Annotated in this window: 118 protein-coding genes, 2 pseudogenes and 1 riboswitch (2 of these 121 only partly in view); of the genes and pseudogenes, 63 read left to right on the top strand and 57 right to left on the bottom strand. The window is 63.7% G+C overall.

What is annotated here, in order from left to right:
* A protein-coding gene (locus FJ957_RS12845; RefSeq protein ID WP_140831808.1) for an NAD(P)/FAD-dependent oxidoreductase crosses the window boundary here: on the bottom strand, nucleotides 1-552 show its 5' portion. It extends 546 nt beyond the left edge of the window; the window shows 552 of its 1,098 coding nt (coding positions 1-552); it begins with the start codon at nucleotides 550-552; its stop codon lies off the left edge, out of view.
* Between the two features lie 140 nt (nucleotides 553-692).
* Nucleotides 693-926: a hypothetical protein gene (locus tag FJ957_RS12840; RefSeq protein WP_140831806.1), complete on the bottom strand. Its 234-nt coding sequence runs from the start codon at nucleotides 924-926 to the stop codon at nucleotides 693-695.
* Between the two features lie 117 nt (nucleotides 927-1,043).
* Between FJ957_RS12840 and FJ957_RS12835 the strand changes: the two genes are divergently transcribed.
* A complete protein-coding gene (locus FJ957_RS12835) occupies nucleotides 1,044-1,640 on the top strand; it encodes a DUF922 domain-containing protein (RefSeq protein ID WP_140831804.1) in 597 nt (198 codons plus the stop codon).
* 9 nt (nucleotides 1,641-1,649) lie between these two features.
* Here the strand turns inward: FJ957_RS12835 and FJ957_RS12830 are convergent, their stop codons facing one another.
* Nucleotides 1,650-2,069 carry a VOC family protein gene (locus tag FJ957_RS12830; protein WP_140831802.1) on the bottom strand — a complete coding sequence of 140 codons (420 nt, stop codon included), beginning with the start codon at nucleotides 2,067-2,069 and terminating at the stop codon, nucleotides 1,650-1,652.
* Between the two features lie 397 nt (nucleotides 2,070-2,466).
* Between FJ957_RS12830 and FJ957_RS12825 the strand changes: the two genes are divergently transcribed.
* Nucleotides 2,467-3,675: an MFS transporter gene (locus FJ957_RS12825; protein ID WP_140831801.1), complete on the top strand. Its 1,209-nt coding sequence runs from the start codon at nucleotides 2,467-2,469 to the stop codon at nucleotides 3,673-3,675.
* 268 nt (nucleotides 3,676-3,943) lie between these two features.
* Here the strand turns inward: FJ957_RS12825 and FJ957_RS12820 are convergent, their stop codons facing one another.
* On the bottom strand, nucleotides 3,944-6,175 hold the full coding sequence (locus FJ957_RS12820; protein WP_140831916.1) for a cation:proton antiporter: 2,232 nt from the start codon (nucleotides 6,173-6,175) through the stop codon (nucleotides 3,944-3,946).
* Between the two features lie 263 nt (nucleotides 6,176-6,438).
* Here FJ957_RS12820 and FJ957_RS12815 point away from each other — a divergent pair, with 263 nt between their 5' ends.
* The 4 genes from FJ957_RS12815 to FJ957_RS12800 all read left to right on the top strand — a co-directional run bounded on the left by FJ957_RS12815 (nucleotide 6,439) and on the right by FJ957_RS12800 (nucleotide 10,105).
* Entirely contained in the window at nucleotides 6,439-6,657 is a 219-nt protein-coding gene (locus FJ957_RS12815) for a hypothetical protein (protein ID WP_140831799.1), read from the top strand.
* A gap of 108 nt (nucleotides 6,658-6,765) precedes the next feature.
* The gene (locus FJ957_RS12810) at nucleotides 6,766-7,551 is read left to right on the top strand and encodes a DUF2270 domain-containing protein (protein WP_140831797.1); all 786 of its coding nucleotides are present in this window, start codon (nucleotides 6,766-6,768) and stop codon (nucleotides 7,549-7,551) included.
* Between the two features lie 106 nt (nucleotides 7,552-7,657).
* Nucleotides 7,658-7,957 (top strand): hypothetical protein, encoded by a 300-nt coding sequence (locus FJ957_RS12805; protein ID WP_140831796.1) that lies wholly within the window; start codon nucleotides 7,658-7,660, stop codon nucleotides 7,955-7,957.
* Nucleotides 7,958-8,509: 552 nt separating this feature from the next.
* Nucleotides 8,510-10,105: an alpha/beta fold hydrolase gene (locus FJ957_RS12800; protein WP_246685828.1), complete on the top strand. Its 1,596-nt coding sequence runs from the start codon at nucleotides 8,510-8,512 to the stop codon at nucleotides 10,103-10,105.
* 88 nt (nucleotides 10,106-10,193) lie between these two features.
* Here FJ957_RS12800 and FJ957_RS12795 read toward each other — a convergent pair whose 3' ends face one another.
* Complete coding sequence (locus FJ957_RS12795; protein ID WP_140831793.1) at nucleotides 10,194-11,024, bottom strand: aldo/keto reductase; 831 nt, start codon at nucleotides 11,022-11,024, stop codon at nucleotides 10,194-10,196.
* Nucleotides 11,025-11,124: 100 nt separating this feature from the next.
* The gene (locus tag FJ957_RS12790; protein WP_140831915.1) at nucleotides 11,125-11,721 is read right to left on the bottom strand and encodes a TetR/AcrR family transcriptional regulator; all 597 of its coding nucleotides are present in this window, start codon (nucleotides 11,719-11,721) and stop codon (nucleotides 11,125-11,127) included.
* Between the two features lie 482 nt (nucleotides 11,722-12,203).
* Here FJ957_RS12790 and FJ957_RS12780 point away from each other — a divergent pair, with 482 nt between their 5' ends.
* From FJ957_RS12780 to FJ957_RS32210, 4 genes and pseudogenes are all read left to right on the top strand, one after another.
* Nucleotides 12,204-12,743 carry a (2Fe-2S)-binding protein gene (locus FJ957_RS12780; protein ID WP_140831789.1) on the top strand — a complete coding sequence of 180 codons (540 nt, stop codon included), beginning with the start codon at nucleotides 12,204-12,206 and terminating at the stop codon, nucleotides 12,741-12,743.
* Nucleotides 12,740-13,723 (top strand): xanthine dehydrogenase family protein subunit M, encoded by a 984-nt coding sequence (locus FJ957_RS12775; protein ID WP_140831786.1) that lies wholly within the window; start codon nucleotides 12,740-12,742, stop codon nucleotides 13,721-13,723. Before FJ957_RS12780 ends, FJ957_RS12775 begins: the two co-directional genes overlap by 4 nt.
* Nucleotides 13,720-16,017 (top strand): xanthine dehydrogenase family protein molybdopterin-binding subunit, encoded by a 2,298-nt coding sequence (locus FJ957_RS12770; RefSeq protein ID WP_140831782.1) that lies wholly within the window; start codon nucleotides 13,720-13,722, stop codon nucleotides 16,015-16,017. The genes FJ957_RS12775 and FJ957_RS12770 overlap by 4 nt, the downstream gene beginning before the upstream one ends.
* Before the next feature lie 134 nt (nucleotides 16,018-16,151).
* Nucleotides 16,152-16,382: pseudogene (locus FJ957_RS32210) on the top strand (VOC family protein); the annotation flags it as partial.
* A gap of 58 nt (nucleotides 16,383-16,440) precedes the next feature.
* Here FJ957_RS32210 and FJ957_RS12760 read toward each other — a convergent pair.
* From FJ957_RS12760 to FJ957_RS32520, 4 genes and pseudogenes are all read right to left on the bottom strand, one after another.
* A complete protein-coding gene (locus FJ957_RS12760) occupies nucleotides 16,441-17,271 on the bottom strand; it encodes a hypothetical protein (protein ID WP_140831780.1) in 831 nt (276 codons plus the stop codon).
* A gap of 245 nt (nucleotides 17,272-17,516) precedes the next feature.
* Nucleotides 17,517-18,212, bottom strand: a complete 696-nt coding sequence (locus FJ957_RS12755; RefSeq protein WP_181177529.1) for an outer membrane protein — start codon at nucleotides 18,210-18,212, stop codon at nucleotides 17,517-17,519.
* 351 nt (nucleotides 18,213-18,563) lie between these two features.
* The gene (locus FJ957_RS12750) at nucleotides 18,564-19,523 is read right to left on the bottom strand and encodes an AraC family transcriptional regulator (protein WP_140831776.1); all 960 of its coding nucleotides are present in this window, start codon (nucleotides 19,521-19,523) and stop codon (nucleotides 18,564-18,566) included.
* Between the two features lie 330 nt (nucleotides 19,524-19,853).
* Nucleotides 19,854-20,218: pseudogene (locus FJ957_RS32520) on the bottom strand (zinc-binding dehydrogenase); the annotation flags it as partial.
* 104 nt (nucleotides 20,219-20,322) lie between these two features.
* On the opposite strand from FJ957_RS32520, the gene FJ957_RS12740 reads away from it, so the two are divergent.
* The 3 genes from FJ957_RS12740 (at nucleotide 20,323) to FJ957_RS12730 (ending at nucleotide 22,149) form a co-directional block, all read left to right on the top strand.
* Nucleotides 20,323-20,826 (top strand): hypothetical protein, encoded by a 504-nt coding sequence (locus FJ957_RS12740; RefSeq protein WP_246685827.1) that lies wholly within the window; start codon nucleotides 20,323-20,325, stop codon nucleotides 20,824-20,826.
* Nucleotides 20,827-20,891: 65 nt separating this feature from the next.
* The gene (locus FJ957_RS12735; RefSeq protein ID WP_140831775.1) at nucleotides 20,892-21,173 is read left to right on the top strand and encodes a hypothetical protein; all 282 of its coding nucleotides are present in this window, start codon (nucleotides 20,892-20,894) and stop codon (nucleotides 21,171-21,173) included.
* A 133-nt stretch (nucleotides 21,174-21,306) separates the two neighbouring features.
* A complete protein-coding gene (locus FJ957_RS12730; protein WP_140710825.1) occupies nucleotides 21,307-22,149 on the top strand; it encodes a slipin family protein in 843 nt (280 codons plus the stop codon).
* Between the two features lie 100 nt (nucleotides 22,150-22,249).
* Here the strand turns inward: FJ957_RS12730 and FJ957_RS12725 are convergent, their stop codons facing one another.
* Together FJ957_RS12725 and FJ957_RS12720 are read right to left on the bottom strand one after the other, a co-directional pair.
* Entirely contained in the window at nucleotides 22,250-22,561 is a 312-nt protein-coding gene (locus tag FJ957_RS12725; RefSeq protein ID WP_140831773.1) for a hypothetical protein, read from the bottom strand.
* A gap of 127 nt (nucleotides 22,562-22,688) precedes the next feature.
* Complete coding sequence (locus FJ957_RS12720) at nucleotides 22,689-22,883, bottom strand: hypothetical protein (RefSeq protein ID WP_140831771.1); 195 nt, start codon at nucleotides 22,881-22,883, stop codon at nucleotides 22,689-22,691.
* A 321-nt stretch (nucleotides 22,884-23,204) separates the two neighbouring features.
* Between FJ957_RS12720 and FJ957_RS31820 the strand changes: the two genes are divergently transcribed.
* The gene (locus FJ957_RS31820) at nucleotides 23,205-23,345 is read left to right on the top strand and encodes a hypothetical protein (protein WP_181180561.1); all 141 of its coding nucleotides are present in this window, start codon (nucleotides 23,205-23,207) and stop codon (nucleotides 23,343-23,345) included.
* A 276-nt stretch (nucleotides 23,346-23,621) separates the two neighbouring features.
* Entirely contained in the window at nucleotides 23,622-23,873 is a 252-nt protein-coding gene (locus FJ957_RS12715; protein WP_140831769.1) for a hypothetical protein, read from the top strand.
* A 443-nt stretch (nucleotides 23,874-24,316) separates the two neighbouring features.
* On the opposite strand, the gene FJ957_RS12710 is transcribed toward FJ957_RS12715, so the two are convergent.
* Complete coding sequence (locus FJ957_RS12710; RefSeq protein WP_140831768.1) at nucleotides 24,317-25,816, bottom strand: MFS transporter; 1,500 nt, start codon at nucleotides 25,814-25,816, stop codon at nucleotides 24,317-24,319.
* A gap of 134 nt (nucleotides 25,817-25,950) precedes the next feature.
* Here FJ957_RS12710 and FJ957_RS12705 point away from each other — a divergent pair, with 134 nt between their 5' ends.
* Both FJ957_RS12705 and FJ957_RS12700 read left to right on the top strand, forming a co-directional pair.
* Complete coding sequence (locus FJ957_RS12705) at nucleotides 25,951-26,850, top strand: LysR family transcriptional regulator (RefSeq protein ID WP_140831766.1); 900 nt, start codon at nucleotides 25,951-25,953, stop codon at nucleotides 26,848-26,850.
* Nucleotides 26,851-27,360: 510 nt separating this feature from the next.
* Complete coding sequence (locus FJ957_RS12700) at nucleotides 27,361-27,588, top strand: hypothetical protein (protein WP_140831764.1); 228 nt, start codon at nucleotides 27,361-27,363, stop codon at nucleotides 27,586-27,588.
* A gap of 164 nt (nucleotides 27,589-27,752) precedes the next feature.
* Here FJ957_RS12700 and FJ957_RS32435 read toward each other — a convergent pair whose 3' ends face one another.
* The gene (locus tag FJ957_RS32435) at nucleotides 27,753-27,875 is read right to left on the bottom strand and encodes a hypothetical protein (protein WP_263497842.1); all 123 of its coding nucleotides are present in this window, start codon (nucleotides 27,873-27,875) and stop codon (nucleotides 27,753-27,755) included.
* Nucleotides 27,876-28,158: 283 nt separating this feature from the next.
* On the opposite strand from FJ957_RS32435, the gene FJ957_RS31815 reads away from it, so the two are divergent.
* The 4 genes from FJ957_RS31815 (at nucleotide 28,159) to FJ957_RS12680 (ending at nucleotide 31,788) form a co-directional block, all read left to right on the top strand.
* The gene (locus FJ957_RS31815) at nucleotides 28,159-28,611 is read left to right on the top strand and encodes a hypothetical protein (RefSeq protein ID WP_181180553.1); all 453 of its coding nucleotides are present in this window, start codon (nucleotides 28,159-28,161) and stop codon (nucleotides 28,609-28,611) included.
* 282 nt (nucleotides 28,612-28,893) lie between these two features.
* Nucleotides 28,894-29,379, top strand: coding sequence for a RidA family protein (locus FJ957_RS12690; protein WP_140831911.1), 486 nt, complete (start codon nucleotides 28,894-28,896; stop codon nucleotides 29,377-29,379).
* An 85-nt stretch (nucleotides 29,380-29,464) separates the two neighbouring features.
* The gene (locus FJ957_RS12685) at nucleotides 29,465-29,686 is read left to right on the top strand and encodes an alkylphosphonate utilization protein (RefSeq protein WP_040980560.1); all 222 of its coding nucleotides are present in this window, start codon (nucleotides 29,465-29,467) and stop codon (nucleotides 29,684-29,686) included.
* Between the two features lie 140 nt (nucleotides 29,687-29,826).
* Nucleotides 29,827-31,788, top strand: coding sequence for an acyltransferase family protein (locus FJ957_RS12680; protein ID WP_140831763.1), 1,962 nt, complete (start codon nucleotides 29,827-29,829; stop codon nucleotides 31,786-31,788).
* 149 nt (nucleotides 31,789-31,937) lie between these two features.
* On the opposite strand, the gene FJ957_RS12675 is transcribed toward FJ957_RS12680, so the two are convergent.
* Together FJ957_RS12675 and FJ957_RS12670 are read right to left on the bottom strand one after the other, a co-directional pair.
* The gene (locus FJ957_RS12675) at nucleotides 31,938-32,291 is read right to left on the bottom strand and encodes a cupin domain-containing protein (protein ID WP_140831761.1); all 354 of its coding nucleotides are present in this window, start codon (nucleotides 32,289-32,291) and stop codon (nucleotides 31,938-31,940) included.
* A gap of 364 nt (nucleotides 32,292-32,655) precedes the next feature.
* A complete protein-coding gene (locus FJ957_RS12670) occupies nucleotides 32,656-34,659 on the bottom strand; it encodes an AI-2E family transporter (protein ID WP_246685826.1) in 2,004 nt (667 codons plus the stop codon).
* Nucleotides 34,660-34,921: 262 nt separating this feature from the next.
* Here FJ957_RS12670 and FJ957_RS12665 point away from each other — a divergent pair, with 262 nt between their 5' ends.
* From FJ957_RS12665 to FJ957_RS12650, 4 genes are all read left to right on the top strand, one after another.
* On the top strand, nucleotides 34,922-35,248 hold the full coding sequence (locus FJ957_RS12665; protein ID WP_140831758.1) for a hypothetical protein: 327 nt from the start codon (nucleotides 34,922-34,924) through the stop codon (nucleotides 35,246-35,248).
* Between the two features lie 171 nt (nucleotides 35,249-35,419).
* On the top strand, nucleotides 35,420-35,764 hold the full coding sequence (locus tag FJ957_RS12660; protein WP_140831756.1) for a hypothetical protein: 345 nt from the start codon (nucleotides 35,420-35,422) through the stop codon (nucleotides 35,762-35,764).
* A gap of 170 nt (nucleotides 35,765-35,934) precedes the next feature.
* Nucleotides 35,935-36,216 (top strand): hypothetical protein, encoded by a 282-nt coding sequence (locus FJ957_RS12655; protein WP_246685825.1) that lies wholly within the window; start codon nucleotides 35,935-35,937, stop codon nucleotides 36,214-36,216.
* A gap of 104 nt (nucleotides 36,217-36,320) precedes the next feature.
* Nucleotides 36,321-37,562, top strand: coding sequence for a DUF763 domain-containing protein (locus FJ957_RS12650; protein ID WP_140831753.1), 1,242 nt, complete (start codon nucleotides 36,321-36,323; stop codon nucleotides 37,560-37,562).
* A gap of 396 nt (nucleotides 37,563-37,958) precedes the next feature.
* Here FJ957_RS12650 and dcm read toward each other — a convergent pair whose 3' ends face one another.
* From dcm to FJ957_RS12630, 4 genes are read right to left on the bottom strand one after another with little or no spacing between them, the layout of a single operon-like run.
* On the bottom strand, nucleotides 37,959-39,104 hold the full coding sequence (gene dcm, locus FJ957_RS12645) for a DNA (cytosine-5-)-methyltransferase (RefSeq protein ID WP_140831751.1): 1,146 nt from the start codon (nucleotides 39,102-39,104) through the stop codon (nucleotides 37,959-37,961).
* Between the two features lie 55 nt (nucleotides 39,105-39,159).
* The gene (locus FJ957_RS12640; RefSeq protein WP_140831749.1) at nucleotides 39,160-39,858 is read right to left on the bottom strand and encodes a hypothetical protein; all 699 of its coding nucleotides are present in this window, start codon (nucleotides 39,856-39,858) and stop codon (nucleotides 39,160-39,162) included.
* The gene (locus FJ957_RS12635) at nucleotides 39,855-40,988 is read right to left on the bottom strand and encodes a hypothetical protein (protein ID WP_140831747.1); all 1,134 of its coding nucleotides are present in this window, start codon (nucleotides 40,986-40,988) and stop codon (nucleotides 39,855-39,857) included. Before FJ957_RS12635 ends, FJ957_RS12640 begins: the two co-directional genes overlap by 4 nt.
* 2 nt (nucleotides 40,989-40,990) lie before the next feature.
* On the bottom strand, nucleotides 40,991-43,276 hold the full coding sequence (locus tag FJ957_RS12630) for an ATP-binding protein (protein ID WP_140831746.1): 2,286 nt from the start codon (nucleotides 43,274-43,276) through the stop codon (nucleotides 40,991-40,993).
* Nucleotides 43,277-43,656: 380 nt separating this feature from the next.
* On the opposite strand from FJ957_RS12630, the gene FJ957_RS12625 reads away from it, so the two are divergent.
* Both FJ957_RS12625 and vsr read left to right on the top strand, forming a co-directional pair.
* Complete coding sequence (locus tag FJ957_RS12625; RefSeq protein ID WP_140831744.1) at nucleotides 43,657-44,949, top strand: hypothetical protein; 1,293 nt, start codon at nucleotides 43,657-43,659, stop codon at nucleotides 44,947-44,949.
* Nucleotides 44,949-45,365 (top strand): DNA mismatch endonuclease Vsr, encoded by a 417-nt coding sequence (gene vsr / locus FJ957_RS12620; RefSeq protein ID WP_140831742.1) that lies wholly within the window; start codon nucleotides 44,949-44,951, stop codon nucleotides 45,363-45,365. Before FJ957_RS12625 ends, vsr begins: the two co-directional genes overlap by 1 nt.
* A 6-nt stretch (nucleotides 45,366-45,371) precedes the next feature.
* Here the strand turns inward: vsr and FJ957_RS12615 are convergent, their stop codons facing one another.
* The 5 genes from FJ957_RS12615 to FJ957_RS12595 all read right to left on the bottom strand — a co-directional run bounded on the left by FJ957_RS12615 (nucleotide 45,372) and on the right by FJ957_RS12595 (nucleotide 48,801).
* Nucleotides 45,372-46,367: an HNH endonuclease signature motif containing protein gene (locus FJ957_RS12615; protein ID WP_140831741.1), complete on the bottom strand. Its 996-nt coding sequence runs from the start codon at nucleotides 46,365-46,367 to the stop codon at nucleotides 45,372-45,374.
* 53 nt (nucleotides 46,368-46,420) lie between these two features.
* Complete coding sequence (locus FJ957_RS12610) at nucleotides 46,421-47,029, bottom strand: DUF6456 domain-containing protein (protein WP_140831739.1); 609 nt, start codon at nucleotides 47,027-47,029, stop codon at nucleotides 46,421-46,423.
* A 276-nt stretch (nucleotides 47,030-47,305) separates the two neighbouring features.
* Nucleotides 47,306-48,139: a GcrA cell cycle regulator gene (locus FJ957_RS12605; protein WP_140831737.1), complete on the bottom strand. Its 834-nt coding sequence runs from the start codon at nucleotides 48,137-48,139 to the stop codon at nucleotides 47,306-47,308.
* An 87-nt stretch (nucleotides 48,140-48,226) separates the two neighbouring features.
* A complete protein-coding gene (locus tag FJ957_RS12600; protein ID WP_140831735.1) occupies nucleotides 48,227-48,523 on the bottom strand; it encodes a hypothetical protein in 297 nt (98 codons plus the stop codon).
* Complete coding sequence (locus FJ957_RS12595) at nucleotides 48,520-48,801, bottom strand: hypothetical protein (RefSeq protein ID WP_140831732.1); 282 nt, start codon at nucleotides 48,799-48,801, stop codon at nucleotides 48,520-48,522. Before FJ957_RS12595 ends, FJ957_RS12600 begins: the two co-directional genes overlap by 4 nt.
* 80 nt (nucleotides 48,802-48,881) lie before the next feature.
* Here FJ957_RS12595 and FJ957_RS12590 point away from each other — a divergent pair, with 80 nt between their 5' ends.
* The 3 genes from FJ957_RS12590 (at nucleotide 48,882) to FJ957_RS12580 (ending at nucleotide 55,018) form a co-directional block, all read left to right on the top strand.
* The gene (locus FJ957_RS12590; RefSeq protein WP_140645412.1) at nucleotides 48,882-49,514 is read left to right on the top strand and encodes a S24 family peptidase; all 633 of its coding nucleotides are present in this window, start codon (nucleotides 48,882-48,884) and stop codon (nucleotides 49,512-49,514) included.
* Between the two features lie 72 nt (nucleotides 49,515-49,586).
* The gene (locus FJ957_RS12585) at nucleotides 49,587-54,224 is read left to right on the top strand and encodes a tetratricopeptide repeat protein (protein ID WP_140831730.1); all 4,638 of its coding nucleotides are present in this window, start codon (nucleotides 49,587-49,589) and stop codon (nucleotides 54,222-54,224) included.
* Between the two features lie 89 nt (nucleotides 54,225-54,313).
* Nucleotides 54,314-55,018, top strand: a complete 705-nt coding sequence (locus FJ957_RS12580; protein ID WP_246685824.1) for a hypothetical protein — start codon at nucleotides 54,314-54,316, stop codon at nucleotides 55,016-55,018.
* A 56-nt stretch (nucleotides 55,019-55,074) separates the two neighbouring features.
* Here the strand turns inward: FJ957_RS12580 and FJ957_RS12575 are convergent, their stop codons facing one another.
* From FJ957_RS12575 to FJ957_RS12560, 4 genes are all read right to left on the bottom strand, one after another.
* Nucleotides 55,075-56,091, bottom strand: coding sequence for an ABC transporter substrate-binding protein (locus tag FJ957_RS12575; RefSeq protein ID WP_140831726.1), 1,017 nt, complete (start codon nucleotides 56,089-56,091; stop codon nucleotides 55,075-55,077).
* Nucleotides 56,088-56,861, bottom strand: coding sequence for an ABC transporter ATP-binding protein (locus tag FJ957_RS12570; RefSeq protein WP_140831725.1), 774 nt, complete (start codon nucleotides 56,859-56,861; stop codon nucleotides 56,088-56,090). The genes FJ957_RS12575 and FJ957_RS12570 overlap by 4 nt, the downstream gene beginning before the upstream one ends.
* On the bottom strand, nucleotides 56,858-57,703 hold the full coding sequence (locus tag FJ957_RS12565; RefSeq protein ID WP_246685823.1) for an ABC transporter permease: 846 nt from the start codon (nucleotides 57,701-57,703) through the stop codon (nucleotides 56,858-56,860). Before FJ957_RS12565 ends, FJ957_RS12570 begins: the two co-directional genes overlap by 4 nt.
* 70 nt (nucleotides 57,704-57,773) lie before the next feature.
* Nucleotides 57,774-58,382: a YkoF family thiamine/hydroxymethylpyrimidine-binding protein gene (locus FJ957_RS12560; protein WP_140831723.1), complete on the bottom strand. Its 609-nt coding sequence runs from the start codon at nucleotides 58,380-58,382 to the stop codon at nucleotides 57,774-57,776.
* Nucleotides 58,373-58,485, bottom strand: a riboswitch (TPP riboswitch). It overlaps the preceding gene by 10 nt.
* Nucleotides 58,486-58,705: 220 nt before the next feature.
* Here FJ957_RS12560 and FJ957_RS12555 point away from each other — a divergent pair.
* Nucleotides 58,706-59,050, top strand: a complete 345-nt coding sequence (locus tag FJ957_RS12555; RefSeq protein WP_140831722.1) for a hypothetical protein — start codon at nucleotides 58,706-58,708, stop codon at nucleotides 59,048-59,050.
* Nucleotides 59,051-59,202: 152 nt separating this feature from the next.
* A complete protein-coding gene (locus FJ957_RS12550; protein WP_140831720.1) occupies nucleotides 59,203-59,412 on the top strand; it encodes a hypothetical protein in 210 nt (69 codons plus the stop codon).
* Nucleotides 59,413-59,418: 6 nt separating this feature from the next.
* Here the strand turns inward: FJ957_RS12550 and FJ957_RS12545 are convergent, their stop codons facing one another.
* The 5 genes from FJ957_RS12545 to FJ957_RS12525 form a co-directional block, all read right to left on the bottom strand.
* A complete protein-coding gene (locus FJ957_RS12545) occupies nucleotides 59,419-59,919 on the bottom strand; it encodes a porin (protein ID WP_181180552.1) in 501 nt (166 codons plus the stop codon).
* A gap of 19 nt (nucleotides 59,920-59,938) precedes the next feature.
* A complete protein-coding gene (locus FJ957_RS12540) occupies nucleotides 59,939-60,439 on the bottom strand; it encodes a porin (RefSeq protein ID WP_181180551.1) in 501 nt (166 codons plus the stop codon).
* 359 nt (nucleotides 60,440-60,798) lie between these two features.
* Nucleotides 60,799-61,044, bottom strand: a complete 246-nt coding sequence (locus FJ957_RS12535) for a DUF2934 domain-containing protein (RefSeq protein ID WP_140831715.1) — start codon at nucleotides 61,042-61,044, stop codon at nucleotides 60,799-60,801.
* Between the two features lie 119 nt (nucleotides 61,045-61,163).
* Nucleotides 61,164-61,373, bottom strand: a complete 210-nt coding sequence (locus FJ957_RS12530; RefSeq protein WP_140831714.1) for a hypothetical protein — start codon at nucleotides 61,371-61,373, stop codon at nucleotides 61,164-61,166.
* A 130-nt stretch (nucleotides 61,374-61,503) separates the two neighbouring features.
* Nucleotides 61,504-61,803: a DUF1236 domain-containing protein gene (locus FJ957_RS12525; protein ID WP_140831712.1), complete on the bottom strand. Its 300-nt coding sequence runs from the start codon at nucleotides 61,801-61,803 to the stop codon at nucleotides 61,504-61,506.
* A gap of 215 nt (nucleotides 61,804-62,018) precedes the next feature.
* Here FJ957_RS12525 and FJ957_RS12520 point away from each other — a divergent pair, with 215 nt between their 5' ends.
* The gene (locus FJ957_RS12520; protein ID WP_140831711.1) at nucleotides 62,019-62,369 is read left to right on the top strand and encodes a DUF982 domain-containing protein; all 351 of its coding nucleotides are present in this window, start codon (nucleotides 62,019-62,021) and stop codon (nucleotides 62,367-62,369) included.
* Between the two features lie 292 nt (nucleotides 62,370-62,661).
* On the opposite strand, the gene FJ957_RS12515 is transcribed toward FJ957_RS12520, so the two are convergent.
* Both FJ957_RS12515 and FJ957_RS12510 read right to left on the bottom strand, forming a co-directional pair.
* Nucleotides 62,662-62,883, bottom strand: coding sequence for a hypothetical protein (locus FJ957_RS12515; RefSeq protein ID WP_140652209.1), 222 nt, complete (start codon nucleotides 62,881-62,883; stop codon nucleotides 62,662-62,664).
* A gap of 213 nt (nucleotides 62,884-63,096) precedes the next feature.
* Complete coding sequence (locus FJ957_RS12510; RefSeq protein ID WP_140831709.1) at nucleotides 63,097-63,396, bottom strand: DUF1236 domain-containing protein; 300 nt, start codon at nucleotides 63,394-63,396, stop codon at nucleotides 63,097-63,099.
* Nucleotides 63,397-63,642: 246 nt separating this feature from the next.
* Here FJ957_RS12510 and FJ957_RS12505 point away from each other — a divergent pair, with 246 nt between their 5' ends.
* Together FJ957_RS12505 and FJ957_RS12500 are read left to right on the top strand one after the other, a co-directional pair.
* On the top strand, nucleotides 63,643-64,530 hold the full coding sequence (locus FJ957_RS12505) for a DUF1236 domain-containing protein (protein ID WP_140831707.1): 888 nt from the start codon (nucleotides 63,643-63,645) through the stop codon (nucleotides 64,528-64,530).
* Between the two features lie 272 nt (nucleotides 64,531-64,802).
* A complete protein-coding gene (locus tag FJ957_RS12500; protein ID WP_246674252.1) occupies nucleotides 64,803-65,150 on the top strand; it encodes an exopolysaccharide production repressor protein in 348 nt (115 codons plus the stop codon).
* A 263-nt stretch (nucleotides 65,151-65,413) separates the two neighbouring features.
* Here FJ957_RS12500 and FJ957_RS12495 read toward each other — a convergent pair whose 3' ends face one another.
* Complete coding sequence (locus FJ957_RS12495; RefSeq protein ID WP_140831706.1) at nucleotides 65,414-65,821, bottom strand: hypothetical protein; 408 nt, start codon at nucleotides 65,819-65,821, stop codon at nucleotides 65,414-65,416.
* A gap of 517 nt (nucleotides 65,822-66,338) precedes the next feature.
* Here FJ957_RS12495 and FJ957_RS12490 point away from each other — a divergent pair.
* Nucleotides 66,339-66,881 (top strand): J domain-containing protein, encoded by a 543-nt coding sequence (locus FJ957_RS12490; RefSeq protein WP_140831704.1) that lies wholly within the window; start codon nucleotides 66,339-66,341, stop codon nucleotides 66,879-66,881.
* A 488-nt stretch (nucleotides 66,882-67,369) separates the two neighbouring features.
* On the opposite strand, the gene FJ957_RS12485 is transcribed toward FJ957_RS12490, so the two are convergent.
* The 4 genes from FJ957_RS12485 to FJ957_RS12470 form a co-directional block, all read right to left on the bottom strand.
* The gene (locus FJ957_RS12485) at nucleotides 67,370-68,194 is read right to left on the bottom strand and encodes a hypothetical protein (protein WP_140831702.1); all 825 of its coding nucleotides are present in this window, start codon (nucleotides 68,192-68,194) and stop codon (nucleotides 67,370-67,372) included.
* A 409-nt stretch (nucleotides 68,195-68,603) separates the two neighbouring features.
* Nucleotides 68,604-69,044 (bottom strand): TadE/TadG family type IV pilus assembly protein, encoded by a 441-nt coding sequence (locus FJ957_RS12480; RefSeq protein WP_246685821.1) that lies wholly within the window; start codon nucleotides 69,042-69,044, stop codon nucleotides 68,604-68,606.
* 16 nt (nucleotides 69,045-69,060) lie between these two features.
* A complete protein-coding gene (locus FJ957_RS12475) occupies nucleotides 69,061-69,501 on the bottom strand; it encodes a TadE/TadG family type IV pilus assembly protein (RefSeq protein ID WP_140831699.1) in 441 nt (146 codons plus the stop codon).
* 4 nt (nucleotides 69,502-69,505) lie between these two features.
* Nucleotides 69,506-70,798, bottom strand: coding sequence for a pilus assembly protein TadG-related protein (locus FJ957_RS12470; protein ID WP_246685820.1), 1,293 nt, complete (start codon nucleotides 70,796-70,798; stop codon nucleotides 69,506-69,508).
* A 252-nt stretch (nucleotides 70,799-71,050) separates the two neighbouring features.
* Between FJ957_RS12470 and FJ957_RS12465 the strand changes: the two genes are divergently transcribed.
* Nucleotides 71,051-72,268 carry a TadE/TadG family type IV pilus assembly protein gene (locus FJ957_RS12465; protein WP_140831697.1) on the top strand — a complete coding sequence of 406 codons (1,218 nt, stop codon included), beginning with the start codon at nucleotides 71,051-71,053 and terminating at the stop codon, nucleotides 72,266-72,268.
* Between the two features lie 81 nt (nucleotides 72,269-72,349).
* On the opposite strand, the gene FJ957_RS12460 is transcribed toward FJ957_RS12465, so the two are convergent.
* Together FJ957_RS12460 and FJ957_RS12455 are read right to left on the bottom strand one after the other, a co-directional pair.
* The gene (locus tag FJ957_RS12460) at nucleotides 72,350-72,586 is read right to left on the bottom strand and encodes a hypothetical protein (protein ID WP_140831696.1); all 237 of its coding nucleotides are present in this window, start codon (nucleotides 72,584-72,586) and stop codon (nucleotides 72,350-72,352) included.
* Between the two features lie 29 nt (nucleotides 72,587-72,615).
* Nucleotides 72,616-72,963, bottom strand: coding sequence for a hypothetical protein (locus FJ957_RS12455; RefSeq protein WP_246685819.1), 348 nt, complete (start codon nucleotides 72,961-72,963; stop codon nucleotides 72,616-72,618).
* Between the two features lie 212 nt (nucleotides 72,964-73,175).
* Here FJ957_RS12455 and FJ957_RS12450 point away from each other — a divergent pair, with 212 nt between their 5' ends.
* Entirely contained in the window at nucleotides 73,176-73,460 is a 285-nt protein-coding gene (locus FJ957_RS12450) for a hypothetical protein (RefSeq protein WP_140831694.1), read from the top strand.
* A 148-nt stretch (nucleotides 73,461-73,608) separates the two neighbouring features.
* Here FJ957_RS12450 and FJ957_RS12445 read toward each other — a convergent pair whose 3' ends face one another.
* On the bottom strand, nucleotides 73,609-73,800 hold the full coding sequence (locus tag FJ957_RS12445) for a hypothetical protein (RefSeq protein WP_140831692.1): 192 nt from the start codon (nucleotides 73,798-73,800) through the stop codon (nucleotides 73,609-73,611).
* A gap of 413 nt (nucleotides 73,801-74,213) precedes the next feature.
* Here FJ957_RS12445 and FJ957_RS12440 point away from each other — a divergent pair, with 413 nt between their 5' ends.
* From FJ957_RS12440 to FJ957_RS12420, 5 genes are all read left to right on the top strand, one after another.
* On the top strand, nucleotides 74,214-74,594 hold the full coding sequence (locus FJ957_RS12440; RefSeq protein WP_140831690.1) for a cupin domain-containing protein: 381 nt from the start codon (nucleotides 74,214-74,216) through the stop codon (nucleotides 74,592-74,594).
* Nucleotides 74,595-74,868: 274 nt separating this feature from the next.
* A complete protein-coding gene (gene dinB, locus FJ957_RS12435) occupies nucleotides 74,869-76,131 on the top strand; it encodes a DNA polymerase IV (protein ID WP_140831688.1) in 1,263 nt (420 codons plus the stop codon).
* A 217-nt stretch (nucleotides 76,132-76,348) separates the two neighbouring features.
* The gene (locus FJ957_RS12430; protein WP_140831686.1) at nucleotides 76,349-76,564 is read left to right on the top strand and encodes a hypothetical protein; all 216 of its coding nucleotides are present in this window, start codon (nucleotides 76,349-76,351) and stop codon (nucleotides 76,562-76,564) included.
* 98 nt (nucleotides 76,565-76,662) lie between these two features.
* A complete protein-coding gene (locus FJ957_RS32200; RefSeq protein WP_246685818.1) occupies nucleotides 76,663-76,908 on the top strand; it encodes a GFA family protein in 246 nt (81 codons plus the stop codon).
* A gap of 271 nt (nucleotides 76,909-77,179) precedes the next feature.
* Nucleotides 77,180-77,884, top strand: a complete 705-nt coding sequence (locus FJ957_RS12420) for an SDR family oxidoreductase (protein WP_140831684.1) — start codon at nucleotides 77,180-77,182, stop codon at nucleotides 77,882-77,884.
* A gap of 44 nt (nucleotides 77,885-77,928) precedes the next feature.
* On the opposite strand, the gene FJ957_RS12415 is transcribed toward FJ957_RS12420, so the two are convergent.
* The 3 genes from FJ957_RS12415 to FJ957_RS12405 form a co-directional block, all read right to left on the bottom strand.
* Complete coding sequence (locus tag FJ957_RS12415) at nucleotides 77,929-78,159, bottom strand: hypothetical protein (RefSeq protein WP_140831682.1); 231 nt, start codon at nucleotides 78,157-78,159, stop codon at nucleotides 77,929-77,931.
* Between the two features lie 65 nt (nucleotides 78,160-78,224).
* Entirely contained in the window at nucleotides 78,225-78,464 is a 240-nt protein-coding gene (locus tag FJ957_RS12410; protein ID WP_140831680.1) for a hypothetical protein, read from the bottom strand.
* A gap of 90 nt (nucleotides 78,465-78,554) precedes the next feature.
* Entirely contained in the window at nucleotides 78,555-78,998 is a 444-nt protein-coding gene (locus tag FJ957_RS12405) for an SRPBCC family protein (protein ID WP_140831678.1), read from the bottom strand.
* Between the two features lie 234 nt (nucleotides 78,999-79,232).
* Between FJ957_RS12405 and FJ957_RS12400 the strand changes: the two genes are divergently transcribed.
* The 9 genes from FJ957_RS12400 (at nucleotide 79,233) to FJ957_RS12360 (ending at nucleotide 89,402) form a co-directional block, all read left to right on the top strand.
* On the top strand, nucleotides 79,233-80,024 hold the full coding sequence (locus FJ957_RS12400; RefSeq protein ID WP_140831676.1) for a pyrroline-5-carboxylate reductase dimerization domain-containing protein: 792 nt from the start codon (nucleotides 79,233-79,235) through the stop codon (nucleotides 80,022-80,024).
* A gap of 325 nt (nucleotides 80,025-80,349) precedes the next feature.
* On the top strand, nucleotides 80,350-81,816 hold the full coding sequence (locus FJ957_RS12395; protein WP_140831674.1) for a family 16 glycosylhydrolase: 1,467 nt from the start codon (nucleotides 80,350-80,352) through the stop codon (nucleotides 81,814-81,816).
* 52 nt (nucleotides 81,817-81,868) lie between these two features.
* Entirely contained in the window at nucleotides 81,869-83,602 is a 1,734-nt protein-coding gene (locus FJ957_RS12390) for a type I secretion system permease/ATPase (RefSeq protein WP_140831672.1), read from the top strand.
* A 3-nt stretch (nucleotides 83,603-83,605) separates the two neighbouring features.
* Nucleotides 83,606-84,922: an HlyD family type I secretion periplasmic adaptor subunit gene (locus FJ957_RS12385; protein WP_140831670.1), complete on the top strand. Its 1,317-nt coding sequence runs from the start codon at nucleotides 83,606-83,608 to the stop codon at nucleotides 84,920-84,922.
* Nucleotides 84,923-85,008: 86 nt separating this feature from the next.
* A complete protein-coding gene (locus FJ957_RS12380) occupies nucleotides 85,009-85,236 on the top strand; it encodes a hypothetical protein (RefSeq protein WP_140831669.1) in 228 nt (75 codons plus the stop codon).
* A gap of 159 nt (nucleotides 85,237-85,395) precedes the next feature.
* Nucleotides 85,396-86,274 carry an ABC transporter permease gene (locus FJ957_RS12375; protein ID WP_140831667.1) on the top strand — a complete coding sequence of 293 codons (879 nt, stop codon included), beginning with the start codon at nucleotides 85,396-85,398 and terminating at the stop codon, nucleotides 86,272-86,274.
* Nucleotides 86,271-87,113, top strand: a complete 843-nt coding sequence (locus FJ957_RS12370; RefSeq protein ID WP_140831665.1) for an ABC transporter permease — start codon at nucleotides 86,271-86,273, stop codon at nucleotides 87,111-87,113. The genes FJ957_RS12375 and FJ957_RS12370 overlap by 4 nt, the downstream gene beginning before the upstream one ends.
* Nucleotides 87,110-88,252 (top strand): ABC transporter substrate-binding protein, encoded by a 1,143-nt coding sequence (locus FJ957_RS12365; RefSeq protein WP_140831663.1) that lies wholly within the window; start codon nucleotides 87,110-87,112, stop codon nucleotides 88,250-88,252. The genes FJ957_RS12370 and FJ957_RS12365 overlap by 4 nt, the downstream gene beginning before the upstream one ends.
* Nucleotides 88,245-89,402, top strand: coding sequence for an ABC transporter ATP-binding protein (locus FJ957_RS12360; RefSeq protein ID WP_140831662.1), 1,158 nt, complete (start codon nucleotides 88,245-88,247; stop codon nucleotides 89,400-89,402). Before FJ957_RS12365 ends, FJ957_RS12360 begins: the two co-directional genes overlap by 8 nt.
* 49 nt (nucleotides 89,403-89,451) lie before the next feature.
* Here FJ957_RS12360 and FJ957_RS12355 read toward each other — a convergent pair whose 3' ends face one another.
* Nucleotides 89,452-89,667, bottom strand: coding sequence for a hypothetical protein (locus tag FJ957_RS12355; RefSeq protein ID WP_140831660.1), 216 nt, complete (start codon nucleotides 89,665-89,667; stop codon nucleotides 89,452-89,454).
* 256 nt (nucleotides 89,668-89,923) lie between these two features.
* Here FJ957_RS12355 and FJ957_RS12350 point away from each other — a divergent pair, with 256 nt between their 5' ends.
* From FJ957_RS12350 to FJ957_RS12330, 5 genes are all read left to right on the top strand, one after another.
* Nucleotides 89,924-90,169 carry a DUF1127 domain-containing protein gene (locus FJ957_RS12350; RefSeq protein WP_181180550.1) on the top strand — a complete coding sequence of 82 codons (246 nt, stop codon included), beginning with the start codon at nucleotides 89,924-89,926 and terminating at the stop codon, nucleotides 90,167-90,169.
* Nucleotides 90,170-90,405: 236 nt separating this feature from the next.
* Nucleotides 90,406-90,984, top strand: a complete 579-nt coding sequence (locus FJ957_RS12345; RefSeq protein WP_224529713.1) for an OsmC family protein — start codon at nucleotides 90,406-90,408, stop codon at nucleotides 90,982-90,984.
* A gap of 65 nt (nucleotides 90,985-91,049) precedes the next feature.
* Nucleotides 91,050-92,273 carry an NAD(P)/FAD-dependent oxidoreductase gene (locus FJ957_RS12340; RefSeq protein WP_140831656.1) on the top strand — a complete coding sequence of 408 codons (1,224 nt, stop codon included), beginning with the start codon at nucleotides 91,050-91,052 and terminating at the stop codon, nucleotides 92,271-92,273.
* A gap of 14 nt (nucleotides 92,274-92,287) precedes the next feature.
* Complete coding sequence (locus FJ957_RS12335; RefSeq protein ID WP_140831654.1) at nucleotides 92,288-93,583, top strand: NAD(P)/FAD-dependent oxidoreductase; 1,296 nt, start codon at nucleotides 92,288-92,290, stop codon at nucleotides 93,581-93,583.
* Nucleotides 93,580-94,035, top strand: a complete 456-nt coding sequence (locus FJ957_RS12330) for a MaoC family dehydratase (protein WP_181180549.1) — start codon at nucleotides 93,580-93,582, stop codon at nucleotides 94,033-94,035. The genes FJ957_RS12335 and FJ957_RS12330 overlap by 4 nt, the downstream gene beginning before the upstream one ends.
* Nucleotides 94,036-94,054: 19 nt before the next feature.
* Here the strand turns inward: FJ957_RS12330 and FJ957_RS32195 are convergent, their stop codons facing one another.
* The 6 genes from FJ957_RS32195 to FJ957_RS12300 form a co-directional block, all read right to left on the bottom strand.
* Nucleotides 94,055-95,605: an alpha/beta fold hydrolase gene (locus FJ957_RS32195; protein WP_246685817.1), complete on the bottom strand. Its 1,551-nt coding sequence runs from the start codon at nucleotides 95,603-95,605 to the stop codon at nucleotides 94,055-94,057.
* A gap of 180 nt (nucleotides 95,606-95,785) precedes the next feature.
* Nucleotides 95,786-96,742, bottom strand: coding sequence for an EamA family transporter (locus tag FJ957_RS12320; RefSeq protein ID WP_140831652.1), 957 nt, complete (start codon nucleotides 96,740-96,742; stop codon nucleotides 95,786-95,788).
* Nucleotides 96,743-96,842: 100 nt separating this feature from the next.
* A complete protein-coding gene (locus FJ957_RS12315; protein ID WP_140785672.1) occupies nucleotides 96,843-97,124 on the bottom strand; it encodes a hypothetical protein in 282 nt (93 codons plus the stop codon).
* A gap of 213 nt (nucleotides 97,125-97,337) precedes the next feature.
* The gene (locus tag FJ957_RS12310) at nucleotides 97,338-98,510 is read right to left on the bottom strand and encodes an FAD-dependent oxidoreductase (RefSeq protein WP_140831650.1); all 1,173 of its coding nucleotides are present in this window, start codon (nucleotides 98,508-98,510) and stop codon (nucleotides 97,338-97,340) included.
* Between the two features lie 17 nt (nucleotides 98,511-98,527).
* The gene (locus FJ957_RS12305; RefSeq protein ID WP_140831648.1) at nucleotides 98,528-99,847 is read right to left on the bottom strand and encodes an aspartate aminotransferase family protein; all 1,320 of its coding nucleotides are present in this window, start codon (nucleotides 99,845-99,847) and stop codon (nucleotides 98,528-98,530) included.
* Nucleotides 99,848-99,976: 129 nt separating this feature from the next.
* Complete coding sequence (locus FJ957_RS12300) at nucleotides 99,977-100,954, bottom strand: GlxA family transcriptional regulator (RefSeq protein WP_140785669.1); 978 nt, start codon at nucleotides 100,952-100,954, stop codon at nucleotides 99,977-99,979.
* Nucleotides 100,955-101,174: 220 nt separating this feature from the next.
* Here FJ957_RS12300 and FJ957_RS12295 point away from each other — a divergent pair, with 220 nt between their 5' ends.
* The 5 genes from FJ957_RS12295 (at nucleotide 101,175) to FJ957_RS12275 (ending at nucleotide 106,030) form a co-directional block, all read left to right on the top strand.
* Nucleotides 101,175-101,711, top strand: coding sequence for a DUF1629 domain-containing protein (locus FJ957_RS12295; protein ID WP_140831647.1), 537 nt, complete (start codon nucleotides 101,175-101,177; stop codon nucleotides 101,709-101,711).
* A gap of 297 nt (nucleotides 101,712-102,008) precedes the next feature.
* Nucleotides 102,009-102,869: a xanthine dehydrogenase family protein subunit M gene (locus tag FJ957_RS12290; RefSeq protein WP_140831645.1), complete on the top strand. Its 861-nt coding sequence runs from the start codon at nucleotides 102,009-102,011 to the stop codon at nucleotides 102,867-102,869.
* Entirely contained in the window at nucleotides 102,869-103,345 is a 477-nt protein-coding gene (locus tag FJ957_RS12285) for a (2Fe-2S)-binding protein (RefSeq protein WP_140831643.1), read from the top strand. The genes FJ957_RS12290 and FJ957_RS12285 overlap by 1 nt, the downstream gene beginning before the upstream one ends.
* Before the next feature lie 3 nt (nucleotides 103,346-103,348).
* Nucleotides 103,349-105,613: a xanthine dehydrogenase family protein molybdopterin-binding subunit gene (locus FJ957_RS12280; RefSeq protein ID WP_140831641.1), complete on the top strand. Its 2,265-nt coding sequence runs from the start codon at nucleotides 103,349-103,351 to the stop codon at nucleotides 105,611-105,613.
* A 171-nt stretch (nucleotides 105,614-105,784) separates the two neighbouring features.
* The gene (locus tag FJ957_RS12275; protein ID WP_140703490.1) at nucleotides 105,785-106,030 is read left to right on the top strand and encodes a MoaD/ThiS family protein; all 246 of its coding nucleotides are present in this window, start codon (nucleotides 105,785-105,787) and stop codon (nucleotides 106,028-106,030) included.
* Between the two features lie 440 nt (nucleotides 106,031-106,470).
* On the opposite strand, the gene FJ957_RS32190 is transcribed toward FJ957_RS12275, so the two are convergent.
* Both FJ957_RS32190 and FJ957_RS12265 read right to left on the bottom strand, forming a co-directional pair.
* Nucleotides 106,471-106,767: a competence protein CoiA family protein gene (locus tag FJ957_RS32190; RefSeq protein ID WP_246685835.1), complete on the bottom strand. Its 297-nt coding sequence runs from the start codon at nucleotides 106,765-106,767 to the stop codon at nucleotides 106,471-106,473.
* Between the two features lie 360 nt (nucleotides 106,768-107,127).
* Nucleotides 107,128-108,453 (bottom strand): ATP-binding protein, encoded by a 1,326-nt coding sequence (locus tag FJ957_RS12265; protein ID WP_181180548.1) that lies wholly within the window; start codon nucleotides 108,451-108,453, stop codon nucleotides 107,128-107,130.
* A gap of 90 nt (nucleotides 108,454-108,543) precedes the next feature.
* Here FJ957_RS12265 and FJ957_RS12260 point away from each other — a divergent pair, with 90 nt between their 5' ends.
* Complete coding sequence (locus FJ957_RS12260) at nucleotides 108,544-109,482, top strand: hypothetical protein (RefSeq protein ID WP_140831637.1); 939 nt, start codon at nucleotides 108,544-108,546, stop codon at nucleotides 109,480-109,482.
* On the opposite strand, the gene FJ957_RS12255 is transcribed toward FJ957_RS12260, so the two are convergent.
* Nucleotides 109,479-109,770, bottom strand: the 3' end of a protein-coding gene (locus FJ957_RS12255; RefSeq protein ID WP_140831636.1) for a PIN domain-containing protein. Its footprint extends 1,037 nt past the window's final position; only the last 292 of its 1,329 coding nucleotides appear in the window; its start codon lies beyond the right edge, outside the window; the stop codon is at nucleotides 109,479-109,481. The two genes, FJ957_RS12260 and FJ957_RS12255, sit on opposite strands and share 4 nt — an antisense overlap.

The raw sequence follows: 109,770 nt of genomic DNA, 5'->3' as shown, positions 1-109,770 counted from the left end.
GCCGCTTTCGGCGAGGTCGAGCGCGATTTCCGCGCCCGTATTGCCCATGCCGACGACCAGCACGTCCTTGCCGACATAAGGCGCGGCCTCAATATAGGCGGCGCTGTGCAGCACCTTGCCCTTGAAGGCCTCGATGCCGGGGAAGCGTGGCGTGATGGGCTCGGCATTGTTGCCGGTGGCTACCACCACTTTGCGGGCATCGAACAGCCCCGCATCGGTCTGGACCAACAGGCGCTCGCCTTCGCGGCGGACCGATTTGACGGTGACGCCGAAGCGCGGCTTCAGTCCGAAACGCCCGGCATAGGCGTCGAGATAATCGACCACTTTTTCGCGCGGCACGTAGCGCGGATGGCTTTTCGGGAACGGCACGAAGGGCAGCGAGGAGAAGGATTTCACGGTGTGCAGATGCAGCCGCCGGTAATGCCGCCGCCAGGCCGGCGCAACCTCACTGGCCTTTTCCAGAATGACGAAATCCTGCCCCGCCTGTTTGAGGCAGGCCGCGACGGCGAGCCCGGCAGGGCCGGCGCCGACGATGACGACATTGGTGTCCAAGAACCTCTCCTGCCGCCCAGGCGACGGAGGCTATGACGTGAGGAGCAGAGCGACAAGTAGGTGAGAACACCTAGAGGGGGCGGCACGCCGCCTATCTCCCCTCAAGAGTGCGCAAGTGGGGGAGATAAAGCGTCGCTGCCCTACTCTACCGCGCCCGGCGTCTCGGGCTCGTCCTCGGGAGGGTCGAGGATTTCGATCAGTTTCGCCACGCGCACGCCGGGCATGGCGTGGCCCTCGTTGACCAGCGCCTCGTCGGCGCCGATCCAGGCGAAGGCCTCGCGCAGTTCCTCGAGGCTGGCGCCGGTCAGCGCAATGTCGGCGATGACGGCTTCGTCGACTGGTCCAAGCACGGAGATGATATCGTTGCGGGTCATCTTGTCCTCCCCCATGGGTCGGGATGATTGCCCAAGGAAACGAGCGATGGGCGAAGCGGGTTCCAAAAATCCGCGGACCGGCTTCTTCAGAACGAAGCCCGATGCTATGGCTCGCCCATGAAGCCCGCCCTCCTCCTCGCCGCCCTGCTTTCGCCCACGCCGGCGCTCGCCGACTGGAAACCCATCGAGAAAATCGAGACCTATGCCGTCTCAGGCCAGAGCGCCGAACAGCTTTATCTCTCGATCGGGGAGAAAGGGCCGGTGATCGGTAAAGATTCGGCCGGCAACGCGCGGCGCGTGATCGCGCATACTTTCTTCAAGCTGACCTGGCAGCGCGACTACCAGCCGCAAGGCGGCGCCTGCGTGCTGAAGACGGCGCGGCCGAAGCTGATCATCACCTACACGCTGCCCAAGCCGGCGGGAAAACTTGGCTCAGCCTTGCAAACGCGCTGGGACGCCTTCGCCGCCGGGCTGATCGCGCATGAGAAGATGCATGGCGCCGGCATCGTCGACATGGTGGACAAGATCGTCGCCTTCAGCACAGGCCTTACCGCCCAGAACGATCCCGGCTGCAAGAAGGTCAGGGCGGAACTGACGGCCTATCTCGACCAGCTCTCCAAGGCGCAGCGCCAGGACAGCCGCGACTTCGACAAGGTCGAGTTCGGGCAGGACGGCAACATGCTGAAGCTGATCGCGGCGTTTTTGGGCGGCTAGCGCGGCCTCTCAAAAACTTACTACTACCGCGGCGGCACTTCGCCTCGCCTCGCCATGGAACACCGCCTCGATGTTGTTGCCGTCGGGGTCGAGCAGGAAGCAGGCGTAGTAGCCGGGATGGTAGTGGCGTTCGCCCGGCGCGCCATTGTCCTTGCCGCCGGCGGCGAGCCCCGCCTGATAGAAAGCGTCGACCATGGCGCGGTCCTTGGCCTGGAAAGCGAAATGGTGGCGGCCGGTGAGCGCGCCGCGCGACGCGCGGCTGTCGATGCCGGAAATGAACAGCTCGTCCACCCAGAAGTAATCCTCGGCTTCGCCGCCGATCGGGATGGCCAGTACCTCAAGCACCGCGCCATAGAAATGCCGGCTGGCCTCAAGGTCGCGCACCACCAGGTGCAGATGGTCGATGAGCCGGCCGCGATAGAGTTCCATGGGTGACGCCTCCTTCTGAATGCTGCGGCTCAATCTAGAAGCGCCTGCTGTGCGGTCAACGCGGGGGTCTGCAGGCTGCTGACAGTTGGAGACGTTGGCGGGACAGCGTCCTGCCGGATATCTCCCGCACGAGGGGGGAGATAGCATTTTCCTGCATTTGCGAGCGGACTTGTCCCCAAGCAAGTGCTTGGAAGATGCCAGAGAGGGCGATTTCGCGGAGCGCTGACTTCCCCGTCGGCGCCTTTCCACTCTCTTGGGCGCCAAAATCCGGATAAAAAATGCAACCAGATTGTAGGATCGGCTCCCGCCCTGGCGTCCTTCGGACGCAAACGGCCCGGTGGACTGGAAAAACCGTGCCGCATCAAACAGGATGCCTTTTCGGCATGGGAGCAGAACCATGAACCATTCCTATCGCTGGGTCATCGTCGCGGCGGGCGCGCTGATGACCTGCGTGGCGCTCGGCGCCATGTTTTCGCTGGCGATCTTTCTGGAGCCGATGTCGCTCGACACGAACTGGTCGCGCACCGGCATTTCCAGCGCCATGACGTTGAATTTCCTAGTGATGGGCCTCGGCGGCTTCGCCTGGGGCGCGATCTATGACCGGGTCGGCGCGCGGCCCGTCGTGCTTGCGGGCGCGGTGCTGCTTGGACTGTCGCTGGTGGTGGCGAGCCGCGCCAATTCGCTGCTGGTTTTCCAGCTCAGTTACGGCGTCATCGTCGGGCTGGCGGCCAGCGCCTTCTTCGCGCCGATGATCGCGCTCACCACCGCGTGGTTCGACACCAACCGCAGCCTTGCCGTCTCGCTGGTCTCGGCCGGCATGGGTGTCGCGCCGATGACCATCTCGCCCTTCGCCCGCTGGCTGATCACGGCCTATGACTGGCGCACTGCCATGTTCGATATCGGCGTCATGGCCTGGGTGCTGCTGTTGCCCGCCGTCTTCCTGGTGCGCCAGCCGCCGGCGGCGGTCGCGGCAAGCGACGGCACGCCGGCGCCAGCCGCCGACGATCCCGGCATGAGCGTCGGCCAGGCGCTGCGCTCGCCGCAATTCATCGTGCTGGGCCTCACCTTCTTTGCCTGCTGCGCGGCGCATTCGGGCCCGATCTTCCACATGGTGAGCTATGCCATGTCCTGCGGCGTGGCGCCGATGGCGGCCGTATCGATCTACAGCGTCGAGGGGCTCGCCGGCCTTGGCGGGCGCATTCTCTATGGCATGCTCGGCGACCGGCTGGGCGTGAAGCCGGTGCTGGTCACCGGGCTCGCCATCCAGGGGCTGGTGATCGCCGCTTATCTCACCGTCGGCCAGCTCGACCAGTTCTATCTTCTGGCCGTCATCTTCGGCGCCACCTATGGCGGCGTGATGCCGCTTTACGCTGTGCTGGCGCGCGAATATTTCGGCCTGCGCATCATCGGCACCATCCTCGGTGCGGCCACGATGCTCTCCAGCCTCGGCATGTCGCTGGGGCCGCTTGCCGGCGGCATGATCTACGACGCCACCGCCAGCTATCACTGGCTGTTCATCGGCTCGGCGCTGATCGGGCTGGGCGCCGCGGGCATCGCCATCGCCTTCCCGCCGCAGCCCAGCCGGCAGAAGCTGCAGATGGCGTGACGCTGATTGGGCAAGCGGCTGCCTGGCGGAAAGGCGGCCGCTGACGCCTGGCGCGCGCGATGCGGAAGACCGATGGCGTCCAGTTTCAGGCCGATAGATTGTCCATCACCATTGGCGTGTAGTCGGAACGGCCCACGGGGACGGTATCGCCCGCCGTCGAGGCGCCTCCCCTGGCGCAGCAAGGTCCTCGTCCAAAGGGCTCGCGGCCCCGTGCCAAACGTCGGCGATCGGCAAGCTGAAGATACCGCTTCGACAGCCATCGGCCGCCTTATCCGTTACCGGTGCCCGTGCGCACGGCCTCACGGTCGCTCTCGTCGCGTTTCACCCGCTCGTCGGAGATCAGCACCACCGGGCATGGGCCGCGGCGCAGGACGGCCGTCGTCGTCTCGCCGAAAATCAGCTCCTCGCCCTGGCGCCGCGCCACGCCCATGACGATCAACGCCACGCTGCGGCCGGCCTGGCGGGCGATGGCATCGGCGGCGGCGGCCCGCGAGCGGATGGCCGTCTCGATCTCGACGCCGTAGCGGTCGGCAAGGGCCACGATGTCCTTCAGCACCGCCTCTCGGCGGCGATGCGAGACCGTGTCGCGCGGCTCGTCGCGGCCGACCCTGGCGACATAGAGCATCTTGACCGGCGCGCCGGTGACGGCGGCGATGGCCAAAGCCAGTTCGGCGCCTCGGCGCGCAACCGCCGTGCCGTTGACCGGCACCAGTATCTTGCCGGATCCCGGGCCGAGCCGAGGCATCTGGCGGCCAGCGGCCGCCGGCTTCAACACCAGGCAGAGCGGCCCGTCAAAGGCGCCGGCGACTTCATTCAGCCGATGCGAGAAGCCGCCCTTGGGGGTGACCGCGCGGCCGAGGCCGACGAGCAGCATGCCGTAGCCCTTGCGCGCCTCCTTGGCGACCGCCTCGGCCGAAAGCACCTCATGCTGGCGGCGGGTGACCGGCGCTTCGCGCGCCGGCGTCTCGTCGCCCTTTTTCGCCGCCTCGCGGCTGTCCTCCGCACCCTTCTCGATCTCCTCCAGATGCAGCCCCTCGGTCGGCTCGGCGTCGATCTCGCCGCTGGAATGCAGCACCGTCGTCGGCTTGCCGGCGCCGATGACGCCGGCGAGATAGGCGGCGAAGCGGCCGACGACGCCCTCGTCGACTACCACCAGAAGCCGCTCCAGACCGGCGACGAATCCGCGCTGGTCGACCTCCTCGCGCTCCAGCCGCTTCTTTTCCTTCTCGCCCATCGGCAGGCGGCGCAGCGCCCAGCGCAAGGTCGGCGGCATGATCAAAGTGGTGATGACGGCCATGGTGACGATCATGGTGAAGAGGTTATGCGAAAGCACGCCCATCGACAGGCCGATCGAAGCGACGATGACCTCCGTGGAACCTCGCGCATTCATGCCGCAGCCGACAGCGATGCCTTCGGCGCGGCTCATGCCGGCGACTTCCGCGCCAATGAAGGCGCCGCCGAACTTGCCGATCGAGGCGATCACCACCAGCGCCACGGTGAGCAGCGCGAGTTGCGGATCGATAAGCACGGTGAGATCGGCCGACAGGCCGGCGACGCCGAAGAAGACCGGCATGAACAGCGCGGTGATGATGCCACGCAACTGCCCTTCGATGTGGCGCGACAAGATAGGCGACTCGCCGACCAATATGCCGGCGACGAAGGCGCCGAGCACGGTGTGCACACCGATCAGGTCGGTGATCAGCGCCATGGCGCCCATGATGGCGAGGATGACGGTGACGACCGCGTATTCCGAGCGGAAAGTATCGTTGGTCCAGCGGATGGCGTCGAAGACGATGCGGCGCCCTAGCGTGAAGGAAAACGCCATGAAGGCGGCGACGCCGGCGATGGTGAAGGCCAGGCTGCCGATCTCGATGCGCCCCTTGGTGGCGATGCCGATGGTGATGGCGATGATCACCCAGCCGATCGTGTCCTCGATGATGGCCGAGGAGACGATGATCTGGCCGAGGTCGCGGCGCATGAAGTTCATGTCGCGCACCACCATGGCGACGATCTTGACCGAGGAGATGGAGAGCGCGGTGCCGAGGAACAGCCCGGCGACGATGCGCTCGCTGCCGGCGGCAAGCAGCGTGGCCGGCATGAACTGGGCGGCGACGAAGCCGAGCGCGAAGGGTATGGCGACGCCCGCGGCCGAGATGGAAAAGCAGGCGCGGCCGACGCGGCGCACCAACCTCAAATCGGTCTCCATGCCGGTGAGCAGGAGCAGCATCAGGACGCCGAGCTGGGCGATGGCGTTGATCATCGACTTTTGCGATGGGTCACCGGCGAAGATCAGCCGCTCGGCCGCCGGCCAGACCCAGCCGAGCAGCGAGGGCCCGAGCAGGATGCCGCCGATCAGCTGTCCCATCACCGCCGGCTGGCCCAGTATTTCCAGCACCTCGCCGATGCCGCGGCCGACGACAAGCAGCAGGATCACCTCGGCGACGAAAATGCCTTCCGAGGACATGCCTGTCTTCTCGGCGGCGAAGGCGACGGCGGGCATCAGGGCGAGCGCCGCAGCACCAAGCGCGATCGACCAACGCCGATTGAGTATTTTGGACAAGCTGTCTCCCCTCGATTTCGCGTCATAACGGTTTGGCCGGTGGTTCGGTTGCAGGGCGTCGAAGCTGCTAATCTCCCGCACAAGGGGAGAACAGCAGTTCCAGCGCTTCCCTACAATTCTATTCAAATGCCGCCGCCGATCTTTGCTTCCCGGTAAAGCGACTCGGCGATGGTCGCGCCGTGGCGGGCAACAAGGAGAAGCTAATGAAAAGCGACTTTGCCGCCGCCCACCTGCACCTCGACCGGGCCTGCCATTACCTGCGTGGCGACGATGAAACGAGCCGCGCGGCGCTTGCGGCGCTCGACCTTGTGATCGAGGCGGTGGCGGTAGCCCAGCATGCCAGGCCGATAGCCGATGTGCTGCCCTTTCCGCGGCGCGCTAATGGTGGTCTTCCCCGCTTGCATCCTGATTTATCCGCCTGAAAAGGCGGGAACATTTTGGGTCGACCGCACGTTGTGTTATACGGGATGTGGCTGGGCTGTTCTTAGTCGGGACGCGGCCGGCCATTGCGGCGGGAGGCGCGTGGCACAATGTCCCAGACGAAGGCCGCAAAATCCACCGACGCGGCCACGGCCCCGAAATCCACCGAGGCGAACGCGCCGGCAACATCAACCGAGAAGGCAGCACCGCCGCGCGCTTCCGATGCGCTGGCGCTGAAGCTTAGTTCTCCCGAATTCACCACGACGCTGTCGCATTTCCATCGCGCCGAGATCGCGCGCATGGCCGGCTGGCGCGACCGGCTCGACCGCACCAGCAACTGGGCGATCACCGTGGTGGCGGCGATGCTGTCGGTGTCGCTGTCGACGCCCTCCGCGCATCACGGCGTGCTTTTGTTCGCCATGCTTTTGATCACCCTGCTTTTGTGGATCGAGGCGCGGCGCTACCGCTTTTTCGACGTCTACCGCGCCCGCGTGCGGCAGTTCGAGCGCTATTATTTCGCGCAGATTTTTTCGCCGCAGCCCGACTATGCCTCCAACTGGCTGGCCATCCTCGGCGAAGGCCTCCGCTCGCCGCGTTTCCTGATCTCGCAGCGCGCGGCGCTGATCAGGCGGCTGCGCCGCAACTACATCTTCATGTACACGATCCTGCTGCTTGCCTGGATCCTGAAGATCACCACGCCAAGCCTGTCGCGCGACGGTTCACCCATCGGCTTCGGTGCCTCGCTCGTCGACACGTTCCGGGTGGCGACACTTGGCCCCATCCCTGGCGTCGTCGTCGTGTGCGGGGTGGCCGCCTGCTATCTCGCGCTGCTTGCCGCGGCATTCCTGGTCCGCGCCGATGACGGCGAGTTGTCGTTCGGCGACGTGCATGTGTGAAACCGGGTTGACCCCTCCCCGGCGGACGGCGACTATCCGTATCAGGGACCGGTTCACGCCTTGAATCGCCGAACCGGGCCAAGTGTCTGTTTCTGGAGGAGATCGCATGGACGACACCGACCAATGGCGCAACATGGCGAGTGCGCCGCGGGACGGCAGCCGCATCCTGGTGACGGTGCGCTCTTCCGAACAAGGGCCGGCCGAGGTCGACATGGCCTACTGGTCGCGCGCCGACCAGTTCGGCGAGGAAGGCTGGCGGGCGTCGGACTCCTCGCCTGGCCGCGTCGTCGAATATGCCGAGCCGGAGCTCAGATGCTGGATGCCGCTGCCGACCGCCGGACGCGGGTCGATGCCGAGCCCATGGGAGGGCGAGGACGTGCCGCTGGTGGACGGAGACGGGATTTAGGGTGAAGCCCGCCGTGGATCGGAAGGCAGGCTTTCAAAGCCGAAACGAGGCGGGTCCTCGCCCGGCACGCCGGCGAGAGAGCGCTGCGCGGGCCGACGCCGCCAAGGCAAGAAGCCGGCTCACGAGCATTGGCAGACTTGTTCTGGGAGCGCCGGGAAACCGTTGAGCTAGCTGCCGCTCCAAGTACCGCGCCTGGGCGATGTCGTGACGAAAGATTGCGGGTGGGTTGCCTTGGGGCCGGTAGAAACCATCATCTTGCCGGAAGGGCCAGTCGGTCGGGCTGAATGGCAGCATTGAGGTTCTCCCACGTTTCAGGTTCGGCCAACTCTCTGGCGCGACCGTGATAAAGCTGGAGAAGGCAGCGTGATCGAAACGTGAAAAAGACCGCTTGGGACAGATAGCGGTTGAATTAGCAGGGGCGAAGCGAAAGAATTGCCATAACCGTGGCCGGGGCCGAACCCAATGATAGGGCCTCATCTTTATCTTCTGGGCGGATTTGATCTCGCCAGTAGTGGCGCGGCTGCTCCAACCTTGAGCCGTAAGGCACGGGCGATGATGGCCTATCTCGCCCTGCAAGCCGGACAGGCACAATCGCGCGAGAAGCTGGCCGCCCTGCTCTGGAGCTTGAATGGCGAAACGCAGGCCCGGATGAGCCTCAGGCAAGCCGTTTCGGCCATCCGAAAGGCCATGCACAAGTGCGGCAGTGGAGGGTTTGTGACGGACGGCGCCAGTGTCGCCCTGTATCTCGACGAGATCGACTTCGATGTCGCCCGGTTCGAGACGCTTGCGACAGGATCGTCGCCCGAACACCTCGAGCAGGCACTCGCCGTCTACCGCGGCGACCTGCTCGACGGTCTTGGCTTGAAAGAGGAGCCGTTCGAGGACTGGCTTCGAGTTGAACGCGAGCGCCTGAGAACGATCGCGGTTGCAGCGCTGGAAAGGCTGGTGGCGCATTACGGCGCGTCGAACGACCTTTCATCCTGTGCGCGCACGGCTGCGCGACTGCTCGCAATGGAGCCCCTGCGCGAAGATATCCACCGGGCATTGATGAGGGCCTATGCCGCGCAGGGCCGCATCAACCTTGCCCTTAAACAGTATGAGCTCTGCCGTGAGGCGCTGGAGAGAGATCTCGGGCTGCCGCCAGAACTGGAAACGCGCCAACTGTACGAGGCTCTGCGGACACGCCGGATGAGCTCATCGCCCTACCCGAAGCGTCCAGTTGCGGCCGCCGAGCCGGCGGCCGGTTCGGGGGCAAATGCCGGTGGGAGCCTTTCCGGCGGCGAGCCGATGCCACCGGCCACCCATTACGTCAAATCGGCAGGAATCAACATTGCCTATCAGGTGACCGGCGAAGGGCCGGTTGACCTCATATACGTGCCCGGCTGGGTCTCCAATCTCGACCTTGCCTGGGGCTCGCCGCGCTTCGCGCATGTGCTCAAGCGGCTCGGCACCTTTTCACGCCTGATCCGATTCGACAAACGCGGCACCGGTCTATCCGACCGCAATGTCGGCCTGCCGACGCTGGAAGAGCGCATGGAGGATGTGCGTGCGGTACTGGACGCAGTCGGCTCCACGCGAGCGGTGTTGTTCGGCAGCTCGGAGGGCGGTCCGATGTGCATGCTTTTCGCCACCACCTATCCCGAGCGTACGTCCGCGCTGGTGCTCAATGGAACCTACGCCAAGGGCACTTGGTCAAAAGAGTATCCCTGGGCAAGAACTGTAGCGCAGGTGGACGATGATGTAGCGGCCGTGGAGCGGCAATGGGGCAAGCCCGCCGACATGAGCAACGCAGCACCGAGCCTGACCGAAAACATGGTCGAACGCGAATGGTTCGCCGCCTATCTCCGGAATTCGGCCTCGCCCGCCGATGCAATCGCGCTCTGGCGCTGGGGTACCGAAGTCGACGTCCGCGACATCCTGCCGGCGATCCTAGTCCCGACGCTGGTCGTGCAGAGGACGGACGACCGTTGGGTGCGCCCAGAGGAAGGGCGTTATTTGGCAACCCACATCCAAGGCGCGAGATACGTCGAGCTGGCCGGCAGAGACCACGTGATCTGGGGTGAAGATTGCGACCGCCTGGTTGACGAGATACGAAGCTTCGTCACCGGATTGACGTCCCGAAAGACCATTTCTGCGCTCACCGGATGACGGCAGCATGTCGTCGGCAGAACTGCTCATTTCCCCATCAGTGGGAAGATTGGAGGTTCCGACGCCGCACCAATAGGGGCGCAGCGTCTCAGAACAAGAACGCCGCCGTGGCTGGATCGGGTCCCGTCCGGCCGTCGGCCGAATCCAGACCGTGAACGGTCTGCATGTCTTCGCTGTCGAGTTCGAAACCGAAGACGTCGAAATTGCCGGCGATACGCTCCTGGTGGATCGACTTCGGGATGACGACCAGCCCTTCCTGCAAATGCCAGCGGATGATCACCTGCGCCACCGACTTGCCGTGCTTCTTCGCCAGCTTCTCCAGCGTCGGGTCGGAAAGCAGCCGGCCGCTGCCCAGCGGGCTCCAGCTCTCGATATGGATGTTGTGCTTCTCGTGGAATTCGCGCTTGTCGCGCTGCTGGAAACGCGGGTGCAGTTCGATCTGGTTGACGACCGGCGTCACGCCGGTTTCGCCGATGATGCGCTCCAGATGGTCCTGGTTGAAGTTCGACACGCCGACCGATTTTATCCGGCCGGCCTTCTGCAGTTCGACCAGCGTCTTCCAGGCCTCGACATATTTGTTCTGGCTGGGCACCGGCCAGTGGATGAGGAAGAGGTCGATCCGGTCGATGCCGAGCTTTTGCATCGTATCGTCGAAGGCGCGCAATGCCGCATCACGCCGATGCGCGCCGTTGCGCAGCTTGGAGGTGATGAAGAGTTCGGATCGCGGCACGCCGGCCGAACGGATCGCCTCGCCGACGCCTTCCTCGTTGCGATAGCCCTCGGCGGTATCGATCAGCCGGTAACCGGCCTCGACGCCCCAGCGAACGACCTTGGCGGTGATGTCGGGATCGACCTGCCACACGCCTAGGCCGATCTGCGGGATGGCGGCGCCGTCGTTCAATGTGAGATGTTCGGACATGGGGGATCCTTTTGGAAGGGAGGGTGGTGCCGACTATGTAGGCCGTGGGTTGAGGAATGCCAGTCGAGGGGGAACTGGTGGCGCCGGCAGCTGCGGCGCCTCAGCCCCTCGCCCCGAACCGCAACCCATCCATCAAAAGCTTCACCAGCCTCCCCGAACGCTCACGCCACTCTGGCGTGTTCGGCGCGGAGTAGATGCCGCCCAGCGCGTGCATCACATCGGAAGCGTCGACGTCGGCGCGGATTTTCCCCGCGGCGGCGGCGGCCTCGATCAGGCCTCTCATGGCGCCGGAGACGCGTCCGGAGGTGTCGGAGAACAGCGTCGAGTTGGTGGTGAGCAAAAGGCGCAGGCTGGTGGCAAGACCGCGCTTCGTGGCGATGTAGTCGACGAAGCGCTGCATCCAGAGCTCCAGCGCGACATCGGCCGGATGGTCGCGCACCAGTTCCTCGGCCGCGTGGCAGAGGCCTTCCACCTCGCGGCGGTAGACCACCTCGACCAGATGCTCGCGCGTCGGGAAATGGCGATAGAGCGTGCCGATGCCGACCCCTGCCCGCTTGGCGATCTCCTCCAGCGAGGCATCGACGCCGTCGCTCGCGAAAGTCTGCGCCGCCACCTCGACCAGCCTGTCGCGGTTACGCTGCGCATCGGCGCGCAATGGCTTTGGCGCCTGCGCGTCGCGCGTCGCTTCAGCGGTCATTTCCCGGTCGGGCACTTTTTTCTCCACCAATGCAATATGGGGGGTTGAACCATGGCTGGCCAGACCCCAGTTAAATAAACGGAGGCACCTCCGCTTTAGTGGAGTGGCTTTATCATATAACCAGGGGAAGCGGTATGTCACGTAGAGAAGGACGGGAAGCTTTCCCTGCCCGCTGGAGCGAGGCGCGTTCTGCGACATCTGTGGTTGGCGAATCCGCTCGTGAGTTCGTCATCCTAGGGCGAAGCAAGGAGCGAATCGACGCGGCGCAGACCCAAGGATCCATGCCATACCCTGCGAGCGCGGCTACGGTGCAGAATTCTGGCCTGCCGCGTTTCTCGGCAAACGTCGAGGCATGGATCCTCGGGTCAAGCCCGAGGATGACGACCGCGAAGGTCGCGTCCAGGCTGCCGTTACCCTTGCCCCTCTCCTCCCAAGCCCCATTTCCATCCGCCTAGCGTCCAGCAATCGGAGCCCGACGCCCTATGACCAGCCAGACAATCATCGATCCTCCCGAAGACGGCCACGTCTTGAACGGGAAGGCCAGTCCCACCACACTTTCCCTCAACCTCACCATCAACGGCCGCGACCACGCGCTGGAGATCGAGCCGCGCGTGACGCTGCTCGACGCGCTGCGCGACCGGCTGCATCTCAGCGGCACCAAGAAGGGCTGCGACCAGGGCCAGTGCGGCGCCTGCACCGTGCATGTCGACGGCGAGCGCGTGCTCGCCTGCCTGACCTTGGCGGCCCAGGTCGAAGGCCGCTCGATCACCACCATCGAAGGGCTCACCGACAAGGACGGCACGCTGCACGCCGTGCAGGCCGCCTTCCTCGAACAGGACGCCTTCCAGTGCGGCTACTGCACGCCGGGGCAGATCATGTCGGCGGTGGCCTGCATCCGCGAGGGCCATGCCGGCTCCGACGAAGAGATCCGCGAATACATGGCCGGCAATCTTTGCCGCTGCGGCGCCTATCCGAACATCGTCGCCGCGGTCCGCCAAGCCGCACAGGAGCTGCGCACATGAGAGATTTTTCCTACCTTCGCGCCGACAGTGTGGAAGCCGCGCGCAACGCGGCCGCCCTTCCCGGCGCCATGCTGCTGGCCGGCGGCACGACGCTGGTGGACCTCGCCAAATGCGGCGTCGCCGAACCTTCGACCGTCATCGACATCAGTCACATCGAGGGGCTCGAGGCCATCGATGTCACCGCCGAGCGCGCGGTGATCGGCGCGCTGGCGAAGATGAGCCATGTCGCCGACAATGCCGAGGTGAAAAGCCTGTTCCCGGCTGTGTCGGAGGCGCTGTGGCAGGCGGCCTCGGCGCAGCTGCGCAACATGGCGACCATCGGCGGCAACCTGATGCAGCGCACGCGCTGCCCCTATTTCCGCGATCCGCAAAACTTCCCGGCCTGCAACAAGCGCGCGCCGGGCAGCGGTTGCTCGGCGATCGGCGGGGTGACGCGCGGCCATGCGGTGCTCGGCGTGAGCGACGCCTGCATCGCCACCTATCCGGGCGATCTGGCGGTGGCGCTCGTCGCCTTCGACGCCGAGGTCGATCTCGGCGAGCGCAAGCTCAGGGTCGAGGACTTCTTCCTCGCCCCCGGCGCAACCGCCGAACAGGAGCACGACATCCGCCCCGGCGAGGTCATCACGGCCATCGAAATCCCCGGCTCGGCCGCAGCCCGGCGCTCGACCTACATCAAGGTGCGTGACCGCCAGTCCTATGAATTCGCCGCAGCCAGCGCAGCAGTAGGGCTGGAGCTCGAAGGCGATGGCCGCACTGTCCGCGACATCCGCGTCGCGCTCGGCGGCGTCGCCACCAAGCCGTGGCGCGTACGCGCCGTCGAGGAAGCGCTGAAGGGCAAGGCGCTCGACGAAGACATGATCCGCGAGGCGAGCGAGCTCGCCATGCAGGGCGCCGTCGACCATGGCGCCAACCACTACAAGATCGCGTTGGCGCCGCGCGTGATCGCGCGCGCCATCCTCAAATTGGGAGAGACGGCATGACCGTTCATGACATGAAACACGCCGCGTCCGACAGCGCGCGCCTCGAGGCGGTTGGCGGGCGCCTGTCACGCGTCGACGGCCCGGCCAAGATCACGGGCGCAGCGAAATACGCCTTCGAGCAGCAGCTTGAGGGGCTGGTGCATGCGGTGCTGGTAGGCGCGACCATCGCGGCCGGCAAGGTGACTGCCATCGACACCCGCGCGGCCGAGACCGCGCCGGGGGTGCTTGCCGTGCTGACGCCCGACACCATTATGGAATTGAAGGGCGCATCGGACTGGCTCGGCAACCCGCCGTCGCAGCCGACCTACGCGCCGCTCGTGCGCGAGGTCACCTTTTCCGGCCAGCATGTCGCGGCCGTGGTGGCCGAGACTTTCGAGCAGGCGGTGGCGGCGGCCGCACTCGTCAAGGTCTGGTATGACGAGAGCCCGGCCATCGTCGACCTGAGCGACGGCAAGGCCGGCGACGGTATCCCGATCGATGCCATGACCAAGGAATGGGGCGACGCGCAGGCGGCGTTCGCCGCTGCACCCGTTCGCGTCTGCGTGGCCTACAACACGCCGCGCGAATTCCAGGCGGCGATGGAGCCGCACGGACTGATCGCGCGCTGGGAGGGCGAGGAGCTGACCATCTGGGAGCCGAGCCAGTGGCTCGACGGCATGGCGCGCACCTACGCCGAGTGGTTCGGCGTGCCGTTCGAGAATGTGCGGCTGGTGTCGCCCTATATCGGCGGCGGCTTCGGCTCCAAGGCGCTGGCGCTCGCCCATAGCGCGGTCGCGGCGGCTGCCGCCAGGATGCTCGGGCGCCCGGTGAAGCTGGTGCTCAATCGTCCGCAGAACTTTACGTCCTATGGCGGCCGCGCCGCGACGCGGCAGACCGTTGCCATCGGCGCCGACAGCGACGGCAGGATCCAGTCGATCGTGCACCGCGGCGTCAACGAGACGGCCGTCGACGGCATGTGGGTCGAGCCGCTCGGCTCGGTCACCTCGATCATGTACGCCACGCCCAACTTCTCCTCGAAGCAGAATGTCGTGCGGGTCAACACGGTGGTGCCGGGAGCAAAACGCGCGCCGGGCGAGAACCCGAGCACCTTCGGCATCGAATGCGCCATCGACGAGCTTGCCCATGAACTCGGGATCGATCCGCTGGAGATGCGGCTGATCAATTATGCCGAACAGGATCCGCATGCGAAGAAGGCATGGTCGACACGCCAGTTGCGCGAGGCCTTTGCCGCCGGCGCCGAAGCTTTCGGTTGGGCGAAGCGCTCGCCTCAGCCACGCTCGATGCGCGACGGCCGCCAGCTCATCGGCTGGGGCATGGCGGCCGGCACCTATCCGGTGCGGCGCGCGCATGGCGAGGCGGTGGTGAAGCTCATGGCCGACGGTTCGGTCGAGGTCGAAAGCTCCTCCATCGACATGGGCCAGGGCACTTACACGATCCTGGCGCAGACCGCGGCCGAGACGCTCGGCGTGCCGGTGGAGCATGTGTCGGTAAAGCTTGGCGACTCGCATTTTGCCCGCGCCGGCGTCACCGGCGGCTCGCGGCTGGCCGGCGTCATGACCGGCGCCGTCTACAAGGCGGCCGGCCAGGCGCTGGACGAGTTGATCGGGCTGGCGCTTTCCGACCCGCGCTCGCCCTTCCAGAAGCTGCAGGCAAACACACTGTCGGTAAAGGACGGGCGCATCGCCTCGCCGCGCGGCGAGGGGCCGGAACTGTCGATCGCCGAATTCATGTCCGCCGTCGGCCGCGACCAGATCGAAGCCAAGGGCGACACGCTGCCGGCCAGCACGACGCCGGAAGAGCGCTACAAGAACTATACCACGATCGCTATGTCGATCCCGCACACCGAGGGCGACTATTCGCGCCATTCCTGGTGCGCGCATTTCGTCGAGGTGCGCGTCGACGAGGATTTCGGCACGGTGCGCGTGTCGCGCGTGGTGTCGGCGCTGGATTCGGGCCGCCTCTACAACCCCAAGCTGGCGGAAAGCCAGTGGAAGGGCGGCATCATCATGGGCATCGGCCAGGCACTGCTCGAAGAAGGCATCGTCGACCGCCGCCACGGCCGCATCGTCAACGGCAATTTCGCCGACTACATGCTGCCGACCAACGCCGATATCCCCGACATCCAGACGATCTCGGTCGGCATCCCCGACCCGCACTCCTCCGCCCTTGGGGGCAAGGGCGTGGGCGAACTGGCAATCGTCGGCATCGCGCCGGCGATTGCCAACGCAGTGTTCCATGCGACGGGCAAGAGGATAAGGGATTTGCCGATCACGCTGGAAAAATTGATCGAGTAATTTTCCGCTCAAGGTAGAGGCTACGGCTCCGTCGCTTTCGCCAAATCCCGACGACCTCGCGGTCGGCCCTTCCACCAGATCGAAGAAACCTGCTTTGGCAACGAAACAGCTGGGGCGATGACAGAACCCGCAACAACAGTCCGACCAGTTCGGCGGGCCGGCCAATGCCCGACGGCAAGCGGCCAGGCCCTGGAGGCTGGAACCGCATCCATCTGATCGTCGAGGATCTTGCGGAGGAGGTTGACCGGTTGCGGGCGGCGAGTCTCAGCTTCCGCAATGAAATCGTCCCGGGTCCAGGCGGATCGCAGATATTGAAGATCGATCCGTCCGGCAATCTGGCGGAGCTGTTTCAGCCGGTCCGGCGAGGGTGCTTGTCGCCGGAAGACAGCGGAACAGCACCCCGCGCGATGTGGGCGGCACCGATCATTTCACGCTCAAATTCTTCACCTCGTTGGGCCGGTAGGTGTCCATGGCCGCGCCGTTGCGATCCTCCTCCAACAGCGACTTGCTGCCGAAGGAGGCGCGCAGGCCCACCAGGTATTTGTGGGTCTCGCCGAGGTCGGTTGAACCGATCTTCGTCTGCTCCAATTGATAGCGCGCGAACACTGACCACGGTGTGTCGTTGAACCGGTACATGGCCTGGAGAGCGCCGCCGGATACGTCCAGGTTCACCCCCTGGTCCGTTCTGCTGAAGCTGAGTTCCGCATCCAGGCGAAGGTTATCCTGGACGAAGTAGCGTGCGACGGCGCGGACGTTCCATTGGTCGGAGTTGAGGGAATCCTCGTTTGCCCGGCCAAAGGCAGCCTGCCCGTAAAGGGTAAGATTGCCGAAGTAGATCTGGGCTTCCGGACCGACGGTCCAGGAACTCGCCTTCCCGTCGAAATCGCCAAAGTCCACCGACGTATAAGTCGCGAACACACCGGCGGCAAATCTGTCGGGGTCCCGGTAGTATCCGTGGATCGCGCCGCCGACGCCGCCCCAATGAGCGAAATCGTCGTCCCAGATCCGGTCATAGGTGAGGTCGCCCTGGAAGTTCCAGCGCTGGGCGAACGGAATGTTGACGCGGGCGGCGCCCCCTGCGGCGTGCACGGTGTCGCCGATGCTGGTAAAGCGAAGCCCGCCCAGGTAGATCTCGCCGTAGCCGGAAATATGCGGCGTCACCACCGTCTCTCCGGCCAGCGGCTGCGGTGCGTCGGCGGCGTACGCGAACGTCGTGGCGACCAGCGACGCGGCGGTGATTGAAAAGCGATGCATTAGGAGTCCCCGAATTCGAATATGCGTCCTGCGGTCCGGACGAATGCCGTGGTCGGTCTTGCATTGTTCGCCGTCCGGCGTCTTGGGCTGGACCGCAGCGGAATTGTCCTGGAAAGCGCTGCCGCACTTGACGCGCCAGTGTGGCCATCCGGCCACCAGCCGACCGGCCTGCTCATTCCTGTCGCCTCTCCCCCCACCACAAGCAAACCCCGGTGCGAGGCCAGGGTTTCGTGCGATCTGTCGGATCAGAACTTGTAGCTGAGGCCGACCCGCAGATCGTGCGTCTTGAGATCGACACTCGTCGCCGTGGGAAGACCGGATGCGATCGAGAGAGCCTTGCTGCCGAAATCGGAGTAGCGGTACTCGACGCGAGCGATCCATTTATCGGTGAAGGCGTGCTCGACGCCGGCTCCAACCGTCCAGCCAACATGGGTGTCGTCGTGGAGCGGTATGTCACCACTGGAGGTGCCGGTGATGCCGATAATTTCATACTTGGCCGCGGCCACGCCCGCAGTGATGTAAGGCAACGTCCGATCGAACGCATAGCCGGCGCGCAGCCGCGCCGACCCCGACCACTGGAGCTCGCTCTTAAGGATAGTGCTGCCGCCATTGGCAAGGGTCGTCAGTCCTTCGACGTTACTGTACGCAATGTCCGCCTCAACACCGAGCACGAAGCGGTTCGCCATCTCCTGATTGAAGCCGATATGGATGCCGCCAATGAAACCGTCCGGATCGACAGGAGCGTTAATATCGGTGCCCCCAATACCACCGCCGGAGATGAAGAGATTGGATTTTCCGGCGGCGTAGCCGAAGTGAACGCCGGCATAGAGCCCGGACCAGTCGTAATCGGCGGCAATGGGCAAGGTTTCATTGATGTCCGCCGCGGGCGCCATGCCGACAGATGCGAGAATAACGGCCGTGGCGAGAAGAATCGTTTTCATTGTTGTTTGCTGCCCCATGGGTGTTGCGTTCGCCCGCTGCGGAAATGCTCAGCGGAGATCCAGTTAACGTCGAGAGCCACGATGTTGCATTGTTCGCAGCCCGCGTCTTGGGCTGGACCGCACCGGAATTGTCCGGGAAAGTGCTGCCGCGCATGTCCGGCCAGTGTGGCAGTTCGGCATCAGCCGACAGGCGCGCTCACTCCCGGCGACCGCGGCATTGGCGCCTCCCGGCTCACGTCGGCCGGCGTTTTTTCGTTTCCGGCACAAGCAAGAAACCCGGCGCGAGGCCGGGTTCCTATCTGTTCACGCAAACAGAGATCAGCATTGCTACGCGCTAGCCTGGCCGGCGAACTATCTGGCGCTGCTCGGCGTCGAGCCGAAGCGGCGGCGGAAGCAGCGGTTGAAATAGGAGACGTCTGAGAAGCCGCTCAGCAGCGCGATCTCGCTGATGCGCATACGGTCGTTGCGCCTGTCGGAAAGCATGCGATGGGCCCTTTGCAAGCGCAATTCGAGAACGCGCTCGGCGAAGCTCACCCCGCTTTCCTGCAAGAGGTCATGGACATAGCGGGGCGAGAGCCGCAACTGCTGGGCAACGCGCTGGGCCGAGATGGCCGGATCGGCGAAATTGTCCCTGATCTTGTCGAGGATTGCCTGCAGCCTTGCCGCGCGCAGGCCGCGCATGCCAGCGAGCTCGGCGGGCTCGCCCTTGGCGCCGGTTACCAGGCCGATCAGATCGACGATCGTTTCGGTGGCATGGGTGACAAGGTCCGGCGACACCAGAGCCGGACCAGCTTCCAGGAAGTTGCAATAGCGCCTGAGCATGCCGAGCGCCTCATTGTCGGCCGCCACGGTCAGTGCCAGCCGGTCCTCGACATGGGCGAAGGCACTCTCCAGGATCTCGCGCGGAACGACGATGTTGGCCCAGACATTGCTGTCGCCGCCGCTCATTTCCAGCGCCTCCGAGGCAGATACCAGCGCGGCCTCGCCCTTGCCCACGCTGTAGTCGCGGCCGGCCTGGGCGCCGCTCAGCCTGGTGTCGCCATGGTTGATCAGGAGGAGATAGCCGTCGCGGCCATCGTCGGCGATGTTGCGGGCCTTGCGGCTGGCATGCCGGATGGTTCCGGCCATCTGCCCCAGCACCACCGGCCCGACGGGCGTGGCTTCGATCTCGGCCGCGAATGGCTGATTGGCCGAGATGGCATATTCGACCGACCATATCTCGGCGACGTGGATGTCCTGCCAGAGCGCGAAGCGCGCGCGGTCGTCGAGATGCCCAGGCAGGTCGAGCGACGAGAAGACGTTCTTTTTCAAGGGCAACCTGGCCTTTCTGCGCGCGCGTCTTCACTTGCACGGGCACCGTATTGGACCAGTTCACATCTTGTCCAGAGCCGCAAAATATCTATGCATGCTAGGACAATTCCGTTGCTGTTCTGGACAAGAACTCACCCGAATTTCATCGACCCGATCGGAAAATTTCAAGAATACTCGGAAATGTCAGCTCGAATCGGCGGCGCCCTGCCGATCGTAGCGGAAAGCGGATCCAGGCTGTGGAGCCGGCGGCAAAGCCGCCAATCTCCCCCACGTGGGGTCCCTCGTGGGGGAGATCGGTCGCCCATCTCTTTCGCCAATCTCCAACGTCGGCTACCAGTCCAACCCGAACACCAGCTTGCCGAAATGCACGCCGCCGGCGGCCATGTGAGTGTAGGCCTCGGTTGCCTCGTTCTGCGAAAACACCTTGTCGACGACCGATCAGCTCCAGCAGCTTGCCGTCCCAGTCGGGTCGCGCGGTAATTGATCAGGTGATCGGCGCCGAGCGCCTTGGCCCGATCGAGCTTCTCGTCCGAGGACCAAGTAATGACGGTGGCCCCGGCCGCCTTGGCGAGCTGCAGCGTGAAGATCGAGACGCCGCCCGTGCCGAGCAGCACGACGACCGAGCCCGGCCCGACATCGGCGGCGCGGAGCGCGTTCCAGGCAGTGCTGCCGGCGCTCGGCAAGGTCGAGGCTGCAATCCGCGCTTCGGAAAGGTGTTAAGCGCCATTTCCTTCGCATTCCCGAGGATGCCACGCCACCATAAGTCCTGTATGGTCGCCACATGTCTCGGAGGGCGACCATGCAAAACGGATTGGCAAAATTCATCGTGGCTGCTCCCATCGCGGCCACCCTGCTGGCCGCAGCGCCCGCCCATGCCGCCTCGTGCGCCTGGTCCGCCAAGATGGAAGAAGACGAGGGCGGCAGCGTGATGACGGCGTCGGTCTGCGGCGGGCCGAAGGGCGATGCGCATCTGATGCTGGCCTGCTTCGACAGACCGGTGCTGAGCTATGATCTGGGCGCCGCCGGCGGACAGCTCGAGCCCGGCATCAGCGGCTCCTTCACCTTCAAGGCCGGGGGCAAGAGCGTGACCAAAAAGCTCGAGCTCGAGGCGATGTACAATTACTTCACCGCCGAGCTCTCCGGTCCCGCCGACCCGTTGCTGGCGCTCTTGCGCGGCAAGGGCGACGTGACGGTTTCCGCCGACAAATATGGCGCGGCAAGCTTTCCGCTGAAAGGCTCAGGCGCCGCAATCGGCAAGGTGCTGGCAGCGTGCGGCAAGGGTTCAGGCGGCGAGGCGGATTGATGCCTGGGCGCGCGCCGGCGCCCGCGTTCCATCGCTTTTGACGCCTTGCGTGGAAGCCGAGTTGCTTGGAAGCCAACGTCCGGCACAGCCAGCCGCGTGGCGTCGCGTCCGCCTGCCTTGGCAGCGTAGAGCGCCTTGTCCGCCTGGACTGGCCGCGCGTGTTCTTGACGCAGCAGAAGTCCGGCGGCTGGGCGACGGCGGCGCAGCAGGTCACGCTCGTTGGCGACAAGCTGCGTGTGCAGCACGACGAGGCCGGCCACTTGCGGTTGTTATGCGATTGCGCGTCGGTGACCAGCCCCATGGCGAAATCTTTCATCCCGCACCATATGAATCTCAGCCGGCGATGATTGCCCTCGCGACAAGCGTGATCGATCCCAGAATGCCGGCCAGGCGGCCCATCCCGGGCCGCCGACGCTCCTCGCGAGGCCCGTTGCGGCATCGCGCGACCCTGTCACCGGCCGCGACACAGGAGCTTTATCCATGAATCCGATCACCCTTTTCCTCACCGCTGTCTTTGCGCTCATCGGCGCCGGCGTCGGCGCGCTTGCCGGGCCATGGGCGGGCGGGCCGTTCTTCGTCATCGCGGCGCTGATCGCCGCCTCGCTGAAGATGGCCAACACCTGGCAACGCTTCGTCGTGCTGCGCGCCGGCAACCTGCTTGGCGTGCGCGGTCCCGGCCTGTTCATGATCGTCCCGGTCCTCGACAATGTCGTGGCGGTCATCGACCAGCGCATCCAGACCACCGCCTTCAACGCCGAGGAGGCGCTGACCAGGGATACGGTGCCGGTGAATGTCGACGCCGTCATCTTCTGGCACGTGCATGACGCGCGCCAGGCGGCGCTGGAAATCACCAACTACCGCGAGGCGATCGACCGCGTGGCGCAGACCTCGCTGCGCGAGATGATCGGCTCCTCGATGCTCTCCTCGCTGCTTGCCGACCGCCAGGCCGCCGACGCGCATCTGCGCGACGTCATCGGCGCCAAGACGGCCCAATGGGGCATCACCGTGATGTCGGTCGAGATCCGCGACGTCGCCATCCCCGTGGCGCTGCAGGACGCCATGTCGCGCCAGGCACAGGCCGAGCGGGAGAAGGAAGCGCGCGTCATCCTGGGCTCAGCCGAGGCGGAAGTCGCTGCAAAATTCGTCGAGGCGGCCACCACCTATGCCGACCATCCGGCGGCGCTGCAACTGCGCGCCATGAACATCATCTACGAGACGACCAAGGAGCGCGGCGCCACCATCCTGATCCCGACCGGTCTGGTGGACAGCCTCAACCCGGCGGCGGCACTGGTTCAGGCCGGCGTGCTGAAAAGCGCAGCGTAGGGAGATTGCATCCTCCCGACGCATCATAAAAATCCGGTCCGGCTGATGCACCATGACGCGCCAGCCGGAACCGGATTTGTCTTCAATGATCGATGGAACCTCAGTAGTCGGAGCCGTCCTCGACCACGACCGGACGATGATGGTGCCGGTGGCCGATCGAACCGGTGACGACGACGGTGTCGTGACGGCGGTGATGGCGGTGACGCCAGCCGCGCTCGCCATTGTCATAGAAGGCGACCGTGCCGTGATGGCGGTGATGCAGGCGGTGGCCTTCCTCATTGATGATGACCGCCGGGCGGTGATGATAGTGATGCCTGTGATGCGTGCCGATGACGATATCGGCCTCGGCCGCGGAAGCCACGGCGGGGGCGGCGACGCAGAGCGCCAGGGCAGCGAGAAGCACTGTTTTCATTGCTCTTTTCCTAATTTCCGATCATCCCTTCGCCGGGGTAAACCGTTGTTCGCTGCTTTGGTTCCGGTGTGATCCGCGCCCCGGCGTGGGATCGCGGCAGGCGGGCGAGCACGGCCGTCAGCGGTGTTCAACCTCCCCGCTGGCGCCGAAGCGCGACATATCTCAGGTAGGTCGTGGCCGCGGCGTCGCAGGCGCGCCGCCTGCCGCCATTGGCCTCGATCATCGTCTTGGCCAGCCGCGACGGCAGGCCGTATTTGTCGGCGAAGAAGGCCGGCTCGTATGGCTGGTCGTCCTGATCGTCTGTCGGTCTATCGAGGTTCATGAGAGCTCCTGTCGGCGGCGCCAGAAAATTGGCGCGCTTGCCAATGCGAAGCCCTGGCTTTGGTTGCGACGCTCGGTCCTCTTCGCAGGCCGGTCCGACTTCAGTCCGATATTGCCTTACGACCGTCGCCCGATCGGCGGAACGAAGGTTCTCGGCGCTCGTTTGCCGGCATCGAATCCGCAGCATCACGGCTGCCAACTGGAGCAACGGACATGAACGACGACCGCAACAGTGTTCTGGAGGCGCGCTGGCTTCTCGCCGTGCCGGCGTCGATGCTGCTCACCGTGCTGATAGCCGGGTTATTGCTTGGGTAGGCGGGCGATGAACCACCTTCTCTTTCGCGCCGCCGACTTCCTGTCACGCTTGCCCGGCTCCTACGGAATGGTCGTCGCCATGGTCGCCTGCACCGCCGTGGTGCAGGGCTCGAGCATGCGGAACCGCATGAGATCAAGTCGAAACTGACGGAACTGGAAATGAAGGCCGAGCGCCTTGCGGCCGGTGACGGCGTGAGGGGCGGGAGAGTGAGGCCGGTGCCGCAGTGGGCGGGGGTTCGTTGGGGTAGCTGAGGCACCGGCCGAAGGGCGGAATGGGCACCGCCGCCAGCCAAAGATAGACCTCATGGGCGGCGGCGAAATTACGTGATCGCGGAAGCATTTTTGACCCGAACCATCCCGACGCATCGTTGTCACGTGGACCGATCGGAACAAACGCTCGGCGTCGCCGTTTGCGGGGATGGTTATGTTCGAATTCGCGCCCCTCGATATGAACGGCGAGATCCGCGCCGATCGCCACCGGGCCGCAAGGCTGTCGATGCTGCATGAGCGCGTGGTAAAGCGTCTCGACAAAGTCGATCATTCCGCCGATGCCGTCGAGATGGCGGCAGCCGCTTTCGTTGAGGCGACCCATCCGCCGACTATTGCCGCTGTGCCATTCAGGCCAGTCAGGATTGAAACGGCGGCCGGCTGGACAACTCGGGCTATGAGTTCCTGAAGGGCAAGAATGAAACGGTCAGACCGGATGCATGTTGCGCTCCCTGACCAGAGCGCGCTTCAGCAACGCGGCATACACCGCCTCGCGGTCCCCACGGTATCGCCCAAGCAATCCCATTGCCTCGTCGCGTTCCAGACGCCCGAGCTTCATCATAAAGCGAAGCTCACATTCCGGAATAAGAGGCTGAGCTTCTCGCCGCCGCCACCACGTTTCGTGCATCGTTTCGACCTCCCCACCGCGCCAGCCCGGTAGTCCGGCAGAACCGCTACCCTGCAAATCGCGCTGCCTGTGGAGACGTTATAGTTCAGTCGTGCATCGGCCTGAGTGACGCCGCCCACACTTCTCGCTTTCGATACTTGCATCTGTTAGCGATGTCCCCTCCAAGGGCATCGGCCCGGCCTGTCAGAGCCGCAGGCCGGGCTCCCAGGATCAGTCTGTTAGGATCAGGTGCTGCGGCGCTCTCTCAAATCGCTGGCAAGCGCAATCATCATCGCAGCCACCACGAGCCCAGCCGCGACCGCAAAGGTCGATCCCATCCCGTGCGCGACGGCTCCCGGCGCTGCTGCCGCGACATCCTTGGCGCCCACGGCGAAGGCGAACACCGCGCCCATCACCGCCGTGCCGGTGACAAGGCCGAGATTGCGCGAGAGGCTGAGCATGCCCGACACCACGCCGCGCTCCTTCCTGTCGACATCGGCCATGACGGCCGTGTTGTTGGCCGCCTGGAAAAGCTGGTAGCCCGGCGTGAGCAGGATGATGGCCGCCGCGTAGCCGGCAACGCCGAAGAGGCCTGGCAGCGCGGCCAGCGCGGCGCAGCCGGCGACCATCAGCACCAGCCCGGCGGTGACCATCGCCGCTGCGCCGAGGCGGTCGACGACGCGCCCGGCAATGACGCCGCACAGTGCCGAGACGACCGGGCCGATCGACAGCACGGCCCCGGTTGCCGCGTCGCCGAGGCCCAAGGCGCGTGACAGGAAGAACGGACCGACGACCAGCGTCGCCATCATCACCGTCGAAACCAGCGCGTTCATGGCGAAGCTCGGCGCCAGCACCGGGTCGCGCAACAGCGCGAGCTTGACCAGGGGTGACGCCACCTTGGCCTCAACGATGACGAACAGCACCGCGCCGGCCGCGGCCGCGCCGAGCAGCGCGATGTTCAGGCCGCCGAAATGGCCGCGCCCCATGGTCATGGACAACGCATAGGCGGCAAGCGTGGCGGCAAGCAGCAGCGTGCCAAGCGTGTCGAAGCGCCCCCTCGCCTCGCCACGAACGCCTGTCGCCCAGCGGACGACGCTCGCCGCTTTGCTGGCGGGTATCGCTCGGCGGACGATGCCAACCGCTTCGCTGGCGGGTATCGCCGCTGGAAGGAAGCGCCAGGCGGCGAGCAGCGCGACGGCGCCGAGCGCGGCGTTGACGAGGAAGATCGAGCGCCAGCCGAAGGCGGCGATCAGCACGCCGCCAAGCGAAGGCCCCAGTGCGGTGCCGACCGCCGACATGGTGCCGAGCAGACCCATGGCGCTGCCGGTGCGTTCCTTCGGCACCGTCTCGCCGACGAAGGCCATCGTCAGCGCCATCATCACCGCTGCGCCCAGGCCTTGCACGGCGCGGGCGCCGATCAGAAAGGCCAGCGACGGCGCGAGCGCGGCGGCAAACGAGGCGGCGCTGAACAGCGCCAGGCCAACAATCAGCAGCGGCCGGCGGCCGACAAGATCGCCGAGACGCCCGACGCTGACGATCAGCGCGGTGATGGTGAGCAGATAGGCCAGCACCACCCATTGCACGGCCGCAAAGGACGCGGCGAAGGCTAGGCTCAGCGTCGGCAGCGCGACATTGGCTATGCTGGTGGCGAGCGAGGAGACGAGCATGGCAAGCGACAGGCTGGCCAGCGCGCCCGCCGTCGAATGGCTTTCAGGCGCGGCGCGGGTTTCGGCGATGTCGGCCATGATTTCTTCTCCGTCGGTTTGAACTTGCCGGGGAAGATAAGCGCGCGGCTGACATGGCGGAACGCGCAGCCTTTGCACTTGAATAGTGCATCAGACGCCATGTCTGTTCGACGGATCCATGCTATGGTCGCGCCATGTCGCGACCCGATCTCAACCTGCTCGTCACGCTCGATGTGCTGCTTGCCGAAGGCAGCGTCGCCAAGGCCGCCCGGCGCCTGAAGCTCAGCCCCTCGGCGATGAGCCGGGCGCTGGCGAGGCTGCGTGAGACAACCGGCGACCCGCTTCTGGTGCGCGCCGGACGCGGCCTGGTGCCGACGCCGCGCGCCGTCGAGCTCGGCGCCGAGGTCGGCCGGCTGGTGACGGAGGCCGAAGCGGTGCTGCGGCCGGCCGAACAGCTCGACCTTGCGCGGCTCGACCGCGGCTTCACGCTCCGCAACAGCGACGGTTTCGTCGAGAATTTCGGTCTGGCGCTGCTCGCCCGCGTGGCCGAGGAGGCGCCGGGCGTGCAACTGCGCTTCGTGCCCAAGCCCGACAAGGACAGCGGCCCAATGCGCGGGGGCGCGGTCGATCTGGAGACCGGCGTGGTCGGCGGCTCGACCGGACCCGAGATACGCGCGCAGGCGCTGTTCCGCGACCGCTTCGTCGGCGTCGCGCGGGCCGGCCATCCCTTGAGCGAAGGCCGCATCACCGCCGCCCGCTTCGCCGCCGGCCGGCACATATTGATCTCGCGCCGCGGCCTCGACCGCGGCCCGGTGGACGACGCCTTGGAACGCGCCGGGCTGACGCGGAAAGTCACGACCGTGGTCGGCGGCTTCGCCGAGGCGTTGGCGTTGGCACGCGGCTCTGACCTCATCGCCACCGTGCCGGAGCGCTATACGGGCACCCTGCGCGAGGGCCTGTTCACCTTCACGCTGCCGGTGAAGCTCGCCGCGCTGACGATCTCGCTTTTGTGGCACCCGAGGCTCGATGCCGATCCGGCGCATCGCTGGCTGCGCGGGCTGGTGCGGGAAGTTTGTGCGAGCCGACGCGCCTGATCCTTTTGTTCAACATGAAGACCCCGAGAGGATTGCCAATTCGCCATCTCCGCCACCGCCCCACGGGGTCGTGACGAAAGTCATCTCGCCAGCGCATTAGATGGCGCTAATGATATCGCCAGCGCCAATGTTCGTTTGCGCGGAACCCGATGCCGGCCATGGACGTTGCTGGGCGCTTGGGAAGGAGGCGGGAGGCGGATTGAACGATTTCAGGAAATTTGCCTGCTCTCGCTGCCAGGGTGCGGGCAAGGTGTTTATTTGTGAAAAATGGACCCACTCCAACGGCACATGCTGCCCCTCGGGGGCATTGCGCGACAATTGCCAGGGTCAGCGTGTTACCTGCCAGGCCTGCAATGGAACCGGCCTGCGCGGCTACAGCACGCCCCCTGTTCTGCAGGAATAGTCCGCCCCACGCTCACGCGCCCATCCCGGAACCTTGCCGTTTATTTGGAATTCCTAATATAAAGATGCCCACGCGAGAAACGCCAAGCGAGCGCCCTGGAGACGCGCATGAAAACCTATCGCGTCGAGGAAATAGACGGCGAGGCCGTCGTCGCGGTGCATTCGGCGGAAGCCAAAACGCCTTTCGAGGCGGCCGAGAAGGCCCTTGGCCGGAAAGTCACGTTGCGTGCCGGCGCCGACAGGTGGGTCCGCGTCGTCGACCTCACCGAGCGGCCGAGGCCGGTCAGGCTCAGGCCGATGATCTTCGAATTCAAAGCAATTGGACAGAGGAAATAGCGAACCGGGGCTTTGAACGCTTCACGTTTCCCGGAATTGCTTTTAATGCGTTTCACCGTTTTACGGAAACGGCAAGATGACCCATCTCCTTGTTTTTACGCACTTCCGGACGGAGCCTGCGGCGAAGTCGCCGAGCCCAACCGCTCACACTTTCCTGGCATGCTCTAGGTGCTGGCGCCGCCCATCAGCGCGGCGACCAGGGTTGCCAAGAAGACAAGCAGCCCCAATGCGACCCGATCCAGCCATGACCGCCGTCTGGCAAGAACCTCGAACAACCGATTGGCCATCGCAACTTCCCCCATTCATTGGCATTGTATCACGTCTTTCGTGAGCGGATCATGAAACGGCACACAAATGGATCCGATGCCGTTTTCAAGGCGTAACCCGCCTTCGCCGGGCGCCAATGCTGCACTGCCGAATTGCACCCAAAAAAAGTCGGGGTCGAAGTGACATGCCGGCCAGCGAAAAATCAGCCTATTCAAGCGGATAGGCATATATGTGCGGCGCGGCCTGCGGACATCGGAAAAGCCCGGAATTCCGCCATTTCGTGGCTTTCGCCGCGACCCCGGCATGGCTGCAAAGCGTGCTTCGGGCGCGAAAAAAGCGGCTAAAAGGCGCTTGCGGGCCTTCGCCGACGGCGTTGACAGGGCACCGCGCCAATGGCACTCCGCAACCACTGGTCACGCCATGACCGTTGCTGTTGGGGACGGACGGGGTTTCAGCAGCTTGGCGGCGGCGCCGGACGGGCGGGCACCTTCGAAGTGCGCCGCCCGCTCCTGGCCGGTCCAGCTTTCAGCTTTAAAAGTGCCTGCTTCAGAACCGATCAAGCTGGCGGCGCGTTCCTCAGAAACTCAGAACGTGAAGCCGGAGGATGGTACGGCGGCAGTCACCGCCGAAAGCCTGTCACGTCTGGCAAGCGTCGGTTTGCGATATGGCTTCTTCATCGGCTGTCTCGGTCCGGTCGACGATGAAATCAGGACAGCAAGATATGCCCGGCGACCGCCGCGTCAAGCGGAGGGATAAATTTGGCGGAGGGATAAATTTGGCGAGCGCGTAAATTTGGCTGACAAGCCTATAGGCTTCGCCAGCCAATGTGATCTGTGCGCCTGTGGGGCCTTGGCGCCGCCGGCGGGGGCGGCGCCTGCCCGCGCGGATGCAAGGCCGCGATCCGCGCGGGTCAGGCTTCCGGCCAGTCGCCCCAGATCATTCTTCTTCGGATCCAAGCCGTTCTTGACGAATGGCCGGCGAACCGGAAAGCTCGGCCACGGCGCCGTGATGGCGCTGTGCGAGAAGGAAGACCGTGCCATGCCGGGTGCCGACGAAAAGCTTGCCGCGCTCGGCATCGTACTGCCACCGCCGCTGAAACTGCCGCCGGGCATGGTGCTGCCCTTTCCCTGGGTGAATGTGCGCGGCGACCGCGCCTTTATCTCGGGCCACGGGCCGCAGGGGCTGGACGGCTCGCTTGCCGGCCCGTTCGGCGCGGTCGGCGAGAGCGTGTCGTTGGACGAGGCACGGGCTTCGGCCCGCAAGGTCGGGCTGTCGATGCTCGGCAGCCTGAAACGCGAGCTCGGCAGCCTCGACCGGATCATCGGCTGGTGCCGCGTGCACGGCATGATCAATTCGGCATTGCGCTTCACCGAGACGCCGGCGGTGATGAACGGCTTTTCGGAGCTCATCCTTGAGGTCTTCGGCCCTGAGATCGGCCGTCACGCCCGCACCGCCATCGGCGTTGCCGCCCTGCCCCTGAATTTCCCGGTCGAGATCGAGGCTGAAGTGATGATTGAGGGGTGAGCCTCCCTTGGTTCCAGCGCAGCTTGACCAGGCCGTGGTCGGCACGATAGGCGGGCCGAGGCCACCCAACCGATGAAAGACCGCCATGACGGACCCCATCGTGAAAGACAGCAACGGCACGCCGCTGAAAGACGGCGACTCCGTGACCCTCATCAAGGACCTCAAGGTCAAGGGCACGTCTGAAACGATCAAGCGCGGCACGCTGGTGAAGAACATCCGGCTCAACGGCAATCCCGGCGAGATCGAATGCAACACCAAGCAGGTCAAGGGCCTGGTGCTGAAGACAGAGTTCCTGAAGAAGGCGTGATGGCGGGGAAGATCGGGAGGGCCGCCCTCGCCCTCCCCTTATGTTGCACCGCGTTAGATTTGTTGCATTGCGATATCGGCGTATAGGGCCGAGGCTTTAGGGCAGGCGGGATACGAACGAGCATCGTGAGGTTCGTATTCGTGTCAACACCTGCGCAGGATTTCCGGCCCGACATCGAAGGCTTGCGGGCGGTGGCCGTGGCGGGCGTCGTCGCCTTCCATTTCGGCCTCACCGCGCTGCCCGGCGGCTTTGTCGGGGTTGACATCTTTTTCGTCATCTCGGGCTATCTGATCACCCGCCATCTCGCCGCCGAGATTTCCGAGACCGGCCGGCTCGACCTTTTGCGCTTCTACGCCCGGCGCGCGCGGCGCCTGCTGCCGGTGGCGCTTTTCGTCATCGCCGCGACGCTCTGCGCCGGCGCGCTCATCCTGTCGCCAGAGGAGCAGGCGCTTTATTCCAAGGGCGCGATGTTCGCCTCGGCCTATATGATCAATCTGTGGCTGATCCGCTGGTCGTTCGACTATTTCGCCAATGACGCCACGAGCAACCCGTTCATCCATTACTGGTCGCTGTCGGTCGAGGAGCAGTTCTATCTCGCCTGGCCGGCGCTGCTGATGCTGGCGGCGTGGTTGAAGCCCGGCAAGCGCGCCATCATGATTGCGATCGGTGCCGTCGGCCTCGTCTCCTTCATCGCCTGTGCCTGGCTGACGAGCGTGTCGCAGCCCTGGGCCTTCTATTTTTCGCCGCTGCGCGCATGGGAATTTGCCGCCGGCGGCCTCGTATCGATGGCGCCGGCACGGCTGTTGCAGGAGCGCCCGCTGCTGGGGCGGGCGTTGAGCCTGACCGGCCTGACGATGATCGGGGCCGCATATCTCACCTTCAGCGAGGACGCTCCCTTCCCCGGCTTTCTGGCGCTTCTGCCGGTAGCCGGCACGGTCCTTCTGCTCAAGGCGGGAGCGGCCGGCGCCAGGGACGGCGTGAATGCCACCCTGGCGCTGCCGCCCTTACAATGGATCGGCAAGCTCTCCTATTCGCTCTATCTGTGGCATTGGCCGGTCATCGTCTATGCCGGCATGCTGGCGCCGGACCTGACGCCGGCCGAGCGGCTGTTGTGCCTCGCGGCGACGCTGGCGCTCTCCACCCTCAGCTACCATCTCATCGAGAACCCGATCCGTCGCAATGGCTGGTTGATGGCCAGTGCGGCGCGGGCGCTGGTGCCGGCCCTCCTCCTGACCGGCACCGGCGTCGCAGCCGCCTATGGCAACGCCAGGCTTGCCGTGCACGACCTCGATCCGGAACAGCGCATCATCGCCGCCAGCGCCGCCGAACCGTCGACGGCCCGGGCCAAAGCCGGCTGCGTGCAGGATTACCAGAGCGTGACGCCGAAGCCTTGCGTGTTCGGCGATGGCCAGCGCCTCATCGCCCTCTTCGGCGACTCCCATGCCGACCATTGGTCGACGCCGCTGATCGAGGCGGGCCGGAAGAACGGCTACCGGGTGGTGACCTGGCTGAAGAATTCCTGCCGCGCCTCGCGCATCAGCGTCTGGTCGTCCGAGCTCAAGCGTCCCTATAGCGAGTGCGACCGCTGGCGCGAGCAGGCGATCGCCGAGATCATCGAGGCGAGACCGGCGCTGGTGGTCATCTCGGAGCTGGCGCTGACCAGCGGCCGCAAAATGGCCGGCCGCGGCGGCGACATGCGGAGACAGGATGCCGACTGGCGGGCCGGCCTGCGCTCCACCCTCACCAGCCTGAGCAAGGCGGGGCTCAAGGTCGCCTTCATCCGCGACGTGCCGTTCAACAACGCGAATGTCGACACCTGTGTGGCGCGGGCGCTGTGGCGAGACGAGACGCCCTCGCGCTGCGACCAGAAGCGCGCCTACGCCGCCAACGACGCCATGGCGGCGGTGGAACGCGACATCGTCGACAGCATTCCCAACGCCGCTTACGTCGACCTTACCGACCGCTTCTGCAGCGCCACCATTTGCCACGTCTTCATCGACGGCAAGCTCGCCTTCCGCGACCAGCACCATATGGCGACTCCCTTCGCGGAATCGCTGGAGCCGGAGGTGGAGAAAAGGGTGATCTCGAAGGTGGGGCGGTAGGCGGGACGGCGGAGCGCGTAATCTCCCTTGCGGGGGAGATGGCCGGCAGGCCAGAGGGGTGAAGGGATGCCGACCTACGCTTCGTCCTTCTAGGGCGGAGCAAGGAGCGAAGCGACGCGCGCAGATCCTAGAATGACGCAAATTCCCCGTCACCCCACCACGACCACAAAATGCTTGGTCACCGGCTCGAGGATCTTCCAGGTGCCCTTGAAATCCGCCTCGACGACGAAGGCATCGCCTGGGCCGACCTCGACAGGCTCGCCGCCATCGGGGGTGATGATGATGCGGCCCGCGATCATGTGGACGAATTCATAGTCGGTGTAGGTGGCGTGATAGGTGCCGGGCGAGGCGCGCCAGGTGCCGGACATCACCTTGCCGTCCTCGGTGGTGTGCTGCACGGCCGTCTGCATGGTCGGCGAGCCTTCGACCGCGACCCAGCCCGGCAGATCGCCGCCATCGGCATGCTCGACGGCGCCGAATTTGAGAATGGTGGGTCTGGACATCGGATGCTCCTGGGTTCGCCGGAATTGGCTGGGGATGAGATAGCCGATGGCGGCATGCGGTGCACGCGGCGATGCGACAAAGCGAGGCGAAGTGGCGACGGATGGCTACGGAACCGATAGCTGGCCGAGGCGATAGGCCGTAGCATATTAGCAACACTTAACAGACGTCGCACAGAGTTTGCGGCATTGAGCATCGCTGTCCCGTTTCGGGACTGGCATCCGCCTTGCTATAAAGAGATTGCCGGTGTCCTCCCGCCGGTCCTGATCGGGGGATCAGGTCTTAAATCTCGCCGGGCCTGTGGGCTTTGGGCACCAGGGGCAAGCCCGGCGAGTTTTCTTTTTTCATAGTGGCGGCGCCACGCCCTCACTCCGCGGCCTGCAATTGCTTCCGGCGCGCCGGCCGGCGGCGGCGGGCAGGTTTCAACGTGACCGCCACCTTTTTCGAAAGCGCTCCGGTCACCGCGTCGACCATGCCGAAGGCGACGAAGTCGGCGTTGAGGGTTCCGGCCAGTTCGGCCGCCGCCTCGGCGTCGCCATTGCCGACTTCCGACCACAGCACGATGCCGACGCGCAGCTTTGGCTTGATGCGCTTCAACCTGCGCACCATGAAGCGCGCGTGCTGGTTGGACTGGCGGTTGAGGAAGCCGATGACGACGCTGTCGACGTCCGCGAGATCGAGGCGGCGGATCGCCGAGGGCTCGAGGTCGGCGAAGCTTGCGCGCGTCACTTCGGCGCCCTGCACTTCCAGCACCTGCGCCAGCATGGCTGCGGCGGCATCGTCGAGCTCGCCCCGCCCGCCGGCGCAAAGCACGGCAATGCCTGAACCGTCCGGCAGGTCGACCTCCTCCTCATCGGCTTCGCCGGACTTGTCTTCCGGTTTCTTTTCGGCGGCGATCTTTTCGGGGGATTTGCCCTCCTGCGCCTTGGCGGCCTCCTGATCCTCTTCATCCTCGGCTTCCTGCTGGGCGCTGTCGTCGAGATTGGCGACGAGCGTCATGGCGCTGTTGGCGACATGCCTGCGCTGCTCCTCATCCATGACGCCGCGCTCGCGGTCCTGCTCGCCAAGCAGCAGAGCCGGGATCGCCACCTTGCCGTAGAATTCGAACAGATACTTGTCTTCCAGCATCTCCTCGGCGTGGTCGGTCGCCTCTTCCGGATCGCCGGCCAAGAGCCGCTGGTAGAGCCTTGCATGCGTCTCCAGCACCGGTTCGTTCCCGAACAGGACATCAAGGAACTCGAACTGCGGCACGTGCCGGCCGAGCACCACCAGGCAGACGGTGAGCGGCGTCGACAGCACCAGGCCAATCGGCCCCCACAGCCAGGTCCAGAAGATCGCCGCCACGATGATGGCCAAGGGCGAGAGCCCGGTGTGCGAGCCATAGAGCCACGGCTCGATGACATTGCCGGTGACGAGCTCCACGACGATGAAAAGCGCGGCGGTCCACAACAGCAGCGACCAGCCCGGCGCCACCGCCAGGGCCAGGAACAGCGGCAGCAGCGCGCCGACGATCGGCCCGATATAGGGAACGAAGCGCAGCGCCAGCGCCAGCAGGCCCCAGAGCAGCGCGTTGGGGATGCCGAGCACCCAGAGCCCTATGGTGATGGGCACGGCATAGATGGCGTTGACCACCAACTGCATCAGCAGATACTGGCCGACGCGCTTGCCGGCATCCTGCAGCGCCTGCGTGGTGCGGTGAAGGTCGCCATAGCCGACCAGCCGAATGAAACGGTCGCGCAGATCCTCGCGCTCCATCAGCATGAAGATGACAACGATGATGACGAGGCCGGCGGAACTGAGCGGGCTGATCAGCGGGCCGACCAGGTTCTGCAGCACCTCGAGCGGCCTTTCATGCGAGACGACCTCGACCGGGATCGGATCGCGCTTCGGCGCCTCGGCGGCTGAAGGCAGCTGTGGTTCCTGGCGGTCGATCTCCTGACCGACACGCTCGATGACGCCGCTGAGGCGCGAGATGATGCCGCCGCCCAGGCCGTTTTCCTTGAGCGCGCGGACCTTGGTCAGGATGTTGATCTGGTAGACGGGGATGTTCTGCGCGAGATCGCTGACCTGGGTGGCGACGACGAAGGAGAACAGCGACAGCGCGGCGAAGGCGCCGGCGACGCTGGCGATGACCGCCGCGATGCGCGGAATGCCGAGGCGCTTCAGCCAGGACACGACGGGGGCGATGGCGAAGGTCAGGAGCAGCGCAACGGCGATCGGCAGGAACACCTCGCGCCCGAAATAGAGCGCGGCGACCGTGGTGACCACGCTTGCCACTGTTGGCAGCACGGTGCGCGGATGCCCCCTGGAAACGGCGAGCAGGCTCGCCAGCCCCGGCTCCGACACCCCATTCCGACGATTGGCCGCCACCATCGAGCCTCCCTGCTGCCTGGCAATGATCAGAGATATTTCGCCGGCGTGCAACGCGCCGCCGCCCGGTCGGTTGCAGTACACGCTAATAAATATCTGAGCTCATTGCCTTTACGGAGAGGCAGCAATGCGCCGGACCAGGCGGCTGGCGCCGCGGCCAGTGCCTTGTCCAAGGGCGGCAACCAGACGGTTTTCGGGAACATGCACCGCTCGAAACCGTTGTGTTGGCGAAGGGGCGTCCTGCAAACTCAAGGAGGCAGCGATGAAAAAGCTTCTGCTTGCTTCGATGATCGCCATCGCCTCGGCGTTCGCGATCGCGCCGGCCAGCGCCGGCGGCGTTCAGCTTGGTATCGGCATCGGGCCGGGCTATGACGACGGCTATTACGACGATGATTATGGCGGCTATTATCCGCACCGCTACTACCGTCACGTTTACAGTGACGACTACGACAATGGCGGCTATGTGGTGCGCTACCATCACCGCTATCACCGCCATCATTGCCGCACCGAACTGGTGACCCGCTGGCGCCACCACCACCGCGTGGTGGAGGAAGTGCGGGTGTGCGGCAGCGGCTACAACCGCTACTAAACCACCCTGGTTGGATAGCGCGGATCGGCTTTCGCCCGCTCCGCGCTATCATTCGGCGTGCCTGGGCCGCGAGCGCTCGCGAAGACTTCAAATGTTGCTGATTGTGCACGGCGGCGCAATTTTTCGGCGTGCCGGACGTTATCATGGGTGAACCTTCAGGAGGAGGTTGCCATGAAAAAGTTCCTGTTTGCCTCGGTAATTGCCCTCGCCTCGGCAGTTGCCATCGCCGCGCCGGCGAATGCGGCCAACGTATTCCTCGGCGGCAGTTATTTCGACTACGGCCCCTTCGGCGATTTTTACGACAGCTACGGCTCCGCTCCGGTCTACGGTTCTTATTGGGGTGGCTCCTATCTGGACGACGGGCCTGGTTACGGCCCAGCCTACGGCCACGACTATGAAGGCGCTTACGTCGCTCCGCCGACCCGCATAAACCGCGGCCGCCATTGCCGGATTGAAATGGTGAGGACCCGCCGCCATGACCACAGGTTCATGCGGCAGGTGCGCGTCTGCGATTAGCCAATCCGCCGCCGGGAAGCCGCCCGGCTTCAAATCACAGTGATTTTCGCGTGACGCCACAGCCTCTTGGCAGCTTTTCGGCTTGTAAAGCGTTGTCAAGGCGAACCTTCAGGAGGAGGTTGCCATGAAAAAAGCTTCTACTTGCCTCAGCAATCGCCGTCGCGTCGGCGGTGGCCACGGTCGCGCCGGCAAACGCCCAGGGATTCTTCGGCCTCGGTATCGGACCGTTTGGCGGCTATCCGTTCTACGGCGGCCCGTTCTATGGCGGTCCGTTCTACGATTACGGCGGCCGCTATTACGGCCCGCGCTACTACGACGATTATCCCGCCTATGTGGTCCGCTATCCGCACTATCGGTACCATCGATATCATAGACACTACTACGTCTATTCCCACCGGTACCACCACAGGCACCATTACCGGCACCATCACAGGCTCTACGGGCGCAGGTAGCAGCGGCTGCACACCGACGAGCTGACCTTCCCTTGTGGGGAGATCAGCCGCTTGCAAATCTCCGCCGAAATGCCATTTAAGTCGCCGGTTCCAGGGAGACGAAAGTGACGCAGCGAAGCGGCAGCGCCGACCTGCCGCTGCATGGCGGGCGGGTACCGAAATGGCTGGGCGATCGGATGACGAAGCTCGGCGCGGTGCTGTGCGAAGCGATCATCCACCATTACGGCCGCGACGAGCTTTTGCGGCGCCTGGCGCATCCCTTCTGGTTCCAGTCTTTTGGCGCCGTGATGGGCATGGACTGGCATTCTTCCGGTATCACCACATCGGTCATCGGCGCGCTGAAGCGCGGTTTGAACCCGCTCAGCAACGAGCTCGGCATCCATGTCTGCGGCGGGCGCGGCACGCATTCGCGCAAGACGCCCGGCGAGCTGCTGGCCATCGGCGACCGTGTCGGGCTGAACGGTGAGGCTTTGGCCACCGCCAGCCGGCTCGTCGCCAAGGTGGACAGCGCCGCCGTTCAGGACGGCTACGACCTCTATTTGCACGGCTTCATCGTCACCGATGACGGGCGCTGGGTAGTGGTGCAGCAAGGCATGAACGGCGACGCCCGCCAGGCGCGCCGCTACCACTGGCTGTCGGAAGGGCTGGCCAGCTTCGTCGACCAGCCGCATGCGGCGATCGAGGGCGAGCGCCAGGGCGAGATCGTCAACCTCACCGACCGTCGCGCAGAGAAAGCCCGCGGCGGCCAGATCGAGCTGCTCAAGACCATGAGCCCGGAAAAGATCCTCATCGAGCTTGCCGTGCTGGAACCGCGGCCCGAACCCGAGCCCGCCGCGCAGCCGCTGCTGCCCAACCTCGTCATGCCCGCGCATCACGACGTGCGCGAGAGCGACATCGTCATGCGCCGCCTGCACGGCAACATCGCCGCGGCCATCGAAAGCGGCCCGAAGGATTTTCCTGATTTGCTGCTGGTTCCCGGCGTCGGCCCGCGCACGGTGCGGGCGCTGGCCATGGTCTCGGAAGTGGTGCATGGCGCGCCCTTTCGCTTCTCCGACCCGGCCCGCTTCTCCCTCGCCCATGGCGGCAAGGACCGCCACCCCTTCCCCGTGCCGCTGAAAGTCTATGACGAGACGATCGGCGTGCTGAAATCGGCGGTGAGCAAGGCAAAGCTCGGACGAACCGAGGAACTGGAGGCGCTCAGGCGGCTGGACGGCGAGTCACGCCGGATGGAGAGGTACGTGACGGGGCCGAGCTTGAAGGAGATCGTCGCCGGCGAGATGGACCAGTCGCATTTGTTGGGAGGACGGAGCGTGTTTGGATGGGAGGGGAAGCCGGAGGGTGACTAGGGGATTCCAAGGTGGCGATAGGGTGGCTGCTCAGAGGTAGAGGGCTTCCCCAGTGACTGGATCGCCTTCAGTTTCGACCAGTTTGCCCTTAAGTAATTCACACTCGATTGCAACGGGTAGAGTACAGCGGTCAAAATACTAATCGAGCGGCCAGCCGAAATGAGGAACAGACAGGGCTGAACTTATGGGAACTGCCTTCCTTGTGCGCGGCGAAAGGTACCTTCATTATCTCGACGGAGGCAGCGCAATGGTGCCGATCGAAGCGAACTTGGGAGTGAAAGCGCACTGCGAGATGGAGCAATGGTAAAGTGAGAGGGTTACATGAGCACCGACAGTCGTGGCTGTGCGAGATCGGCCCACGTCACCAAGGCGACGATCATCGGCTAGTGTTGAGTGTCAGAAACTGCGGCCTTCGCGTTGCTCGGCTTTGGCAAGAGCGCTTTCGAGCGCCGGTAGAAATCCATCCGGAAAGCGTAGCCCTCCCTCTTTCGCGCGCAAAATGAAGCCTCGAAGAGCTCGAGCAGACAGCGGAATCCAACTCGGATCTCTGAATTTCTCGATAGAGGTGATCGGGCGGCGAACCGGAAATTCGCTTGCTTCAACTGCGAAGCGTCCGCGATCATCGCCATAGGCCGCAGTTGGCCATGGCGCACCCTCCACAAGTGGCCGTGTTACAAGGTCGAGCATGGGGCGTGGGGTTTTCAATGAATGCGCGAGCCACGATGCCGTCGGAACGGACACGGCGTTCCCGACCATGCTCCATCGCGGCGACCGCTTTACGCCGTAATCGAGGTCAGTCCACCCGGCCGGAAAACCCTGAAGCCGTTCGCAGGCCTCAATACCCGGTTTCAGCACTTCGCCGTCGGGGAAGAGCACCGCGGGAGCCGAAGGTATGCCCAACGTCGAGGCAATCTTGAGCGGTGGGATGCCATCAGACGTCGTTCCGACGCCACTTCGCCCTTCGGTCCAATAAAAGCCTACAGAACGATCAAGAGTGACCGGACCTGAAGTGGGCGAGCCGGCTTCGTCCGCGAAAAGAACCTCGCGCGGATCAAGGCTGGTGCTTGCAACGAGAAGAACGCGGCGGCGACGCTGAGGAAGACCGAAAGCCATCGTGTTGACGATGCGATAGCCCCATCGATACCCCAACGCCTCAAGGTCACCGATCAAGGAATTCATCGCCGCACCCTTCTTCAGGTGAAGCATGAAGTAGACGTTTTCGATGACCAGCGTCGGAAGAACGCCTCTTCCGAGCAACTCAAACAGATGCCGTATGTCACCCGACTTTTGCCCATTGATGCCTTCCTTGTTGCCAGCCATGCTTAGGTTCTGGCAAGGGAATCCGGCGGTGACGATCGACGTCCCTTCAGGGAATCGTGAAAGATTCGCGACATCACCGGCAATGGTCGTCTGCGGAAAGTGCGCCTTAAGAAGTTGCTGGCAATGCTTGTCCTTGTCCGCTAGCAGCAACGACTGGAGCCCGGCCTCCTTGAAACCCAGTTCGAGTCCGGCGACACCCGCATAGAGTCCGACTACCGACAAGTCTCATTGACCTTTGATTTGATTTGCGATCGGAGACGACGCTGCTACGTGCGAGTCACGCGAGCCGAAGGGCTGGTTCAAAATTACAATCCTGCAGGACGCTGATAGGGGTTCGGCGTGGGGATTTTGTCCATGCTGAATGGATGGCTGCAGCAAAACCACTTGCACGGCCGAGTTGCGCGTTTCGCACAGCGCTAAAATTGTGCGCGCTCGTTTGGGCCTTGGACCAATCCGACCAGAAAAGCTCGGAAAGGATGAAATCTAAGCAATCCGTTGGAAGCAGAAATCCGGCTGGAATTCTCGGCACAGCAAGCTTCATACCAAGCCGCTCGGTACAATGTTCAGACACCTGCACATGCAACTCTGGGCCAAGCTGGCCAGCGTTCTTCTTATCCACATGGAGATGCATAACGGGATGTTCATCGGCACCGACCCGGAAAATTTTCAAATGGGTAACCATCTCCTCTACCATCCAATCTGAGCTCTTACGGTTGGCCGGGGCAATGAAAGAGGCGTGAAACCCTATTGTTGCAACGATAGGTTCGTTCGCGCCTGTGCGACGATCATATTGCGTCGCGTCAATCGTTCTGATTGAATCAGTGCCCCACCTAAAATTCCGCCTTGTCTCTCGGCCTGTCTCAAATTCGTTGAGGATCGCTTCCAGCCGATAGCGAGATGCTCGCGCAACCAACTCTTCTGCTGCCCGGACATAGGCCGCTACTTCGGCCCCGTATTTGTAAAGATCAATGATCATTGTGCGGTAACCGCCAGAAGTTCACGATCCTCGAAAATGACTTTTTCCCCGAGTTCGGCGTGTTCGCGAGCATCTACCAACTTGACCCACGCTGGTGGCACATCTGATGGAAAGTGTTCGTCCTGTGCTCTGACACAGTCCCTTGCGGATGCGATTTCGGTAGTCTCGACCAAGTCGACATCGGACACAATGACTGGATCGTCGATCTCTAGCAGCCGGATTGGCACCCCCCCTGCGGCAACACGCAAAGCCTCTGCGTAGCCGATCTTACTCTGCGAGAAATTCCAAACGATGTCGTCGATCCCGGCTCGCCACCATCTGTCGGCGCCAACAGTTCCGAACGGACCTTGGTAACGTACCGCTCGCAACTGATGTCCCAAGTCGCTTGTCTCATCCCTCGACAATGAGTCGAAAGATGCCGTCGTGATGCCAAGCCGTATGGCTGATTGGTACGAAGTTATTAGAAAAGACGGATATGGAAAGACGTTATGAAGCAGCCATGCAAGAAGGAGCCGCGCTTTGGCCTGTGGGTGACTTACCGAGGACAGTTGCGGCGGCCTCGCACGATCAAGGTGGCGCTCGGCACTGCTGCGCCATGATGAGTCCTTCGGTAGGTTTAGCAAACGTAAGCAAGTTTCTTCGTTTGTAATACGATCTGCGTTGGTTGCCTTGTCGTCAGAGACCAGCGCCCCAACAGCCTTCTGTATTGCACTTGAGGCATCGGCCAGCTCTACGAGAACAGCCGCACTGGCTTGAGTTTTGTCGCCCACCCACTCCACACCTGCCCTTTGCGCAAGGACATGAGCCCGAGCTCGCGGAATTCCCGGCCCAATTGCGCGTTCCAAATCACTACTGACCAGCGCGGTCGGCGGCCTCTCTTCCAGCTTGAGCCGTCTCCATTTTTGAAAAAGACTTAAACCGTTGTCCTCTTCTAGAGCGCTCTGTTGTGTTCGATCATTACTATAGAAGAAATCGAAAACCCACAAATCGCTCTCTGCAGCAGCTTCAAAAGCTGCGTTTGCTTCTTCCTTATTATTCGGATTGAAAGTGCGAAACAAGCGCTGGTACTCTTCTGATAAGCTACCGAGCAAGCCATCAGCATCGTCATCTACATAAACGATTGAAGTCATGCCTACCTCAGCGGAATCGTAAATTCGATCGACGTGGCAAAACCTTTCGGCGGCGGGATAAATGCGATCTCTCCGCCATATTCTTGAACAAATGCGCGTGTAATTGTGAGGCCCATTCCCATCCCCTGCCCAAGTATAGCGTCAGGTCGTTCTGTGGTCGACTGAAAAGCTTCGAATAGGCGATGTCCGCGACCCAGGTCAACAGCTTGGCCGGTATTGTACATTGCCACCACCATGGCACCTCGTTCTTCGCGCGCTTCGACGCGAATGCGCCCATTTTTGTCGGTGAACTTCACAGCGTTAGAAAGCAAATTCGTGAATATCCCCGACAACTCGGAAGGGAACATTGGAGGGGTGCGCAAATCTGCCGGGATTGCGTTCTCCACCTTTAGACCACGCTGCTCGATCCTGGCGAGGAAGAATGGCACAACCGCGTCGAAGCGATCCGCAAGCGGTTGCCGCGAACGACGCCGGCGGCCCTCAAAGCTGGTAGCGTCGACGAGATAAGTTGCGTTGCGTCGAATTCTATCTGCCAATTCCAAAGCGCGCCGCTTGGCGTGGCGAATGGCAGATCGCGTACCCGGGAGCGTGTCGTTGCCTAATGCTGCTTCGAGATCCGCGACGAGCCCGGCAATCTGAAGGCCGAGCACATTGATTTCATGCACGAATGCTGCAAGTTCGGCGCCCAAAGAGGCCAAGACGCGCCACATTACCGCTTCGCTCCCGAATTCGTCCGCCATAGAGCGGATTTCGGCGATGTGGGGCTGCGCTGCGCGTGCTTGCTCGGCAGCGGCCGCGTAGTCGTTCCTTTTGATTGCTTCCTCGATACCTGCAAAGCTTTTTTCGGCGGCTATAGCGCTCTCGCGAACAAGCAGTGCCGTAGGGGCTTCCTGTGTACTTGATCTTTCTACGGCTCCCCGTTGGCGAATGCGCTCGGCCTTTTGAACCTCTTTCACCTCCTTGCGACTGGCGTAACCAAGTCTAACGATCAGGTCGATTGCCACCCGTACCCAACGACTAACGAAATCCAACTCCGGACTTGGGAGAAAACCCTCCCGGTTGACAAGCATTTGAAGTCCTTGGCTTGACGAGCGATGAAGAAAGACTGCGCCCATATATGCAGCGTTACCCTGCACAACTATTTCCTCGTTCGACAATCCCGCGGGTAGATTTTCGACGTCCAGACTCGATAGCCGGGTCAATTGGCGGTGTGCGCGGGATTTGTAGTCTCTTTCGAGATCTAGCCAGTCGTCATGGGGATCGCCGTACGGTGGAACCCTAAAACCTTCCATGAAGACTCTGACCCCTTGGACAGCCCGATCCCAAGTATTGTTCGACTGCTGAAAGATGCGTGCGCGGAATGTCGGACCGACGCCCACACCAATCTGTCGTTCGAACCTGAAACCTTCCGAGCCCGGAAACCTTTTCTTCGTGGTCCAAGTTGGCGCTATCGCCACTCTTAGAAGCCCGGTCACACTGTCAAACTCAAGTTCGGCTATCCACCCGGCGGCTTGCGCAACATCAGGAATCAATTGGTCGCCGATCGACAGATCCCCGGTGAAAGCAATACTGAATCCCGGGTCGCTGGCGTGTTGATCCTGTACGGGGATGCGTTCCTCGAACAGCAATGGCTCGGCGGCGACGTTGTGGGACAGCGGGTCGCTCAAAACGATCGCAGGAGCAAGTGTGGCCGCCTCGTTTAGGAACGCGCGCTTAATTCGATCGCTCCAAGCTGTCCGCAGCGGTGCGATTTTCAGAGTCGTCCCGCTGGGTTCGCCGGTCGATTTGGCGGCGCGGACGATCACAGCACCAGAATCGGCGATTTCATCCAGCGTTTCGAGCTCTTCGATCTTCAGCCAGTCGATCGACGCTCTGATTGACGAAATCGATGGCGGCAGTTCCTTCGCGCCTCGCGCAGCCGCCCCTGCTTTGCGCGAAACAACGACGAGTCTTGTGCCAAGTTTATGCGAAGCCAGGCGGCCGACGCCCTTCTCGCCTGTATACCTCCGACCAAAAATCGGTGAACGTCGATCACCGGTGTTTTTTGTTCTGCCGGCAATGGTTAGAAAGCCGCTTGTGAATTCCTCCTCAGTCATGCCGACACCGTCATCGGACACAACGATACGGCCCCTGTCTGCACTCGCCAGATCGATTCCCTGGACCGTTACAAATGTTGCGTCGGCATCGTAAGCGTTCTTGATCAGCTCGACGAGCGCCGTGCTTTCCTTGGCGACCAGCAGTTCGCCTAGCTCTTGAAAAAGCTTCGTGTCGACTCTGAAACCGGTCACGGGCGCGCGCTTCGCTCGACCACGGTAGAGTTTTCGGCGAGCGGGTTACGAAGAAACTTGTTGTTCGGTGCGAATATTGGCATTGCTCCCCTGCGCGTTCGCTGGCGCCTTGAAAACCCCTCGGGTTCTATAGCGGAACCGATAAAGGAAGTCACAATGGTTTTGACATGAACGTTGTGGGAGCGATCCAAGAACTTCACGACCGTTGCGCGGTCTACACGTCTCATAGCACAGCCGCGCGTCTGTTGGACACGATCGGCTGGTCATCAGATGCAGACTTGTTGTCCAGCATTCTGCTCGAGCCCTGCGTTGGCGAAGGGGCAATTTTGGTAGAAGCAGTCTCACGCTTGCTTGGGAGCTTTCGGAAGGCCGGAAGACCGTTGACCCGAAAACAGCTGGCGCCACGAATACAGGGGTTCGAATTTCACAGCAGGACAGCCGACGAGGCCCGCCGGGCGGTCGAACGAGTGTTGTTGGACGCCGACTTGTCTTGGCCTTCCGCTCGGGCACTGTCGCACGTATGGGTACGCAAGCGCGATTTCCTCCTACAAGTTCCCGGCCAGGTCACCCACGTGGCTGCCAATCCGCCGTATGTACGCTGGACTAAGCTGCCTAGCGACCTTGCCAAGAAATATCGTAGCAAGCTGCCGGCTGCCGCGACGAACGGCGATCTCGCCGTAGCATTTCTGGACCGGATGCTAGCTTGGGCAAGACCGCATGCGAAGGTCGTCGCGCTGATCAGCGATCGCTGGATGTTTGCTCAGTACGGCGCTGAGTTTCGCAAGCAGTTCCAAGAGCAAGGTTGGGCCCTTAGGGTCGTTGACCCGCGCCCGGAATCTGCATTCGTACGGTCCGTGGGCGCCTATTCCGCAATCGTAAGTCTAGCCCAAGGGGGCTCGATTTCGGCGGTAGCCAATACTGGTCCGAGAGAACGAGCAAAGAAATTGCACGCCGCACTCGTCGCGCGACACGGTACCCTCGCCGAGGCGGGGTGCGTCGTTCGGGTCGGGCCGGCACTGGGCTCTGGCGAAACTTTCCTCGTTTCACCAAGCGAAGCGGGTCGGATCGAGAGCGAGTTGGTCCGATCGTTCATCGTCAGACAGGGCGCCAGAGGAGAGATCGCGATCGCGTCCGAAAAGCGAGTGGTCATTCCGTACGACCGAAGTGGATCCGCGATATTACTCGATGATTGGCCAGGCTTTGCCGCCTGGGCGCGGCAACATGAAGCGAGGCTAAAGACCCGCAGCCACACGAGGAACGGATCCCATTGGTGGCAGACAATCGACGCCATCGGCACGCAATGGCAACAAACGCCGAAGTTACTAGTGCCCGAACTATGCCGCAATCCGTTTGCTAGTCTTGATATGACCGACTCGATACCCGCGCACTCGCTTTATGCAATTTGGCCAGGCGCCTGGCCAGCACAGACGCTGCAGCGGGTTCTTAACGCAGGCCTGTTGCGACTAACAGCCACTGCCGAAGCACCGATGCTTAAGCAAAACTGGTATCGCTTCTACAAGCGGTTCATCGTACGCACCCCTTTGCCCAAATGGTCTTCACTCTCGAGCCCCGAACGCAAGGCGTTGGAACAAGAGAATGCGGCGCAATTCTCAAGGACGTTCAGTGCGTTGTTCGGTTTCGTGCCCGGAAGCCTCGACATTGCGAGTGATTGATGCGCCGTCCGTTTGATGATGTTCCATCAAGTCGTCGTGCGTTAATGGGCCGCGTGCACGGCAAAGACACAAAGCCGGAATTGGCAGTTCGGGGCGCAGCTCATCGTATGGGCTTCCGGTTCAGGCTTCATCGGCGTGACATGCCGGGCACCCCCGATCTCGTATTTCCGAAATTGAAGAAGGTGATCTTCGTTCACGGGTGCTTCTGGCACCGACATATTGGATGTCGACAAACCACCGTACCGAAAGCTCGCGCGGACTACTGGAAGAGCAAGTTTGATGCGAACATCAAGCGGGACGCCCGAAATCTAGCGGAGCTTCGTGAACAAGGATGGGAAGCCCTTGTCATTTGGGAGTGCGAGACGTCAAACGAAACCGCCCTGCGGGCTCATCTGGCGGGATTTCTGACCGATTGAGCTATGCTATGCAACGAACACATCCGCTCGATGGTGTGCCAGGTACCCTTGCTGCATCGCATTGAAGGCGCCGGTGCGCCAGACGGCGGGTGCTTCTGAGAAGCCGAAGCTCTGCATTACCAGTTGATCGAATCCGAGGCGCTGCAAATCCGCTCTGTCGACGCGGGAGGACACGCGTACCTCGCCGCTGTCTTCGAAGCTGATGAACCCGCGGTCGAACAGATGGTCGGCGTCAGGCGTCAGCAGCAGGCCGTTCATGCCGTCGAGGCGCTCCTGCGCAGAAGTGCAGAGTCGCCAAGGTTTGATATGGCTTGCGATCAACAGCGAAGGGTTGGTTATGCCGGTAAGGCGGCAAGCCTCCTCCACAGCCTCGACATTGGCACGAAACTTCCCTTGCCCGCGACGAGCTTGAATGACGCTGTTCTTCACTGTGTCTTCGAGTTGAAGGTCTTCGAGGATGCGACGTCCGACCGTGTCTTCTAGAATTTCGTTGACCACCTCAAAGGTCAGGCTGTTGGCGCCGCCACGCGTCAACCCTTCTCGGTTGAAAGCGGCACTGGCGACAATGGCGTGAAATACTTCCGATGAGATGCCAGCGAGATAGGCCTTCTGATTGCCCGATCCGGAGACTGGATGAATGGGTGAGTAGCGGGCCGGTAAAAGTGGCCCCAATTCGCCGATCATGGTCTTTGGACTAACCGTCGGCTCAAGCGGCGTCCAATAGACGGGCAGCAGCCAACCTTCCTGGTTCCAATAGGCTCCGGTGTTTTTGAATTCCTCTGGCTTGGGCGCCGTGAAGGCAAACTCCGTTACCCGCCCGACATAGCGCACCGCCTGGTCGAAATAAGACAGCACCAAATCCCCGGGCGTTGCCCGGCGCATATTCTTGTAGAATTCGCTAAGCGCGCCATTTCTCTCGGTCTTGGGCGACCAAAGATATTGCCCGTCGATCTCCTGCCGGGCCGTCTGACTGTGATTGACCCACCAGAACTGCGGCATCATGCTGTATTGTTTGAGCAACTGCTGGCCAATTCTAGGCTAGGCTGCCGATTTGTTCAACGCAGCCCTTGCCCCGCCTTCCGCCCCACGATCCCATAATGCACCGCCAGCAGGTCCAACCCGACCTTCAGCAGCTTCACCACCACGTCGCGCCCTTCGCCGGTGCGTTCGGCGATGGCCTTCACCGACTGGCCCTCGAGGCAGATCTTGCGCACCACGTCCGCCACCTCCCAATGGGCGAGCGCAGCGGCAGCGTGAGCATACGCCCGGCCGGCTGAGAGCACGCGGTCGGGGACGCCGCCGCCCACGCGGCCGCCGTCGATGCGTTCGCTCCAGGATTGCGGCTGCAGGCCCTCGCGCAGGCTGCGCTCGAAATCGTCGCGGAAGCGCTGGCCGGCCTCACGCTGCTGGCGCGTCAGCGAGGTGATGCCCACCAGCGGATCGACATTGCGCAGGCGCACGATGCCGCCGGTGGAGCTGTAGCCGCCATTCGACACCTCGTAGACGCGGCGCGCCTCGGCCGTGCCGGGGGTGAGGCGCTGGCGGCTGAAGGCGTCCGTCTTCAGCGCGAAGTCGTGGCCGACCTCGCGGCGTATGCGCACCTGCTCGGCCTCGCCCTTGGGGAGTTTTGGCGGTTGCGGTTTTTTCGAGGATTTGCGGGGCATGCATGCGGTCCTTGGGTTGTGGGGTGGATGGCCAACGGGAGAGGCTGAGTTCCTTCGCGCATGGATCAAGATTCCTCGCCCCACGAAGTGGGGAGAGGTGGCGCGGCGAAGCCGCGATGGAGAGGGGTCTTTTCGTGGAGCGCCAAGCTCGACAGCGGATTCTCGCCGCGCGGCGTTTTGTCCTGCCGTCGTCGCCGCCTCTCCATCCGCTTCGCGGACACCTCTCCCCCGCTATCGGCGGGGGCGAAAAACACAAGCGCGGATACGCCTCGCCTCTCACATCCCCCTCCCGCGATGGCCGTGGAACCTGGCATGGTGGTGCGCGCAGTAGCTTCGCGTGCCCGCGGTGCGCAAACCGCAGCACAGCATGTCTATGCCGGGGCGCGCGCCGGCGGGATCGTGTTCCGGCGTTTCGCGCAGCGCCAGATCGAGCGGCGCGCGGCAGCGGCCGAACAGGCAGTCGAGGAAACGCATCGCCGCGACATGCGGCTGGCGTCCAGGGTTTACCGGGGGCGGCGGCGCGGGCAGCTTGTAACACTGCGCTTCGGATTTCTCGCGCCCGCCGGGTGCGAGCCAGGCCGGCGGCAAGGTGCGCGCGGGTTTGCGGGGTTTGGGTTTCTTTGGCTTGAGGGCGCGGGCGGTGACGGCGTCCGTTTGTGTGGTGAGGTCGGCCGGACAGCGCTCCCCTCTGTCCTGCCCGTCCTCCGCAGAAGCTGCGCTGCGGCTGCGGAGGGTGGACCGGGCATCGCCCCCAGTTGGGGGGAGATCAAGCACTTCGGCGCCGGCGCCTTCTACAAGCTCGGCGTATCTGGCAAGCGCGGCCGGCTCGGAGAGCGTCACGCCTCCAGCGGCCACTCTGGCGCGCCGGCCGGGGCGTTCCGGCCGTTCGGCATGCTTCCTCGGCCGGCCGCCGGCGCGGCCGCCCTTGGGGTTGGCGAAGCCGATGGCGCTCAGGCCCGCGTTGCGGTGGACGATGCCGATGATGGCGTTGCGCGAGACCGGGGCGCCGCGCAGGGCGCTGAAGCGGCCGGCGATGCGCGAGGCCGAAAGCCCCTCCTTCAGCCAGGTGGCGATCTCGTCGATTTCCTTTTGCGTATAGGCGGCTGCCATTCTTCTCATTCCATTTGCTTGTCGAAGGCGCGGACGAGCGCCAGGGTTCGGCCGCGAGGCCGCGGTCAGGTCAGCGATCGGTTGAAGTCAGGCGGCGCCGGTCAGCCGAAGCAGCGCTGCCTCGGCCGCAGCGCGGGTCAGGCCCGACACCGCAAGGCCCGTCGCCCGGTCGAACAGGATGACGGTTCCGTCCTCGGTGCGGATGCAGGATGCGCCGCCATAAGTGGCGGCCGGAGCCGGGGGAGGAACGGCTCCGGCCGCTCCGGTGAACCGGGGTGCGGGCGGTTCGACCGGATCCGGGGCACGCGCCCCGGAAAGCGCCCGGACCGGGGAGGAGGACGGTCCGGGCGATTGGAATTCATGGATCGAGGGAGGCGCGTTCATGCCGCCTCCCCTTGCATGGCGGCTGCGGCGCGGCCGGCCAGCGATTCGTAGCTGACGCCGGCGATGCCGTGCCTGCGGCTTGCCGCCACCACATGCGGCCAGTGCTGCGGCGCGATGCGGCCGCGCCGGCGCATCTGCCGCGCCGCCTCGTAGCCGCAGCCGACGTCGGCGGCGAAGGCGCCGATGCTCTGCCAGGAATCAATAAGCTCCGGAATGTCGGCGGGCTGGGCGGATCCGCCGGCGGGCGATGCGGAAGAGCTTGCGGAATGTACGATCATGCGCTAAGCGTACGTTATGTACGAATGAGGCGCAAGCATAATCGTACACTTTGGACGATTATTTTCAGGCATTTTGTACGATGATGGATTCCCGGCACAGATTGCAGCAGGCGCGCGCCCAGGCCGGCTATGCTTCGCCCAGCGATGCGGCGCGGGCCCTGCGCGACATCAACAAGAACACGCTGATCAGCCATGAGAACGGCAACCGGCCTTTGTCCCGGAAGGCGGCCGAGAAATACGGCCGGCTGTTCGGCGTCGACCCCGGCTGGCTCCTGTTCAACGCCGATGGCGCGGAAGCGGCGCCCGTCAGTCTCATGCCCTCGCCCGTCACCGTCGACGTGCCGATCGTGTCGTGGATCAGCGCCGGCGAACTCGGCAGCCAGGACAGCGTGGTCAACCTCTCCGACTATCCGACCATCCCCACCGCCGACCTCGAGGAAGGCGAGTGGATCGCGCTGCGCGTCGACGGTCCGTCGATGAACAAGATCTCGCCGCCGGATTCGATCATCTTCGTCAATTTGCGCGACAAGCGGCTGGTGACCAATGGCTGCTACGTGATCTCGGACGAGACGGGACGCGCCACCTACAAGCGCTACCGCCCGAACGACAACCCGCCGTTCCAGCCGGCGTCCTATATGGATATCCCGCCGCCGGAGCTGGAGGGCGCGATCACCATCATCGGGCGGGTAAAAAGGTCGATGATCGATATGTGAGCCGTTGGGAGCGATGTCGCCAAGCTGAGGCGCCGCTTTGCCTCCCCCTGCAAGGTCCTCGCCAAACTCCACTTGGCTCACCCCAAGGGCATAAATGCAGCCACCGCAATTTCTGCTTGCATTAGGGAACAAAAACAGAACTATATAGGTATCCGCGAGACAGTCGCGGTCACTCCGGGGGGAGGATCAATCATGTCACGCCGCACTGGCGCGCTGATGCGCGCGTTTGTTGCCCGGGTTCCGCGCGGGCCGCTCCTGGCGCTGGCAGGGGTGGTCGTGCTTGGTGCTTTCGGCAGCAAAACATTCGCGGCTGGCAAAGACTACAACACTTGCTTCAGCGAGAGCAAAGTCTCCGCCGACCGGCAGGTTGCCGCCTGCTCCGCAATCGCCGAGGACAGAGGCGAGGTGCCTGATCTTCGCGTAAGCGCCTATTTTGTGCGCGGCCTGGCCTATGCACAGAGGAACGATATTGCCCACCTCATCGCGGATATGAACGAGGTGATCGCGCTCGATCCGACTTACGTCCGCGCATTTACCAATCGCGCCATCGCCTGGGAGAGCAAAGGGTATTTCGACCGGGCCGTCGCGGACTACACAAAAGCGATCGCGCTTACGCCGGATGACGCAAGCCGATATGCCGATCGCGCGCGGGCGCTCAATAAGAAAGGCGAGCATGATCGGGCTATCGCCGATTGCGACAAGGCGATCGACATCGATCCCGCCAATGAAATGGCCTATGGCGTGCGCGGCGTTGTGTGGGAAGACAAGGGCGACGCAGCGCGAGCCCAGGCCGACTACGACAAAGCGGAGAGCGTCCGTATTGACCCTATCGCTCCTTACCTAGACCGCGCCCGCTCATCGATCGCCGAGCGTGATCGCAAGCGAGCCAAGGCCGATTGCAAGCGCATCGCCAATATCGATGCGGACAAGGGGCGCGATTGCACGCGACTGATTGTCGAGGCTTTCGGTGAGTTGGGCGACGGCGCGACCGACCCAAACCCAGCTTCTGCTCAAAATGCGATTGGAGTAGAGTGGCAGGAAAAGGGCGACCATACCCGCGCCATCGCCGCATTCGACGAGGCGATCCGGCTCAATCCAGCAAGTTCCGCTTTCCACTTCAACCGCGCCAAGAGCTGGGCTTCAAAGAAGAATTATGCCCGCGCTATCGCCGATCTGGATGAAGCCGTTCGCCGCGACCCGGCCAACGCCCAAGCTTACCGCGTGCGCGGCATGACCATGGCCCAGATCGGCAATTCACGAGAGGCGTTTGCCGACCTCGACAAAGCGATTGCCATCAGCTCCGACGATCCAAAATCGTATTTCGAGCGGGCAGTCGTCTGGGAGGTGAAGGATCCCGACAAGGCAATTGCGGACCTCGACAAAGCGATCGCGCTCGATCCGGCCAACGCCGACTACCGGAAAGAAAGGCTCAGCGTCCAAATCAGCAAGAGCAGGGCGAACGGGCAACCCGTGCTGCAGTCGCCGAGCGCTGCGACCAATCAGGCTGATGTCCCAGTCCCCGCTGAGCCGCGGCCGGCCAAGCCTACCCCGCCCCCCACATATGCGCCGCCGCAACCATATGCCAAGCAGGATAACTCCGCCGCCATTGCTTGGAACCTCAAATCGGGGTTGCAGGCGATGCAGGTCGACCCCAAGGGCGCGATAGATACATTCAGCTTTGTCATCGGCCTCGATCCCTACAATGCAGACGCCTATTACAACCGCTCGATCGCCGAGGCACTCGTCGGCAATTTCGACCTCGCCATCGGCGATTGCCGGCGAGCGGTCGAACTCGATCGGAAACGCGCAGGCACGTGTTGGGAAAATCTGCCTGGCCAACAACCGACCGCTACGCAGCCAAGCGGGGATCCGGCGACCGCCAAGACACTGCTCGAGCGCGCCCAGATGCGGTTGTCGAAATACGGCGTCGACGGCGCGCTGCTCGATTTCGACAAGGCGATCAGCCTCGACCCCGACAATGCCGACGCCTATCTGGGCCGTAGCCGCGCCAGGACGCTCAAGGGCGACCACGCCGGCGCGGCGGCGGATTGCCGGCGCGCCGTGGAGTTGGATTCCGCACGGTCGGCAAGCTGCGACGAGCAGGCTGCCGGCGATGAGGGCAAAACTGAACCGCCGCAGGACCCTGAGCAGCCGAAGGCGGCGGCCGCTGCTCCAAAGCCACAAATCGTCCGTCCGAATTTGGCGGCTACGGACGACACTCTGGCCGCAAAGACCTTGGAGACAAAAGACCAGCGCGCCCTGCAAGCGATCCTGGAAGGCGATGCCTGGCTGGACATGGGCAAATACGACAAGGCGATCGGCTCCTATGACGTGGTGATCGCGCTCGAACCCGACAACCGCTTCGGCTATTTCGGCCGCGGCAGGGCCAGGGCAGCCACACGCGATTACAGCCAGGCGATCGCCGACTTCGACAGGGTCATCCAACTCGCCCCCAATTTTGCCGCCGCGTATTTTCACCGGGGGCTCGCCAAGGTGGCGTCTGGCGACGTCGATGGCGCGCTTGCCGATTGCGATCAGGCAGCGACGCTCGACCCGAAGGCGCGCGACGCCCACTATTGCAAAGGCATGGCCTGGCACGCCAAGGGCGACACCGGGCGCGCCATCGCCGCCTATTCGGTGGCGATCGGGATCGATCCCGGGCATGACGCCAGCTACTACGCGCGCGGCATGGTGCGGGCAGACCGGAAAGACTATGCCGGCGCCATCGCCGATTTCGATCAGGCGCTCAAGCTCGATCCCGGCAATGGTGATTATGCCGTAGCCCGCAAGGCAGCGGCGGACGTCAGCGGGGAGCCTGCCGATGGCATGACCAAAGCGGACGGCTCCGACATAACGGCGAACGAACAGAGCGCCACCGCAGTTGCGCCAGCAGAAACCCCGTCTGCGGTCAAGCCTGGTGCGAGTGACGATCTTTCGCTTGCCGATCCGAAGTTGGCGAAGCTTATCGACACCAGTGATCCCCGCGTCCTCGACGCGGTAGCCAACGGCGACAGCCTCTTGCACGAAGAAAAGCATGACGAAGCGATCGAGGCCTATGAAGAGGCCATCGCGATCGATCCTAAGAGCCCGCTCGCCTATTTCAGCCGTGGCAGGGCCTTTGATGGCAAGAAGGATTTTACCCGCGCGATCGCCGATTACGACAAGGCCATCGCCATTATTCCCGATGCGGCCGCGCCGCTCATGCGCCGTGGCCTGGCCAAGGCCGCGGCGGGCGACGCGGACGGCGCGCTTGACGATTGCATCAAAGCCATCAGGCTCGACCCGAAAGCGAGCGGCGCTTTCTTCTGTTCCGGAGCGGCCTGGTACGCGACGGGAGACCCGAAGCGAGCGATCGAGGCATTTTCAGCGGCGATCGAGATCGATCCGAAAGACGCCGCCAGCTACTACGGACGCGGCATGGTGCGAGCCGACGGCAAAAACTACGCCGATGCCATTGCCGACCTCGACCAAGCTGCCAAACTAGACCCGCACAATCCAAACTACGCCGCCGCGCGCAAAGCAGCGATGGCCAGGCAGAAGAAAGGCGGTGCCGGCGGCAACGCGATCGCGCCATCCTCGAAGAAGCTAAACGCTCTGGTCGATCGCGGCTACGCCTTCTACTACAAGGGCCAATATGATCGTGCGATCACCCAATTCAACAAGGCGATGGCGCTCGATCCGCAAGATGCCTCGCCCTATGTCGGACGGGCCATCGCGCTTGTCGACAAAGGCAAATACGACGCGGCCATCGAGGACTACAACAAGGTCATCGGGCTCTACCCCGACTACTCGGACGCTTACATCGGCCGTTCCGTCGCGTGGACCAAAAAGAACGAACCGGATCGCGCCATCGCCGATTTGAGCCGTGCAATCGAGCTCGACGCCAATGACACGCAGGCCTATTTCGGGCGCGGCGGCGCCTTCGCTGCCAAGGGTGACTATGGCCGGGCGATCGCCGATTTCAATCAGGCGCTCAAGCTCGATCCGGAGATGAGCCTCGCCCGCAAGGGCCTCAAGCTTGCGGCGGCAGCGAAGGCAAAGACGTCAGGCAAGATCGAGAGCGGAGCGGCGACCTCGGCGGGTGGCATTCCGCCTGGAGCCAGGGCGGCTTTCAACAAGGCACAAGTGCTGGACGGCAGGGATGACTATGACGGCGCTATCGCGCAGTATGGCAAAGCGATTGCCCTGTTCCCCACCTTCCGAGACGCATATGTAGCGCGCGCCATCCTTTGGGAGACGAAGGGCGACTATGCCCGTGCCATCGCCGATTTCAGCCAGGCGATCACTATCGGCCCCGACATCGGTGACACTTACAGCGATCGCGGCCGCGTCCTCAGCTACCAGGGGGACTATGACGGGGCATCGGCGGATTACGAAAACGCCGTCCGTCTCGATCCAACGAACGTAAGGATCTATGCCGGTCGAGGCATGTTCCGCATGAAGCACCACGAAGACACAGGGGCATTCAGCGATTTCGAAACGGTTCTTAGACTCGATCGCGATAACGTTTTCGGTTACTTCGGCCGCGGCACGATCCGCGCCCGCAAAGCGGACTATGACGGCGCCATCGCCGACCTCAACCAAGCGATCAAGTTAAGGCCAAATTTCGCTGGCGCATACAAATCGCGTAGCGCTGTGTGGGAAGCCAAGGGCGACCGTAAGCGTGCGGAAGCCGACCGCAAGAAGGCGCTGAGCCTTGGGGCAGAGTGAGAAGGGTGTCGGAGCGCAGGCGGATGTCACCTTGGAAATGGTTGCAAGTCGCGGCGGTCGTCTCCGTAAGCATCGTTGGGACTAAAGTGATGCCGACGATGTTCGGCAGCGGCAGACATCACCACTATCAGTCAGTAAAGATGCCGCCCCAGACGCTGACCACCGCCGACATCGATGCCGAGATCCGGAAGCAGGATCTCCAGATATTCGAGGCTATCGCCCGCGAATTTCCGGACGACTACGATGCGATGCTGCGCAAGATCACTGCCGCGGCCCAGGCCGGAAGCCAAACAGAAGTGCGCAATATCACCAGACAGGCGGTCGCCGATCTCAGGCATCGATATGCCCCACTCCTACCCACGACCCCGGACAGCAACGCTTCGGAAGCGCTTTCGGCGCAACTCGACATGCTCAATCATGTCATGGCGCGCGAAACACCGGCCACCTGCAACAATTACCTGCGCAACGGGCCGGACGCGATCAGTGCGCCCGGCCACGATTTCCTGGCTGACCTGGACAGGATCGGCGCCACGCTGTTCCGCGCCTTCGGCGCCGCCAAAAGAAGCGGTCTACCGGCGGCCGTGCCCAGCGATCAGGACTGGTCGCAGGTCGCCGACGTTTTCACAAAGATCGGCGGCACGTCGGCCGAGATGGAGGCTATCTCGAACGCCAACCAGGACTTCCCGGGCCTGTGCCCGGCCGTGGCGAGATTCTATGAGGCCGCCCTGTTACTGCATGGCGAACCCGGGTGGCACATCAAAACCGCGCTGCTTCGCGCCATCGTTGAGAATTAGGCTCCGCACCGGATTTCCGGACGGGTTCTGGCACGATACCGCGTTCCTTCGTCCTCTCAGGCGCCCAGAAACTCGTTGCTGAAATATGCCTCGACGTCCGGCTTCGCGGTCAGCGCCTTGCCATAGCCGTCGAGCAATACCCCCGAGGCAAACAGATACCCGCCCATGGCCTCCATCTTCGCCTTGTCCATGGTGCCGATGGTGCCGTCGGCGCTCTTCAGGAAATGGCCGTCGTTCAGCGCCTTCAGCGAGGCATCGATCAGCGCCGGGTCGGTGAGCGTGTCCTTGTTGGCGGCGACCAGCAGGTCGCCCGCCTCCCGCGCCTGATCAACCGCGAAGGCGTAGCCACGCTGCGTTGCCTTTACGAAAGCGGCGGCGACTTTAGGATTGGCGGCGAGGAAGGCGTTGCTGGAGACGATCAGTGTCGTGTGCTCGTCCGGCACGCCGTAATCGGCATAGCGGAAGCTGCGCTGCCTGAGGCCTTTCAGTTCCGCTTCCACACCTTCCCATGTCGAGACTTCGAGCGTGAAATCGACCGAGCCGTTGGCCAGCGCATCGTATGCGGACGTCCCCAGCGTCACGGTCGAAAAATCGCCCTTGCCGCCGTCATGGCGGATGATGGTCCGCAGCAGCGCGTTTTCCCAGGCGCTGCCGAAGCCGCCATAGGTCAGGCCGTCGAGATTTTTCGGGCTCTTGATCGCCGCGCGGTCGGCGTTGAAGACGACGCGGCCGGTCTCCGACTGGACGACGGCGTAGACGGCCTTCAGGTCGGCGCCAGCACTCTTTTGGGTGAACAGGCCGAGCGAACCTGAAATGCCGAAATCGGCGACACGGTTGGCGACCAGGGTGCCCGAGCCGGTATCGCCATAAGGCAGGATTTCCACGTCAAGGCCGGCGTCCCGGTAAAAGCCTTTGTCGCGGGCGACGAACAGGCCGATGTGGTTGGTGTTGACGGTCCAGTCGAGCGCGACCGTGATCTTTTGCGGGGTGGCGGCACGGGCGTGCGTGACGGCCCCGGCAAGAGGCAGGCCGGCGGCCAGAAACAGCGCCTGGCGGCGGGTCAGATCGGTCATTTCAATTCTCCATCGGATGGTCGGAAATTCGGATCGGGCTGGCCAAGCAGCGTGTCGAGGATGCCGGCCTCGATCGCCGCGGCCTCGCGGACAAGCGCCGCGCTCTCGGTGCGCGGGCGCGGCAGCGGCACGGCCACCTCACGCACCACGCGCGCGGGACGCGCCGAAAGCACATAGATACGGTCGGACAGAAGCACTGCTTCGCGCACGTCATGGGTGATGAGCAGCGCCGTCCAGCGATGGTTTCGCCACATCGTCTCCAACCAGCGCTGCATGGCGGCGCGGGTGAGCGCGTCGAGCGCGCCGAACGGCTCGTCGAGCAAAAGCATGTCGCGCTGCTGCACCACGGTGCGCAGGAGCGCGGCGCGCTGGCGCATGCCGCCGGACAGTTCGGCCGGCCAGGCGCGCTCGAAGCCGGCAAGGCCGAATTCGGCGAACAACGGCGCCACGCGCTCGCGCGCCGCGCGCCGCTTCATGCCCTGCACTTCGAGCCCCAGCGCCGCATTGTCGATAACGCGCCGCCACGGCATCAGCGCGTCGCGCTGCGGCATGAAGGCGAAGCGGGCGCCATCGAGCGGCGCGCCGTCGAAGCGCATCTCGCCCTCGCCCCGGATCGCGCCGGTGAGCAGTTGGAACAATGTCGACTTGCCGGCGCCGGAAGGACCGAGGATCGATACGAACTCGCCCGCGCCGACATGGAGGGAGACGCCGGCCAGCACCTCGAGCGCGCCGAAGTTCTTTTGCACGTCGCGGAGCTCGAGCCGGGTCATGGCCGGCCTGCGGCGGAAGGATCGGATTTGCCGTCCGCGCGTTCCCAGGGCATGGCGAGACGCTGGACGAGCACGGCAAGGCCGAACAGCGCCAGCGTCAGCGCCGAGCTGACCGCGACGGCGGCAAGCACCAGGTCGGGGCGGAAATTGTTCTTGGCGCTGAGCATGTAGATACCGAGCCCCTTCGCGGCGCCCGCATATTCGGCGAAGATGGCGCCCACCACGGCATAGGTGATGGAGATGCGCAGTCCGGCGAAGAAATAGGGCAGCGCCGACGGCAGCCGCGCCAGCCAAAAGATGCGCCAGCGCCCTGCTCCCATGGCGGCGAGCATCTGGCTGATCTCCTTGGCCGTGGCGGCATAGCCTTCGACCAGCGCCACCATCATCGGGAAGAAGGTGACCAGCGCCACGAGCAGGATTTTTGGCAGCAGCCCGAAGCCGAACCAAAGCACCACCAGCGGCGCGATCGCCACCAGCGGCAAGGTCTGGCTGGCGATCAGCAGCGGGAACAGCGCCCGGCGCAACGGGGCCAGGAAGTCGACCAACGCCGAGAGGATGAAGGCGGCGACGAGCGAGCAGGCAAAGCCCGCCAGCGTCGCGCGGATCGTGGGCAGCGTGTTGTCGGCAAGTGCCGAGCGGTTCTCCCAAGCCTGCGCCAGCACGCGCGAGGGTGCTGGGAGCACGGTGGACGCGATGCCGCCGAGGCGGGTGTAGAGCTCCCAGGCAATGAGGAGAAGAGCGAAAGCGATGGCGGCGGGGAGGCTTTTGGCGAAGGCGGAAGCAAGGGCTGATCTCCCCTCTTGCGGAGGAGATTGGACGGCACCCCGGCTTTCGCCAATCACGGAAGACTCCTCTTGCGGCGTAGAACCGAACAAAACAGCCACGACATCTACCTCGGCAGCGCTACGCGGCTCAAACCGCGGTCGGACTGTTCGCCGAAATCGTTATGTCGAGCGTCACGTGGCCCGCGCCGGGGCCGAAGCGGCAGAAGGCTTCCGCGAGCGTGGCGAACACCGCGCCGGCGTCGCCGCGCAGCCTGGTGCAGAAATTCTTTGAGCGGTCGAAGACGCCGGAGTTTTTCAGGAAGTCGATGCAACCATAGATCTCGTCCATGTGGTCGCCGGTGCCCATCACATAGAGCGAGAATTGCGCCGCCACCGGCTGGTCGGTCGAGGGCGTCGCCTCGACGGCGCGGAGCGCGGCACGCTTGCGCTCCTCGAGCGGAATCGCCGGGCCGCCTATCTCGTCCGAGCGGCAGATCGGATCGTCCGGCTCGCCGGGACAGCCGCGCGAGACCGCCGCCGACAGCACGCAGTGCTTGCCGCTCTTCGCCGCCGCGACGAACAGGTCGCGCATGGCGGGAAATAGCACTTCGGGCGGCCCGACCAGCAGCGTCGAGATATCGTCGGTCTCGATCCTCAGCCTGTCGCGGTAAGGGTCGAGCGCGTCCAACGCGCCAAGGATGACGCCGACGAAATCGTCAGCCATGGGATAAAGAGAAATCTGTGCGCCGGAAAACATGGCCCGCCTCGCTCCGCTGGTATTATCCAGATCAGCTTTAGGGTCCGGAGGCTTGCCGCCGCCATCTCAGCCCCGACCGTACGGAGCACCCCTGTGGATGGCCGCGTTAAAGCACTGTTCGAGCGAATGGGAAAGCGGTTTTTTGCGAGGCCAATTGAACCAGGGGCCCCATCTCCCTTAGGGAGATGCCGGGTTATAAGATTTTTCGCAGATTTCTTATAACCGCGGTATCGTAACCGCAGTGTCGTTCAAATTGTACGAATCCAGCTTGATTGTTTTTCGTACATAAAGTACGATCTTTCCCTTCCTTTGAGGGGACTTGCTTGAATACCGCGAACCATGGCGCTTTCGCCAACCTCTCCCGCCCTTTGCTCTCGCCACTGCCGTTTGCCGAGCGCGAACGCCTCGCCGGCGCTTGGCGCATGGCCAGCCAGGACATCGCCGACGATATCCGTTTCATCCGGCAATATCTGAAGGTGATCGCCGAGAAGGACGAGCGGCTTTCGACGGGCACGCTGGTGCATGGCCGCGCCTATGTCGAGGCCTGCGCCGCCTGGCTCTCAGAGACGGTGGCGCGGTATCTGCGCAATCTCAGGCTGATCAGCGAATGCGAAAGCGCGATGATCGCGGCAGGCGTGCGGTTTGCCCGGTCGAGCGATGCGTGGTGAGGCAGGCAGCTCCCCCTACAACCCTTGGGCCGCCCGTCGAAAAATGCATCGTTTCATACAATTGGAAATTGGTGGACGCGGCTGAGCGGCGGGTGGTTAAATTCGTCTCAGGCGAAGGAGGGTAAAGCCGCGTACCAGGGAGGAATTCGTTGATGGACCAGCGTATCGACATCGGCATACAGCCCGACGACCAGCCTTACGAAGTCACGTCATTCGCCAGAAAGCATGGCCTGACGATCCCCGTCGCGGACGCGGTGCTTTTCGCCAAGGGACCGTCGCCGTCGCGGACCGCCTGCGATACGGCGGCGCTGGCCCTCATTTGCGCGGTCGCGCAATACGCCGGAAAGCAAGGGAGACGGTAGCCTCCCCTACCAGCTGAACTGCAGCCCCACATTGCCGCCGACCTGGCTGCCGGCGAAAGCAATGCCGAGCGTGCTGGTCAGCCGGCCGCCATGGTCGAAGCCCTCGCTCAACACCGCGGCGCCCGTGACGCCGAAGGCATTGGCATAGCCGGCATTGCCCCAGTTGACGCGCACACCGAAATGCTCGCCCTGGACGAGATCGGGCGCTGCGAGCGCGGCCGAGATCGAGGCGTTCTCAAAGGCGCGCGTGATGCGGTTGTCGATGTCATCGACGTGGGCCGCGAGCGCCGTCTTACCGACCTCGGTCATCTCGCCGCCATTGCCGTCGTCGACCTGCTTCTTGGTCACGCCAGTCTGGGCATTGATGCAGGTGTCCGTGCCCGGGCTATAGTAGTAATTGGCTCCATAGGCGGAGCAGATCTTGACATACGCGACCGCGGCCTGGGATGGCGCCGCAAGGAGCGTTGCCGCGCCGAGGATCGCCGGCGCAAGAAGATATCTGAACATTGATTGCTCCCGGTCGCGCTTACCAGGTGAACTGCAGGCCGGCATTGCCGCCGACCGTCTTGCCGGAGAAGGCGACGCCCGCGGCGCCGGCCAGCCGACCGTTGCCGCCAGGCATGAAGCCCTCGCCAAGAACCGCCGCGCCGGTGACACCCATGGCGTTGGATTGACCGGCATTGCCCCAGTTGACGCGCACGCCGAAATGCTCGCCCTGCACCAGGTCCGGGCCGGCCAGCGCCGAGGCCACCGATGCACCCTCGAAGGCGCGCTGGACGCGGCGGTCAATGTTGTCGACCTTGCTCGCCAACGCCGTCTTGCCGTCGACCACACCGTCCTCCGTCACGCTGCGCGTCTCGCCCGTGTTGGCATTGATACAGGTGGCGGTGCCGGGACTGTAATAATATTGCGCGCCATACGCCGTGCACGCCCTGACGTACTCGACCGGCGCCGCCTGGCAAGGCGCGGAGAGACCGCCCACCACAGCTAGAAACGCAAATGAAATGACACGGTTGATACCCCGCATGCCCTGATCCCCGAAGTTGGATGTTGAGAGAAAGCCTCGCATGAAAAAGGCGCATGCGGGCGCGCGGAGTCAACTGCGCCTTCCGCTCAATGCCTGACTTTTACTGGGAGCACTTTATCTATTGAACACAGGTTGCAGCCAAGGCACAGAAAATATTTCAACCTGATCAGTAATTCCTTGATGATTGGAGCTGTGGCTTATTAACACTCTCAAACGATGCCAAGCGATCTGCTCGGCAGGCTCGCCGACATGGGCGCGGCTGGCGCAGACCGCGGCTTTGCAGGCCGCCGTCGCGCCGCCGGTGGGTCAACTATGCGGCAGACGGTCTGACGACCGCCCATAATCCCGTTAGGACGCGATCAGCCCTTGGCTTTCGACTTGGGTGACGCCTTGGGGGGCTTGGCAGGCTTCTCCGCCTTCGCGGCCTTCGGCTTCTCGACCTTGGCGGCAGCGGCCTTCTTGGCGGCTTTCTTCGGCCTGCCCGCCTCATCGATCTCGGCCGTCGCCTGGTCCCAGTGCTCCATATGCGCGCCTTCAGGCCGGCCGGCCTGCTCCCAAATCTCGTGCGCGCGCTGGCGAATGCGTTCGTACCTGTCGTCCGTCACTTTGTCGCCTCCTAAGGTTTGGGACTGTTCCCCAGCCAAACATTAGCCGAATTTTCGCGTGGCGTCTTGGGTGTAGACGCGGCGCGCAAACGCATCTTAAAGCAATATCCGGTGATGGCTCACTTCTCGTCGGAGAGCACCGCGATGCCGAGATACGCGGCCTTCTTGACGATCAGTCCGGCCAGATCGGCGTCGGAACGATCAGTTCCGGTGCGCTCGCGCAATAGCGCGACCGCCTGCTTGATCGACAGCAGCCCATCGCCGCGTTCGGCCAGCAGCTTGTCGACTTGGCGGGCAATGTCAGGGGATTCGACGTGTGGATGATGCATGGCAACGACTCCTTCCGCGCTTCGTTGCCTCCCAAACCGCTGCCTATCTTAGGCTTTATGCCCGGATGCGAGAAGAGCCCGATCCTTCCCCGACGCTCCGGGAGAGGATCGGGCTCTTTGAGGACTAAATCTACTGGATCACCTGAACAACGCGGCGCGTGCCGGGATCGATCAGCACCGTATGGTCATTGACGACCGCATAGCGGTACTGGACATCCGGAACCTGCTGCAGCTCGACGGTGTCAGGCACGGTCGAGCCGACGCCGAGCTCGAGGCCGAGCACATTGACCGAGGCGATCGGATGCTTGTGGACATATTCCTTGACCACGGTCTGCTGCTCGGGGGTGATGATCACCTCGTCCGCGGCCGCGATGCCGATGCCGGCCATCAGAGCCAGGCCGGCGACAGCTGGAATGAGGGTGGTTTTCATCGTTTCTCTCCTGTTGCGTTGGTGAACTCCGCCCCGGCCTCCGCGGGGGCGGAAACACGGGCAGGTGGAACATGGGAGCTCCCGGGGCAAACGCCGACGGCAAGGTGTTGTTCCGTCAGCGACGACTAATTGATTTGGCGGAACCTTCGCATCGGCTCCGCATTGGAAGGCATTGAAACTGCCCAAGTCTTTGAAATCAAAAGGATGCCGCAGTCATGCAAGAAGGCCCCATCAGAAGCGACATCGAACTTCGGGCCCCCGTGGCCATCGCCGTGGGCGCCGGCTTCAAGCGCGAGATCGCCACGCTCACCGGGATGCAGAACTTTCTCAAGGAATGGCCATTGGCGTCGCGAGGCAAGAGCCACAGCACGGCGTTGCACGCCTGCGAGGCGGCGCGAGCCGGCGACATCGATCTCGACAAGGCGCGGCAGGCATTCCTGGTCTTCGCGAAGAAGGCGGGAATCGAATGGACCGGCGCCGATCCGGTCACAGTGCTGCGCGAAGCAAAGATCAGGCGAAGCCGGGTACGCGAAAGCCGGGCACAGAACCGACACGTGCCTGGATAGTCTCTCGCCGGACAACGGCCGGGCGGCGGCGTCGGGCATGACGCCCGCAGGGCCAGCGGCACCCGCTGGACTCGCGGCGTCTGTTGATCACGCCTCACAACGCATATAACGACATCCGCCCAAGACGCGGTGCGCATCGGCCTCGACCACGAGTTTTAGGATTTTTGGCCTGCGAATCCCGGAGCAACCGGGCGCGCCCTGGCGTCCGTTGCATCCGTTTGCCTGCAAACCGCCGCCTTGCCGGCTGGAGGTCGACTGGATCGATCGGGGAGGATTTGGCTGGGGGCGGCTGTCAGCTCGGTGCCGATTCGCCCGGCGCCTCGGTAACGAAGGACGCGGCGATCAGATCGTCCGCGTCTATGCGTAGAGAGCCCTCGCCGCCCCCCATGATGGCCGCGACCTTCTGGAAGGTCTTCATCTCATGCTCGGTGATCCGGGCGTCCCGCATCCTGGCTTTGAGATCGGCGACACGCATCCCGAGCGAACGGGACGTTCCGATTTCACGTTTCGACATGTTGGTCAGTCTCCTCCCCCAACCCGTGCCTGTTTCGCCGCCGCCCGAATCTTAATCCTGCGCATGCTTGTGTTCTCTATGAGGCAATTTCGAACACAGCAGCGGCAACGCGGGCCCGGAACGAAGGTTCCGTTAGCATATGGTAACGAATTAATACTGGTTGACGGCCGGCCGCAGTTGGCGGCAGGGCCGTCAACTCAGCTGCGAATGATCCTACTGGATGATCTTGACGATCTTGCGCGTGCCGGGATCGACGACGACCGTCCGGTTGTCGATCACCGTGTAGCGATACTTGACGTTGGGAACCTCGTGCAGTTCCACCGTATCCGGTAAAGCGGTGCCGACGTTGAGTTCCACGCCGGGAACCTTGACCGACGCCAGCGGCTGCTTATGCACATATTCGCGGATGACCGTTTCCTGTTCGGGCTGGATGATCACATCCTCGGCGGCGGCGGCGCCGATGCCGGTCAGAAGCAGCAGGCCCGCGGCTGCGGTTGTGAGGTGCATTTTCATCGATTTTCTCCTTGATTTGGATATGCCTCTCACGCTGCGCCTGCGATTTCACAGCCGGTAGGCAATGTGCGTAACGCCGGCCGACAAGCCTTGTTCCTGCAAAAAATTCGCCGACACCATTTTCGGGGGGAACGTCACAGGCGCATTCAAAGAACGTCCGCGGCGCGCGGCGCGACAATTTCGGAACAATGCTTTTCGGGCCGGGTTTTCCCAGTGAAGGGACCGAACTTTCCGAGGAGAAATCCCATGAAACATCTGCTTATCACGAGTATGATCGCGCTTGGTGTCGGTTGCGGCGCCGCCATGGCCCAGACCGAATCCGCACAGCCGAGCGGCGGCGAAAATTGCGCGGCCGGCACGGCCGATTGCCAAAAGGGCGGCAAGGCCGGCGGGCAGGCTCAGGGCGAGACGAAATCGAAGACAGAGATGAACGCTCAGGGCAAGGCCGGCGCCAACACCGAGGAGCAGGCCCAGGGCAAGGCCAAGATGAAGACCGATGAACAGGCCCAGGGTCAGGCCGGCGCCAACACCGACCAGAACGCTCAGGACAACACGCAGTTGAAGAAGAAGCAGCAGGCACAGGGCAAGGCCGGTACCGAGCAGAATGCCCAGGGCAACACCAAGATGCAGACCGAGCAGAACGCTCAGAGCAAGACCGGCACCAGCACCGAGCAGAATGCCCAGAACAAGACCACGACCCGGACCGACCAGCAAGCTCAGGGCAAGGCCGGCACCACCAACGAGCAGAACGCTCAGGGCGGCAATACAAAGATGCAGACCGAGCAGAATGCGCAGGGCAAGACCGGCACGACCAACGAGCAGAATGCCCAGGGCAACACCAATGTCGAGACAGACCAGAACAAGACGGCCTCGATCAACAACGTGACGGTGGAGCAGAAGACGCAGGTCACGCAGATCATCCATGAGACCAAGGTCGAGCCGGTTCGCGACGTTAACTTCGACATCTCTGTCGGTATCGAGGTTCCGCGGCACAAGGTGCGTCTGCACCGCCTGCCGGCGCGCATCGTCAAGATCGTGCCTGCCTACGAATCCTACGAGTATTTCGTGCTGGCCGACGGACGCATCGTCATCGTCGACCCCGACACTTACAAGATCGTGCTGATCCTGACCTGATCCGGATAGCAGGACAGACAAGGGCCCGCCACGCGGCGGGCCTTTTTTCGTGAGGACAACCGAACACACGGGCAATCGCCTGCGCGTGTTCATTAGGCACGCGTTGAATGTTGAGCCTCGGGAACGATTTGGCGCAATTCCCAGTTGTCACACCAGAAGTCCTGCGTCCCTAGTCCCTATCGGATCGGACAAAAGGGCGATGGGCCCGTCGGCAAATCGTTCAAGCTTGCGGTCCACCTGGAAAACGTGCATGGGTCGAGATGGGTAGAGATATGGGCGAGATCGTCGATGACCGAATGTGGCCGCGGCGCTCGAATGGGCAGATGTATTTTCCGCAGTTTCTTGTGGGAATGGTGGCGACGCTTCTGGTGATCCTAGGTTGGACTTACGCCTCCACGGGATCTGTCTGGACGGCGATCGGCTGGACATTCCTGGCTGCCGTGGTTTTGCAGGTCGGCTATTTCGTGGCCGTGCTCTGGCTCGTGCATGGCGAGACCCGCGCGGCCGACGAAAGCAAAGCGGATGCAAGCTCGGCACCGGTCAAGATACCCGGCCCGTTCGAACGCGATGGAATCGTCCACGCTCTCATCTTGTGGCTGTTCCCGAAACTGCTGCCTTGATCGCTTTGAGCGGCGCTTTGCGACCGGGCTGACTGACGTCTTTTCCTTTTCGAGAGGTCGTCGCGCCGCAATAGCCAGCATTCCGCATTCTGCGCTCGAACGCAGCGACCGGGCTACGCCTCGGTGCTAAAGTTTCGAGGCGCCATCAAATTTGTATCGCCGCCGGCGGGCCGCCTTTCACGACGTCAATGCGGCGCAACCCCGCCGGCTTGCAGCCGTCGGAACCGTGGTCCGAGCCGGCTGCAATCCTGTGGTTCGCCGAACTAACGCGCGGTGGCCGGCGAAGCCGAGCGCACCTCCTCCGAAGACGAGAACACGACGAAGCCAAAGATCAGCACCGCAGCGGCGACGATCAGCGAGCCGACCGCCACGACCGGCTCGACCTCCGGATGGCCTGCCGCCAGCATCCAGTAGAGCGCCGGCAGCATGATCACGATGCCGACCGTATAGAGGCCGTAATGGATCATGGCGACGCGGCGCTCGGCCTTGGCCGGATTGAGCGCATAGTAGCCGCCGAAGATGGCGCTGGTGACCCAGCCAAGAAGGTTGATGTGGGCATGCGCCGGAAAGGCGCCGTGATCGCCCGAAATCGCCATCTGCAGCCCGGCGGCGATGCCCAGGATAAGAAAGACGATGGCCGTCTTGAAGAAAAGCTCCGATACCCGTGGCATTTTGCTGTCCTCCCAATGCCTTTGTAAACCCGACTCTGCGAAGTCTACATCCTGCAAGCCATATTAGCCATGGCGTACCTAAGTCGGGTGGGGCCTTCGGGCGAAAGCCACGAGATGTCGACGGCTTTGCAAAAAAATGGCTCGCCTCTTTCGAGGCGAGCCAAAAGGGAGCCGGGCTTGAGGTCGGCCCCCATCCAGGTTGCCACCTGAATTTCAAACGGAGCTAACGTAGCAGAGCCCGGAATTTATTTCACCGCAATAGCGGACTGACACGGTGAGGTTTCCCGACCTTGGACAGCTCAAGCCTTGCCGATCGGCCCATCGGCACCAAGGCGCCGCCAGGCAGGACGTCGCCCCTTTTTCAGCCGGCGGGTGAAAGCATGAGCTTCAGCGTTCCAATCCCTCGGCCAGAACCGCCGGCGGAGCACGGCAAGGCGCGGCGCCTTGCACCCGCGCAGCATTTGAGCAATGCTTGGCGACGGGGGAGTGGTTTCCGTAATTTCGGAAGCACGATTACATGTTCATTGACTACTACGAACTTCTGGAAATAAGCCCGAACGCCAATTCTGAGACCATCGAGCGGATTTTCCGCTACTTTGCCATGCGCTACCATCCCGACAATCGGGAGACAGGCAATGAATCGCGCTTCAGCGAGATCGTGGAAGCCCACAATACGCTGCGGGACCCAGTCAAACGGGCTCAGTACGACATCCTTTACCGGGAGCATCTGGGCCTTCGTCACGAACTCACGGAAGGAGCCCGCGACGGCGGCGGCATGGAGAGGGATACTGTCATCCAGGCCAATCTGCTGTCGCTCCTTTATGTGAGGCGCCGGCGGGACGTCAACAATCCGGGCATCGGCGACGACGAGCTCGAACGCCTGTCGGGCTGCCCTCGCGAGCACCTCGAATTCCACCTGTGGTACCTCAAGGCGAAGGGCTTCATCGGCAGGACCGAGAACGGGACATTCGCGATCACCGTGGAAGGCATCGATCACGCCGGGACCAAACAAGGCCAGGATCGCCCCGATGCCACCCGCCTGCTCGATCACGCGAATTAGGCCGACCATCAAAAGCCCGCCGACTGGCGCCTGAACCAGTGGCGGGCTCGATGAAGGAACAGCTACATCCCTGGGGAATCGACTGTCGTCTTCTCAACTCCCCATATCTGGGCTCGGTTCGCCGGGGGCGGCGGAGTCTAAGCCATGCACCATGGCGGGCAAGGACGAGGAGTGCGGATTATATTGGCGTTGTGTTTCGCCGAATACAAGGTGACCGAGGTCTGACGTGCCGACGCATTGGGCCGGGACCCGTCGAGGGTGACTGCGAGGACGCCCCGCCAACAGCTTGTTTGACGCAATGCCGCGTGGGTGGCAACCTGTAGCGGGAGCCGACACCCAACAATGGGCTCCCGCTTTGGCTCGTCTCGACCGAGGCGAGCCATTTTCTTTCTGGAGATCGCGAGTGCGCGGCGGGCGACACACCGACAAAAAAGCCGCCGGACGAGGCCCGGCGGCTTTCGTTCACCCTCTGGTCGGTTCGCCCGGCCTTATGGTGTTGTCGTCGCCGTGGCAGCGGCTTGCGCGTCGATCTTGCCCGCCAGCGTGTCCTTGGCCCAGGCGGTGACGTCGGCGTCGACCGGCTTGTTGGCCATCTCGGCAAGGGCCGCGTCCAAGGACGCGTCAGTGGGGGGCGGCGCGTTGTCAACCGCGGCCTGGGCATCGGTGACCGCCTGGTTGTCGGCGGTGATTGCCGTGTTCTGGGCGTCAATCTGCCCCTGAACGTCGGCAACCTGCGCATCGAGAGCGGCCTGTTGTTCGGTCGTGAAGCCGGTCGTGTCGGTCGCGTTGAGATCGGCGAGTTGCTGAGTGAGGTCGGCGAGCTTGCTCTGGTCGGTGGTCAATTGGGCGTTCGCGGCGTCGAGCTTGGCCTGCGCGTTCTTGGCCGCCGCGGCCTGCGTCGCGTAAGCCTGGACGCCGGCGAATTTCTTGCTCTTGGAATGCTCGTAGGCGCTTAGATTGCGCTTCAGCGAGTTCAACCGGCCGAGCTTGGCGTGGATGTTCTTTTCCTTGGGTGTGGCGGCCGTGGTCGTGTTGTCGGTCGAGCTGTCGTCAGACGCGCTGTTGTCGGACGCGCTGTCGGTGCCCTTGTTGTGACCGGGAGCGGAAGCCGACTTGCCGTGCGAGGCACCACCGTTGCCGTTGCCGCCGGCATTGCCACCGCCATTTCCGTTGCCGCCGCCGTTTCCGTTACCGCCGCCGTTACCGCCGCCATGGCCGTGGCCGCCGCCATTGCCGCCAGCGCCGGCAAGCGCGGGGGCCGCCCCGAGCGCCAGAATGGCAAGAGATGCCAGAAGTGTCTTTCGCAATGTCATTTTGCTTCTCCGCAGATGAATCGTCGTCATGGCCCACCGCTAGACAGCCTCTTATGAGAATTTCCTAATGGCGTTGGATAAACTTTAAGCAATCGCGGTCGCGAAATGAGAGCACGGTCGCCATCCTCCGGCGGTTTTCGCGAAATGGCACGTTAACATATTGAAATTCAATGGAAATACAAAGGGCCGAGCACCCTTGGGCCGTTTGGAACAATGAGGGCCCTTGTCTCGCCAGACCATGGTCCCAAAGATGTTTCTTGCGCCGCGCAAGGCAACGGCAGCAAGGCCCCGTCCCCCGGTTCGGCGCAACTATGAAGAGGCTTCCGCAGCGCAGGCGTTCTGCTTCAAGGGTTGAGGCGGCGCCCGGCTCCTGACCTTGTGCACCGGTGCTGGACTCGGCACCGATCCTCTAACCGCCGACCAGCGGCACGGCCACCGAGGTCGTGTAGCTGATCGGGTAATCGCTGAAATAGGGGAAACTGATGACGAAGGCATAGCTGGCGTTGACGTGCGCCATGCGGAAGCCGCCGCTCGCCGGGTCGGTGGTAATGGTGACGTTCACGTTCTGCAGGCCCAGCGCCTGCAGTTTCTGCGTGGCGACGGCCTGGATATCGGCCTGAGTAAGCGTGTTGTTGAGCTGCAGCGAGCGCGCGGAGGCTTCGAGCGCATAGCGGACGCTGGAGGCGTTGTTCATCGACCAGCCGAAGGCGAAGATGCCGAACAGGAGCATGATCAGGAAGGGCACGATCAGCGCGAACTCAATCGCCGCCCCGCCCGAGGCATTGCCGGCGAACGCCCTAGCTATTTGCTTGTATCGAGGCGCAATTCCGGGCGGAAGGCTGCGGCGCACTTTTCCTGGGGTTGCTTTAGCGGACACGAACCACCTGCTGATGGCCGATCGAGGTGTTGTTTGGGAAGGGGCCGAAGGTAAACGGGGGGACCCAGGTTCCGGACGCCTGGATCTGGACATAGATCGTGCGTAGGTTCGACCCCGTGCACGGGGTCGCCGCGTCAACCACGGTCGTTCCGCATTTGTAGGTGCGGTTCACGGTGACCGCCGCGTCGGCGGGCTTGTTGTCCCAGCTTGCGAGCGCTGCTGCTTGGGTGGCGCTGTCGTCGGAGGAGCCGGCCAACAGCAGGTTCGCCGCCGTTTTCACGCTGGCCCGCATCGCCAGCGAACTGGTGACGTAGGACCAGCCGTCCGCGATACCGAAGAGAGCGACGCACAGCACCGGCAGCACGAGCGAGAATTCCACCGCGGCGGCGCCGCAGCGGTTCTTGCGGAAGCGGATCGGCAGCGGCTCCATGCTGTTACTCGACGATCGCGACCGACGGTGCCGCCGGGATATCCCCGCCCCCGTATTTCGAGCAGTCCTGGTTGATGGTCGCATTGCCCGACCACTGAATGGTGTCGGCAACGACTTGCGTGCAGCCGTCCAGGCCCGAGAAATTGCCAAGATAATTGACCTGCTGCCTGGGGAAGTAGATCGCGCCGGTCAAAAGCGAATTTGCGGTGCCGTTGAAGGTGCTCTGCGCCGCCGTTCCTGTCCGGTCGCCGTAGAACAGCACGCCGGAATAGGTGCCCGAGATCGGCGCGCTCAGCGTCACCGTAGCATTGCCGTTGATGCTTATGGTATTGCTACCGGCCATAAAGATGGTGACGCCGGTGCAAGGCGCCGCGCAGGTGACGACGGCGCCGGCGTTGATCTTCAAATTACCCTGCACGACATAAGTACCGGAAGACAGCGCGACATTGCCGTTGAGATTCATGCCACTGCAATAGGTCCCGGGCTGCAATATTTGTGCTGACTTGCCACTGTTCACGGGCTGACACTGGTTAGAGGATGCGGGCGCCGGCAGGCTGGCGAACGGGTCAGAGGCCGGCAGCGCCTGGGTGATCGGAGACTTGCAGAGCGTGGTCACCGGATTGTTCAGCACCATGCCGCCAACGGTGATCAGGCAGTCAGCCTGGAGGCCGGCCGAACCCTGCACCTTGATGGCGTCGGAGGCGAGCGAGTCCGACATGACCGAGCAGCCGGTGAACTTGACGCTGGTGTTGCCGGAAAAAAGGGCGGCCTGCGATGCCGAGGGATTGAGCGCCAGCACGCAGGCCTTCGAGGCATCGGTGATCAGCGCCACCGCCCTCGCCTGCTCGGGCACCTTCGTCTGCGTGAAGATGGACGTGAAGATCCGGTCGAGGTTCTGGTTGAGGATCACCTCCACCGCCTTCTTGGCCGTGTTCGGCCCGGACGCCGGCGGCGTGTTGACGACGATGGTGCCGCCGCCCAGTCCGTTCGAGCCGGCCGATGACGTGGCGGCGGCGGTGATGGCGGCGGTATCGGAGCCCGCGACCTTCTCCAGCGCGCCGGCATAGGCCGCGGCGTCCGCGATCGCCTGCAGCTTCAGGCTCGAATAGTACCAATAGGACGTCTCGACGCCGAGGCCGGCGCCGCCGATGACCACCGGCAGGGTCAGCGCGAAGATGGTCGCGACATTGCCGCCCTTGCCTTCGCAAAAGCGTCGAGAGACCAGTCGAGAAAAAAGATTTCCGATGAACCGACCTGAAAAGGCCATGGCCGAGTGCACCCAAGCTATCCCAGCCATTACATTCATCATCGCCGTATGAACGAATGCCTAATTATTTCCCTCGACTTGCGCTGTTAGGACTGCATCAGGCCGCCACCCCGGCCTTGCGCCGCGCACACTAAGACTTAAGGCCCAAAAACTCTCAGACTTAAGGTGTAACCATCAGTTAAACCGTATATTTTAGCACTTTCTGCATTTTATCTTTTTTGGAAATCGCCCGTAGAGACAGCGTGCCTATCACTCTCGCATATAGGACGAGGGCGGGCTTCCATGTTTGCACGTTTCTGGGCTTCGAGACGCGGCAACTTCGCGGTCGCGACCGCGGTGGCCATGGTGCCGCTGATGCTTGCCCTGGCAGGATCCATCGACCTGATCGGCACCAGCGACGACGCCGCGCAGTTGCAGAATTCGCTGGACGCGGCCGGCCTTGCGATCGGTACGAAATACCAGGCGAGCATGTCGGCGAGCGACGTGCAGCAACTCGGCCAGACCTTCTTCGTGGCCAATATGAGCGCCGCCGACGCGCAGGAATATTCGGGCAGCGTCGCCGCCTTCCAGGCCGGGGCCAGCGGCGGTCCGAGCGCCTACTTCATTTCGCTGTCGTCGAGCATCAGCCGACCGGCCTTCGTCCCCGGCATGCCGGCCTGGCCGGCAACGCGCTCCGCCTCGGTCAAGATCAAGCCCGGCGCGCAGGCCTGCGTGCTCGCGCTCGATCAGCATGCCGACGGCGCGGTCAGCCTGCAGGGCTCCACCAATGTGGCGATGAGCGGTTGCGTGATCGCGGCCAATTCGGACGCCGACGACGCCGTCAGTCGGGGCGGCTCGGCGATCGTCAGCGCTGGCTGCGTCTCGACAGTCGGCGGCACGCAAGGGTTGACGCCCCCCAACGCCACTCTTTCCTGCGGCGCGGCGCAGGAAAACCAGTATGCCTCGTTCGATCCGCTGGCGGACGTCGTTCCGCCTCCCTACACGCTCTGCCTGCCAGTGCCGAACGGCAAGACGATAACGCTTTCGCCGGGCACCTACTGCGACAAGACGCTGTCGGGAAAGATTACTCTCAGTCCGGGTACCTACATCATGCGCAACGTCACCATAAAGCCGGGCGGCAACGGCAGCCTCATCGGCCAGGGCGTGACGATCTTCCTGATGGAGAACTCGCAGCTCATCATCAACGCCAACGAGCAGGTGAACCTGTCGCCGCCGGCCGGCGGCCCCTACGCCGGCATCACAATCTACCAGGCGCGCGGCAACACACAGGCGCTGACGCTGAACGGCGGATCCGGCTCGGTGGTGAGCGGTTTCATCTACGCCCCGGACGCTGCCATCACCTATGCCGGAAATTCGGATATGAACGCCGAAGGCAGTTGCCTGCGGCTGGTCGGCGACACTGTCGCAATGGCGGGAAGCTCCGCAGTTAAATCGGACTGCACGGCCGAGCTTGGGAACCGCGCGATGTATGCGGGACGGATGATCACGCTGGCGAAATGAGCGCCAATTTCGTCATCCTTTGAAATGCAATTCTGGACGGAAAACCGCTCGCACTTTTCCTGGAATCGCTTCCAGGGAAGATCACGATCCGCCTATGATATCCGCGCCCGGCTGCTCGTCGAAGAGCACCGCGCAGCCGCGCTCGAGCGCGACCTGCGTCAAGGCGTTGGCCGCATCTGTATCCGACGAGACGAAATCGCCGGTCAGGACGCGAAATTCCTCGACAGCCTTTGACATCGGCACCACACGTCCGGCCAAACGGCCGCTCGCGCATGCGTCGATGACGCACAAAAGATCGATGAGTTCGAAATTATGCATGGCGGCCTCCGCCTGCGCCATCCCTTCGCTCAATCAACGGTATGAGGCGCGGACTGGTTCCGTCGCCTGCGTTCGTCGGATGGCCTGACGGGCGCGAGCTTGAGATCGAAACGAGCAGGCAGGCATGGCTCGACACAGGCCTTGCGCACCGATCCGGTGGCCATCGTGTCGATCGGAAGAAGGACCACCATCTGGGCATGGCGCTGTGGCCAAAGCGGCCTGCCGAAGAGGAGGAAGACGCCGCCGATCAATCCCGCCAAAAGCAGCGCGGCAAACAGGTTCGCGATCACGTTGCCGGGTTGCACGGCCAGCAACTCCAAGAGAGTTTCCAGAGCGGAAGGAATGCCCGCCATATCGCAGGAATGGCGGGCACCCATCGTCGACCGCCGATGAAGGGACTTTGTCCGGCGGCTTGCTAGCCAATGAATTGGTGCCGCTGTTGTTGCGTGGAAATCGGGGGGTCGGGCCTCTGCGTTCGATGGATGAGACTTCAGTCTGAGCATGGCCCCGGACCGTCGCCCGAAGGCTGGAACAATCGCTTCATGCTGTCGTTGCCCGACAATCGAGATCGGCGAAAGGAGAGGAAGTCATGGCCGACGGACCTACAGTTGTAAACACAGGCGGCGGTGGCGGCGGCGGAACCGCGGTCGCAGTCGTTCTCGCCATCATCGTGATCGTCGGGCTGCTGTTCTTCACCGGCATCATCAATGTCGGCGGCGGTGGCGGCGGATCGACCGACGTCAACGTCAAGATCGACACGCCCAAGATCGAAGCGCCAAAGGCCGACACGCCGCCGGCGCCGACCAAGACACCGTCGCCGGCACCCGCTGCTCCGGCGCCGGGCCCAGCTCCCGCCCCCGCGAGCGGCGGCTGACCCTGGCGAACGCGACCAGTTGGCCAAAGGGTCTTGCTTGTCGTGCTTCCGGCCCGCGTATTCTTGGGAGACGCGGGCCGCCCTTGGAGCGGTTCCGCTTCTGCAATGGCGTCGAGCCGCTCCAAGTATTCGCCCAAACCGAAGTAATTCAGTCCCCGACGTCCATCGGCTGATGGCCGGGTCGCTGATGCCATAACACCTGGCAATAATCCGTCAGTTCGACGACCTGCGTGCAGACCGGACAGACATAGCTGTCGCAGCATCGGCGGAGCCCCGGCGGGCCGCGACGGGCGGCAATGACCGGCACGCGCGAATAGCCATTCACGACCTGATCAAGCATCGATTTCCTCCTGATGGTTGTTGATTATCTCCACCCAAATGTTTCCCCCCTCGCCCGACTATGTGGCACCGGCGCCGCGCTCGGTAAGCGCTGAGGCAGGTTCGGCATCCTGCTGATGGGGGATTGCGAAAAGTCGCGATGGTATCGCCTTCATCGTTGCCGAGGGTTCGCATCGAATTCTCCCTGTCGGGCGAGAACGGATGGGTCCCTCAACCACCGCCGTGCCAGCGCGAGAACAGGAAAGCACCCAGCGATCGGGTCCCGCATTAACTTCCGATAGGAAACGCTGAAAATTTTCGAAGGCCGAGAGCGCCTCCAATTATATTAGCGATACCTCATAATATGGAGTATGAGTAAGTCAGCGGTCGCCGACGATCGCAATGTCGGGCTCCGCTTGCACAAGGGAGGATGCCATGGCCGAAACCGCAATGCAGGTGACGAAACTCGAATCCAAATCGCACAACAATCCGGACGAAGTCCGCGCGCCCGCCAAGACGCGCGTCGAAATCGTGCGGCTGCCAAGTTATTCGCTGGCGCGGATGAACATGCAGCCGGGCTGGAAATGGTCCGAATGCGTGAAGCCGGTGGTCAAGACCGACAGCTGCCAGGTCTCGCATGTCGGCTACGTCGTATCCGGCTCGATCACCGTGCGCATGACCGACGGCACGCAAAAGACCTTCGAGGCCGGCAGTTCCTACACCATCCCGCCGGGCCACGACGCCTGGGTGGAAGGCAATCAGCCCTTCCAGTGCATCGAGGTGCTGAGCGCCGAGCAATACGCCAAACCAGCATAGGCCGGATTCAGCCGATGGGCGGCTATGAAGCTGCACCAGCCAAGGCTGTGGGATCGAGGCGACGTCACCTTGGTCCCTTCGCAGGTGCAATCGCCGCCTCATTCGAATGAATGAGGCAGGCTCATTCGTTTGTATGAAGACACAGAAAGCAAGCTCACAGGGCCTTGACACCAGACTGCTTTTGTTCTCTTTATGTTCCCTAAATCTGCCTTTTCCAACAGAGAAATCTAATACTGCACCGCGGCAAAGCGGGCGCTGCAGACGGGAGCGCAGGATGCTCGCTACGGACGCCGCCGCTGCCGCCACCATCCTGCATGCCGATCTCGATGCCTTCTACGCCTCCGTCGAGCAGTTGCTCGATCCATCATTGCGCGGCAAGCCGATCGCCGTCGGCGGCGGCGTGGTGCTGGCGGCTTCCTATGAGGCCAAGGTCTTCGGCGTGCGCGGCGGCATGCCCGGCCGCAAGGCGCGCGAGCTCTGCCCGCAGCTCATTTTCGTCGGCGGTCATTTTTCCGAGTACCAGCGTCTCGGCGATGCGGCGATCAAGGTGCTCGACGATTTCACGCCGGTAGTCGAACGCATCTCGATCGACGAGGCCTTTGCCGATGTCGCCGGCTGCACGCATCTGTTTGGCCCTCCGCAAGAGATCGCGCGAAAAATCCGCGCGCGGGTGAAGGCCGAGCTCGGCCTGCCGATCTCGATCGGCGTGGCGCGGACAAAGCATCTCGCCAAGATCGCCTCGCAGGTCGCCAAGCCAGACGGATTGGTGGTGGTCGAGCCCGGCACCGAGCTCGCCTTCCTGCACGATTTGCCCGTCACGCTGATGTGGGGCGTCGGCCCCGCGACCAAGGCCAGGCTCGCGGAAATCGGCGTCGAGACGATCGGGCAATTGGCGCGCACGCATAGCGGGGCGCTGGAGCGGCTGATCGGCCATGCCGCCGGCCAGAAGCTTGCCGCGCTTGCCTGGAACCGCGACCCGCGCAAGCTCGAGACGCATCGGCGCGCGCATTCGGCCGGCGCGCAATCGGCGCTGGGCAGGAAACCGGCGGTGGCGCGCGTCTTCGTGCCGACGCTGCTGCATCTTGCCGACCGCATCGCCAGCCGGTTGCGCGCCAAGGACCGGCCCGGGCGCACGGTCACGGTGCGCGTGCGCTTCGCCGACATGCGCGCGGTGAGCCGCTCGATTACGCTGGAGCAGCCGATCCAGGCGACCGCGATGCTGGCCGAGATCGCCGAGGAGCTGGTGCGCGGCGTGCTCGCCGCCCATCCGGGCGAGCGCGACATCTCGCTGCTCGCCATCTCCGTCTCGCATCTGGATGAGCATGTCGAGCTGCAGCTCGAACTGCCGCTCGGCCTGGCGGACGAGAAGCTCAGGCCTGGCAGCCGAAAAGGTCTCGCGCGCTTCGGCGCCGACCGAGCGGTGGACAAGATCCGCCAGCGCTTCGGCAAGGAGGCGGTCGGCTATGGCACGGTGGCGCTGGAAGGCCCGCGCTCGGTACCGGACGGTTTCAGGGAGCTCGCGGAGAAGGAGTTATAGAGCGGCCTGCGCTCACCTCCCCCAGGCCAGCCGCATCGTCACACCGACAACCAGGTGCGCTCGCTGTGGCGCCGGGATCTGGTGGCACGCTTCCAGGCGGCCAAGGACGCCGACGATCGCGGCCTGCCCAATGACGCGACGCGGCCCGACTATGCGGCGGCGCGCGGCGTCTTCTGGGTGATCGCCAGCAAGCCGGACGCGACCCGAGCCGAATTTCATGCAGACCGCCGCCATCGCGCCTGCCGATATCGGCACATCGCTGCATTTCCTGGGCAGCGAAGAGACCGTCGATCTGGTGAACTGGGGCTATTGCGCGGCCGATCAGGCGCTGCGCGACTGGTACGAGCCGGCGGTGGCAGCCGGCAAGGGCCTGCCCTTGACGCCGGGCGACGTGAGGCCCGGCCGCTGCGCGCGCGTGTCGAAGACGGTTTAGGATGTGAGCTGGCGCGCGAGCCGCGAATCTCCCCCGAAAGTATCGATTTGCCGGGCCGCGAGGCACGCGAAGCATTCATGTCGACCATGAGGCAGCCCATGCGAACCGCATCCTGTGCCTGCGGGCAACTGAAGATCTCCTGTGACGGCGAGCCGCGACTGGTCGCGTTGTGTCATTGCCTCGAGTGCCAGAGGCGGACCGGCAGCACTTACGGCATTGCCGCATTCTTCGCGCGCTCGGCGGTCACGGCCGAAGAGACCGCCAGCACCTACAAGCGATTGTCCGACGGCGGCCGCGCGGTCATGTTCCATTTCTGCCCGGAGTGCGGCTCCAGCGTCTTCTGAGCCAGAGCGCAAGCCGGACGCGATCGCGATGGCGGTGGGCTGTTTTGCGGATCCGGCGTTTCCGGCGCCGACGCACGTTGCATGGGAGGAGAGAAGGCATGCGTGGATAGGCGGAGAGGCGACGGCGGAACTGCCAATCTCCCCTCGAGGGGAAGATTGAGTGCTCCGCCGCTTTCGTCAATCGCCTTGGCGCAATCCAATCCGGTTCATTCCCTGCCCTCCGCATGCTAACAGGATCGCTTTCAACCTAAACACCGGGATGGACAGCGACATGGCAGTAGAAAAAGTAGCTCTGGTGACGGCGGGCGGCAGCGGCATGGGGGCTGCGGCGGCCAAGCGCCTGGCCGCAGACGGCTTCAAGGTCGGCGTGCTCTCCTCCTCCGGCAAGGGCGAGGCGCTGGGCAAGGAGCTCGGCGGCTTCGGCGTCACCGGCTCCAACCAGTCGAACGAAGACCTGAAGCGCCTTGCCGACGGCGCGCTGGAACGCTGGGGCCGCATCGACGTGCTGGTCAACAGCGCCGGCCACGGACCGCGCGCGCACATCATCGAGATCAGCGACGAGGACTGGCACAAGGGCATCGACACTTATTTCCTCAACGCCGTGCGCCCGACCCGGCTGGTGACGCCGGTGATGCAGAAGCAGAAGTCAGGCGTCATCATCAACATCTCGACCGCCTGGGCGTTCGAGCCGAGCGCGATGTTTCCGACCTCGGCCGTGGCGCGCGCCGGGCTTGCCGCCTACACCAAGATCTTCGCCGACACCTATGCCGCCGACAACATCCGCATGAACAATGTGCTACCCGGCTGGATCGACAGCCTGCCGACGACGAACGAGCGCCGCGACAGCGTGCCGATGAAGCGCTACGGCACGTCGGAAGAGATCGCCGCGACGATCTCGTTCCTCGCCTCCGATGGGGCCGCCTACATCACCGGGCAGAACATCCGCGTCGACGGCGGCATCACAAGGGCGCTGTAAGTCACGCCGCGGCAGGACGGCGCCCGGTATTGCCGGGCGCTACGTCATTTGCGACGGCGAAGGTGCAACAGCCAGAGAAAGCCCAACAAGGCAATGACAGCGGCGACATTGCCGAAAACGTTGCTCCAAAAACGCGCCGCGTCGTCCACACACGAAATCCAGCTGAGTCTGCCCCGGATCTCGCCGGTCTTGAGGCCGTAGGCAAGGTTATAGACGGCGAAGGCGGCGAGTGCCGCCACCAGGACAAAGACGGCGTCGTGTTCGTTGCGACCCATGCAGCACGTCTAGCCGGGCCAATGAAGTTTTGCTTATCGTCGTGTGGAAGGTATGTCGCCTCGGATCATCCGGGCTTGCGGGATTTTAGCACGCACAGAACGCATAGGAAGGCTATCGACGCCACCAGGACAATCGAATTGCCGACCACGATGTTCCAGAATCGAGTCGGGTCGTCCGAGAGAGCGACCCAATGCAACTTGCCGCGGACTTCGCCTGTCTTGATGCCGCAGGCAATGTTGTAGATCGCGATGGCGGCAAGCGCGGCCATCAGGACAAACAGGTCGTTGTTCTTGTTGCGATCCATGGAAGCGGATTTTAACAGCGCTTGGTGAAATTTTACTTACCTTGGGTAAGGCGGCGGCCGTTGCACCGGCGGCCGCCGCTGCCCTCAATGTTACTGGTTGATCTCCGGCTCGACGAGCTTGGCCAGGTTGCGCAGCGATTCCTGCCAGCCGAGATAGCAGGCCTCGGCGGGGATGGCGTCCGGGATGCCGGCCTGGGTGATGTTGATCTCGGTGCCGACCGACACTTTCTTCAAGGTCACCGTCACTTCGATCTGGCCCGGCAGGTTGGGATCGTCGAAGCGGTCGGTGTAGCGCAGGCGCTCGCCCGGAACGAGCTCGACGAATTCGCCGCCGAAGGCGTGGCTGTCGCCCGTGGTGAAGTTGCGGAAGGACATCTTGTAGGTGCCGCCGACCTTGCCCTCGAACTGGTGCACCGTGCAGGTAAAGCCGTTCGGCGGCAGCCACTTGGCCAGCGCATCGGCCTCGACGAATGCGCGGTAGACCTTCTCCGGCTTGGTCGCCAGGACGCGGTGCAGGTAGATGGTGCTCGGCATATCTCGATATCCTTCTTCAGTTGATCGATGCCCCAAGGACGGGCGGGCTCCAGCGGATCCGACAGAGGCTGTCAAACTTTTTGGCTAGAGCATGATGCCGAAAAGCGTGAAGCGGCTTTCGCATGACATCATGCTCTATCTTTTTGATCTAGAGTCGGATGATTTCAGCTCGATTTGACCTGAAATCATCCGACTCAGGCCGCTACCGTGCGCCTTTCAATGGAGGGAGCGGACATGAACGTTTCGATCAGACTCGGCATCGTCGGCGGCGCGGGCTGGCTGGGCGGCGCCATCGCGGATGCCGCGCTTCAGGCCGGCGTCGTTCGCATGCAGGACCTTGCCCTCTCCTACCGCAGCGCCAAACCGGATCGTTTTGCCGGCGCGTTCTGGACCGACGACAACCAGGCGCTCGCCGACCGCTGCGATGTCATCATGCTTTCGGTGCGGCCGCAGGACTGGCCGTCGCTTACCATCGACGCCAAGGGCAAGCTCGTGATCTCGGTGATGGCCGGCATCCGCCTTGCCGAGATCGGCGCGAAGCATGGCACGCGCCGGGTGGCGCGCACATTGCCCAACGCCGCGGCCGAGGTCGCGAAATCCTACACGCCTTGGATCGGGAGCAGCGATGCCACCGGCGTGGACCGCGCCATCGTGCGCGCGATCTTTTGCGCCTGCGGCAGCCAGGACGAGGTCGGCAGCGAACGCGACATCGACTATCTCACCGGCCTGACCGGATCCGGCCCGGCCTTCCCCGCCCTTTTGGCCGATGCCATGATGCGCCACGCTATCGCGTTTGGCCTGAAGCCCGAAGTGGCGCAGCGCGCCGTGAATACGGTGCTAACCGGCACCGGCCGGCTGATCGACTTGAACGACGCTTCGCCAGCCGACACGGTAAAGGCCTTCCTCGGCTATCGCGGCACGACCGCCGCGGCGATCGAGACGATGCGCGAAGCCGGATTCGACGAGGCGGTCGCCAAGGGGCTCGAGGCGGCGTTCAGGAAGTCGATCGCGATGGGCGAGACGTGAGCGGACGCTCCAATCTTAAAGGCCAAGACTCGATCGGCCACCACCTGTGGCTCCCGCTGCGGCCAATGCATCCGTTCGCGGCTGTCCGCACAATCTTTTGGCAGAAAATCTTGCAAAATTAAGTAAAATTGAGAATAATTCACGCCATGATTGTATTAGATACCACTTATTCTATCTTCACAAAATATCGATAAAAATACTGGCAATTTTCTCTGTACTATTTGCTTGTTTTCGGGAACCATAGTCCACGTTGCAAATTTGGTTCGGAGCGGTCGCTTGAACCTGCAATGAACCTCCGGGCGGGGCAGCGCGGAAGGAGTGCACGATGAGCTTCGTCGTCAACGCGATAGGCGTTCCTCTCTACTATAGCGGCGCTTCCAATCATTGGTTTTCGGCAACGTCCGGACCGACATTCAACGGCAGCAGCGGCAACGACTCCATCTGGGGCGCCAGCGGCGTCAACGTCACCATGTATGGCGGCCCCGGCGACGACATCTATTACCTCTATTCGGCGAGCAACAAGGTGGTCGAGAACCCTGGAGAGGGCATCGACACGATCAACACTTGGATGAGCTACACGCTGCCGAACAATGTCGAAAACCTCGTCGTCACCAACGCCCATAACTATGCCTTCGGCAATGCCCTGGACAACATCATCACCGCCGCGGCGGGCGGCCAGACCCTGGACGGCGGCGCGGGCAACGATGTCCTGATCGATGGCGGCGGCGGCGCCGACACTTTCATCATCGCGAAGGGCAATGGGAGCGACTTGATCGTCAATTTCGCCTCGAACGACACGGTGCGCCTCGATGGCTACGGGTTCACGTCGTTCGCCGCCATCCACGAGAACCTGATCCAGGCGGGCCCCAATGTGATGCTGAATCTCGGATCGGGCGAGATTCTCGAATTCAAGAACATGACAATCGACAAGCTGCAGCCCAACCAGTTCGAGCTGCCGATCGACAAGTCCGGCATGACGCTGTCCTTCAGCGACGAGTTCAACACGCTGAACCTTCACAACAGCCAGGGCGGCACCTGGGACACCAACTTCTGGTGGGGCGCGGCGAACGGCAGCACGCTCACCCGCAATGGCGAGCTGCAGTGGTACATCGACGCCAATTACGGCCCGACCAGCTCGGTGCATCCGTTCAGCGTGCAGAACGGCGTGCTCTCCATCACCGCCGCGCAGGCGCCGGCCGACATCAAGCCGCTGATCAACAATTACGAATACACCTCCGGCATCCTGACCACGCATGACTCGTTCTCGCAGACCTATGGCTATTTCGAAATGAAGGCCGACCTGCCGGAGAATGCCGGCGCCTGGCCAGCCTTCTGGCTGCTGCCGGAGGACGGCTCCTGGCCGCCGGAGCTTGACGTGATCGAAAAGTATGGCCAGAACCCGAATTCTCTGCTGATGACCGCTCACACCAACCAGACGGGCCAGCACACGACGGTCGGATCCACGGTGAACGCCATGGACACCGCCGGCTTCCACACCTATGGCCTGCTGTGGACGCCGGACAAGCTGATCTGGACCTATGACGGCGTGCAGGTCGCCGAAGCGGCGACGCCGTCGGACATGAACAAGCCGATGTACATGCTGGTCGATCTCGCGGTCGGCGGCCAAGCCGGCGCGCCGCCGGACCATCTCGCCACACCGGCCGAGATGAAGATCGACTATATCCGCGCCTATACGCTGAACGACTTGCCAAGCCAGGCGGCGGCACTGACCAGCCACACCGCAAGCAGCACGCAGCAGCATCTCGGCACGGCAAGCGAGCATTCGGCCTGATTCGGACGTTAGGCGACTGCCCGTGATCCGGGTTGGAGAGGGAGTGCGGGAAATGACGGGACAGTCGGGATTGCGGCCAGTCTTGCGTCGCGCCGTCGCCGATGTCGGGCTGTTCTCGCTGCTCATCAACCTTCTGCTGCTGGTGATCCCACTTTACCTGCTCCAAATCTACGACCGCGTCCTGCCCTCCTCCAGCCTCGAGACGCTTGTCTATCTGTCGGTCATCGCGGTCGCGGCGCTCGGCTTCCTCGGCTTCCTCGACACCATCCGCGCGGTCTACACGCAGCGCGTCGCCGCGACGGTCAATGACAGGCTTGGCGCAAGAATGTTCGCCGCTTCGCTCGGCGCCAGAAACGCGCCGTCGCCGCTCACCGACCTCGCCTCGGTCTGCGCCTTCATCCGCTCGCGCGGCGTGTCAGTACTGTTCGACCTGCCCTTCGCGCCGGTCTTCCTCGGCCTGCTCTACCTTATCCATCCACTGCTCTTCTGGGTGACGCTTGGCGGCGCGGCGATGCTCGTCATGCTGGTCGTGGCCAACCAGCTTGCCATCGGCAGGAAGGATGCGCTGTCGGCGGAGCGTTCGGCTCTGGCCAGCCGGGCCGAGCAGGCCTTTGCCCGCAACGCCGAGACGCTGCGCGCCATGGGCATGGTGGAAAACGCCGCGCGCGCATGGGGACGCCATGTGGCGGAGGCGCTTGTCCTGCATGATCATTCGGCCTGCGCCAACGCCATCTTCAGTGGCGCTTCGAGGGCGCTGCGCATGATGCTGCAGCTGGCGATCCTCGGCACCGGCGCCTGGCTGGTGCTCAAGGGCCAGATGACGGCCGGCATGATCTTCGCCTCCTCGCTGGTGTCGTCACGCGCGCTGCAGCCTCTCGACCAGCTGATCGGTTCCTGGCGGCAGATTGGCGAGGCCAGACGCGCATGGTCGCGGCTGGGAGGAGCGCTCACGGCACAGCCGGCCGAGACACGCAAGCTCGTCTTGCCCGACCCGACCGGCGCGGTCTCTGCGCAGGATCTTTTCTTCATCGCGCCGAATGCCACCTTCGGCGCCGAGCCGATCCTCAAGCGGTTGAGCTTCGCGATCCAGCCCGGCGAGGCTGTGGCGATCGTCGGCCCGAGCGGCGCCGGCAAATCGACGCTGGCGCGGCTGCTTGTCGGGGCAACCCAGCCGAGTGGCGGCTCGGTCAGGATCGACGGCGCCGAACTCAAGACCTGGGACGAAAACCAGCTCGGCCGGCATATCGGCTATCTAGCGCAGGAGGTGGAGCTTTTCCCCGGCTCGGTCCGCGAAAACATCGCCCGCTTCGACGCGGACGCGGACGACGCCGCAATCGTTGAGGCGGCAAAACGCGCCGAGGCGCATGAGCTGATCCTTTCGCTGCGCGATGGCTACCAGACGGTGATCGCCGGGACGCTGTCCGGCGGTGAGCGGCAGCGGATCGGGCTGGCGCGCGCCTTCTACGGCAACCCGCGCATCCTGGTGCTGGACGAGCCGAGCACGCATCTCGACGGCGCCGGCGAGGCGGCACTCGAGGCAGTGCTTGCCGCCGCGCGCGCCGCCGGCGTCACCACGATCGTGATCACGCATCGCCCTTCCATCGCCGCGGCCTGCGACCGCGTGATGGTTTTGCGCGGCGGCGTCATCGAAGCGTTCGGGCCGAGCGCGGAGGTGCTGCGGCAGTCAACTGCAGACAGGGGCAAGGGCACGCGGCAGAGCACGGTGGTGACCGGATCGTTCGCACCGACCATCCGTGCCGCGCCGACCATCCGCCACGGATCCTGAACGATGACGCAGAGCCTCACCTTCGAAGGCCGCCCGCGCACCGACTTCCGGCGCACCGCCTTCGCCGGCTACGCGGCGATCGCGCTGATGGTCGGCGGCTTCGGCTATTGGGCGGCGAGTGCGCCGCTGGCCGGCGCGGTGATCACCCAAGGCACGATCGCGGCGACCGGCGGCAACATCCTGATCCAGCACCGCGAGGGCGGCATCATCAGGCAATTGCTGGTGCATGAAGGCGACCGCGTACAGGAAGGCCAGAACCTCATTCTGCTCGACCGGACCGCGCCGGAGGCCGACCTCAACCGGCTGACAAGGCAGTGGATCGCGCTCAAGGCCAGCGCCGCGCGGCTGGAAGCCGAGCGCGACGGCCTCGTCACGCTGGCGCCGGTCGCCGAGCCAGCGCCGGCGCCGTTCCAGCAGGAATTCCAGAACCTGATCCGCGAACAGCAGAAGGAGTTCGACGCCAGGCTCGCGCGGTTCCGCTCCGAGCAGTCGATCCTGGCGCAGCGCGTCGCCATGCATCGCGAGTCGGTCAAAGGCTTGAACGCGCAGAAGGCGGCAATCGAACAGCAAGCCGAGGTGGTGAAGAAGGAGCTCGGCATCAAGACCGACCTTCTGAACCGGGGCCTTACCGACCGCAGCGAATATTCGCAGTTGCTGCGCTCGGAGGCCGACCTCATAGGCCAAGCCGGCGCTCTGGAGGCGGACCTCGCCTCGGCCAACACGCAGATCGTCGAGGCGGAGGCGCAGACCGAGCGCGCGACGACGCAGCGCGTCGAGGAAGCGCTGACCAAACTCGACGACGTGCGCACCAATCTCGCCGACATCGAGGAGCGGATGCGCGCGGCGCAAGCGGTGCTGAAGCGCACGACGATCACCGCGCCGACGGCGGGCGTCGTCATCTCTTCGACCTACAATTCGCAAGGCAGCGTGGTGGCGCCCGGCGAAAAGATCATGGAGATCCTGCCCACGTCATCGGGCCTGGTGGTGGACGCCAGGCTGCGGCCGAAGGACATCGACCAGGTGCATGTCGGCCAACAGGCAAAGCTCAGGCTCTCCGCGCTCAACGCGCGCCTGACACCGGAAGTCCCGGCCACGGTGAGCGAGATTTCAGCCGACCGGCTGATCGACGAGGCTACTCACGAACCCTATTTCCGCGCCAGGCTAAAGATCACCGATGCCCTGCCCCGGGGCGTGAAGAGAGAACAGCTCTATCCGGGCACCCCGGTCGACACCTTCATCAGCACCGGCAACCGGACCTTCTTCGAGTATCTGGTACGCCCGATGATGGACTCCTTCGCAAGGGCGTTCAGGGAACGGTAGGCACCGTCACGTCATAGCCGCGTCCAGCCTGCCGCGGTAAGCTGGATTTCGACACGGATATCGAGCAACCGAAGCTCGCTCCGACCGTGGCGCGCGCCGGCGGCTCCGCACCGTCAAGCCAGTCGACCCAGGCCTTGTTCATCGCGTCGACGATCACGGTGTTCGAACCTATGGGCGCGGCGAACCTCGTCCGAGCGCATACCTTCCGGGTCTACGAGCCGCTGTTTGCCGCGGCGCCCGGCTATTTCCTGCTGGCGGGGCTGGTGATGGCGGGCTTCGGTTTCGTCGAGCGCCGGTTCGCCCGGAGGTATTGAGCGGCGACAAAAAGCCATCCCCGATCCCACGGACCATCGCCCCTCCCCTGGCTGAATCGAATTTGGGCCACCGCCTGTAGACATAGCGGCGGCAATGAAACAATCTTCACTGCGGGAACATAAGCGCGTCTCGAAGAAGGCGCCTACCTTCGGGTGCGCATGAACAATCGCTGGACCTTGTACGATCCACGCCTTGCCTGGATGCTGGTTGCACCGGTGCTTCTGCTGCTGATCTTCTTCCTGGTGCTGCCGATCGCGGTGATGGCGGCCTATACGTTATTCACCTTCGTCACCGCCGGCGTCGAATCCAGCGCGCTGACCACCGCCAACTGGCAGGAATTCTTCACCGACAGCTATTATTCCGGCTTCCTTCTGAAGACGCTGAGGGTCGGCGCGATCACCGCGCTGCTGTGCGGCGTGCTCGGCTATTTCCCGGCCTATTTCATCTGGGCGACGAGCTTCAGGCACAAATGGCTGCTCTTGCTCCTGCTCATCGTGCCGTTCTGGATCAGCTTCACCATCCGCACCTTTTCCTGGATCAACATCCTGGGCGAACAGGGCGTCATCAACGTCACGCTGCTCAAGATGGGTATCATCAACGAGCCGCTGCAGATGCTCTACAACGAGGGCGCGGTGATCCTGGGACTGCTGCACTTCCTCCTGCCCTACATGATCCTCAACGTCTATGTCAGCCTCGAGGGCATCGACCGCACGCTGATCTCGGCCGCGCGCTCGATGGGCTGCACCAGCGCGCAGGCGTTCCGCGAGGTCACGCTTCCCCTCTCCCTGCCGGGCCTGGCGGCGGGCCTGCTGCTCTGTTTCGTACTGGCCGCCGGAAGCTATGTGACGCCGCAGTTGCTCGGCTCGGGCCGCGACGCGCTGTTCGGCAACCTGATCTACGATACCATCATGGGCGAATTGAACTGGCCGCTGGGGGCAACGCTTTCGATCGTGCTGTTCGTCGTGCTCGGCTTCTTCGCCGCCATCTACACCCGCTACATGGGCATGTCGCAGATTGTGAAGGGGTTGGGCGGATGAAGGCTGCGCGACCGAACGGGGAAGGCAGATGGGCCTGGCGGCTGACCGGCTTCGTCACGGTCTGCGTCTACATCTTCATGTTCGCGCCGATCGTGGCGACCGTCATCCTGTCGTTCAATGCCTCGATGTTCGGCGGCTTCCCAATGACCGGCTTTTCGCTGCAATGGTACGCCAAGCTGATGAACAATGACGCGGTGCTGACGGCCTTCCGCACCTCACTGTGGATCGCGCTGGTCACCGCCGTCGCCACCACCGCCATCGGCGTCGTCACGGCCTTCGCGCTGGTGCGTTTCGAGTTCCCGGGCAAGCAGGCGCTGAGCACGCTGGTGATCCTGCCGGCGCTGGTGCCGGAAACCATCCTCGGCGTCGGCCTGCTGGTGCTGATCAAGGCGATCGACCAGCCGCGCACCATGCTGCTCCTGGTGCTCGGCCACATCCTTTTAGCCGTGCCCTATGTGGTGCTGATCGCGCAGGCGCGCATGGTGGGCATAAGGCGCGTCTATGAGGAGGCGGCGCTGTCGCTCGGCGCCTCGCGCTTCTCGTCCTTTCGCGAGATCACGCTGCCGCTGCTGATCCCGGCGGTCGTCGGCGGCGCGCTACTCGCCTTCACCATCTCGTTCGACAACACCTCGGCGAGCCTGTTCTGGCGGCCGGCAGGCGTCGAGACCATGCCCACCCAGATCCTTTCCATGCTGAAAATCTCGATCAGCCCGGAGATCAACGCGCTCGGCACCGTGATGATCCTGGTGACCGTCGGCATCCCGTTGATCGGCGGCCTGATCCTGCAGAGCCTGACGAAGTTGAAGAGACGCGGTGAACCAAAGGAGGAAGTACGATGAAACTGACGACAACCAAGCGGCTGGAACGGCTGCATGACCGGTATGCCAATGGCGATCTGAGCCGCCGCACTTTCCTGACGCTGACGGCGGCAGCGGCCGCATCGGCGGGGCTTTCCCTGCCGTGGATGGGAAGGGCGCTCGCCGCGGTCGAGGAAGTCCGCTTCGATGGCTGGGGCGGCACGGTGCAGGACGCGATCGACAAATTCGCCTTCCAGCCCTACACGGCCAAGACCAAGATCAAGGTGGTGCAAGGCACGTTCGGCGACGAGGACGAGATCATCACCAAGATCAAGACCGCGAAGCCCGGCGACTACCAGGTCATCCATTCCTCGGGCGTCAACTACTACATCAAATACGTCAATGGCGGGCTGACCTCGGAGATCAACGAGGCCAACATTCCCAACATGGTGAATGTGCTGCAGCCGATGATCGAGCCCTTCCGCAAGCTGACGCCGAAGCTGTCGGCCGTGCCTTACGACTACGGCACCACCGGCATCGCCTACAACACCAAAGTGATCTCGCCGGAGGAAGCCAAGGAAAAGGGCGCGGCACTTCTGCTCGACAAGAAATATGCGGGCAAGGTCGGCGGCTATTCCGACATGACGACGCGCGTCTGGTACGCCGCCCTGGCCACCGGACAGGACCCCAACAACCTCAAGGACATGGACACGATCTGGGCCAAGGTGCGCGAAACGCGCGACCTCGCCAAGAAGTTCTGGAGCTCCGGCGCGGAGCTGATGGACCTGCTCTCCAAGGGCGAGATCGTGGTGACCGACGCATGGTCGGGCCGGGTCGCCGCGCTGCAGGACCAGGGCCATCCGATCGGCTATCTCGATCCGGCCGGCTCCTATGCGTGGATGGAGGACATGCTGATCCTGAAGGGCTCGCCGATGACCGAATGCGAGGAGCTGATCAACTTTATGCTCGACCCTGCGACCTCGATCGCGGTGGCCGAGGGCCAGAGCTACCCGCCGTCGCTCGACCCGACCAAGGTCAAGCTGACCGACAAGATCGCGAAGCTGCCGGCTTTCGATCCGACCGGCACGATGAAGGCGCTGACCTTCGCCGATCCAACCTACTGGGCGACCAACGAGGACGCCTGGACCAAGCAGTGGAACAGGATCTCGAAAGGTGCCTGAGGGTCAGGATACGAAAATCCATCCCCGGCCGGCCTCGGCCGGGGCGGAAGGCGCGAGCGCGGCCGCCGGGGCGAACAGCCCGGCGGTCGAGTTTCGCAACATCGACATCGCCTACGGCAAGTTCGTCGCGGTGCGCGATTTCTCTTTGTCGATCCGCAAGGGCAGCTTCGTCACGCTGCTCGGGCCTTCGGGCTGCGGCAAGACGACGATCCTGCGCTCCATCGCCGGGCTGGTCGACATTTCGGCCGGCCAGATCATGATCGGCGGCCGGCGCGTCGACGACGTGCCGATCTACAAGCGCAATATCGGGCTGGTGTTCCAGAGCTATGCGCTCTTTCCCCACAAGACCGTGTTCGACAATGTCGCCTTCGGCCTGAAATACCGCAACGTCGCCAAGCCCGAGATCAAACGCAAGGTCGGCCAGGCGCTCGACATGGTTCGGCTGCCGGGCAGCGAGAAGAAACTGCCCTCCCAATTGTCGGGCGGCCAGCAGCAGCGCATCGCGCTGGCGCGCGCCATCGTCTTCGAGCCGCAGGTGCTTTTGCTCGACGAGCCGCTCTCGGCGCTCGACGCCAACATGCGCGAGGAGATGCGCGTCGAGATCAAGAAGATCCAGAAGGAAACCGGCATCACCGCCATCTTCGTCACGCACGACCAGGAAGAAGCGCTGTCGATGTCGGACCGCATCGTGGTGATGAATGCCGGCTCGGCCGAGCAGATCGGCACGCCGGAAGAGGTCTATGAGCGGCCCGCCACCGCCTTCGTCGCCGACTTCCTCGGCAAGGCCAACATGCTTCCCGGAACGGTGAGCCGATCCGACGGACCGACGACAGTCACGCTGGCCAGTGGCCAGACCGTCAATGTGCTGGCGCCGCAACCGCTGCCGCAAGGAAGCGCCGTCACCGTCGTGGTGCGGCCGCAGAAACTGTCGGTGGGTCGAACGAGCGCCAACCGGTTGCCCGGCCGGGTCGTGTCGGCCTCGTATCTCGGCGGCAGCGCCATCTACGAGGTTGACATAGGCGGCAAGACGAACATCCGCGCCAACGCCCCGATCGACGGCCGCGTTCTCAACGAAGGCGAAGCGATCGAACTCGGCTTCGACGCGGACGATTGCGTCTTGCTGGACGAGGCAGGGCGGCGGATTTCCTGAAGGCCGCGTCCGCCCTGTAATCAGTACGACCCTTGACGGCTATTACAGTTCATTTCTTGGAGAGAAACGCTTTGCAGGCAGGGGTGAGCTCACTGATGTGCTGTTTAAGACAGCTTAACCCCTTTGCATTGTCGACCATCTTGCACACTCGCTGGGCATCCGTCCTGCATGGCGTTTTGTAAGCATCTTTCGCTGAAGCGACGTCGGCGAGGAAAAGCGAACTGGAAGCCAGAAGCGCCAGTCCAAGCGTTTTCTGTTTGCGCATGAGTTAATTCCCCTCTGAACATGAGCATAGTAACGCAGCCATTATATACGCTAGCCCTGATATAATAGGAAGGCAAAGGACTTTGCGACGAAGCGCTCTGTGCCGCATTGGCAAAGGACGATATTTCAAACTGAGACACCACCAGATTCCCACGGCAATTTCGACGCCCGCTCCAACGCTCGCTCCCCCGGTCGTCGGCGACAAGTCCTCCCATTGGTGACGTGAATGATCACGCCGCAAAGAGATGGAGACGACAATGACGAGTTTGGAGCACACCGCCTGTGAACCCGGCCGCGCGGACCTTAGCCTGATTGGCTTTGCCGGCCGCGCGCTGCGGCTTGCCTATCGTGCGATGAGGATGCGCAGCGACCGCGCCGCCATGCAGGCCATGCCCGATCATCTGCTCAAGGACATGGGTATCGGCCGTTCGGAAATCGACCGTTACACCTCGATGCGCTACGCCTCCGACGTCGACGGGATGGACATCCGCAACGCCGGATGACCCTCGATGGCGGTCGTCACCACGCTCTCGACAAGCCCCGGGCTTCCCCGCGCCGGGACTTTTGCGTTCCGGCGCATTCGGGCGTCGACATTCGTTTCAAACGATACATCCAACGCAATTTCCAACGGTAGACGTATGAAAAATTCCACGGTCGCACCCACTCTCGTTCAAACGCTCCATCGGCAAACAGAGGCCGTCACGGCAACCAAGCCGCAAACGAACCTTTGGAGATGAAGATGCAACCCAACACCAAACCTGCACGGCTTCCGCTCAATGGCGTCGACACGCCGAACCTTCTGGCGACGATCAATTTCGTCGCCGGGCAGCCGGAGCTGGCAAAATTCCAGTTCCGCGCCCACAACGAGTGGATCGAGGGCACACACAGCAAGACCGTCATGAATGGCTTCTTCGGCGCAGGCCAGGAGCAGAAGCACGAGAAGCCGCATTATGCCGACGCCGACCATCCGGCGATCCTGTGCGGCGCCGACAATGCGCCGACCCCGGTCGAATGGCTGCTGCACGGGCTGGCGGGCTGCCTGATGGCTGGCGTCGCCAACATTGCCGCCGCACGCGGGATCAAGCTCACCAAGGTGAAGTGCTCGGTCGACGGCGACATCGACCTGCGCGGCATCCTCGGCATTTCCGACGAGGTTCGCAACGGCTTCCAGAACATCCAGGTGTCGTTCGAGATCGAAGGCGACGCGCCGGCCGAGAAGCTGCAGCAGCTGGTCGAGCAGTCGCGCGCCCGTTCGGCCGTGTTCGACGTGCTGACCAAGGGCGTGCCGGTCACCGTCGGCATCAAGACCATCCAGTAAGCCGAAGCCGGCAGGCGATCCGGACCGATCCGGGCCGCCTGCCGCCTCCCAAACGGACCAGAACCATGAGACGCGCGGTCGTCATCATCGGCGCGGGCCAGGCTGGCCTTGCGCTCAGCCATTGCCTCGGCCAGGCCGGTATCGACCATGCCGTGCTGGAGCGCGGCCGCATCGGCGAGCGCTGGCGCTCGCAGAGCTGGCGCTCGCTCAGGCTGCTCACGCCGAACTGGCTGAACGCCCTGCCCGGCTCGCCCTATGAGGGCGGCGATCCCGACGGCTTCATGAGCAAAGGGGCTTTCGTGGAAAGCCTGGAGCGCTACGCCTGGCAGTGGCATGCGCCCGTCGAGACCAATGTCGAGGTCACATCTGTCAAGCGGACCGGCGACGGCTTTGCCTTGCGCACCAGCGCCGGCGAGTGGTCGGCGCGCGCGGTCGTCGTCGCGACAGGACATTGCGACCGGCCGGTCATCCCTTTTTCGGCTGAGACCCTTTGCGGACCTCTCAGCATTCACGCTTCGCAATATCGCTCGCCCGGCGAGCTGCCGGGCGGCGGCGTCCTAGTCGTCGGCGCCTCGTCCTCCGGCGTGCAGATCGCCGACGAACTCGCCCGCTCGGGCCGGCGCGTGGTGCTTTCGGTCGGCAAGCATACGCGCCTGCCCAGAACATGGCGCGGCCAGGATATCTTCTTCTGGCTGTGCGCAATGGGCCTGATGGCGCAGCGCCGGGAAGACCTCGCCAATCCGGAAGGCGCGCGACGCCAGCCGTCGCTGCAGCTCGCCGGCCGGCCCGACAGGGCCGATGTCGATCTCGCCACGCTGCAGGCGTTCGGCGTGGAGCTGACCGGGCGGGTGCGCGGCGTCGGCGACCGCGAGATCGCCTTCGCCGGCGACCTTGGCCAGCACATCGCTGCGGCGGAAGCGAAGCAGGCGCGCCTGCTCGACCAGATCGACCGCTTCACGGGCGCGGCGACACCATACCGGCCCGATCCGGTAGCGATGCCGGCGGCGTGCGCGGACCGGCTGTCGCTCACCGACGGATCGATCCGCAGCATCGTCTGGGCGACTGGCTATGCGCGCTCGCTCGGCTGGCTGGAGCCGCTGGCGCTCGGCGCCGACGGCGAGCTCGCGCATCAGGGCGGCGTCACCAGCGTGCCCGGCCTCTACGCGCTCGGCTTCCGCTTCCTGCGCAAGCGCGATTCCAACTTCATCGGCGGCGTCGGCGCGGACGCCGAGGCGATCGCCGCCGAAATCTCGCGTCATCTCGACTGCAACGGCCGCAAGGCGGCCTGAGGATCACGACCACCATGGCAACCAATCCCATCTCCCTCATGGCCACCCCCAGGCGCGGCCACTACGACGCCATCATCGTCGGCGCGCGCTGCGCGGGTGCGGCGACCGCGATGCTGCTCGCCCGCGCGGGTCTCAAGGTGCTTGCGATCGACCGCAAGCCCTACGGCTCCGACACACTGTCGACGCATGCGCTGATGCGACCGGCCGTGTTGCAGCTTTGGCGCTGGGGCCTGCTCGAGCCGCTGCTCAGGGCCGGGACGCCGCCGATCGAGACGACGACCTTCCACTATGGCGAGGAGGAGATCGCCGTCCCGCTCGCCGCCGGTTCGGACCTTCCCGGGCTGATCGCGCCGCGGCGCACGGTGCTCGACCGCATCCTGGTCGATGCGGCGCGCAAGGCCGGCGCGGAGGTCCTGCACGAGGTGGCGGTCGGCGACCTCTTCGCCGGCACGCGCGGGCGCGTGCGCGGCATCGAAATCCGCGCCGCCGGCCGCGCATCCGTGAGGGTCAGCGCCGATATCGTGGTCGGCGCCGACGGCATCGGCTCGCTGGTGGCGAAATGCGTTGACGCCCAGCCCTTGCGGCGCGGCGCAGTGTCGGCCGCCCATGTCTATGGCTATGCGCCGGTCGAGCCGGGCGCCGGCTATCACTGGTACTTCCGCGACGGGATCGCCGGCTCGTTCATCCCGACCAATGACGGCCTCGCCTGCATCGTCGCCTCGGTGCCGACGAGCCTGTTCGACCAGCGCTTCCGCCTCGGCCACGCCCGCGCCCGCATGGACGTGCTCGAAGCGCTTTCGCCGGCGCTGGCAGCACAAGCGGCCCAGGCGCCGAAGGACGCCCGCCTGCAGGCGTTCCGGGGCGTGCCGGGCTATATACGTCAGGCGCACGGCCCCGGATGGGCGCTGGTGGGTGACGCCGGCTTCTTCCGCGACCCGATCACCTCGCACGGCATTTCCGATGCGCTGCGCGACGCCGAGAGCCTCGCGCGCGCCATCCTCGACGGGTCCGACGCGGCATTCGCGATCTGGCAGCAGCAGCGCGACATGATCGCCAACCAGATCCTGGACACCACGGACGCCGTCGCCGGCTTCGACTGGACGCTCGACGATATCGGCGAGCGGCATCGCCGCTTCAGCGCCGTGCTGAAAGCCGAGGTGCAGGCGCTGGCCGGGCAGTCCATGCCGGCCCGCCGTGCCCCTTCGTCTGCATCGCGGCCGACGGCCCACCGGGCGCCGGCCAACCAGGACGAGCCGCCGGCCTCGGCCGGCTCGAACCTCAATCGCAACCGAACCGGAGCAAGACCATGACTGTGCATGCGATGAAGGACGGGTGGGTCGGTGTCATCAAAGGGCGACCGCAATTGGGCGCCTTCGCCCAGCGCTCGCGGCGCACGCAGCCTCAGGATATCGACGCCTTCGCCGAGATGACCGGCGACCGCAATCCGCTGCATTACGACAAGGCGCTGGCCGAGGCTTCGGTGTTCGGCAAGCTCATCGTGCAGGGCGGCGTCACCTCAGGCATCCTGAACGCGGTGGTGGCGGAAGAGCTGCCCGGCCCCGGCTCGGTGTTCCTCGAAGTCTCGTGGAAATTCGTCAAGGCGGTCGGCGTCGGCGAATTGATCACCGGCCGCGTCGAGGTCAAGGACGTGCGCGCCGACAAGCCGATCACAAAGCTGGAGACATCGGTGCGCAACGAAGCCGGCGAGCTTTGCCTCACCGGCACCGCCACGGTGTTCACCGTGCCATTGGCCGGGGGCTGAGAGCTTCTGGACCGCTTGGCTACGCGCCCGCCGTGTCGGCGATGAAGGCGCGGACGTGGTCGATGAACTCCTCGAAGGCGGGCTCGCCTTCGAGGAGGATATGGTTCTGACTCTCGAGCTCGATGAAGCGCGCGCCGGGAATGCCGGCGGCCATGGTGCGCCCGGATTCGACGGGAGCGACGTTGTCGTCCCGCGCGTGCAGCACCAGCGTCGGCACGCGCACCTTCTCCAGCAAGTCGCTGACATCGATCACGGAAAAGGCGCTCTGCAGGCGCCAGGCATCGTCGGGCGAGACGGTGCGCAGCATCAGATCGTCCATCCAAGCGAAATGCTCGTGCGTGGCGCCGGGGATGAACATGGAGCAGAAGGCCTGGCGGAACATCGGGTTCGGCTTGCCCCAGCTCTCGCGCATCAGCGTCGCGGCGGCCTCGCGCGTCGCGATCTCGCCCGCGTCGCCCCGCGCCCGCCAACCTTTGACGTAGCCGCCATAAAGGATCATGCCCGAGACGCGCTCGGGATGGCGGATGGCGTAGGCGATCGAAACCGCGCAGCTCTGCGACAGGCCGAGCAAGGTGAAGCGGTCGAGCCCCGTTGCCTCGACCACGCATTCGAGGTCCGACAGCATGGTCTCGAACGAGATATCGACGACATGCCTTTGCGAAAGGCCGTTGCAGCGCTCGTCATAGCGCACCAGCCGGTTCCGGCGCGACAGTTCCCGCATCCAGTGCCGCCAGATCGGGCTGTCCCAGTCGAAGGTGAGATGCGACATCCAGTGCGCGGCGCGCAGGATCGCAGGGCCGCTGCCGGTGCTGGCATGGGCGAGCCTGGTGCCGTCGAGAGCACGGCAGAATTGCACGGCGCGGCCGGGATCCTGCGATGACGCGGATTTCAACGGGGCTTGCGGCCGCCGGGCGGAACCGGACTGCGATGCGCGACCCGTGGCTTGAGCAGCGGCCGACCGGACCCTGTCCTCCAGCGCCTCGGTCTCGGCGGCGAGCCTCGCATCGTCGGGCACGAGGCTGCGCAGGCGCTGGGCAAAGGGCAGCGCCCGCCGCGGCTGGTCCGCCAGGCGCTCGACCAGCTCGCGCAGGATGCCGAGCTCGACGATCTCCACCTCGCTGGCGATGGCCTGCCGCCAGGCTTCATAGTCGAAGCAGCGCTCGAGCGAGAGGTCGGCAAGAAAGCCGCCACGGATCGAGGCCAGGACGGCTTCGAGCTCCTCGGTCGAGCGGGAGGAAAGGTCGGCCTTCACCAGCGGCGCCAGCCGCGCGTAATCCGTCGCGACATTGAGCGCGACGGCGTTGCGATCGGCGGCAAGGGCTGTTTCAACGCCGCCCAGGACCTGGCGGATCTTGGACAGGCTCCAGCGCAAGGCGCCGCGCGGATCGTCGGGGACGTCCCAGAATATCTCGCACAACCGCTCGCGCTGGTGCTGCCTGGCGGTGACGGCAAGGTAGGCGAGCAGCGCCCGCGTCTTGCGCGACGGCGGCAGGTCAAGCGGCTGGCCGTCGCGCATAACCTGAAAATCGCCAAGCACGCGCAGTTCCAGCATGTGCTGATCGCCCTTCATGCGTCCACGCGCTTGTCGATCGCCATGATCCCCCTTCGGCCTTGGCCGGCGCCGCCAAAGGCAGCCGCTCGCCATAGCAAAATCGGCTAATTTAGGGAAGCGTGGTCCGAGCGGCTCACGGCCGAGGAACCAAATCGACTTGGCGGCGCAGACAGCCGGTCGACGCTATTTGCCGTTCCCTCACGCCTTTGCCGCAAGCGCCCTCGGCTTGATGACCGTCGCCAGCACGACCCCGACTACGATGAAGGCGGTGCCGAGCAGATCGTAGTCATGCAGGCTCTCGCCGAGCAGCAGATAGGCAAGCACGGCGACGAACAGCGTCTGCAGGTAGAGCAGCATGCTTGCCCGGCTTGCGCCCAGCGCCTCCACGCTTTTGTTGTAGAGATAATACATCAGCGCCCCGCCTGGCCCCGCCAGATAGGCGAGCGCGAGCAGGCCATTGCCGTTCAGGGCAGAGCGCTCGTCGTTGAAGATTTCCCACAGGTGGAACGGCAGCGCGACCAGCGCGCCGGCACCGAGCAAAAGCACGACCAGCGGCAAGAGCTCAAGGCCGAACTTGGAGCGGCGCAGCAGCACCGTATAGAGCGCCCAGCAGAAGGCGCTGCCGACGATCCACAATTCGCCGATGTTGAACCGCAGTTGCACCAGCGCATCCAGCTTGCCATGCGCGACGATCACCAGCATGCCGGCAAGTGCCGCAACCGCGCCGAGCGACTTCCAGAGTCCGAGCGGCTCGCCAAGCACCAAGCGCGCCAGCACCATGGTCATGATCGGCGACATCGCCATGATGATGCCGGCCGTGGTGGCGTCGGTGTCGTTCAGGCCATGGTAGATCATGCCCTGGCAGAGCGTGAGGCCGATCGCCCCCACGGCGACGATCTCCAAGGGCCGGGATTTGAGAAGCGCAATCATCGCGCCGTGATGGCGGTGCACCATCGGCAAAAGGATGGCGCAGGCCAGCAAGAGCCGCCAGAAACACAGCCCCCACGGCGGCATTTCCGGCGCCACCCATTTGGCCGCGATATAGACGCCGGCCGAGAGCAGCCAGCACAGCACGGCAGTGGGATAGCCTCCCAGGTATGCTACCGCGGCGATGGCCGGCGGTTCCGGCTGATGGACTATCGGTATCGCCTGCATCGCATGCCCCCGTTCGATGAACGTCAGCCCAGACGTAGCCGGTAGTCTACCTCATCCCGGGGGTGTTACATATGGCTCCGACAAAGCCGTCCGGCAGAGATCAATGCGGCGTGTCGCTGGCCATGTGCAGATGCTCCCAGGCCGAGCCGACGCGACCATGGAACTGTGATGCGAATCGTTCGGCTTCGATGTCTTCGAGGCCGTCGTCGACAAGGGCCTCGATGCTCCGCCGCAGCAGGGCGAGCTGCATCTGCCGCGCATGCCTTGCGTCGGTTTCGCGCATGATGGCCGTGACGTGATAGGCTACGACCGGCTGGCCAAGGCAGGACAGAAGCGCGCTCGACCCTGCAGTCGCTGCAGTGACCGCTTCCTCGATATTCATTCCGGCGCTCCCTCATCTAAGATGCTGGGCGCCTCCCCGGCAGACGGCGACGGTATCGGCCGCTCTTTTCCAATTTTTGGCAGTCGCGAGATCATCGCTCGCGGCCAAAATCAGTATCCTCCAGAACCCTATTAAAGGCGACCGGATAGTTAATTGATGGTTAACGGCAAAGCTCGCATCTTAGGCATCCGGCTTGGCCTGAAAACGCATCGGTCAGTGACCCGGGATGTTTCGCCCGGTCGATGGCGCGAGGCTCTGCGAACCAGGGACCGACACCGGCGCGCCGTGAAGCACCCAGTCCGCCGCGATTTGCCCTATCACCGGGGCGAGCTGGATGCCGTAGCCGCCGGCGCCGGCAGCGGTGATCAATGTCGGCTCCGAAAGATCTATCGGCCCGACGAAGGGGCGATGGTCGGCTGTCACGGGATAAAGGCCCGCCCAGCCCCGGCCGAGCCGCGCGCCAGGCAGATCGGGCACGCGCTCCAGAAGCAGCTCCGCCAGGTCGACCTTCGACTGCTCCTCGCACTGGTCGTTGTAGTTGTCGGGATCCTCGGGCGCGATCGACTTCACCTTGTGGATCTCGGCGATCAGCTCGCCCGGCTTTTCGTGGCGGAAGTTGAGCCCGCTGCCTTCGCCGTTCACGAGGTCCATGACCATCGGCATGGTGTAGCCGAGCGGCTCGTCGAGATGGATGACGACGGCTTCGTGGCGCTCGGGCCAGATGTGCAGACGCTGGCCGAAAAGCGCGGCCACCTGCGGCGCCCAAGCGCCGCCCGCATTGACCACGGCATCGCAGTCGATCAGTCTTGGCTTGCCATCGATCGGGTCGCCGCTGGTTTCCAGCGTGTAGCCGCTCGGCCGTCGTTGCACGCCGAGCAGCTTGCGGTACTGGTGGATCTCGCCGCCCTTGGCGCGGACGATGCCGGCCAGGAAATTGCACATTTCGTGCGGGTCGAGGAAGCCGTTGTCGGGCCCGAACAACCCGCCTTCGAGCCCGTCAGGATTGATGTGCGGCACGAGGTCCCTGAGTTCGTTGGCGCGGAGCAGGCGCGACCTTAGCCCCGCTTCGCCCAGGATCTCGACCGATCTCGCGAACAGCTCCATCTGGGCCGGCGTGCGCGCCAGCCGCAGATAACCGATATGGTTGAAGCGAAGCCCCTCGCCCTCCCACTGGCGGAACCGGCGCAGCGAATAGACGCGCAGCATGATCTCGAACGGGTCGGTCAGTTGCGATCCGACGACGCCGACCGACCGGCCGCTCGACCCAGAAGCGATAGACTGGGCTTCGAGCACCGTGACGCGCGCGCCTTGCTCGACAAGGTTGAGCGCCGTGCACATGCCGAGCGTGCCCGCGCCGATCACCACGACATGAGGAGCAACTGTCATCTGTGGCCCGTCCGCTTTCACGACTGCGCGGCGACGTCGCCCAAGGCCTCGTCGATCGCTTGAAGAATGGCGCCGGCATCCGCTTCGGTCATCGGCGTCGACAGCGCGAACAGGCCGTAGCTGGCGGAGAGCACGCCACGGCCAAGCAGGCCCTTGTGGAAGGCGTCGAATCTTTTCCGCTCAGCCTGGCCGGGATAGATGGAGCGGTAATCCGTGACCGGATGCGACGTGAAATGAACCTTGAACAGCGAGCCGAGGCCGACGCATTGGCCGGCAAGCCCATGCTTCTCGAACGAGGCGGTGACCCCGTCGCGCGATAACTTCCCGAGACGGTCGAGATGGGCAAAGCTCTCTTTCGTCAGAGCCTGCATCGAGGCAAGGCCGGCGCGCATGGTGACCGGATTGGCGGTGAAGGTGCCGCCATGCGGAAGCGCTGGTTTGCCGGCGGTCGGATCGAACACCGCCATGACATCAGCGCGCCCGCCCACGGCGCCGACAGGAAAACCGCCGCCGATGATTTTTCCGAGCGCCGTCAGGTCGGGCTCGATGCCCCACAGCCCTTGCGCGCCCGACCATCCCAGCCGGAACGAGATGACCTCGTCGAAGATGACCAGCGCGCCCGCCGCGTGTGCGATTTCCACCATGGCGTGAAGGTAGTCCCGGCGCGCCGGGATCAATCCCGCGCGGTTGGGCATCGGGTCGATCAGCACCGCCGCGACGGTGTTACCCTCGGCGGCGAAGACGGCGCGCAGCGCCTCGCTGTCGTTGAAGGGCACGGCGATCACGTTGTCCAGCACGCCGCGCGGCGTGCCCCTGGCGTAGGGCGTGGACCTCGGCAGATCGCCCCAGTCGGCGGGCGACGAGTCGAGGCTGACCTCGGCGAAATCGTAGGAACCGTGATAGGCGCCCTCGATCTTGACGATCTTCGGCCGTCCGGTGAAGGCGCGCGCGGCCTTGATCGCCATCATCACGCCTTCGGTGCCGGAGTTGGTGAAGCGGACCTGGTCGACCGAGGGCAGCCGCTCGACCAGGAGTTCGGCTAGCTCGATCTCGCTCAGCGTCGGGGCGCCGAAGGCCGTGCCGGAGGGCAATTGATCGGCTACTGCCGCGGTGACGTCCGGATGCGCGTAGCCATGGATCATCGAGGTGAAATTGTTGATGCAGTCGTAATAGGGATTGCCGTCGACATCCCAGACCCTGCACCCCTCGCCGCGCGCGGCGTAGATCGGAAACGGATCGACGAAGACCGTGGTGCGCGTGTTGCCGCCCGGCATCACCTTCCTGGCGCGCTCGAACAGGGTTTTCGATCCGGGCATGGCGTCGGGATAATGCGGCATGGCTCTCCGAAGGCGAATTCGACTTGTTGAAACGGCGGCGCATCCGCCGCTCGTCACGAAGCTAAGGTTCGTTTCCGCGCCGGCGCAATCGGCCAGGCCGGGCATGCGACCCGACCAGGGGCATCCCGATCATTTCGCGGCGGCTGCAGCCGCCCGGTTCGGGTGCCTGAGATTGGTCGGCGTGATGCCGGTCTGCTGGCGGAAGACGCGGCTGAAATGGCCGGCATTGGCAAAGCCGCAGCGATAGGCGATCTCGCCGATCGCCAGGTCGCTGCCTTCCAGCAACGACCTGGCGTAATGAACCCGCAGCGCCAGATAGGCGGCCATCGGGCCGATGCCGAGCTCGGCGCCGAACAGGCGCTCGAGCTGGCGGCGCGAGCAGTTCTGCCTGGCGGCGATCTCGGCCACGGGGATCGGCTCCTGCAGATTGCTTTCCATCAGGAGCAGCGCCCGCTTCACGGCGCGGCTCGCGGCCGCGGGGAAAAGGTCGCCGACCGGCTGCACGTCGCGGCTGGAGCGGATGCGGTCGAGCACCAGGATTTTCGCCGCCTTCTCCGCCGCCTTCTGGCCGATGAATTGCGAGACGAAATAGCCGGCGAGGTCGGCCGCTCCCGTGCCGCCGGCGCAGGTGGCGCGGCCGCGGTCGACGGAATAGAGGCTGTCGGCATGGGCGCTCACATCGGGGAACTCGGCGCGAAAATCCTTGATGTGGAACCAGCTGACCGCGGCGCTGTAGCCGTCGAGCAGGCCATAGCGCGCCAGCACGAAGCTGCCGGTGCAGAGCGCGGTGAGCGGCACGCCTTTCGCGGCGGCGCGCAGCAGGAACGCTTCCTTTTCCGAACTCAGCTTGCGGTTGGTGTCGAGCAGGCCGCCGACCACCACGACATTGTCGAAATCCTCCGGATTGCCCATCGCCCTGGTCGGCAGCAGTTCGACGCCGCAGCTGGCGCGGATCGGCAGGCCGCGCTCGCCGACGATCTCCCAGTCGAACTCGATCCTGCGGCTGCGGTCGCCCTCGTCGCCGGCCAGCCTCAGCGTATCGATGAACAGCGACAGCGGCGACAAGGTGAAATCGCGCACCAGGAGAAATGCGAACTTCTTGGCCATTCTTGCGCGATCCGACCTCTCATTCGAGCCAGGCGCCATCCTGGACCGCCAGCCGCGACGTTTATCAACCGGCGAACGGACTGGATAGCGCGTGGCCTTGAATAGCGGTTTGGACCGTTGCATGATTCCTCGCGCGCGCTTTCGGCGACCGCCGGGCGTCGCAATCCGGCACGGCGCCATCATCGCCGGACCTTCATCGAAACCGCGGAGCCATCGGGCGATGACGACCATCCATCAATTCGCTGTGTCGGAAGGGCAGGAATGGGTGCTGCCGGTCGATGACGAGACCTACGAGGAGTTCTTCGGCCTCGACGGACGCTCGCTCGAGGGCTGGCAGCCGCCGTTGATGCGGCGCGTCGAGGAAGGCGAGCGGCTCTATTCCGATTTTCCCTGGCTCGGCGAGCACGCGCCGCTTTTACGCCAGCCGGCCGTCGACGCGCTGGCGGCGGCGCTGCGGCCCTATGGCGAGCTTGTCGCGCTGCGCGGCGAGAAGGTCTGGCTGCTCAACGTCACCAATGTGATCGACGCGCTGGACGAGGCGCGCTCGCAGATCGTGCGGTTCGAGGACGGCGACATATTGGCGATCGAGCGCTACGCCTTCGACGCGGAAAAGATCGGGACGGCGGAAGTGTTCAAGCTGCCGATGCGGGCCTCCCCGGTCTTCGTCAATGAGGTGTTCGTCGAACGGGTCCGCAAGGCCGGGTTGCGCAACGTGTCGTTCGAGCCGCTATGGACATCGGGAACGGCAATCGCTTGACGAATAACAGCTATTCCAATCATTGAGGTGGCGTCGCCCCTCATCCGCCCTGCCCGCACCTTCTCCAGGGCAATCGCATGGGTGGTTCCTCCGCTCCGTCGCTACTTCGCAGCGCCGAGACGGAGTGGGGGAACCCCTAGGCGATTTGGCCGCATCCGCTGTGCCGCCGCCCTGGCCCGTCCGCTGGGCGCATCTGGAGCATCGCTCTGGCCCAACCCGGACATGCACGAACGGGATGGCCATTATAACCAGACGCTTTATAACGGTCGCTGACATAGCGACGACCAAGGGGAGACGATGCGTTACATACGTCCGCTTTCAATCGAAGATGCCGTTGGCGAGCTCGCCAAGGCGGTAGGACCGGCCGCGATCCTGGCCGGGGGCAGTGACCTTTTGGTGAGGATGAAGGGCGGCTTCATCGAGCCCGAACTGATCGTCGACATCAAGGCGATCGGTGGCCTGGCCGACGTCACCGAAACGGCCGACGGGTTCCGGATCGGCGCCGCGGTGCCCTGCGCGGTGCTGGGCGAGAACAAGGCGCTGCGCAAGGCATGGCCGGGCGTGGTCGAGGCGGCCAACCTGATCGGTTCCAAGCAGGTGCAGGGCCGCTGCACCATCACCGGCAATCTGTGCAACGCCTCGCCCGCCGCCGACAGCGTGCCGGCGCTGGTGGCGGCCGCGGCACAAGCGGTTGTTGCCGGGCCTTCGGGCAAGCGCACCATCGCGGTGGAGAGCGTGCCGACCGGACCGGGCCGCACGTCTTTAGCCAAGGGCGAGATCATCGAGGCGATCCTGCTCGACAAGCGGCCTGACCATGCGGGCGACGCCTATCTGCGCTTCATTCCGCGCACCGAGATGGACATCGCGGTGGTGAGCGCCGGCGTCAACCTGACGCTGGACGATCACGGCGCGATCAAGACCGCCCGCGTGGCGCTGGGCGCCGCCGCGCCCACGGTGCTTCTGGTCGAGGAAGCAGGCCAGGTGCTGATCGGCTCGAAGCTCGACGAAGGAACATTGGAGCGGCTGGCCAAGATCTGCTCCGGCGCCTGCCGCCCGATCGACGACAAGCGCGGCACCATCGAATTCAGACGGAAAGTCGCGGGCGTGCTGGCGCAAAGGGCCGCCGCTATCGCCTACAAGCGTGCGGGAGGCAAATAATGGCCGGTCTAGCTGTATCAACCACGATCAACGGCGACGCCGTCGAATATCTCTGCCAGCCCGACGAGACGCTGCTGGACGTGCTGCGCGACCGGCTGGGGCTGACCGGCGCCAAGGAAGGCTGCGGCACCGGCGACTGCGGCGCCTGCAGCGTCATCGTCGATGGCCGCCTGGTCTGCTCCTGCCTGGTGCTGGGCGCGGAAGCCGAGGGCCGCAAGGTCGAGACCATCGAGGGCATGGCGCATGGCGACCAGTTGCACCCGCTGCAGCAGAAATTCCTGGAGCACGCGGCCTTGCAATGCGGCATCTGCACGCCAGGTTTCCTGATTGCGGCCAAGGACCTGCTGGAGAAGAACCCCTCGCCCACCGAGGAGGAAATCCGCTTCGGGCTGGCTGGGAACCTGTGCCGCTGCACCGGCTATGACAAGATCGTGCGCGCCGTCCAGGACGCGGCGGAAGTGATGAAGGGAGCGTAATCCATGAATTTCGATCCGCGCTACTCCGGACGCAATTTCTCCTCGGTCGGCACGCGGCCGATCCGCCCCGACGGCATCGACAAGGTGACCGGACGCGCCCGCTACGGCGCCGACTTCAACATGGCTGGACAGTTGGTGGGCCGGGTGCTGCGCAGCCCGCACGCGCATGCGGTGATCAAAAAGATCGACACGTCGAAGGCGGAAAAGCTCGCCGGCGTGAAGGCGGTGATCACGGCGAAGGACCTGCCCGACCTCACCGACGGCGACGCCGCCATGTACGACATCCTCGACAATTCGATGGCGCGCAAGAAGGCGCTCTATGACGGCCATGCGGTGGCCGCGGTGGCGGCGATCGACGCCCGCATCGCCCGCCAGGCGCTGAAGCTGATCGAGGTCGACTATGAGGTGCTGCCGCATGTCACCGATGTCGACGAGGCCGCGCACCACCATGCGCCGCTGATCAACGATCAGGTCTTCACCGAGGGGCTGGAGGAAAAGCCGGCGAAACCCTCCAACGTGACCAAGCGCACGCAGTTCGGCCATGGCGATGTGCACAAGGGTTTTGCCGAGGCCGATTTCGTCGTCGAGCGCTCGTTCAAGACCGAGCAGACGCATCAGGGCTATATCGAGCCGCATGCCTGCGTGGCGAGTGTCAACCCGGACGGCACGGCGGATTTGTGGGTCTGCACGCAGGGCCATTTCGTCTATCGCCAGCATTGCGCGCAATTGCTTGGGCTGGAGGCCTCGAAGCTGCGCGTCACATCGTCGGAGATCGGCGGCGGTTTCGGCGGCAAGACCCATGTCTGGGCCGAGCCGGTGGCGCTGGCCTTGTCGCGCAAGGCCGGCCGTCCCGTAAAACTGGTGATGACCCGCGACGAGGTTTTTCGCGCCTCGGGCCCGACCAGCGCCACCTCGATCGACGTCAGGATCGGCGCCAGGAAGGACGGCACCATCACCGCCGCGGAAGCGACGCTGCGCTATAGCTGCGGCCCCTATGCCGGCTCCTGGGCCGAGATCGGCGCGATGACGGCGTTCGCCTGCTACAAGCTCGAAAACGTCAAGACGGTCGGCTACGAGGTGCTGGTCAACCGGCCGAAGACCGCGGCTTATCGTGCGCCGTCGGCGCCGATGGCGGCCTTCGCGGTGGAAAGCTCGATCGACGAGCTTGCCCGCGAGATCGGCATGGACGCGGTGGACTTCCGCATCAAGAATGCCGCGCAGGAGGGCACCCGCGCCTCCTACGGCCCGGTCTATGGGCCGATCGGCATTGGGCCGACGCTGGAGGCGGTGAAGAAGCATCCGCACATGAAGGCGCCGCTGAAAGCCAACCAGGGGCGCGGCATGGCCTGCGGCTTCTGGTTCAATTTCGGCGGCCAGACCTGCACGGACCTGAACATCGGCATGGACGGCTCGGTGTCGCTGGCCGTGGGCACGGTGGATGTCGGCGGCTCCCGCGCGTCGCTGTCGCTGGTGGCGGCGGAGGAGCTAGGCATCGACTACAGCAACGTCAAGGCGATCGTCGCCGACACGTCTTCGCTGGGCTACAACGACATGACCGACGGCAGCCGCGGCACCTTCTCGTCCTCGATGGCGACGATCTCGGCCGCCCGCAACGCTATTCTGATCCTGCGCGATCGCGCCGCGCAGATGTGGGATATCCCGGTCGAGGACGTGGTCTGGGAAAAGGGCCACGCCATCGCCAAGGGCGAGAAATACGGCAACCTCTCGCCACTGTCGCTGAAGGACATCGCGGCGAAGTCGGGCACCACCGGCGGGCCGATCGCCGGCCATAGCGAGCTCGTCGCCGACGGCGCCGGCGTCTCCTTCGCCACCCATATCTGCGACATCGAGGTCGACCCGGAAACGGGTGCCGCCCGGGTGATCCGCTACACGGTGGTGCAGGATGCCGGCAAGGCGGTGCACCCGACCTATGTCGAGGGCCAGTACCAGGGGGGTGCCGCGCAAGGCATAGGCTGGGCGCTCAACGAGGAGTATATCTACGGCAAGGACGGGCGGCTGCAGAACGCCGGCTTCCTCGACTACCGCATCCCGGTCTGCTCCGACCTGCCGATGATCGACACGCAGATCCTGGAGATCCCCAACCCCAACCACCCCTATGGCGTGCGCGGCGTGGGCGAAACCTCGATCGTGCCGCCGCTGGCGGCGATCGCCAACGCGGTGTCGAACGCCGTCGGCGTGCGCATGACCCACATCCCGATGTCGCCGCCGCGGATACTCGCGGCGCTTGAGGCGGAGCGGGAAGGCTGAGAGGCATCCAAGCTTGGGTAGGTGTGTTGAGATTCAGGTCAGGCCGAGCCGAGAATGATGGCTTCCGAGAACCGGAGCGGAGCGTACTTGAAGTACGTGAGCACCGGAAGCGCAGGAAGCCGTCGTTCGCAGGCCGGCCTCACCTGAATATCGACACAGCTTGAGGATCTGATGGTCGCCGTCACCCTCTGGGGCTCGCTCAGCGCCGTCGCCGGCGGCAAGGCCAAGCACGAGATCGAGGCCAAGGACATCAGGGAGCTGTTCCGCAAGCTGGCGGAACAGTATCCCGGGATCGAGCCCTGGATCGACCGCGGGATTGCGGTGGCGATCGACGGGGTGATTTATAGGGATACGTGGAGTAAGGAGCTGCCGCCGGGGGCGGAGATTTTTCTGTTGCCGAGATTGGCTGGGGGGTGATGGGCCAGAGCTACTCGCCCCTCCGGCCTCCGCAACCCCGCCCGATTGCTCACTAGTATTTTGCTCGGCGACGACCTCGGAATGGTCCAGAATGCCGAGGTCGTGCGTAATTCCAACGACGAGCGATCAGTCCCTTGCGGACAACCCATGTAATGGCATCCATCGGTATGATCTGCTCCCTGATCCTAGCGGCGTCTACAAACCAAGACCGCGAAACAGCCGCGAGAACGGCATAGCCGTCGATACGACCCGGTAGCAGACACCAAAGCTTTCCTTGCATCCCCGGGGCAGCGAAGCCTTCGAAATCGAATAGGACCGGCTTTGCGCAATTGAGCCAGACAGCGGGCAGACAACGCTCCGGGCTACGCGTGATGAACAGGTCTTTCGCAAAGGCAACTCTGAACAGGTTTACGCCCGCGAGAAACCGCTTCCGGTCGTTCTTAAGGCGCATCCCGTCCACGACCCAGATCATGTTCCGGTAAAAGGTCTCGCGTGCAACTCTCTTGCGCAGGCAAGTGAGAATGCTGGAACTCAATCACTTGGCCATCTCCGGTCATCACGTCCGCGACGTGCTTCTCACCTTTTTCATCGTGCTGGATGATTTCCTGCCATTCCGAGGGAAACTGATCCTTCCAGCTGCGGTGCCAGAGAGTTTCCGGCTCCCACCAACTGTCGCAGTTCCTATTGCCACGATGTGCCCAATGCCAAACGCGTTGTGTTCCGCACTTTCCGATCATTTGTTGCGAGCAGCCTGGGCAGTTGCCCGACAATCCGGGCAGAGCCTCGCGCCGATCATTGTTCACCAATGCAAATCGCATAACTCCCTCCATAGGTGCGCGGCCACGCCAATGCGCGTGTCAGCTGGTTTCTTTCGAGGAGTGTTCGGCAGCATAGCCAGCCATAGCTGGCGCTGGTTCTTCTTACGTCGCCGTAAGGGGCAAACCCACCGTCGGTTATCGTGCGACTGTCCTCAGTTACCGGCGCCGCTTCTTAAGGCACGACGCAAACTGTAGCCGGTAAGCTCGCTTGGTCAAGTCCAGAGTACGTCACGAACGCTGGCGCTACCAACCCCTACTGACGCTGCGGCCTTAGAGGCATCAATAACGATTGTTCCGAAACTTCGCGATCTCTTCACTCACCATGCTTTCCGACAAAGGTGCGAAGTCGAATGCGTCGTAAAGTGGCTTGAGCAATGGAAGAAGCACTTCCGCGAGGTTATCCTCGATGGTGGAGGCCCGCGCCTGCCCTTGCATTTTCACTGTATCGACAAAACACTCGCGGTCGTAACTAAGGTAGCGCCAATCAAACAAGGCCGCCATCCGCCGACCTTTCAAGCCATCGTACTGAATGCGCACCGCAATTTCAGGGTCTTCGCCAAACAATCTAGCGAGGCGCGCTACATAGAGGAGAGTTTCACCAATGCGCCAAATCGGGATCGTGAGATCGATAGAGCTGCCCGGCTCAGCCTTCTCAGTGAAATCCTCGTCGTAAGATCGAATTTCATAGAGTAAGCCATCTGGTCGGGCTCGCCAATAGTCACAGTGCCTGCCATCCCTGCCCCTTTCGCGAGGGTCACCAACCCAAGCCTCAATCACGTCACCTACTGGCACAGGCCCAATCGGCTTGCGTTCGAGCAGCACAAAAGGACCCCATCCGGTCAATCTGATTTCGGCTGCCTTTCGAAGATTGCCCAGCAAACTTCGAAGATCCGATGCAGGTCTCACTCCTAATATTTGGAACGATTGCTCGTAGTGCCCGAAGGGAAAGCGTGCCGGATCATCCTTGGGCAACGGTTCTAGACGCGTATTCCAACTGTCCCGCGAGGCGTCTGTGAACTTGAGCAGTTCATCAATCTGCGCCTGCGCTAACGAATCTAGCGAACGGCCCTGTACGATACCCCTTATTGCCTCGAGCAAACTGTCCCGGTTGGCGCGAACACATCTGTCGAGGAGTGTTCGCCACTCCTCTGCCGTAAATGGCTCTTCGCTCTTGGGACCTGGTTTTCGGATGTAAACTTTCTGAGCGAGGATTTCTCCGTCGGTACCCTTGGCTGCCATTATTGGAACAATTTGGCCGCCCGGCACAACCACGATCGCATGCTCATTGCCCGATGTTGGATGAGTCAAATGGACTAGATCGCAGTGAATGTTAGGATCCGCATACTTGTTTATTGCCGCATTTACGGCGTCAGCCGTGTACCGACCAATTTGATCTGGACGAGGATAGGAACCGATAGGAGCATTGTTGGCTTCGCGCATCCCAATAACAATGGTTCCACCTCCATGATTCGCGAGCGCGATAGCAGCCTTAGCAAGTGGCGCCCGCCCCGCCGGAATATTGAGATCGAGCCATGACTTGAATTCTGTTGCAAGTGTTTCATTTTGAAGCTGAAATAGTTTTTTAAGGTCCTCTATCGTTGCCACTGCAAGCACCTCGGCTGTATATTGAGAGTCGATGATTTATCATCCGTGGTGAAATTAGTACACAGAGCGAGATTCGGAACGATTCCACAGGTGCAGATCATGCCGGTTAGAATTGCGATTGAACGGCGCTTCCCTCAAGATAGCGAACAGATCGCGGCCATGCGCGAACGCTTGATAGAGATATGTCAGAATTATCTCGACAGCGGACTTGGGGATGGCAACGCTGAACAAAGGCTTTGTTCGCCTGACGATTTCACATATTATCAGCAACTTTCCGAAGTGTTGCTAGCTCATCTACTTACAGCAGCTGGTATCGACTTCACCCATCAAGCTATTGGACCTGATTTTTGCATTGACCACAATGGAAGGCGCATCTGGATTGAGGTGATTGCGCCAATTCCTGCAAACATCCCAGCAGCTTGGCTCGCCGACACCGACGGCGTTCGCGACTTTCCGCATGAAGCGATACTTCTTCGATGGACCGCCGCCATCAAGCAGAAGGCTGAGGTGTTGCTTGGGAACCCACCCGGAGCCAACGGCTACGTTGCCAACGGCGTAGTTGGACCGCATGACTGCTACGTGATAGCGATTAACGGGCGTCTCTTGCGTGGCTCTGGCGGCGCATTGCAAGCCCTGATCGGTATCAGTCAATTTCCGTTCGCGGTTGAGGCGACCTTTGCGGTTGGCCCACTTCAGGTGCGGATCAATCGCGAAACGTTTGAGGCATCGGAGCCAGAGCATCAACAGCGGTATTTGATCCACAAGCCGGTTGGCCAACCCGTTCCCGCCGATACGTTTCTTGATCTGCGCTTTGCCCCTATCAGCGCGATTTGGGCGGTCGATATTGATGAATTTGCGGTTATGGACCGGCCTGTGAAGATGGTTGTTGTTCATAACCCGAACGCAATTAACCCTCTACCCGTAGGCCTTCTGCCCGCCCAAGACGAATATGTCGCGAGCGTTATCGATGCCCAGACTTATCGCCTTGATCGAGTCGAAGGCCGAACGCCCGCGCCTTGGTTTCGTTAATCATCTTCCATCGTGACGATCTCGCCCAAAAGCTCGACAATGGCCGCGTCCTCCCATGTGGCTTCCTGTTCGATGACGCGCATAGCAACTTTGGTGTTGATCGGCTCGGACAGGTTACTGGCGATCAGGTGAAACTCAAGGCTGCCTGAGAAGGCTGCGCTATCCGCGACAACCAAAACTTCGTCGCTCCAAGATCGTCTTGGATGATAGTCCTCGCACATGAGTGAAGCGCTCTTCTCTCCCTTTTTTGGCCTGTCGACCCAATAGAAGCCAGCCGGGTCCCTTGGT

It is taken from the genome of Mesorhizobium sp. B2-4-6 (assembly GCF_006442775.1).
Classification (GTDB): domain Bacteria; phylum Pseudomonadota; class Alphaproteobacteria; order Rhizobiales; family Rhizobiaceae; genus Mesorhizobium.
This window is presented reverse-complemented; position numbering and strand designations above follow the sequence as displayed.

Coding starts and splice junctions, on each gene's coding strand:
- FJ957_RS12840 (WP_140831806.1), bottom strand. CDS start 926: ATGACCCGCAACGATATCATCTCCGTGCTTGGACCAGTCGACGAAGCC.
- FJ957_RS12835 (WP_140831804.1), top strand. CDS start 1,044: ATGAAGCCCGCCCTCCTCCTCGCCGCCCTGCTTTCGCCCACGCCGGCG.
- FJ957_RS12830 (WP_140831802.1), bottom strand. CDS start 2,069: ATGGAACTCTATCGCGGCCGGCTCATCGACCATCTGCACCTGGTGGTG.
- FJ957_RS12825 (WP_140831801.1), top strand. CDS start 2,467: ATGAACCATTCCTATCGCTGGGTCATCGTCGCGGCGGGCGCGCTGATG.
- FJ957_RS12820 (WP_140831916.1), bottom strand. CDS start 6,175: ATGCCCGCCGTCGCCTTCGCCGCCGAGAAGACAGGCATGTCCTCGGAA.
- FJ957_RS12815 (WP_140831799.1), top strand. CDS start 6,439: ATGAAAAGCGACTTTGCCGCCGCCCACCTGCACCTCGACCGGGCCTGC.
- FJ957_RS12810 (WP_140831797.1), top strand. CDS start 6,766: ATGTCCCAGACGAAGGCCGCAAAATCCACCGACGCGGCCACGGCCCCG.
- FJ957_RS12805 (WP_140831796.1), top strand. CDS start 7,658: ATGGACGACACCGACCAATGGCGCAACATGGCGAGTGCGCCGCGGGAC.
- FJ957_RS12800 (WP_246685828.1), top strand. CDS start 8,510: ATGATGGCCTATCTCGCCCTGCAAGCCGGACAGGCACAATCGCGCGAG.
- FJ957_RS12795 (WP_140831793.1), bottom strand. CDS start 11,024: ATGTCCGAACATCTCACATTGAACGACGGCGCCGCCATCCCGCAGATC.
- FJ957_RS12790 (WP_140831915.1), bottom strand. CDS start 11,721: ATGACCGCTGAAGCGACGCGCGACGCGCAGGCGCCAAAGCCATTGCGC.
- FJ957_RS12780 (WP_140831789.1), top strand. CDS start 12,204: ATGACCAGCCAGACAATCATCGATCCTCCCGAAGACGGCCACGTCTTG.
- FJ957_RS12775 (WP_140831786.1), top strand. CDS start 12,740: ATGAGAGATTTTTCCTACCTTCGCGCCGACAGTGTGGAAGCCGCGCGC.
- FJ957_RS12770 (WP_140831782.1), top strand. CDS start 13,720: ATGACCGTTCATGACATGAAACACGCCGCGTCCGACAGCGCGCGCCTC.
- FJ957_RS12760 (WP_140831780.1), bottom strand. CDS start 17,271: ATGCATCGCTTTTCAATCACCGCCGCGTCGCTGGTCGCCACGACGTTC.
- FJ957_RS12755 (WP_181177529.1), bottom strand. CDS start 18,212: ATGAAAACGATTCTTCTCGCCACGGCCGTTATTCTCGCATCTGTCGGC.
- FJ957_RS12740 (WP_246685827.1), top strand. CDS start 20,323: ATGCAAAACGGATTGGCAAAATTCATCGTGGCTGCTCCCATCGCGGCC.
- FJ957_RS12730 (WP_140710825.1), top strand. CDS start 21,307: ATGAATCCGATCACCCTTTTCCTCACCGCTGTCTTTGCGCTCATCGGC.
- FJ957_RS12725 (WP_140831773.1), bottom strand. CDS start 22,561: ATGAAAACAGTGCTTCTCGCTGCCCTGGCGCTCTGCGTCGCCGCCCCC.
- FJ957_RS12720 (WP_140831771.1), bottom strand. CDS start 22,883: ATGAACCTCGATAGACCGACAGACGATCAGGACGACCAGCCATACGAG.
- FJ957_RS31820 (WP_181180561.1), top strand. CDS start 23,205: ATGAACCACCTTCTCTTTCGCGCCGCCGACTTCCTGTCACGCTTGCCC.
- FJ957_RS12715 (WP_140831769.1), top strand. CDS start 23,622: ATGTTCGAATTCGCGCCCCTCGATATGAACGGCGAGATCCGCGCCGAT.
- FJ957_RS12710 (WP_140831768.1), bottom strand. CDS start 25,816: ATGGCCGACATCGCCGAAACCCGCGCCGCGCCTGAAAGCCATTCGACG.
- FJ957_RS12705 (WP_140831766.1), top strand. CDS start 25,951: ATGTCGCGACCCGATCTCAACCTGCTCGTCACGCTCGATGTGCTGCTT.
- FJ957_RS12700 (WP_140831764.1), top strand. CDS start 27,361: ATGAAAACCTATCGCGTCGAGGAAATAGACGGCGAGGCCGTCGTCGCG.
- FJ957_RS32435 (WP_263497842.1), bottom strand. CDS start 27,875: ATGGCCAATCGGTTGTTCGAGGTTCTTGCCAGACGGCGGTCATGGCTG.
- FJ957_RS31815 (WP_181180553.1), top strand. CDS start 28,159: ATGGCTGCAAAGCGTGCTTCGGGCGCGAAAAAAGCGGCTAAAAGGCGC.
- FJ957_RS12690 (WP_140831911.1), top strand. CDS start 28,894: ATGCCGGGTGCCGACGAAAAGCTTGCCGCGCTCGGCATCGTACTGCCA.
- FJ957_RS12685 (WP_040980560.1), top strand. CDS start 29,465: ATGACGGACCCCATCGTGAAAGACAGCAACGGCACGCCGCTGAAAGAC.
- FJ957_RS12675 (WP_140831761.1), bottom strand. CDS start 32,291: ATGTCCAGACCCACCATTCTCAAATTCGGCGCCGTCGAGCATGCCGAT.
- FJ957_RS12665 (WP_140831758.1), top strand. CDS start 34,922: ATGAAAAAGCTTCTGCTTGCTTCGATGATCGCCATCGCCTCGGCGTTC.
- FJ957_RS12660 (WP_140831756.1), top strand. CDS start 35,420: ATGAAAAAGTTCCTGTTTGCCTCGGTAATTGCCCTCGCCTCGGCAGTT.
- FJ957_RS12640 (WP_140831749.1), bottom strand. CDS start 39,858: ATGATCATTGATCTTTACAAATACGGGGCCGAAGTAGCGGCCTATGTC.
- FJ957_RS12635 (WP_140831747.1), bottom strand. CDS start 40,988: ATGACTTCAATCGTTTATGTAGATGACGATGCTGATGGCTTGCTCGGT.
- vsr (WP_140831742.1), top strand. CDS start 44,949: ATGCGCCGTCCGTTTGATGATGTTCCATCAAGTCGTCGTGCGTTAATG.
- FJ957_RS12615 (WP_140831741.1), bottom strand. CDS start 46,367: ATGATGCCGCAGTTCTGGTGGGTCAATCACAGTCAGACGGCCCGGCAG.
- FJ957_RS12610 (WP_140831739.1), bottom strand. CDS start 47,029: ATGCCCCGCAAATCCTCGAAAAAACCGCAACCGCCAAAACTCCCCAAG.
- FJ957_RS12605 (WP_140831737.1), bottom strand. CDS start 48,139: ATGGCAGCCGCCTATACGCAAAAGGAAATCGACGAGATCGCCACCTGG.
- FJ957_RS12600 (WP_140831735.1), bottom strand. CDS start 48,523: ATGAACGCGCCTCCCTCGATCCATGAATTCCAATCGCCCGGACCGTCC.
- FJ957_RS12595 (WP_140831732.1), bottom strand. CDS start 48,801: ATGATCGTACATTCCGCAAGCTCTTCCGCATCGCCCGCCGGCGGATCC.
- FJ957_RS12590 (WP_140645412.1), top strand. CDS start 48,882: ATGATGGATTCCCGGCACAGATTGCAGCAGGCGCGCGCCCAGGCCGGC.
- FJ957_RS12580 (WP_246685824.1), top strand. CDS start 54,314: ATGCCGACGATGTTCGGCAGCGGCAGACATCACCACTATCAGTCAGTA.
- FJ957_RS12575 (WP_140831726.1), bottom strand. CDS start 56,091: ATGACCGATCTGACCCGCCGCCAGGCGCTGTTTCTGGCCGCCGGCCTG.
- FJ957_RS12570 (WP_140831725.1), bottom strand. CDS start 56,861: ATGACCCGGCTCGAGCTCCGCGACGTGCAAAAGAACTTCGGCGCGCTC.
- FJ957_RS12560 (WP_140831723.1), bottom strand. CDS start 58,382: ATGTTTTCCGGCGCACAGATTTCTCTTTATCCCATGGCTGACGATTTC.
- FJ957_RS12550 (WP_140831720.1), top strand. CDS start 59,203: ATGGACCAGCGTATCGACATCGGCATACAGCCCGACGACCAGCCTTAC.
- FJ957_RS12545 (WP_181180552.1), bottom strand. CDS start 59,919: ATGTTCAGATATCTTCTTGCGCCGGCGATCCTCGGCGCGGCAACGCTC.
- FJ957_RS12540 (WP_181180551.1), bottom strand. CDS start 60,439: ATGCGGGGTATCAACCGTGTCATTTCATTTGCGTTTCTAGCTGTGGTG.
- FJ957_RS12530 (WP_140831714.1), bottom strand. CDS start 61,373: ATGCATCATCCACACGTCGAATCCCCTGACATTGCCCGCCAAGTCGAC.
- FJ957_RS12525 (WP_140831712.1), bottom strand. CDS start 61,803: ATGAAAACCACCCTCATTCCAGCTGTCGCCGGCCTGGCTCTGATGGCC.
- FJ957_RS12520 (WP_140831711.1), top strand. CDS start 62,019: ATGCAAGAAGGCCCCATCAGAAGCGACATCGAACTTCGGGCCCCCGTG.
- FJ957_RS12515 (WP_140652209.1), bottom strand. CDS start 62,883: ATGTCGAAACGTGAAATCGGAACGTCCCGTTCGCTCGGGATGCGTGTC.
- FJ957_RS12510 (WP_140831709.1), bottom strand. CDS start 63,396: ATGAAAATGCACCTCACAACCGCAGCCGCGGGCCTGCTGCTTCTGACC.
- FJ957_RS12505 (WP_140831707.1), top strand. CDS start 63,643: ATGAAACATCTGCTTATCACGAGTATGATCGCGCTTGGTGTCGGTTGC.
- FJ957_RS12500 (WP_246674252.1), top strand. CDS start 64,803: ATGGGCGAGATCGTCGATGACCGAATGTGGCCGCGGCGCTCGAATGGG.
- FJ957_RS12495 (WP_140831706.1), bottom strand. CDS start 65,821: ATGCCACGGGTATCGGAGCTTTTCTTCAAGACGGCCATCGTCTTTCTT.
- FJ957_RS12490 (WP_140831704.1), top strand. CDS start 66,339: ATGTTCATTGACTACTACGAACTTCTGGAAATAAGCCCGAACGCCAAT.
- FJ957_RS12485 (WP_140831702.1), bottom strand. CDS start 68,194: ATGACATTGCGAAAGACACTTCTGGCATCTCTTGCCATTCTGGCGCTC.
- FJ957_RS12475 (WP_140831699.1), bottom strand. CDS start 69,501: ATGGAGCCGCTGCCGATCCGCTTCCGCAAGAACCGCTGCGGCGCCGCC.
- FJ957_RS12470 (WP_246685820.1), bottom strand. CDS start 70,798: ATGGCTGGGATAGCTTGGGTGCACTCGGCCATGGCCTTTTCAGGTCGG.
- FJ957_RS12465 (WP_140831697.1), top strand. CDS start 71,051: ATGTTTGCACGTTTCTGGGCTTCGAGACGCGGCAACTTCGCGGTCGCG.
- FJ957_RS12460 (WP_140831696.1), bottom strand. CDS start 72,586: ATGCATAATTTCGAACTCATCGATCTTTTGTGCGTCATCGACGCATGC.
- FJ957_RS12455 (WP_246685819.1), bottom strand. CDS start 72,963: ATGGGTGCCCGCCATTCCTGCGATATGGCGGGCATTCCTTCCGCTCTG.
- FJ957_RS12450 (WP_140831694.1), top strand. CDS start 73,176: ATGGCCGACGGACCTACAGTTGTAAACACAGGCGGCGGTGGCGGCGGC.
- FJ957_RS12445 (WP_140831692.1), bottom strand. CDS start 73,800: ATGCTTGATCAGGTCGTGAATGGCTATTCGCGCGTGCCGGTCATTGCC.
- FJ957_RS12440 (WP_140831690.1), top strand. CDS start 74,214: ATGGCCGAAACCGCAATGCAGGTGACGAAACTCGAATCCAAATCGCAC.
- dinB (WP_140831688.1), top strand. CDS start 74,869: ATGCTCGCTACGGACGCCGCCGCTGCCGCCACCATCCTGCATGCCGAT.
- FJ957_RS12430 (WP_140831686.1), top strand. CDS start 76,349: ATGCAGACCGCCGCCATCGCGCCTGCCGATATCGGCACATCGCTGCAT.
- FJ957_RS32200 (WP_246685818.1), top strand. CDS start 76,663: ATGCGAACCGCATCCTGTGCCTGCGGGCAACTGAAGATCTCCTGTGAC.
- FJ957_RS12420 (WP_140831684.1), top strand. CDS start 77,180: ATGGCAGTAGAAAAAGTAGCTCTGGTGACGGCGGGCGGCAGCGGCATG.
- FJ957_RS12415 (WP_140831682.1), bottom strand. CDS start 78,159: ATGGGTCGCAACGAACACGACGCCGTCTTTGTCCTGGTGGCGGCACTC.
- FJ957_RS12410 (WP_140831680.1), bottom strand. CDS start 78,464: ATGGATCGCAACAAGAACAACGACCTGTTTGTCCTGATGGCCGCGCTT.
- FJ957_RS12405 (WP_140831678.1), bottom strand. CDS start 78,998: ATGCCGAGCACCATCTACCTGCACCGCGTCCTGGCGACCAAGCCGGAG.
- FJ957_RS12400 (WP_140831676.1), top strand. CDS start 79,233: ATGAACGTTTCGATCAGACTCGGCATCGTCGGCGGCGCGGGCTGGCTG.
- FJ957_RS12395 (WP_140831674.1), top strand. CDS start 80,350: ATGAGCTTCGTCGTCAACGCGATAGGCGTTCCTCTCTACTATAGCGGC.
- FJ957_RS12390 (WP_140831672.1), top strand. CDS start 81,869: ATGACGGGACAGTCGGGATTGCGGCCAGTCTTGCGTCGCGCCGTCGCC.
- FJ957_RS12385 (WP_140831670.1), top strand. CDS start 83,606: ATGACGCAGAGCCTCACCTTCGAAGGCCGCCCGCGCACCGACTTCCGG.
- FJ957_RS12375 (WP_140831667.1), top strand. CDS start 85,396: ATGAACAATCGCTGGACCTTGTACGATCCACGCCTTGCCTGGATGCTG.
- FJ957_RS12370 (WP_140831665.1), top strand. CDS start 86,271: ATGAAGGCTGCGCGACCGAACGGGGAAGGCAGATGGGCCTGGCGGCTG.
- FJ957_RS12365 (WP_140831663.1), top strand. CDS start 87,110: ATGAAACTGACGACAACCAAGCGGCTGGAACGGCTGCATGACCGGTAT.
- FJ957_RS12355 (WP_140831660.1), bottom strand. CDS start 89,667: ATGCGCAAACAGAAAACGCTTGGACTGGCGCTTCTGGCTTCCAGTTCG.
- FJ957_RS12350 (WP_181180550.1), top strand. CDS start 89,924: ATGACGAGTTTGGAGCACACCGCCTGTGAACCCGGCCGCGCGGACCTT.
- FJ957_RS12345 (WP_224529713.1), top strand. CDS start 90,406: ATGCAACCCAACACCAAACCTGCACGGCTTCCGCTCAATGGCGTCGAC.
- FJ957_RS12340 (WP_140831656.1), top strand. CDS start 91,050: ATGAGACGCGCGGTCGTCATCATCGGCGCGGGCCAGGCTGGCCTTGCG.
- FJ957_RS12335 (WP_140831654.1), top strand. CDS start 92,288: ATGGCAACCAATCCCATCTCCCTCATGGCCACCCCCAGGCGCGGCCAC.
- FJ957_RS12330 (WP_181180549.1), top strand. CDS start 93,580: ATGACTGTGCATGCGATGAAGGACGGGTGGGTCGGTGTCATCAAAGGG.
- FJ957_RS32195 (WP_246685817.1), bottom strand. CDS start 95,605: ATGAAGGGCGATCAGCACATGCTGGAACTGCGCGTGCTTGGCGATTTT.
- FJ957_RS12320 (WP_140831652.1), bottom strand. CDS start 96,742: ATGCAGGCGATACCGATAGTCCATCAGCCGGAACCGCCGGCCATCGCC.
- FJ957_RS12315 (WP_140785672.1), bottom strand. CDS start 97,124: ATGAATATCGAGGAAGCGGTCACTGCAGCGACTGCAGGGTCGAGCGCG.
- FJ957_RS12310 (WP_140831650.1), bottom strand. CDS start 98,510: ATGACAGTTGCTCCTCATGTCGTGGTGATCGGCGCGGGCACGCTCGGC.
- FJ957_RS12305 (WP_140831648.1), bottom strand. CDS start 99,847: ATGCCGCATTATCCCGACGCCATGCCCGGATCGAAAACCCTGTTCGAG.
- FJ957_RS12300 (WP_140785669.1), bottom strand. CDS start 100,954: ATGGCCAAGAAGTTCGCATTTCTCCTGGTGCGCGATTTCACCTTGTCG.
- FJ957_RS12295 (WP_140831647.1), top strand. CDS start 101,175: ATGACGACCATCCATCAATTCGCTGTGTCGGAAGGGCAGGAATGGGTG.
- FJ957_RS12290 (WP_140831645.1), top strand. CDS start 102,009: ATGCGTTACATACGTCCGCTTTCAATCGAAGATGCCGTTGGCGAGCTC.
- FJ957_RS12285 (WP_140831643.1), top strand. CDS start 102,869: ATGGCCGGTCTAGCTGTATCAACCACGATCAACGGCGACGCCGTCGAA.
- FJ957_RS12280 (WP_140831641.1), top strand. CDS start 103,349: ATGAATTTCGATCCGCGCTACTCCGGACGCAATTTCTCCTCGGTCGGC.
- FJ957_RS12275 (WP_140703490.1), top strand. CDS start 105,785: ATGGTCGCCGTCACCCTCTGGGGCTCGCTCAGCGCCGTCGCCGGCGGC.
- FJ957_RS32190 (WP_246685835.1), bottom strand. CDS start 106,767: ATGATCGGAAAGTGCGGAACACAACGCGTTTGGCATTGGGCACATCGT.